The organism is Lentzea cavernae, from assembly GCF_014653695.1.
Lineage (GTDB): Bacteria > Actinomycetota > Actinomycetes > Mycobacteriales > Pseudonocardiaceae > Lentzea > Lentzea cavernae.
The window spans coordinates 173,014-288,356 of record NZ_BNAR01000006.1 but is presented as its reverse complement, the minus strand read 5'-3'; the positions used below and the strand labels follow the sequence as shown (position 1 = coordinate 288,356).

The following is a 115,343-nucleotide window of genomic DNA, read 5'->3' as shown; positions in this document are numbered from 1 at the left end:
ACGAGAAGCTCTCGGTCGAGCAGTTGCACGGCATGCTGTCGTTGCGGCGGGCCGAGCTGCGGCAGCAGATCCTCGCGGACGAGTCGCGGCTGCGGCGGGTCGAGGCACGTCTCCGCGCAATAGAGAGGGAGGGCGCCATGCCCACCGACGAGATCGTCGTGAAGTCCGTGCCGGCCGTCCGCATCGCCCGGCTGACGGCCACGGCCGCGTCGTACGGGCCGGAGGACATCGGCCCGGTCATCCAGCCGTTGTACCCGCAGCTCTTCGAACGGCTGGGCCGCGCGGGGGTCGCGCCCGCCGGTCACGGCATCGCCACCTACGAGCCGGCCGACGGCGACGCGGTGGTCGTGCACGCGGGGGTCACCGTGGCCGTCGAGCCGTCCCAGGCCTACGACTTCGAGGTCGTCGACCTGCCGGCGCTGGCCGAGGCGGCGACGATCCTGCACCGCGGCACGATGGACGACGTCGACACGTCGTACCAGGCCGTCGCGGCCTGGATCGAGGCGCACGGGTACAAGCAGAACGGGTTCGCGCGCGAGGTGTACGTCCAGTACGGCGAGGGCGACCCGGCGGACTGGGTGACCGAGCTGCAGCTGGAGATCACCAAGCCGTAGCGCGGTCACGGCCCGCCGGGCATCCTTTGTGGACTCGGCGGGCCGGCGGCGCGGCTACTGGTGGCCGTCGCGGTGGATCCGCCGGTGCAGCGACTCCATCCGGTCGTCCAGCTGCGCCGCGATCATCGCCGTCGACATCAGCTCGCCCACGAAGTCCGCCGGCGGGTGGTCGTCGTACTTGTAGAACAGCTTGTGCTCCAGCGTCGCCCAGAAGTCCATCGCGATGGTCCGCAGCTGCACCTCGACCTTCACGTGCTCGACGCGGTCGGACAGGAACACCGGGATCCGGATGATCAGGTGCAGGCTGCGGTACCCGTTCGGCTTCGGCTGCGCGATGTAGTCCTTGGTGCGCAGGATCTCCACGTCGTGCTGGCGCGCCAGCATCTCCTTGACGCGGTAGACGTCCGAGACGAACGGGCAGATCACCCGCACGCCCGCAATGTCGTCGAGCCAGTCGCCGATCGTGTCGAGGTCGGGCGGGAAGCCCTTGCGCTGCAGTTTGCCGAGGATGCCCTCCGGCTTCTTCACCCGATTGGTGATGTGCTCGATCGGGTCGTGCTGGTGGACCGAGTCGAACTCCTCGCTCAGGATGCGGAGCTTCGTCATCAGCTCCTCGATCGCGAACTTGTAGACGAGCAGCCGTCTTTCGAGATCGCGGAGCACACCCAGGTGGTCGGCCAGATCGGTCACCACACCAGAGTACTGATCACGCCCGTCGGAACTGCGCGACCGCCTCGGGCGCGTAGCCGTAGAAGCCAGGAAGACCACCTGTGTGGAGGAACACGACCGGCACGTCGCTGCGCGGCGCGATCTCGCGGAACTTCACCGCGGCCTTGCCGGTGTAGACCGGGTCGAGGAGCACGCCCTCGGTCCGCGCGAACAGCTCCAGCACGCTCCACATCTCCGGCGTCGGCACGCCGTAGCCCGGCCCGATCGTGTCGTCGGTGACGGTGACGTGGCCGAGCTCCGGAGCGGGCTCGCCGAGGAGGGCGGCGGCGTCCGCGGCGAGGACCCGCAGTTCCCGTTCGGCGTCCGCGGCGGTGTGGGAGACGCTCACGGCGTGCACGGTGCCGGGCCAGCCGAGCAGTTCGGTGCCGAGCGCGATTCCCGCCGCCGTGGCGCCGCTGCCGTCCGGGACGACGATGGTGGCGGTGCCGATGCCGCGGTCGGTGAGCTGGCCGACGAGCTCGGCGGCCGCGGCGACGTAGCCGAGGGCGCCCAGCCCGTTCGAACCGCCCACGGGCAGGGTGACGGCCTTGTCGTGGTTGATCCGCTCGTAGGCCTCGACGGTCTCGTCGGCGTCCGCGCAGACGTGCACGTTCGCGCCGAACATGTGGTCCAGGACGACGTTGCCGGACCTCTCGTACGCGTCGCCGGTCATCGGCACCTTGGCCGTGAGCACGAGCTCGCACCTCAGGCCGAGCTTCGCGCAGGCCGCCGCCGTCTGCCGCCCGTGGTTGGTCTGCAGCGCGCCGAACGTGATGATCGTGTCCGCGCCGTCCTCGAGCGCCTGGCCGAGCAGGAACTCGAGTTTGCGCAGCTTGTTGCCGCCCGCGCCGAGGCCGTTGACGTCGTCGCGCTTGATCAGGACCTGCGGGCCGCCGAGCGCGGCGGCGAGCCTCGGGGCGTCCTCCAGAGGGGTCGGCCAGCTGCCCAGTGCGACTCGGGGGAACGCGCTCAGGTCCATGGGGCGAGCTTAGGGCCCTGTGTCGAGGTCCGGTTCGATGAGAGTCGCGCTTGAGGTGGTTTCTGGTGGTACGGCCGGACGGCCCGCGTACCGGTGTTGTACGTGGGTCGTCCGGCCGTGCCGCCAGGGGCCGCCTCAGGCCAGGCTGTCGCGGATCGGACTTCGACACAGGGCCCTGGTTGCCTCCGAGGGGGCGGGGGTCGGGCCGACGCCGTGCAGGACGTGGGCGAGGACCTCGACGCCGCGCACGACGCGCGGGCCGGGGCGGTTGAAGTACGACGGTCCATCCAGGACCCACGTCTCGGGGAGCTGTTCGTCCGGTAGCTCTCGCATCGTCCGTTCCGGCGGGAAGCCGCACGGCATGAGCAGCACCACGTCCGGCCTCGCGTCGTGCACGGCCTGCCAGGTGATCGGGCGGGTGTGCTCGCCCTTCTCCGCGAGCAGCGGCACACCGCCGGCCTTGGCGATCTGTTCGGGGACCCAGTGCCCGGCGGGCCACACCGGGTCGAGCCACTCGATCGGGGCCACCCGCGGGTGCGGGAGGTGCCGGGTCTGCCGTTCGACGTCGTCGATCCGCTGTCTCAACGCGGCGATCTTGCCTGCGCTGTCGACGCCGAGCACGTCGCCCACGGTCCTCAGGCAGTCGAGGACCTCGTCCAAAGTGGAAGGTTCGAGGCTCAGGACCGTGGGGCCGACGTCCATCATCCGGACGGTGTCGGTGACCTTGCGGTAGGAGATCGCGCAGACGTCGCAGAGGTCCTGGGTGAGGACGACGTCCGGCCTGAGGTCGTTCAGCAGGTCCGCGTCCAGCCCGTACAACGACGACCCGCGGTGCACGGTCGAGTTGATCTCCCTGCTGCTCAGCGCGTTCTGGTCGACGCCGGTGCTCGTGACGATCGGCACACCCTCCACCTCGGCGGGCCAGTCGCACTCGTGGGTGCGTCCGACCAGGTGGTCGAGCAGGCCCAGCTCGGCCACGACGTCGGTGGCCGCGGGCAGCAGCGAGACGATCCGCATCACACCTCCCGGCCGAACTCGGCGTACCGCGTGGAACCGCTCTCCAGTGCGGCGACGGCGAGTGCGAGCCGGCGGTGCAGCGACGGGTAGATCCTCGGCTCGGCCTCGTCCAGCGTCAGGTACACCACACCCTCCAGTTCGGGATCGCACGCCACCGCGTCGTCCACGACACCGCCGTCGAACACGAACTGGTGGCAGTCGCGCCAGACCCCGTTGCGCGGCGTCCAGTCCACGACGAGCAGGCGCCCCAACGACATCGTGAGGCCGAGCTCCTCGCGGATCTCCCGCACGGCGGCGGCTTTGGGGGACTCGTCGTCCTCCGTCATGCCGCCCGGGACGTCCAGCACGGCCTTGTACGTCGGCACGACGAACAGCACGCGTCCGGTGGAATCACGGATCAGCGCCCCGCCCGCGCTCGTCTTCGTCGGACGCCGGGACGCCACGCCCGGCACGTGTTCGAGCTCGGGCGGGCCTTCGGCGAGGACGTCGGCGGCGAACGAGGCGGGGTCACCCGAGTGAAGTGCGGACACGGGTTGATGATCACACCCCTGGGTGAATCGCGCACGTGGTGCGCACCGGTGGTGATGTGCGGGGAAAGTGACGGTCTGCGACCAAACGATCCAGGAGTACGCTTGGCCCTGTAACTCCTTGCGATCAATCGCCGATGTCCACGGCAGCATCGGTGGAGGTGACGCCAATGGGGGCAAGTGGTGCCGCCCAGCGAAGACGTGACGGTGGTTCGGCCCCGTGGTCGGTGGTCGGACTGACTGTCGTGTTCGTCGTGGTGGCGCAGGTCCAGTTCGCCATCGCGGTCGCGGAGTCGGTCTGGTGGCCGGCCGTGGTCGGGGTGTTGCTGCTGGCGGCCGCGGTCGCGTTCGTGAAGACGGCGCGCAGGCTGCGGTGGGAGGACAGCGACTCGTACGAGGCACCGCCCGAGGTGGCCAAGCCGCTTCCGGTCGAGCACTACGAGAGCCACGTCGACGCCGACGGAAGCCTGGCACGCGCGGTCGGCGAAGTCGTCCAGGCGTCCCGGCGCTGGCGGGCCTGACAGCTCCAGACCGCGGAGACCGGGCCACACGTGGTCCGGTCATCTCGTCGTGGCTCGCCGTGCGGGCCCATCTGCTGCGGCACCGCCACGCGCTGGCGGTGCGGGCGGCCGCGGAGTACCCGGACGTGCCCGGGGTCGCCGGGACGCCGTTGCTGACCGCGCCCGGCTGGATGCCCGCCGCACCGGTTCCGCTCGCCGCCCTCGCGCTGGAGATGCGGCCGTCACCGTCGCTGCCCGTGCTGCCGGGCGCAGTGGTCCCCGACGGTTTCGGCAGCTACTCCGAGGCGATGGCCGCGCTCGCCGCGCCCGCCGTGTTCCACGACCGCGAGACCTACCGGCTGCTCGGCTTCACCGGGCGGCGCCTGACGTTCGGTCTCGGCACCTACTTCGACGGCATCGACGTGGGCGAGGCGTGCGCGCACGAGTACGCGGCGCGCGAGGTGGGGGAGATCGACGCGTTGCCGTTGCGCACGGCCGTGGGTGATCCGTGTGATCCGCGGCGCCGGCCGGTGAACGTCGCCATCAGCACCCTGACCCTGCGCCACGACTCCGAGTCGGGGCAAGCGACGTTCTTCCTGCACTGGCGCGACCCGAAGCGCGTGGGGCACGCGGGCGGCATGTTCCAGGTGCTGCCGGTCGGGGTGTTCCAGGGATCGTCCGAGGCCGACTTCTCGTTGTGGCACTGCATGCTCCGCGAGTTCGCCGAGGAGCTGCTGGGCGTCGCGGAGATCGGTGCCGTCGACTACGCGGCCTGGCCGTTCGCCCAGCGACTGACGGCGGCCGCTCGCGTGTTCTACCTCGGCATGGGCGTGGACCCGCTGACGTTCGCCACGGACATGCTGACCGTGGCGGTCATCGAGGCCGGTGAGTTCGACTCGTTGTTCGGCGATCTGGTGTCGCACAACGACGAGGGCCAGGTGCTGCGCGGGCTTCCGTTCACCGCTTCGAACGTCGAACGGTTCGTGCGCCACGAACCGACGCAGGCCGCCGGTGCCGCGCTGCTGTCGCTGGCGTGGCAGCACCGGGCTCAGCTCCTGAAGGGGTTGGGCAGGTAGGCCCACTCCGTCGTCTCCGGGTTCAGGCGCATCAGCGTGAGCGGCTTGGCGGGCAGCGGGTCGTGCAGCAGCGCGTGCCGGTCCGGGGTGTCCGGGATCTTCTGCGCCACCACGTCCCACAGGTCGCCGTCCGGGGCGTCGAGCGCTCCGACCAGACCGGTCAGCGCGGTCGAGAAGAAGGTGGCGAACGTCTTGGCGCGCAACGCCTCCGGGCTCGCGTGCAGGCGGGTGGGCAGGCCGGCGCGCGGACTGACGCGGATGTCGGCCAGGTCGCGGTAGACGACCCGGCTCGGCCTGCCGTTCACGAGGCCCACCAGCAGGTTCTGCTCGTGCGCCTCCAACGCGACGCCGCGGGCGAGGAGGGTCATCAGCGGCGGCACGGTCAGTTCGGCGAACTCCGCGAGCCACCCGATCGGGTCGGGGACCCGCCAGGCGCTCAGCGCGGCCAGCGGCAGCAGGGTCTCGCCCTCGCGCGGCACGGGGGCGTCGCGCAGGATCACGCCCAGCCGGCGGTCCGGTTCGCCGCCGGTGAGCACGGCGGCCGACGCCCGGTTGCGCTGCAGTTCGATGCCCTCGACGGTGGATTCCAGGAAGTCCGAGACTGTCGTCGCCGTGGCGATCGAGCCGCCGGAGATGTCCCGCACGGCCGAGGTGATCTGCGCGCTCAACGTGGTTTTGACGTGCCAGGAGCCGGTCGAGAGGGTCCGCAACGCCATCAGCGGGCTCGCGGGCAGGGACCCGGTGGTGGGCACGGCCAGCCGGTCCGCCTGCCACGGGTGCACCGGGAGCAGGATCCGTTCGCCGTCACGGAGTTCTTCGGGCCAGTCGCCGAACACCACGTGGTCGGCCGCCGGGTGCAGTCGAAGCTGCACGACCGGGCGGTGTTCGGGGCCGTACGCGAGGTGGTCCTGGGCGGTGAAACCGGTGCGGTTGCGGCAGCACGGGTGCAACGGGTGGCCGTCGACCACGCTCTGCTCGTGCTCTTCCAGCGACCGGTGCAGGAATGGAGTCGTGAGAGGGCCGGTTGTGCGGGAGAGGGCCAGCCCGGCGACGCTGTGGGCGACCTCGGCGATCAGGTTTCCGGAGTCGCGCCAGCGCAGTGCGGTGAGGAGGTCGACCGGGTGGGTGTACTCGGCCGGATCGACGCTGACCTGCGGCAACGGTTCGATCGCGAGGGCCCGGCGCAGGCGCGCGAGAACGGCCGCACGGGCTCCCGGCAACGCCGCGATGAACCTTTCGGCGCGTTTTTCGTCCAATGCGGCGACAAAATCGGACTCGACCGGTGTTTGCGTCAGAATGATCTGATCCTGACACATCGCCAGAGGGAAGCGGACACCGGTGGAAGCGATCACTGATCCCGACGGCACCACCTCGACGGCGCTGCTGAACTGCCTGCGCCGCGAGGTGGGGGAGTGGGGACCGGGAGGCACGATCCGCCTGCCCCGCACCGGTGTGCTGCTGCGCGCGCGGGAAGGGCGCTGGCTGTCGGACCCGGAGGTGTTCACCGGATCGTGGCAGCCGTTGTCGTGGCACGAACTCGCTGTGCTCATCACGAAGGAGCTCGGCGACCCACCGGTCGGCTTCCTGGACGAGATCGCCGGTTCGCGGTCGGCCATCGCCGCCGTGCTCGACGCCCGCACCGCACCGCCCGCCGACCTGTACCGGCGCTCCGAGCAGGCGCTGGTCGCGGGCCACCGCTACCACCCCGCGCCGAAGGGCCGCGGCGGCCTGCCCGCGTCGGAGTGGCTGCCGTACTCGCCCGAGGTGCACGCGAGCTTCGCGTTGGCGCGCCTGGAAGGCGAGTTCGTGGACGACGGCGAGGTGCCGTTGCCCGCCGGCGTGCTGCCCGCGCACCCGTGGCAGCTGTCGTTGCTGGGCCTCAAGGGTGAGGTGGGCGAGCAGGAGGTGTGGCCCACGTCCTCGGTGCGCACCGTGTACGACCCGGCCGCGGACCTGTTCTACAAGTTCAGCCTCGACGTGCGGATCACCAACGACGTGCGCCGGTTGTGGGCGCACGACCTGCGGTGGATCCCGCCGCTCGCTCGTCTGCTGCGCCCGGTGTTCGCGGACATCGCCTCGGTCTTCCCCGGCACGGCCTTCCTGATCGACCGCGGCTACCGGACCTCGCCGGAGTCCTTCGAGGGCCTTGCCGTCGTGGTGCGCGACGGCCTCCGGCAGCACCTGGTGCCGGGGGTGACACCGTTGCTGGCGGCGGGGATCAGCGAGGGGTTCGACGGAAACCCGTTGGACGGCCTGAGTTCCGACGACGCGCTGAGTTGGTTCCGGCAGTACGTCTCGGTCCTCGTTCCCCCTGTGCTGCACGCGTTCTTCGCGCACGGCGTCGTGATGGAGTGCCACCTGCAGAACGTCCTGGTGGGGGTGGACGCCTCGGGCCTGCCGGTCCAGGCCGTCCACCGCGACCCCGAGGGCATGCGGCTCCTGCCCCGTCACGCCGAGCTGCTGTCCTCTGTGGACGGAGTGGACGGGTCGCGGGGCGTCTCCGAGGCCAAGGGCTGGGAGCGGCTGCAGTACTGCCTCGTCGTGAACCACCTGGTCGAGATCGCCGGCGCGGTGCTGCAACGGCACCCCGGCCTCGACGTGTGGGGTCAGGCGCGGGCCGTGTTCGTCTCCTACGCGGACGACCACGGATGTGACCAGGTCATGTCGTTGCTGGAGAACCGGTTCGTGCCGGCGAAGGCGAACCTGCTGCTGCGCTGGACCCGCGCCGAGGGCGCCGCGAACCGGTACGTCGACTGCCCGAACCCGTTGTACCGGGCCTGACCGCGCCTACACGGCTACCTGAACGCTCATGGGGGTCTGGGTGTCGTCGAAGACCAACGGCTCCCACGTGGCGGCGCCCGCCCGGCCGTGGCGGGGATCGACGCCCACGAACGTCCGCCCGCCGACCCGCACCCGCACGTGACGGCGCTGCCAGTCGACGGAGGCGCGCTGCCGGATCCGGCCGTCGCAGGTCCACCTCTGGTCGCCGAAGTGGACGATCGAGGAGTGCCCGTGGATCTGGCCGAACGGCACGATGCCGCTGTACCGCATCCACGGTTCGTGCAACGCCGCTCCGGACTCGGCCCACAACGGTCCCGTCTCCGGATCACGGCCGTGCGCGCCCCTGTTCCGGATCAGGTCGGGCCGTTCGTTCAACAACCCCGCTGCCGCCGCGGCGGAATCGGGCTCACCCAGCTGCTGCCAGGCGGCGAGCGTCAGCCCCGCATGCGTCAGCAGGAACTCCTCCCCGACGGCTGTGACGGCCGCCGCGACCCGCATCCGGCCGTCGGCCCACCACTCGCGCAACGTCTCCACGCCTTCGCGCGGCAGCGGTTCGGGCCAGAAGACCTCGGAGCCCGGCAGGTACTGCTCCTCGTGGTTGCCCGCGAGCTGCACCCAGCGTTCCCCGATGAGCGGGGCGACGACGTCCAGCACGCCGAGGCTGTCCGGCCCCCGGTCCACCAGGTCGCCGACCTGGACCACGACCAGGCCGTCCGGCACCTCGGTCTCGCACCCCAGCTCGCGCAGGGCCTTCCGCAACTGCTCGACGTGCCCGCCCACGTCACCGATGACAGCGATCCTCACCACGACCACCCCACCTCCAGGCTTTCACAGCAGGCGCTTGATCCCCAGCCCGGTAGAACCCGCCGGACGCAGCCCTCGCGTTGATCAGCTGAAGGGGGTCGGCAAGCCCGGTCGCGGGATCGCCGCACGCGCGACCGGGCCGGTCGTGGAAAGCTGGTGCGAGCGAACCGGAGAGGCGGAGGTGCGATGACCGAGGCGGGAAGTCCGTCGATCCGCCTGCGCGTCCTCGACGCCGTCACGGACGGGGCGCTGAAGGAGCTCGACCTCGACAAGCTGCTCGAGGTCCTGCTGGAACGCTCCCGCGAGCTGCTCGCGGTCGACACCGTCACCGTGCTGCTGGTGGACCGCAGCGGCGAACGGCTCGTGGCGAGGGCGACCGCGGGGCTCGACGAAGAGGTCTTCCAGGGCGTGCGCGTGCCCGTCGGCAAGGGCTTCGCGGGCAGCGTGGCCCAGCGCAGGGAGCCCGTCCAGATCGAACAGGTCGACGAGTCCACAGTGGTCAACCCGCTGCTGTGGGAGCACGGGCTGCGCGTGCTGCTCGGGGTGCCGATGATCGCCGAGGGCGAGCTGACCGGGGTCCTGCACGTCGGCAGCACCACCTCGCGCCGGTTCACCGACGAGGAGGTCGACGCGCTGCAGCTCGTCGCCGACCGCCTCGCCGTCGCCGTCTACGTGGACCGGACGAGGTCCGAACGGGCCGCCGCCACGATGCTGCAGGAGAGCCTGCTGCCGTCGAGCCTGCCCGCCGCCGAGGGCTGGGAGCTCGCGGCCCGGTACGTCCCCGGTGCGGAGAGCGGGGTCGGCGGTGACTGGTACGACGTGTTCGAGCTGCCCGGCGACCGCATCGGCGTGGTGATCGGCGACGTCGTCGGCAGCGGACTGCGGGCGGCCGTCGTGATGGGACGGTTGAGGAGCGCGTTGCGCGCCTACGCCCTGGAGTACTTCGATCCCGCCCAGGTGCTGGGCAAGCTCGACCGCAAGGCCAGCTACTTCGAGCACAACACGATGGCCACCGTGGCCTACGCGATCATCGACACGACGACCCACCGCATGAGCCTCGCCGTGGCTGGCCACCTGCCTCCGGTCATCGCCGTGCCGGGCGAGCGGTCCCGGTTCGCGCCCGCCGTCATCGGGCCGCCCGTCGGGTTCGACCTCGGCACCACCGGCCGCCGCAGCACCGGCGTGGACGTACCGCCGGGCAGCGTGGTCGTGCTGTACACGGACGGCCTGGTGGAACGCCGCGGGCAGGACCTGGACGCCGGCCTCGAACGGCTGCGCGGCGCCGTCGGCCCGATGGACCCGGAGGCGGCCTGCATCCGGATCATGGCCACGATGGTCGGCGACCAGCAGGCGACCGACGACGTCGCGCTGGTCGTGATCCGCCACAGCCGCTGAGCCCGCCGGAACTGTCGGTGCCGCGTCGTATGCTCCTCCTGCGACGAACGTGAACGCCTGGGGGAGTTCCTGATGAGCAAGAAGCTGAGATCGTTGTGCCTGGCCGCGGCGTTGGCGGCGAGTGCCGCCACCGCGGTGACGACGGGCGCGGGCACCGCGTCCGCCGGGCTGTGCGGGCCGGTGTCGAACATCTTCACCATGCAGGCCGACGGCGACCTGTGGCTCTACCAGCACTCCGCGCCGGGCAGCGGCGCGGCCACCTGGGCGGGCGCGCGGCAGGTCGGTTCGGGCTGGGGCGGCAAGACCTTCGCCGGGCCCGACGGCTGGCTGTTCAACATCACCACCGGTGGCGACCTGCGCAGGCTGCGGTACAACGGCAGCGGCTGGGACACGATGCCCGGCGGAGGCCAGTACGACACGATCGGCACCGGCTGGGACAAGTTCGTCCAGATCGCGGGCCGCGGCAAGATCACGGTCGACTCGGACGGGTCCATCTACACGCTGGAGGGCGGCGCCCTGCGCTGGTGGTTCTTCGACCAGCGGCAACGGGCGTGGGCACCGGGCAGCGGCCGCGTGATCGACATCGGCTGGGACCGCTTCGACACGATCGCCGCCAGCGGGCAGGGCGGCCTCAAGGGGCGCGACGACACGGGCGTGCTGCACCACTTCCGCTACGACCGGGTGAGCGAGCGGTTCGCCCTGTACGAGACGTGGCAGCACAGGCTGACCTGGAAGTCGGGCACCAAGCTCTTCTCGGCCGGCGGCGACGTGTTCTACACCGTGCGTCCCGGCACCGGTGAGCTGGTGTGGAACGACTACTCCGAGTACTCCGACGACGGGTGGCGCACCTCCACGGGTTCGGTGATCGGCACCGACTGGGGCACCGACCTCGACGTCACGGCGACCACGACGGACTGCCGGCAGACCGGCTACTGGGTGCCGAGGAACCCGGTGGTCGAGGACCAGGGCGCCATGCCGGTCGCGTACGTGAACCCGCGAGGTGCCGCGCACCTGATGCGGGTGGAGCCGGACAACAGGGTCACCGACCTGCGCGACAGCGGCCTCGGCCACTGGATCGCCGAACCCTTCGGCCCCGACTACACGGGCATCTCGAACGTGGTGCCGGGCCCGGTGGCCGGCACGGAGACCTTCGGCACGACCCAGCGGCCGAGTGGTGACGTCCAGGTGCACACGCTCGGCCTCGACGGCAGCTGGCAGAGCCTCCCCTCGCTCAAGGGCGCGATGAGGGTGGCTCCCGCGCTGGTCCGCCGCCCGAACGGCACGCTGGTCGTCTACGCGATGGGCGACCACGCGAGCGACCGGGGGCCCTGGGAAGGGCAGCTCTACTACCGCGAACAGCTCCCCAACGGCGACTTCCTGGCGTGGAAGCGGTTCAGCTCCGGACTGGTCACCGAGACGCCGAGCGTGATCAGCCGCGGCACCGAGGTGACGATCGCCGTGCGGACGAGCGGCAACATGAACTCCTGGTACCGCACTGGGACCAGCGGCGTTCCGCACGAAATGGGCCGCCTCCCGTACGTCGTGGGGCCGCGGCCGAAGCTCGTGCAGGACGCGCAGAGCCGCATCCTGCTCGTCGACGTCGGGTTCCGGCCCGGTGCGGGCGCCGGACTGGGTGCCTTCGTGCTTCGGGAGAAGGCCGACCGCACCGGGTTCGAGGACACCTGGACGTTCCTGCCCGACCTGCCGGGTGCGTCCGACGCGGAGAGCAGGCAGGTCGACGCGGTGGTGCTGCCGAACGGCGCGCTCGCCGTGTCGTTGACGGCCGGCGGCGAGGTGTACGTGACCACGTCGAAGGGCGCGGCGGACGGCACCGAGTTCCACCCGTGGCAGCAGGTGAGCGCGGAAGGGCTGGAACTCGGATTCAGCGAGCCCACGAGCATGCGGGTGGAGACGGGTGCGCTCCACGTGGTGGGTGTGACGAGCAGCGGCTCCTACTGGCGGTTCGCGGCGTCCGTCCCGCAGGACGCGGGCGCTCCGCTGACGTTCTCCGCGGGGACACAACTGGCCTAAAAGGACAGACGGGTTCTGTCCGCAGCCGGCGCTCCGGTACCTCGACGAGGTGCCGGAGCGTTTGTCGTGCACCGCTTCTTCGCCGGGCGGCTTCTACACATCGTCGTGTGGGGCCTGAACGTTTCCGTTTCGCCGTGGCCAGTTTTTGTCTCCTTTTCCGCCTAACGCTCGGCGAGGTGCGAGCGATGAGACGTCCGAACGGCGCAGCGGAGGAGGTGCGGGGGAGCACGATGAGCGAAATCAGGACCGGTGTCACCACGCATCCCGGTGTGGTGCGGGAAGTCAACGAGGACAACGCGATCGCGGGCAGGCGGATCTTCGCGGTCGCCGACGGCGTGGGCGGGCACGCCGCGGGCGAGGTCGCCAGCGCGATGCTCGTGGCGCGGCTGCACGAGCTCGACCAGCAGGAGGCACCGGGACCGGAGGACGTCCGCGCGACGCTCGCCGCGGCGGGCCGGTCGCTGGAGGAGGCCGGACACGCCGGCATGACGACGGTCGCCGGGATCGCGCTCGTCACCGTCTCCGAACGGCCGCACTGGGTCGTGTTCAACGTCGGCGACTCGCGGGTCTACCGGTTCGACGGCACCGGACTGACGCAGCTCACCGTCGACCACTCCGAGGCGCAGGAACTCGTCGCGTCAGGACTGCTGACGGCGGAGGAGGTCAGGACCTACCCGCGCCGGCACGTCGTCACCCGCGTGCTGGGCAAGGCCAGCATGTCCGACCCCGACCTGTGGCTGTTCCCGCCGCGCGCCGGGGAACGGTTCGTGATCTGCACGGACGGCCTCACCAACGAGGTGGCGGACGCCGAGATCGACGAGGTGCTCCGGTCGCACGCCGACGCGCGGGAAGCGGCCGCGGCACTCGTCGGCCTGGCACTCGCCGCGGGGGCCCGGGACAACGTGACGGCGCTCGTCGCCGACTACTCCGTTGCACCGCAGGCAGTCGACACCACCTGTGACACGGCGCCGCGGAGCCCGCGATGACCGAGGTCGAGTACGTGCCGGGCACGTGGGTCGCGGTCGTGGGGGAGCGGACGTGGCTCCTGCTGTCCGTCGCGCCCGAGTCCGGCCTGGTGCGCCGCTGCTGGGAGCTCGTGCGAGCCGACGAACCGCTGGACGAGGTGCTCGCCGAGATCGTCCACGAGGGGTTCCGCGCGGTGAGCGGGTTCGCGCTCGTCCGGCTGGCTCCGACCGAGAAGCGTGCGGTGGTGCGGGGTTCGGCGCGGTTGCAGTTCGCGGACGCCTCCGGTGCGGTGGACGAGATCAACGCGGTGGGCGTCGGGACGTGGGTCGACCGCAACCTGGGCGACGTGGCGCGGCTGCGGATCGCGACCGGGGCGGCCGGGCCGGGCCTCCCGTTGCACGGCGGGGTCGTGCTCGCGGGGGAGGTGGCGGTGTCGCTGGCCGAGGTCGCGGCACCGGAATCTCTTGCGGCGCAGGAAGAACTCGCCGAACTGACCGTGGTGCGAGACGAACCGCCGGTTGTGCCGGTGCAGCCGGTGCCGCCAGTGCCGCCGGTGCCCCAGCCGATGCCGCAGGTGCTTCCGGAGCCCCAGCCAGTGCCGCAGGCGCAGCCGGTGCCGCAGGTGTCCCAGCCGGTGGTCCCGGTGCAGCCGACACCACCGCTGCCCCCGGTGCCCCAGCCGGTTCCGCAGGTCACCCAGATGACCGGGGTGATCCAGTCGTTCGACTGGGCTCCCCAGGTGACGGCGGCCGTCCCCCGCGCGGAGGCGGTCGTGCAGGCCGAGCCGGTCACCGACACGGTGCTGCGCACGAACGTCCTGTCCCCCGACGAGACGCGCATGCTGCACCCCGGCAGCACGAGCGGCCCGCAGCTGGTGCGCGCGAAGAAGTGCCCGGCGGGACACCTCAGCTCGGACTACGCCGTGCACTGCCGCGTGTGCGAGCTGCCCTTGCCGGAGCAGGACGCCGCCATGCTGCCGATGCCGGTGCTCGGCCTGCTGAGGCTGTCCAACGGGGACACGATCACCCTCGACCGCAACGTGGTGATGGGCCGCGACCCCAGCGGCGACCGCAGGGGCGTGAACCTCGTGCAGGTCGGCCGGGAGAACGACACCGAGATCTCGCGGACGCACGTCGAGGTGCGGCTGGAGGGCTGGGACGTGCTGGTGCGCGACCTCGGCTCGATGAACGGCACCTCCGTCGCCCGCCCCGGCTGCCCGCCGCAGAAGCTCGCCGCGCACATCGAGGAGTTCCTCTACCCCGGCACGCAGGTCGTGCTCGGCGACCAGTTCTCCTTCACCTTCGAGGTGAACGGATGACCGGACAGCCTCCCGAGATCCCGCACTTCGAGTACCGCGGCGACATCGGCGGCGGCGGTTTCGCCATGGTGCACCGCTACTACCACCGCAAGCTCAAGCGCGACGTCGCCGTGAAGGTGCCCAAGGCGACGGACCTGTCCGACGCGGTGCGGGAGCGGTTCATCGCCGAGGGCGAGTCGATGGCCGAGCTCGGCAACCACCGCAACGTCGTCACCGTCTACGACACGGACACCGCCGCCGACGGCCGCCCGTTCCTGGTGATGGAGTACTGCCCCGGCGGCGACCTCGCGAAGCTCTCCGGCCGGACCCCGTTGTCCGTCAAGGAGGTCCTCGACATCGGCGTGCAGGTCGCCGGGGCGATCGAGACCGCGCACGAGCGCCGGATCCTGCACCGCGACATCAAGCCCGCGAACGTCCTCATGAACGAGTACGACAAGCCGTGCCTCACCGACTTCGGCATCGCCGGCCGCTTCGCCGAGCAGAACGAGGACGGCGAGGTCATCCTGTCCGTGCCGTGGTCGGCGCCGGAACTGCTCGACAGGTCCGCTGTGGAACAGGGCGGCGTGCCGGCGGAGGTGTTCTCGCTGGGCGCGACGCTGTGGCACCTCATGGTGGGCCACTCGCCGTTCATGCCCCGCGGCACCGACAACTCGCTCGCCGCGATCGAGCACCGCATCGTCTCCGGCTGGCTGCCGACCGGCCTGGCAGCACCCGCCGACCTGCAGCGCTTGTTGTTGCGCGCCATGGCGCGCAACCCCGCCGCACGACCCGGGTCGGTGCGCGAGTTCGCCGTCGGGTTGCAGAGGATCCAGAAGGCGCAACGGTTCGGCGAGACCGAGCTGGTGCTGATGCCCGCCCCCGCGCCGGAGGATCCGGAACCCGCGGCCGGCGCGCCGTCGTTCGCGGCACCCGCGCCGCCGCTCTCACCGCCCACGCGGCAACGGATGCAGCCGGTGTTCGTGCCCCCGGCTCCAGGCCCGGCGCCGCACACCACCGCACGGACCGGTGAGCAGCTGTTCGTGCCGCCGACCCCGGGCCCGGCGCCGCACACCACCGCGCGCACGTCCGAGCAGCTGTTCGCGCCGCCGCCCTCGCGCGGGGCCGAGCCGCCACCACTCCCGTTCCCGTTGCGGAACGCCGCGCCGGACACCCACGTGCGCAAGCCGTCGGCGGAGAAGACGGGCAGCCAGCCCGCGGCACGGTCGCGCTGGCCCCTCTACGCCGTGGGTGCCGCGGCCATCATCGCGATCGTCGGGGTGGGCCTGTTCCTGTTGTCCGGCGAGGACAAGCAGGGCGGCGGCCCAGCGGTCACCACCGTGGCCGAGGACGTCCCCGATCAGAACGCCGGCGCGGGCAACGCGCCCCCCGGCAGACCCGAGATCACCGCCACCCGGCTGGACGAGAACAAGGTCCGGTTCGCGTGGAACTACTCGGCCCAGCAGGCGACCGACACGTTCTCTTGGCGCACCTCCACGCAGAACGGCGTGGCGAAGGAGCCCCAGGTCGAAGTCGAGGGCGCGAACCCGGTGTGCCTGCAAGTGAAGGTCGTCCGCGCGGACGGCAGCAACGCGACAGCGGAGTGGTCACAGGAGAGCTGTGGCTGACTCCAGGAAGCCAGCGAGGGGAACAGTGGGATTCTTCCGAAAGCACCGGACCACGGTCGCGTCCGGAACGGTGCTGGTCCTCGCGGCCGCCTCGCTCGTCGCCTACGCGCTCACGTCCACCGGCAACCCGGTGCGGCAGGTCGACCTGAACGACGGCGGGGTCTGGGTCACGAGCGACCGCGACGGGTTGTTCGGCAGGCTCAACAAACCGGTTGGCTCGCTCGACGCGGCGTTCAACCCTCCCGGTGGCGCGCAGCAGAACTACCAGCTCGACGTCGTGCAGGACGGTGCCGCGGTCGTCGCCAGGGACCGGGCGGGCGGCAAGCTCTACCCGGTCGACGTGGCGCGTTCGGTGACGTTGGGCGACCACGGGCTGGCGTTGCCCAGCGGCGGTCAGGTCGCGCTCGCGGGCGGCACCCTCGCCGTCCTCGACCCCGCGGCGGGCAAGGTGTGGGCGATCCGCGTCGACCTCCAGGCCGGCGTGAGCGGGCTCGACCAGCTCAGCCAGGAGACCCCGCCGCTCGCCACCCTCGACGCGGCCGACACCGCCGCGCTCGCGGTCGGCCTGGACGGCGCGGTGCACGTGGCGTCCGCCAACGGCCGCACGGTGAAGGTGGCGACGGCCGAGTCCGGGTTCGGCGAACCCGCGTACGGCAAGCTCGCGAACTCCCCGAAGACGCCCAGGATCACCGCGGTGGGCGGCGAGACGGTCGTGCTCGACTCCGAGTCCGGCACGCTGTTCCTCCCCGGCGGCCGCACCGCTCAGGCCGGACGTGAGTCCGTGCTGCAGCAGGCCGGACCGGAGGCGGCCACCGTGGTCGTGGCGTCCCAGAGCGAGATGAAGGCGTTCCAGCTCAACGACGACGGCGCCGAGACGCTGAACGAGGGCGTCGACGGCGCTCCGGCCGAACCGGTGCGGCTCGGCGAGTGCGTGCACGGCGCGTGGGCAGGTGCGTCGGGCGGTTACTTCCGTTCGTGCGACGGCAAGAAGGCGTCCGCCGGCAACCTCCGGGACGCGAAGGCGTTGGTGCAGCCGGTGTTCCGGGTCAACCGCAAGGCGATCGTGCTGAACGACGTCGCGACCGGCGCGGTCTGGGACCTGAGCAGCCAGCGCAAGGTCGACGACTGGCAGTCGGTGAAGCCGCCGCCCGAGCAGAACCCCAGCGACAAGGACAAGAACGAGAACACCACCGAGTCGGCGAAGGACAAGCCGCCGAAAGCCACCGACGACACCCTGGGCGCGCGCCCCGGCCGCACGACGGTGCTGCACGTGCTCGACAACGACTCCGACCCGGCGGGCAACATCCTGTCCGTCACGGCCGTGAGCGACCTCGACCGCAAGGACGTGGGGCTCGCGATCGCCCCGGACGGCCAGACCGTCGAGGTGACCCTGCCGGAGCAGGCCCAGGACGCGCACTTCAAGTACACGGTGGACGACGGCAAGGGACTCAACGCCACCGCCGCGGTCACCGTGCAGGTGCGCGCCGAGTCGCAGAACGAGGCACCGGCCGTGCGCAAGGGCGCCGAGCCGCACGAGTGGTCCGTCGCGTCGGGCGGCCGGTTGACGCTGCCGGTGCTCGCGGACTGGCGCGACTTCGACGGCGACCCGGTCGTGCTGACCGAGGCGACCGCCAAGGCGGGTGCCGCGACCACCACGAACACCGGGTTCGTCGAGTACGCGGCACCGGTCGCGGCGGGCGATCAGCCGATCGACTACAAGGTCACCGACGGCATCGCCGAGGCGGTGGCCGGTGCCGAACGCGTGAAGGTGCTCGACCCGGCCGCGGCCACCGCGCTGCCTCCCGTCGCACGCCCGGACGTGGCGCGCGGGCAGGTCGGCGCCCCCGTCCTCATCCGCCCGCTGGAGAACGACCTCCCCGGCGCGGACCCCGTCGACCCGGCGGCCGAACTGCGGCTCGCCGCAGACGTGGCGCCGCTCGCGGGCGCGACGATCACCACCGACACCAGGACCGGCCTGGTGACGCTCACCGCCGCCAAACCGGGCACCTACCCGCTCGACTACACCGCCGCGTTCGGCAACGCGCCGTTCGCGAAGGGCGCCATCCGCGTCGACGTGGCCGCCGCGCCCGCCTCACCGCTGCCGCCGGTCGCGATGCCCGACAACGCCGTCGTGCGCGGCCAGGAACCCGTCGTCACCGACGTGCTGGCGAACGACTTCAGCCCGGCCGGATCGGTGCTCGGCGTGCAGCACGCGGAAAGCCTCTCCGGGCAACTGGAGGTGGCCGTCGTCAAGGGCAGGTGGCTGCGGATCAACGCCACCGCGCCGGCCCTCGACCGCAACCCGCAGGTCGTGCGCTACACCGTGACGGACGGCGTGACCGGCCCGATCACCGGCGAGGTCACCGTCACCCAGCTCCCGCCGCCCGCCGACGACACCCCGGTGCCGAAGGACGACCGCGCGGCCGCCCGTGCCGGTGACTCGACGACGATCCCGGTGCTGGACAACGACATCTCGCCCGCCGGAGCGCCGCTCTCGTTGCAGTCCAACGTGCAGGGCGCGCCGGGCAACGGCAGGCTGACCGTCACCGCCCGGGACGGCCGCCAGGACCTCGGCAGCGCCTACGTCTCCGGCGACGTCGTCCGCTACGTGGCACCGGACAAGCTGGACACCCCGTTCGTCGCCGACATCTCTTATGTGGCACAGAACCCCGACGGCGACCAGGCCGTCGGCCACGCGCACGTCACGGTGAACCCGGCGCCGACACCGGCCAACCCGAACCAGCCTCCGGCACCCGAACCCGTCGAGGTGCGGGTCGTCGCGGGCGACCGGGTGACGATCACCGTCCCGTCGAGCGGCGCCGACCCCGACGGCGACTCGGTCGCGGTCACCGGCATCGCGTCCGCTCCCGCGCTCGGCCGCGTCGTCGGGATCGCCAGCACCACGCTCACCTACGAGGCGTTCCCGACGTCCAACGGCACCGACACGTTCGGGTTCGTGGTCACCGACTCCTACGGCCGCACCGGCGAGTCGCTGGTCCGCGTCGCCGTGGTGCCGCCGGGGGATCCCCAGCCGCCGGTCGCCGTGGATGACGTCGTGACCGCCGCGCCCGGCGCGCGTCTCGCGGTGAACGTGCTGTCCAACGACGTGCAGGCGCCCGGCGACACCGTCACCGTCGAGCCGCTGAACGCGCGCAACCCGTCGTTGCCCGGTGACGTGAAGGCGACGGACGGCCGGATCGAGCTGACCGCGCCCGACCTCACCGGCAAGCCGCTGGTGATCACCTACGGCATCACGAACGGGCTGGGCCAGCCGTCCACCGCGACGCTGACCGTGCGCAGCCGTGACGACTACGCGATCCCGCCGGTCGCGGGCGAGCTGTTCCCCGTGGTGAAGAAGGAGGACAGCACGGTCGAGGTCGACCTCGCCGGTGCCATCGCCGACCCGGACGGCTCGGCCGACGGCATCGAGGTCACCAAGGTCTTCCACGACCAGGCCAAGGTGTCCGGCCGCAAGGCCACCGTGCCGGTCGGCGACCACCCGCGCACGCTCGTCTACGAGGTCAAGGACAGCTCCGGCGCGACCGCCGCGGGCCTGATCCACGTGCCCTCCAAGGGAACCGGTGCCCCGCGCGCCATCCCGGACAAGCTGATCACGGTGCCCGCCGACGGGTCTGTCTCCGTGCAGATCAAGGACTACGTCGACGTCCCGTCGGGCAAGCAGGCGAAGCTCACGACCACCGACAAGGTGACCGCCGCGCCCGCGACCGGGCTGGAGGCGCGCAACGAGGGCGACACCGGGCTCGTGCTGACCGCGCGCGGCGGCTACACCGGACCCGCCGCGGTCACGTTCCAGGTCACCGACGGCAACTCCCTCACCGACCCGGAGGGCAAGTTCGCGCTGATCACCGTGCCGGTGCAGGTCGGGCCGGACACTCCGGTGCTGCGCTGCCCGGCGTCGGCGCTGACCGTCGTCGAGGGCGGACTGCCGGTGAAGGTCGACGTCACGTCCGTGTGCCACGTGTGGGTCGCGGACCGCTCGAAGCTCGGCGACGTCCGGTACACCGCGACGTGGCTCGAACAGGCCGACGGCGTGTCCCTGGAGGGCTCGGGCGAGCGGGTCCTGACCATCACGGCGGCGGGCGGCGCGAAGCCGGGCACCGTCGGCACCATCGAGGTCGGTGCGGGCGACGGCCCCAAGGGCAAGCTCGCGGTCAAGGTCGCTGCGGCCCCGCCACCCACCGTGTCGCCGGTGACGCTCGACGGCGTGAAGGCCGGCGACACCGCGACCGTCGACCTCGTCTCGTACGTGCGCTCGCAGCTGCGCGACCCGAAGATCTCGGTCGTCTCGGTGACCCAGGCCGGTGGTGCGGCGGCGACCGCCACGAACTCCGGTTCGTCCGTGAGCATCACGCCTTCCGGGGACGCGCACGGCGCGATCGACTTCAACGTCGTCGTGACCGACGTGGCCGACACCGCTCGTGACGACCGCAAGGTCACTGGCCGCATCAGGCTGAACGTCCTCGGCGTGCCGGACTCACCCGGCGTCCCGGCACCGGGCCGCACGGTGCTGAGCAAGGTCGTCGAACTGTCCTGGAGCACGCCGTCCGGCAACGGCGCACCGATCGACTCCTACGAGGTCGAGTACGGCGGCGGCAAGCAGACCTGCGCCGCCTCACCGTGCACGATCACGGGCCTGTCGAACGGCACGGAGTACACGTTCACCGTGCGCGCGCACAACCTCGTCGGCTGGGGCAAGCCGAGCGGTTCCTCGGCTCCCGCCCAACCGAACACCGTGCCCGGCGCGGTGTCCGGCCTCTCGACCTCGAACCCCCGCGACGGCTCGCTGCAACTGAGCTGGACCGCCGCACCGAACGAGGGCACCCCCGTGCTGCGCCACGAGATCAGCTGGTCCGGCGGCGGCCGCACGACGGCCCCCGGCGGCGCGACGACCGCGACCGCCTCCGGCCTCGACAACAACGCGCAGACCGTCTTCACCATCATCGCCGTCAACTCGCAGGGCCCCGGCCCGGCGGTCACGGTGCAGGGCCAGTCCGCCGGCGCACCCCAAGCCCCGGCAGCACCTTCCTTCACCGCCACGAACGCCGCGAACGCGCAAACCCGCGCCGTCACGGTGACCTGGGGAGCGGTAGGGGCGAACGGCCCCGGCCCGACCACCTACACGGTGACGCGCACGGGCGGCGGCACCAAAACGGTCTGCACGAAGGTCACCGCCACCACCTGCCTGGACGACGGCCTGCAGAACGACGGCACGATCTACAGCTACACCGTCGTCGCCGCCAACGCCGCCGCCGAGGCCGAACCCACCGGCCACACCTCACCGGCCAGCGCCCCTGCCCAGATGGAGGCGACCGCCACCCCGGACCCGATCACCGGCTTCACCGCCACCCCAACGGGTTCCGACGGCCAGGCCACCCTCCGGTTCGACGCCCCCGCCTCCCACGGCAAGTCGAACACCGTGACCTGCACGTGGTCCGGCGGCTCGTGCGGCACGTGGACCTACCCGGTCGGCGGTCAGGCCGGTGCGACGCAGACCGTCACCGGGCTGCCGAACGGGCAGCCGGTGACGATCAGCCTGCAGACGTGCAACGGCAGCGGCGGTGGCGCGTACGCCGGAAACCCCTGCAACAGTGCGGTTTCCGCCGGGGTGACGACGTATGGGCCGATGCGCGACCTCGTGTTGAACACCTCGACGAACAACACGGTCGTGAACTTCTCCGTGTCGGTGAACCCGAACGGCAAGCCGGCCAACGTGCAGGTGACCACGAGTCGTGGGTTCAACCAGTCGTTCACGACTGGGGTGGGCGGGTGGAGCTGGTCCGGCAGCCAGGACGTCGGCCACTCGGCTCCGACCACGATCACCGTGACGGTGTCGGATGCGGGACGGCCGACGCTGAGCCAGTCCCAGCAACAAACGACGCCGCCGCCTCCGCCAGCGGTGACGGTGTCCAAGGGGGCGGCGTGTCCTGCTGGAGGATGCCCGGCAACCTCGGGCAGTTGTACGTCGTCGCATTGCAGATACATCGTCGTGCAAACGGCGAACTTTCCCGGTCGCGTCTCGTGCACCTTCAACAGCACTGAGGGCGGTGGATTCATCACCGAAAGCTTCGGGGCGAACGAGACCAGGCAAACGAGGAACTTCTACGGGCAACCAGGTGGTCGAGTCACAGTCACCTGTGGCTCCACCTCGGGATCAATCGTCTGGTGAACAGTGAAGGAAGAACGATGACCGTTACGCCTCAACAGGCCCAGCTGTTCGCGCAGACCTTCGAGCAGATGGTGCAGAACATCTCCCGCGCCATCTCCGGCAAGGAGAACGTGATCCGCCTGGCCCTGACCTGCCTGCTCTCCGACGGCCATCTGCTGCTGGAGGACTACCCCGGCACCGGCAAGACCTCGCTGGCCAAAGCGCTGGCGAACACCGTGCAGGGCAAGGGAACCCGCATCCAGTTCACGCCGGACCTGCTGCCGTCGGACGTCACCGGTGTGCAGATCTACGACCAGCAGCGCGGTGTGTTCCGGTTCCACCCCGGCCCGATCTTCGGTTCGATCGTGCTCGCGGACGAGATCAACCGCGCGTCGCCGAAGACGCAGTCGGCTCTGCTCGAGGTGATGGAGGAGGGGCGGATCACGGTCGACGGCGAGACGCACCCGGTGGGGTCGCCGTTCATGGTGATCGCCACGCAGAACCCGATCGAGCAGGCGGGCACCTACCGGTTGCCCGAGGCGCAGCTGGACAGGTTCCTGATGAAGACCAGCATCGGCTACCCGGACCACAACGCCACCGTGGCGCTGCTGGCGGACGCGGCGACGCGGGACCGGTCGGCGACGGTGCCCGCGGCCATCGCGGCGGCCGCGGTGTCGCAGCTGACGGCGTTGGCGGACCAGGTGCACGTCGACCCGGCCGTGCTCTCGTACGTCAGCCGGATCGCCGAGGCGTCGCGGGCGCATCCCGCTGTGCGCCTGGGGGTATCGGTGCGCGGGTGTCTGGCTTACGTGCGCTGTGTGAAGACGTGGGCGCTCGCGCAGGGCCGTGCTCACGTGGTGCCGGACGACGTCCAGGAACTGGCGCATCCCGTGCTGGGGCACCGGATCCTGCTGCACCCGGAGGCGCAGTTCGACGGTGCCACGGTGGAGAAGGTGGTCGACTCGCTGTTCGCGGACGTCGAGCCGCCCGTCCGGCGGGGAGTCTGATGCGGGTGCTGGAGACCGTCTCACCGTCCGGCCGGCTGCTCGCCGTGGCGGCGGTGGCGGCGTGGGGTCTCGGTGCCGTGCTCGGCTGGGACGAGCTCGTGCTGCTCGGTGCGACCGCTGTGGTGCTGCTGGCGTTCGCGAGCTTGCTGACGCTGGGCCACGGGTCGGTGCGGGTCGCCGTCGGGATCACCAAGCGCCGCCTGCAGCCGGATGACTCCACGAGGTGCGCGGTCGAGGTCGAGCACCAGGGCCGGAGGTCGTTGTTCGCGCCCGAGGTCGAGCTGCCGATCGGCAAGGACCGCGTCGAGGTGTTCGACCGCGGCCGGGAGATCGAGATCGCCGGGCTGCGGCGAGGGGTGATCGCGGTCGGCCCGGCCACGACGGTTCGCGGCGATCCGCTCGGGTTGTTGCGGCGGACGGTGCCGATGACCGAGGTCGTCGAAGTGTTCGTGCACCCGCTGACCGTGCCGCTGGAACCGCTCGGCACCGGGTTGCTGCGCGACCTGGAGGGCTGCACCACCAACGACGTCTCGATGAGCGACCTGGCGTTCCACGCGCTGCGCGAGTACGCGCCGGGTGACGACCGCCGCCACATCCACTGGCGCTCCACGGCCAAGCTCGCTCAGGACGGGCGCTTCCTGGTGCGGCAGTACCTCGACTCACGGCGTGCGCACATCGTCGTGGTGGTCGACGGGGAGTCCTTTCCGGACGGTGACGTGTTCGAGACGGCGTTGTCCGCGGGCGCTTCCGTGGTGAAGCGCGCGGTGGCGGACGAGATCGACACCACGGTGGTGGCGGCCGGCCACGTCTCCCGCCGCGGCGGAGCGCAGCACGCGCTGGACGTGTTCGCCCGCGCCGAACTCGGCGGCCCGGTGCTGGCCGAGGCCGCCACCCGCGCGGTGGCCGCGGCGCCGGACGCCACCCTGGTCGTGCTCATCACGGGCGCGAAGCACGGCTACGCGGAGCTGCGGGTGGCGGCGGCCGCGTTCCCGCCGGAGGTGCGCAAGGTCGTGCTGCGGGTGGATCCGTCCGCGCACACGAAACGGGCGGCGAGCACCGCGTTCACCGTGCTCACGTTGCGGCAGCTGAACGACCTGCCCGCGCTGCTGTCGGGAGGAACCCTGCAGTGACCAGACTCCTGCCCCGCCGCGACGACCTCGTCGACGCCGCCTTCCTGTGCGCGCTGTTCGTCGTGGCGCTGCTGGGTTTCCGCACCACCTACACCGGCTGGGGCTTCCTGCTGGTCGGCGGCATCGGCCTCGCGCTCGGCGTGCTGGCGGGCCACGTGGCGTCGGCGCTGCGCCGCCCGATGATCGCCGTGGCCGCCATGACCGTCGCGGTGTTCTTCCTGCTCGGCGGTGTGGTGGCGATGAAGGCCGTGCCGACGCCGGACAACCTGGCCGGTCTCGCCTCCATCAGCGTGCACGGCTGGAAGCAGCTGCTCACGACACTCCCGCCGGTCGACGGCAGCGGTCCGTTGCTGGTGCTCCCGTACATCCTCGGCCTGCTGTGCGGAGCCGGCGGCTTCACGCTGGCCCGCCGCGTCACGCTGAGCGCGGCTCCGATCGGCGCGCCGCTGGCCGTGCTCGCCGCGGTGGTCCTGCTCGGCACCGGCGAGGCGGCGGGTGTGCTGGGCGCGGTGTTCGCGGCGATCGGCACCGGCTGGTTGTCCGTCCGCGCGGCGCGACACCGCACCGGTGTGCGTGCGGGAGGAACCCGCCGAACCTTGACCGCCGTCGCCCTGGTCGGCGTCGCGGCGGGACTGGCACTGCTGGCCGCCCCGATCTTGCCGGGCACCGGCAGCGCGCACCGGCTGGTGCTGCGCAACTACGTCGAGCCGCCGTTCGAGATCGGCGCCTACGCGAGCCCGCTGGTCGGCTACCGCAAGCACACCAAGGACGCCAACCAGCTGTGGGACCAGACGCTCTTCACCGTGGAGGGTCTCCCGGCGGGCGAACGGGTCCGCATCGCCACGCTGGACGGTTTCGACGGCAGGGTCTGGGGTGCCACCAACGATCCGGCCGGCGCTGTCGACCCGGTGCAGCGCAACAACTTCCAACGCATCGGCGTGCGCATCCCCGTCACGACCCCCGGTGCGGCGGCGGACGTGACGATCAGGATCGAGGCCGCCTACGCCACCGCCGACGAGCTCAGCGCATGGCTGCCGACCGTCGGCCACGCGACGGAGATCGCGTTCACCGGCGAGCGGAAGGACGGCCACACCGAGAACTTGCGCTACAACCTCGCGACGGCGTCCGGCATCGTCGCCGACCGCCTCCGCGAAGGCGACACCTACTCGCTGCGCACGGTCCTGGCCGCTCCCGGCATCCCGGACGACGCCCAGCCGTTCGGCCCGCCCGCGGTCCGCACCGGCGACCTGGCGTTCGTGCGCAGCAAGATCTCCAAGTGGACCGGCGGCGCCACAACGCTGGCCGAACGCCTGCGCGCGGCCGCCACCTACCTGCGCGACAACGGCGCCTACACCGACGGCGGACCGGGCGAGACGGAGTACCTGCCGGGTCACAGCACGGGCAGGCTGACGGCGTTCTTCAACGCCAAACGCCCGGCGGGCAACGACGAGCAGTACGCCGCCGCGTACGCGTTGGTGGCCAACGAACTCGGCATGCCGGCCCGGGTGGTGCTGGGCGCCGTCCCGGCGACCGGCGGCGTGGTGCGCGGCGAGAACGTCCAGGCGTGGGTGGAGATCCACCTGGCCGACGGCACCTGGGCCGCCATCCCGAACACCGAGTACATGCCGGACCGCTCGAAGCGGCCCGACCACCAGCCACCCCAGGAGATCGAGAACACCGACGCCTCGGTCGTCCCGCCACCGAACACGATGAAGATGCCCAGCTCCCTGGTCGACGCGAGCCGCACCGACGCGTCCGGCGTGGGCGCGGGCGAGCTCAGCGGCCCGTGGCTCCCGGCTTGGCTGCTGGAACTGCTGCTCGACGTGACCAAGGCGGTCGCACCGATCGTCGCGGTGATCGCGCTGATCGTCGGCGGCAAGGCCGTGCGACGCCACCGCCGCCGCACCAGGGGCAGCACCGCGACCAGGCTGGCCACCGGCTGGCGCGAGCTGGTGGACCACGCCCGAGACCTCGGCGCGAAGGTGCCGCGAGGCCTGACCCGTCGTCAGGAGGCGAACCTGCTGGCACCGTTCGGCGTGCACGCGCTGGCCGTGCACGCGGACGACCACGTGTTCGGTCCGGGCACGCCGGACCAGGCCGCGGTGGACGCGTACTGGGCGGCGGTGCGGGAGGCCAGGGGGCGCATGCGGTCGGCGGTGCCGCGCTGGCGTCGCTGGCTGGCGCGGGTCGACGTCCGTACGTTCCTGCCGGCGAGGTGACCGCTCACACGTGGGTGTGAGCGGTGTCGTCGTGCCGCGCTTCGGCCTTCTTCTCCCGTTTGCGGTCGACCAGCCACATGACGGGTGACGCGGAGAGCCCGTGCACGAGCACCGAGCCGATCACGACGAGTCCGACGATCCGCCACAGCGCGTTCTGCTCGGCGAACTGGCCCTCCTTGAGGGCGTAGACGAGGTAGAACAACGACCCGACGCCGCGCACGCCGAAGAAGGCGATGACCTTGCGTTCGCGTGGGCCGGTGCTGCCGCCGAGCAGGCCGATCCACCCCGCCAGTGGCCGCACGACCAGCAGCACCGCCGCGGCGACGGCGATCTGCTGCCAGCCGATGCCCGACAGCATCCCGGTGGCCGCGGCGCCGCCGAGCAGGAAGACGATGACCACGGTGAGCATGCGTTCGATCTGCTCGACGTACTGGTGCAGGACGCGGTGGTAACCGTTGCGGCGTTCGCCTGACCTGATCGCGCAGGCGCACACGAAGACCGCGACGAACCCGTAGCCCTCGACCAGTTCGGTGATGCCGTAGGCGAGGAACGTCGCCGCGAGCGCCACGAAGCCTTCCGCGTGCTCGGACAGCCGGAACTTCTCCGACGGCGCCGAGAAGAACAGCTTGCCCAGGCCCCAGCCGATGAGCAGGCCGATCGCGAGCCCGGCCGCGAGCCGCCAGAGCACGTCCACGGCCAGCCAGTGCCCGAGCCACCCCGACGGCGCCACCCCGGCCAGGCTGATCGCGATGGCGGCGTAGGTGAACGGGAACGCCAGCCCGTCGTTGAGACCCGCCTCGGAGGTGAGCGCGAACCGGGCCTCGTCCTCGTCGGACTCCGGGTTCTCCGCGGGTTCGGCGACCTGCACCTCACTGGCGAGCACCGGGTCGGTGGGGGCGAGGGCGGCCGCGAGCAGCACGGACGCCGCCACACCGAGTCCGAGCACGCTCCAGCCGAGCAGGCCGACGGCGATCATGGACAACGGCATGGTGATGGCGAGCAACCGCCACGTGCTTCCCCAGCCGTGCAGGCTGACCTTGCGGTTCAGCGCGAGGCCCGCGCCCATCAACGAGATGATCACGCAGATCTCGGTCAGGTGCAGCAGCAGGCCGCTGTGCGCGACGGGGTCCGGAGCGGGCAGGTCGACCACGGTGAACGTCAGCGCGCCCGCGCCGAGGAACACCATCGGCATGGAGATCGGCGCCTTGGCGAGCAACCGGGGCAGGAGCGCGGCGGCGAGTGTCGCGAGACCCGCTCCGGCGTAGAGCAGGGGTCCTGGTTCCACCCTTTCGCCTTCCGTCGAACTGATTGAACACTTGACCAGGTACCCGTGCGGGTGGTCGGCAAACGGGGTCAGGCCCGGTGTCCGTGCAGGAATCGCCGCACCACGGCCGCGGGATCGGCGGGCGCCTGCGTGGCCCGCTTGTCGACCCGCCGGGCGAAGGACCGCATCATCAGCGGGCCGACCAACGCGAAGAACGTGTGCCGCGGCGGCTCCACGACGAGGGCGCCCCGCCGCTGGTGGTGCAGGATGACCTCGTCCACGCGCTCCAGCAGCGACTCCGGCTCGGCGAGCACCGACGCCACCTCCGGGCTGAACTTCGCCTCCCGCATCAGCGTCAGCACCACGCCACCGCGCGTCTCGTAGAGGCGCGCGTAGTAGCTCACGATCGTGAGCAGGTCCGCCTCCACGTCGTCGCCCGGCGCGTCCAGGTCGAGCGCGAACCCCGTGAAGTTGCTGCGCACGGCCTGCCGCAACAGGTTCTGCTTCGAGGTGAAGCGGCGGAACAGCGTCGCCTCGTTGATCCCGGCGGCGTCGGCGATCGCGCGGGTGGTCGCCCGTTCGTACCCCTGCTCGGCGATCACGGCCAGGACCGCGCCGAACACCACCTCGTCGGACACCCGACCAGCCACTCGTCCTCCTCGATCAGCCGTGAATGCAAGCGAACACTTGCATTCACGGGACCGGACTGGCTACCGTAATTGCAAGTGACCGCTTGCAATTAGCCTACCTAAGGACAGGGCCCATGGCCGACACCAGCCTCCCCGCACGCTCCTCCGTCCTCGCCCCCAGCGCCGCGGAGGTCGTCGTCGGCCTCCTCGGCGCGGCGGTGGTCTCGATCGCGGTCAACGCGCTGATCGCCCTGGTCGCGGGCAAGTTCATCCCCGAGGGCACCGAACGCATGGGCCTCGCCATCGCGGAGTACGCGCCGGCCACCGTGATCGGCATCGCCCTCGGCACGCTCGGCTGGTACCTCGTGCGCCGCTTCGCCGGCAACCCGAGGAAGGTGCTGCGCGTGCTGGTGCCCGTCGTCGTGGTGGTCTCGTGGATCCCGGACCTGGGCATCCTCGCGGGCGGCGCGTCCGTGGTGAACTCGATCGCGCTGATCCTGATGCACGCCGTCGTGGCCGGGGCCACGGTGCCCACGTTGTCGCGGGTCCTGCCCCTGCCCAGGTGACTGCTCCTCAGGTCGAGGCGCGCAGCACCAGTTCGGTCGGCAGTATCAGCGACGTCGGCTGCTCCCCGTTCAGCAACCGGACGAGCATCCGCGTCATCTCCCGGCCCATCGCCTCGATCGGCTGCCGGACCGTCGTGAGCGCGGGTTGCGTGTTCCGCGCCGTGACGACGTCGTTGAACCCGACGACCGCCACGTCCTCGGGCACGCGTTTGCCGTTCTCCCGCAACACGTCCAGCGCGCCGATCGCCATCGCGTCGGACGCCGCGAACACCGCGTCCAGGTCCGGGTGGTCGTCCAGCAGGAGCTTCATGCCGGCGGCGCCGCTGGCCTCGCTGAAGTCGCCGTGCGCCACCCGCTGGTCGCTCAGGCCCGCGAGCACGACGGCCTCGCGGTACCCCATGTAGCGGCCCTGGCCGGCGTGGGTGTCCAGTTCGCCGGTGATCGTGGCGATGTTCCGGCGGCCTGCGGCGATCAGGTGCTCGACGGCCGTGCGGGCGCCGCCCCGGTTGTCCGCGTCGACGTACCACTGCGGCGTGCGGTCGAGGGACCGGCCGCCGTGCACGGTGGGCAGGCCGCTGTCCTCGGCCATTGTGGACAGCGGGTCGTTCTCCTTGAGCGCCAGCAGCATCACGCCGTCGGCGCTGCGGGACTGCAGGATCTTGCCGAACCGCGAGCGGCCGCGTTCCGAGGCGGCGAGGACCAGCATCAGCTGCAGGTCGGTCTCCTCGATCACCGCGTTGACCCCGGTGATCACCTCGGCGAAGAACAGGTTCGCGAACAACGCCGGGTCGTCGCTCGAGATCGCGAGCACGACCGCGCCGCGGCGCTGAGTGGCGAGGGAGCGGGCGGCGGTGTTCGGGACGTAGCCGAGCTCCGCGATGGCCTTCTCGACCGCCCTGCGCGACTTGTCGCTCACGTGGCGGGCGTTGTTGATGACGCGCGACACCGTGCCCGTCGAGACACCGGCACGCTGCGCCACCTCCTCCAGGGTGGGCGGTCGCGTGGTCATGACCGCAGCCTATCAATGCTGTAAGCGCTCACAGACCGTGCCGCGCAATCACGTCCGCGTACCAGCGGGCGCTGTCCTTGAGCGTGCGGCGCTGGGTCGTGTAGTCGACGTGCACGAGGCCGAACCGCTGGGCGTAGCCGAAGGACCACTCGAAGTTGTCGAGCAACGACCAGGCGAAGTAGCCCCTCAGCGGCACGCCCCGCGACACGGCCTCCGCGCACGCCCGCACGTGCCCGTCCAGGTAGGCGACGCGACCGGTGTCGTGGACCTCGTCGTCGAACGCGGCACCGTTCTCGGTGACGTACAGCGGGATCGCGGGGTAGTCGTGCTCCAGCCGCACCAACAGGTCCAGCAGGCCGCGCGCGTCGATCTCCCAGCCGATGGACGTGCGGTCCCGGCCGCCGTCGAGGTGCTCGACGTGCTCCGAACCGACGTAGGCGGACGGGCCAGCCTGAGTGCCGTGGCCGACGAGCATGGGGGAGTAGTAGTTCACGCCGAGGAAGTCGATCGGCGCGGCGATGGTCTTGAGGTCGTCCTCCTGCACGAAACCGAAGTCCGTGACGGGCTCGAGGTCGCGCACGACGTCGTCCGGGTACTCGGCGAGCAGCACCGGGTCGAGGAACAGCCGGTTCTGCATGCCGTCGATCCGGCGGGCGGCGTCGAGGTCCGCCGCGGAGCCCGACCCCGGCGTCACGCAGGTCAGGTTCAGCGTGATGCCGACGCGGGAGCCGGGCATCGCCCCCGCCGCGAGTCCGTGGCCCAGCAACAGGTGGTGGGTGGCGCGGATCGACGCGGCCGGGTCCTGGCGGCCGGGGGCGTGCCGGCCGGTGGCGTAACCGAGGAAGGCCGAGCACCACGGTTCGTTCAGGGTCGTCCAGTGCGTCACGCGGTCCGACAGCGCCTCGTGCACGATCGCCGCGTACTCGGCGAACCGCAGCGCGGTGTCGCGTTCCGGCCAGCCGCCGGCGTCCTCCAGCGGTTGTGGCAGGTCCCAGTGGTAGAGCGTCGGCCACGGCTCGATCCCGTTGTCCAGCAACGTGTCCACGAGTCGCCGGTAGAAGTCGAGGCCGCGCTCGTTGACCGCGCCGGAACCGAGCGGCTGCACCCGCGGCCAGGCGACGGAGAACCGGTAGGCGCCGAGGCCGAGGGAGCGCATGATCGCGACGTCCTCGGGGTAGCGGTGGTAGTGGTCGGCCGCGACGGCGCCGGTGTCACCGCCGTCCACCTTGCCCGGCGTCGCGCAGAACGTGTCCCAGATGGACGGAAGACGTCCGTCCTCGGCCGTCGCGCCCTCGATCTGGTAGCTGGAAGTGGCCGCACCCCAGAGGAAACCGGGTTCGAACGTCGTCATGCCTTGACCGCCCCTTCCATGATGCCGCCGATGATCTGGCGACCGAACGCGATGAACACGAGCAGCAGCGGAACGGTGGCGACCAGCGCTCCGGTGAACATGAGCGTGTAGTCGGTGTAGTAGGTGGTCGAGAGCTGTGACAGCGAGAACTGGACGGTCGGGTTGTCCGCCTCGAGCACGGCCAGCGGCCACAGGAACTCGTTCCAGGTCCCCATGAACGTCGTCAGCGCGAGCACCGCGGCCCCGGGGCGCAACGCGGGCAGCACGATCGACCAGAAGATCCGGAACGTGCCGCAGCCGTCGATCCGCGCGGCCTCGACGAGCTCGTCGGGCACGGCCTGCTCGGCGTACTGGCGCATGAGGAACACGCCGAACGCCGACACCAGCGCCGGCACGACGATCGCCTCCATGCGGTTCTGCCAGCCCAGCTCGACCATGATCATGTACAGCGGGATGATGCCCATCTGCACGGGGATCATCATGGTCGCGAGGATGACGAGCAGCAGTCCGTTGCGGCCGCGGAACTTCAGCTTGGCGAACGCGAAACCGGCCAGCGACGAGAAGAACACCACCGACACCGTGACGACCGCCGACGTCAGCAGCGAGTTCCACATGCCCAGCAGGAAGTTCGCGTCCTCGGCGGCGAACAGCCTGCCGAGGTTGTCCCACAGGTTCGGGCCGGGCGCGAGCGGTGGCGGCCAGTCGCCGACGACGTTGTTGGAGCGGGTCGCGACGACGAACAGCCAGTACAGCGGGAACGCCGACAGGGCGATGCCCACGAGGAGCGTGGCGTACAGGAGGGGCTGGGTCTTGCGCATCAGCGGGACCTCCGCGTGATCAGGAAGTTGACGACGCCGAGCACCGTGATCAGCAGGAAGATCATCCACGCGACCGCCGAGCCGTAGCCGTAGTCGAAGTCCCGGAACGCCTTCTCGAACATGTACATCGACACCGTCTGGAACTGCCGCAGGCTGCCGCCGGAGATCGCGAAACCGCCCTGGCCGAAGATCAGCGGCTCGGTGAAGAGCTGCATGCCCGCGATGGTGGACATGATGACGGTGAAGACGATCGCGGGCCGGATGTTCGGGACCGTGATGCTCCAGAACTGCCGGACCTTGCCCGCACCGTCCACAGTGGCCGCCTCGTACAGGTCCTTCGGGATGGCCTGCATCGCCGCCAGGTAGATCAACGCGTTGTAGCCGGTCCACCGCCAGTTGACCATCGTGGCGATCGCCGTCCACGACGACCACTTGTCGGCGCGCCAGTCCACCGCGTCCACGTTCACCAGGCCCAGCAGGCCGTTCACCATGCCTGCGTCGCGGTCGAAGATCTGGCTGAACACGATGCCGACGGCGGCGACGGAGGTGACGATCGGCAGCAGCACGCCCATCCGCAGGAACGTGACCCCGCGCAGCTTCTGGTTGAGCAGGCTCGCGAGCACCAGCGCCATCAGCAGCTGCGGCACGGTGGCGAGCACCAGCATGCCCAGCGTGTTGAAGACCGAGTTCCAGAAGTCCGGGTCGCCGAACAACGCGACGTAGTTGTCGAAGCCGACGAACGCGCCGGCGCCGGTGATGTCCCAGTCGTGCAGGGACACCCAGGCCGTGTAGATCAGCGGGAACAGGCCGAACACCGCGAAGATCACGAAGAACGGCGCGATGAACAGGTACGGCGACCACCGCACCTCGACGCGGGAGATCCGGTCGCGCCAGCCGGACCGCGGCTGCCGGGGTGGTGTGCTCCCGGCAGCCGCGGTGCTCGTGGCCGGACTCGGCCGCAGGTCCGTCACCATCACTTGGCGAGGCGCTTGGCGTCGTCGACGGCCTTGGCCCAGGCCTCGTCGGGCTGGAGCTTGCCCTGCTCCACGGCGAGCAGCGCGTTGCCGACGCGGTCACCGATGGCGTTGTTGTCCGGGCCGAGGTAGACCGGCTTGAGCGCCTTGACGCTCTCGCCGAAGATCCTGCCGACGGGCGCGTCGTTGAAGTACGGGTTCTTGAAGTCCTGCACCACCGGGTCGTCGATGGCCTGCGGGGACGACGGGAAGTTGTTCTTCGCCTTGAACGCCGCGGTCTGGCCCTTGGCGCTGGTCAGGAACTTCGCGAGCTCCGCGGCTTCTTTCTGGTGCGTGCTCTGCGTGGGCACCGCGAGGAACGAGCCGCCGCGCACCGCGCCGTCACCGGGAACGCGGGTGACGTCCCACTTGCCCTTGTTCTCCGGGCCGGCCTGCTTCTCGATCGTGCCGAGCATCCAGGACGGGCAGGGGATCGTGGCGAACGTGCCGTTCTTGAAACCGGCGTTCCACTGCGGGCTCCACTGCTCGATGCCGGCCGACAGACCGGCCTTCACCATCTCGACCGACTTGTTCCAGGTCGTCCTGACGGCGGCGTTGGAGTCGATCACGAGCTTGTTCGTGGCGTCGTAGTAGGTGTGGTCACCGGACTGCATCAGCATGTTCAGGTAGACGCTGCCGGTCGAGTCGTAGAAACCGACGTCGGGCTTCTTCGACTTGAACGTCTTGCCGGTCTCCAGGTACTTGTCCCACGTGGGCCAGAGCTCGCCGACCTCCTCGCGGTCGGTGGGCAGGCCCGCCGCCTCGAACAGGTCCTTGCGGTAGCACATGCCCTGCGCGCCGACGTCCGTGCCGAGGCCGATCACCTTGCTGCCGTCCGATGTGGACGCCTGCTGCCACTTCCACGGCAGGAAGTTCGCCGAGACGTCCTTGGCGCCGTGGTCGAGCAGGTTCACGAACTGGTCGGGCTTCGCCATGAACTGCGAGAGGATGCCCTCCTCGATCGCGACGACGTCGCCCGCGCCCTTGCCGGTGGCGAGCCACTGCTGCAGCTTCGGCGTGTAGTCGCCGAGCTTGCCGATGTTCTCCTCCTTGATCTTGATGCCGGGGTGGCTCGCCTCGTACTCCCGGTACAGCTCGTCGTAGCCGAACTGGCTGAAGGTCTTGACGATCAGCGTGACGTCCCCCGACGCGGAGTCAGCGGTACCGCCGCCGCACGCGGACACGACCACCAGCGAGCCGAGCAGAGTCGTGGCGAGCAGAGCGCGCCTCGGTCGAACACCCATCGAAGAACCTCCAGTTGGCGGATGGTCCGCAAGCGCTAACACCTGAAAGTGATCGCTTTGACGGTCCCTGGAACACCGTTCACCTGCTGCGACGCTGCGGCTCGGGCCGGTGCGCGCTCATCCGGATCGGGGGAAACTGTGAGCGCTTACAGGACTGTAACCAGGAGGCCGTCGAGATGTGAAGAGGTAGCGCCGATCACATTTTGATGACACGCGCTCGTTGACACCGGGGGTCGCGTGGGTGAACATTCGCTCCGACGCTGCGGTCGCGCCGGGAGACAGTCGACTTCGAGAGGCCCCCGGTATGTCCGTGAAAACCAGGCTGGTGGCAACCGGCCTTCCGTTCGTGCTGATCGCCACGATCGCGACACCCGCGAGCGCGGCCGAGCCCTACGAACGCGTGCTCAACGGCAAGTTCGACAGCGTGAAGACCCCTTGGTGGAGCAGCGGCATCGCTCCGTCCACAGTGGTCGGCGGGAAGCTGTGCGCGCAGATCCCCGGCGGCACGGCGAACCCCTGGACGGCCATGATCGGCCAGAACGACGTCCCGCTCGAAGCGGGTCAGCCGTACACGCTGCGCTTCACCGCGACCGCGACGAAGAACGTCACGGTGCGCGCGGCGGTCGCGCTCGGCGTCGCGCCGAACACCACCGTGCTGAACAAGCCGGCGGCGCTCACCAGCACTCCCAAGACGTTCGAGTTCACCGGAACGTCCACTGTGGCCACCCGCACCGGTGGTCAGGTCGCGATCCAGGCCGGTGGCGTGTCCGCGGAGCCGTACACGTTGTGCGTCGACGACGTCTCGCTGACCGGCGGCATCGTCCCGCCCGGCGGTGGCTGGGACTACGGCTCACCGGTGCGCACCAACCAGTACGCGTACCCGACGGCGGGCGCCAAGCGCGCTTCGATCGTGAACAGCTCCACCACGCCCGTCGACTGGCAGCTGCGCGACAGCGCCGGGGCGGTCGTCAGGACCGGGAAGACGCAGGTCAAGGGCACCGACGCGATGACGCGCGACCACGTGCACATCGCCGATTTCTCGAGCTACAAGAAGACTGGAAGCGGTTACAGCCTGACCGTCGGCGACCAGGGCAGCTACCCGTTCGACATCACCGACAAGCCCTATGACCAGCTACGACGGGACTCGCTGGCGTACTTCTACCACAACCGCAGCGGCACCCCGATCGAGGCGAAGTACGTCGGTGACGCCTACGCGCGCGCCGCGGGCCACGTCGGCGTCGCGCCCAACAAGGGCGACGTCTCGGTGCCGTGCCTGCCGGGGGAGTGCGACTACTCCCTCGACGTGAGCGGTGGCTGGTACGACGCGGGCGACCACGGCAAGTACGTCGTCAACGGCGCGCTCGCCGCGTGGCAGCTGATGGACACCTACGAGCGCTCGCTCCACACGTTCGACATCGAGGGCGTCCGCGACGGACTGCTGTCCATCCCGGAGCAGGACAACCAGCGCCCCGACGTGCTCGACGAGGCGCGCTGGGAGGTGGAGTTCCTGCTGAAGATGCAGGTCCCCGCCGGCAAACCGTTGGCGGGCATGGCCCACCACAAGATCCACGACCTCGCCTGGACCGCGCACCCGATGCTGCCGGCCAACGACCCGCAACCGCGCTACCTGCACGCCCCGTCGACGGCCGCCACGCTCAACCTCGCCGCCGCCGGCGCCCAGTGCGCCCGCGTCTACAAGATCTGGGACCGCGCGTTCTCCGACAGGTGCCTGGTCGCGGCCGAGACCGCGTGGAAGGCGGCGGTGGCCAACCCGGCGAAGTACGCCCCGGACGAGGACAGCGTCGGTGGTGGCGCCTACGACGACACGAACGTCACCGACGAGTTCTCGTGGGCCGCGGCCGAGCTCTACGCGACGACCGGCAAGCGCGAGTACCTCGGCAGGATCACCACGAAGCTGACCTCGGCCGGGTTCTCCTGGAAGGACACCGGCGGGCTGGCCGACCTGACGATCATGCGACTGCCGCTGAAGTTCCCGCTCGACCGCGTGTTCGCCGCCCGCTCGCGGGTCATCGGCGTCGCCGACGGCCACGTGCGCGACCTGAAGGCGCAGGGCTACCCGAACCCGTCCAAGCCGGCGGACGGCCAGTACGCCTGGGGTTCGACGAGCGCCACGCTCACCGCGTCGATGATCATGGCGATGGCCTATGACACCACCCTGAACCGCAAGTACAGCGACGCGGTGCTGGAGTCGATGGACTACCTGCTCGGCCGCAACGGCCTCAACCAGTCGTTCGTCAGCGGCTACGGCGAGAAGGCCAGCCGCAACCAGCACCACCGGCACTGGGCGAACCAGGTCGACGCCAAGATGCCCAACCCGCCCGCCGGGTCGCTCGCCGGTGGCCCCAACTCGGGCCTGCAGGACCCCGTCGCCCAGCAGAACCTGCCGGGCTGCGCACCCGCCAAGTGCTACGTCGACGAGCTCGGGTCCTGGTCGACCAACGAGGTCGCCATCAACTGGAACTCCGCGCTGGCCTGGGTCTCGGCGTTCGCCGACACCCGCTGATCTTCCTGCTGTAGAACCCCCGGTACTCCCACCGCGGGCGTGCCCGCGGTGGGTGAGAGGAACGTCCCCTGTCAGAAAGGAGATCCACAGTGCGGTGGATCGTCCGTTCCGCGGTCGCGGTCTGCGCGGTCGTGCTGCTGTCACCGGCACCCCCTGCCACAGCAGCCAGTCCGATCAGCCTGACGAGCGGTTTCCACGTCAACCCCAACTCCGTGCCCGCCACCTGGGCACGGAACAACCCGAGTGACTCCAGGTCCGCGCGGATCCAGTCCTCGATCGGCTCCAGGCCGATCGCGCGCTGGTTCGGCAACGACGCCAACATCGGCTCCACGGTCGCCAACTACGCCGGTGCGGCGGACGGGCAGGACAAGCTGCCCGTGCTCGTCGCGTACAACATCCCCAACAGGGACGCCTGCGGCGGGCACTCGGGCGGCGGCGCGGGCAGCGCCGCGGCCTACCGGACCTGGATCTCGGGCTTCGCGGCCGGGATCGGGACCAAACCGGCGGTCGTGATCGTCGAACCCGACGCGCTCGCCGCGTACGGGTGCCTGGGCCAGGCCCAGCGCGACGAGATGGCGGGGCTGCTGAGGTACGCCACCGAGCAGCTCAAGGCCAAGGCGCCCAACACCTACGCCTACCTCGACGCGGGCAACGCCGGCTGGGGCACCCCGTCGACGATGGCGTACCGGCTGAACGAAGCCGGTGTGGCCAACATCCGCGGGTTCTCGGTCAACGTGTCCAACTACTACACGACCAGCCGGTCGGTCACCTACGCCAACGCGGTGAACAGCTTCCTGGGCACCGCGAGGCCGTTCGTGATCGACACCAGCCGCAACGCCAACGGGCGCAACTCCGATCCGGACGGCTGGTGCAACCCGGCAGGCGCGAAGCTCGGCGTCACCGCCCAGACGGGCGGCGGTGCCGAGATGCTGTTGTGGGTCAAGACACCCGGTGTGTCGGACGGCCCCTGCGGCATCGCGCCGGCCACACCCGCCGGGACGTTCAACCCCGATCTCGCCATCCGGCTGATCAACGGGACCTGATCCCCAGGGCCAGAGGCACGGGAGCGGTCCAGACCCGCGTGCCCCTGGCGGAGCACACTGTAGCTGGAAAGCGCTTTCCAGGAAGAGGTGAGATGACGGACTTCCGGGTCGTGATCGCCCCCGACTCGTTCAAGGGCACCATCGACGCGAAGGCCGCGGCCGAGGCGATCGCCGCGGGCTGGCGCGCGGTGCGACCGGACGACGAGATCCGGTGCCTCCCCCTCGCGGACGGAGGCGAGGGCACCCTCGCGGCACTCATGTCCCGTGGCGGCACCCTCGTGCAGGCACGGGTGCAGGACCCGATAGGCCGGCCTCACGACGCCGCCTGGGCGTTGTTGCCCGACGGCACTGCGGTGGTCGAACTGGCTGCCGCGTCAGGACTTCCGTTGCTGGACAGTCCAGCGCCGCTGACCGCCGGCACTTTCGGCTTCGGTCAACTGCTGCGCGAGGCCGCCGACCACCCCGGCGTCGAGCGAATCGTTGCCACGCTGGGAGGTTCGGCGTCCACGGACGGGGGAGTGGGCGCGCTGACCGCACTGGGCGCCGTGTTCCGGGTGGTCGGCGGCCTGGTGGTCGAGGCGGACCTCTCGGCGCTGGTGCCCGCACCGGACGTCGTGTGCCTGGTCGACGTCGACACCCCTCTGCTCGGCCCTTCCGGTGCGGCACGGCGGTTCGGCCCGCAGAAGGGCGCCGGTCGCGCCGACGTCGAGATGCTCGAAGCACGGCTGGAGCGACTGGCCGACGTGCTGGGTGGTCACCGTGACGCGCCGGGCAGCGGTGCCGCGGGTGGCACGGCGTTCGGCCTCGCCACCGCCTGGGGCGCGAGGCTGGTGCCGGGCGCGCCGCACGTGGCCGACGCCGTGGGGTTGCCCGCGGCGGTCGAGTGGGCGGACCTGCTGATCACCGGCGAGGGACGGCTCGACGAGCAGAGCTGGTCGGGCAAGGTCGTCGGGAACGCGATCGCGTCCGCCGGACAGGTCGCCCTCGTCGTCGGCTCCCGCGCCACCGAAGTGCCCGGCGGGATCGACTGCGTGACGCTCACCGACCTCGCCGGCGACGTGCGGCAGGCGATGCGCGACCCCGCCCGCTGGCTGGCGGAGGCCGGTGAGGTGCTGGCGGGGCGGATCACCGGTGCGCGGGCTGGTGCTCGCCGAAGATGAGGTCCCAGTCCAGCGCGGGATCGGGAACGGGGCGCGGTTCGGGGATGTGGCCGTGCGTCGAGGTGATCGAGCCGTTGAGGAACTGCCAGACCTCGTCGCCGATGCGCTGCTGCGCCACGACGGCGGCCTGCCTGGGCTGCGGGATGCCCGTCGGGATCGTTGCCACGAAACGGATGCCGCGGAAACCCTCGGCGTCGGTGGCCTCGAGCGTGCCGTGGTGCCGTCCGGCGATGCGGCGGGCGATGGCGAGCCCGAGTCCCGCGCCGCCCGCGGCACGGGTGCGGGCCTCGTCGAGCCGGGTGAACCGGTCGAAGACGCGTTCCCGGTCGGCCTCGGGGATGCCGGGACCGTCGTCGATGACCTCGAGCGTCGCGGTGGCCCCGCCGCGCAGCCGCACGACCACCTCGGTGCCCGCGTGGCGTTCGGCGTTGTCCAGCAGGTTGCCGAGCAACCGGGACAGCTGCGCGCGCCGTCCGGGCACGAGCACGTGCTCCTCGACGTCCAGCGTGACCATCCCCCGGCGGCAGACCTCCCGCCGCACCACCGCGGTGAGGTCGACGGTGTCCTGCCTGTCCAGCGCGTCGGCGTCCAACCTGGCCAGCAGCAACAGGTCCGTGGTCAGCTCCTGCAGCCGTTCGGCGTCCTCCAGCGCCATCTTCACGACCGTGGGCCAGTCCGCCATGTGCGGGTGCGACAACGCGATCTCGAGCTCGGCCCGCAGCGCGGCCAGGGGACTGCGCAGCTCGTGCGAGGCGTCCGCGACGAACCTGCGGGTGTCCTCGACGGTGCGGTGCATCCGGTCGAGCGTCTCGTTCAGCGTCGCGCCCAGCCGCGCGATCTCGTTGTCGGAGGACGGCACCGGCACGCGCCGGGTGAGGTTGTTCTCGTTGATCTCGGCCACCTCGGCCCGCATCGCCTCCACCGGCCGCAGCACCCGGCCGACCGCGGTCAGCACCGTGACCGACACCAGCGAGGTGATCAGGACGAACACCCCGAGCAGGCCCAGCGCCGCGGTGTTCAGGTCCGCCTGCGCCCGCGTGGTGATCGTCCAGGCCGCCTCCTCGGTGGGGCGCGGCCCGGCCCCGACCACCTCGTACCCGAACTCCCCGAACGGCGACAGCGTCAGCTCCGGGCGCACCTCGGTGGTCGCGTACCGGATCACCGCGCCCGGCGAGTCGAGCAGCTTCCGGTCGTCCAGGACGACGCACTCGCTGCCGGAGCACACGTAGTGCACCCGTGAGCTGTTCTCGGCCTGGACGACGATCTGCTGGCGTTGCGCCCCCAGCATCAGCACCCCGGCCAGTCCGACCAGCACCGCCGTGACCACGGTGGCCAGCACCGTCACCTTCACCTGCAACGATTTCACCGGTCCACCAACCGATACCCGACACCGCGCACGGTGGTGATGCTCCGCCGGTCGAACGGCGCGTCGATCTTGCGCCGCAACGCGCTCACGTAGACCTCGACGAGGTTGGGATCGGGGTCCTGCGCCGAGTCCCACACCCCGTCGATGATCTCCGACTTGGTGACGACCTCCCCCGCGTGCCGCAGCAGGAAGCTCAGCACCGAGAACTCCTTGGCCTTCAGGTCGATCCGCGTGGTCCCCCGGTGGCACTCCCGGCTCACCGGGTCCAGCACCAGGTCACCGGCCCGCAGCAACACCGGCTGCGCGGTGCGCGACCGCCGCCCCAGCGCCCGCAGCCGAGCCACCAGCACCACGTAGGAGAACGGCTTGGTCAGGTAGTCGTCCGCACCCGTGTCCAGCCCCTCGGCCTCGTCGAACTCCCCGTCCTTCGCCGTGAGCATCAGGATCGGCGTCCACACCCCCGCGTCCCGCAACTCCTTGCAGACCCGGTACCCGTTGAGACCGGGCAGCATGATGTCGAGGACGATCACGTCGTACGGGTGCTCCCGCGCCCGCCACAGCCCGTCCGTCCCGGTGCGCTCCACGTCGACGGCGAACCCTTCGGCGGTCAGGCCGCGGGTGAGCAGGTCGGCGAGACGGGGGTCGTCTTCCACCACGAGCACGCGCATGGGGGCAGCCTGCCGCATCCGCCGTGATCGAGTCCTGAAATCCGTTTCAGGATCGTTCAGCGTCGCTTCAGGTTCACCCTGACAGCCTCTTCGTCGTGGACGGGGGTCCACAGCCGGGGGAGAAGGTGGCGGCGATGCCGAGGGGGAGCAGCGCCGCCGCCTTCTGGCAGGTGGGGTCAGCCGAGCACGACCCGGCGGGGCGCGGCCGGCTGGTCGACCGCGGCACGGGTCCGGCCGGACGCCGGGATGGCGCGGTCGCGCAGCTGCCTGATCTCCTCGACCTTCTCCGGGGCCGACCGCAGCAGCGGCACGACGTTGCGGAAGCAGCTCAGGTAGTAGTCCTCGCCGACGTTGTCGTCGCCGATCCGGATCGCCTCGTGGCAGATCTCGGTCACCGCCGACTGGATGTCGGAGCCGGCGAACCCGTCGCTCATCCGGACCAGCTCGTCGACCAGGGCGGGATCGACCGGCGTCCGCAGGTACTTGCGCAGGTAGATCGAGATGATCTCGCGCCGCTCGTCGGGCTCGGGCAGGTCGACGAAGAACATGTCGTCGAAACGGCCGCTGCGCAGCAGTTCCTGCGGCAGCGAGCGGACGTCGTTCGCCGTGGCGACGACGAACACCCTCGCCCGCGACTCCTGCAGCCAGTAGAGGAACTGGCCGACCAGGCGCGTGGTCACCCCGGTCGAGTCGGTGCCGGACCCGGCGAGGCCCTTCTCGATCTCGTCGATCCACAGCACGCACGGCGCCACGGTGTCCGCCGTCGCGAGCGCCTCGCGCAGCCGTTTCTCCGACTGGCCGACGTACGCGCCGAGCACCGACCCCATGTCGAGGCGGTACAGGGGCAGTTGCCAGTCCGACGCGATCGTCTTGGCGGACAGGGACTTCCCGCACCCCGGCACGCCGACCAGCAGCACCCCGCGCGGCGCTCGGATGCCCCGGTCGCGCAGGTCCATGGTGAGCAGGTCGCGCTTGCGGTCGAGCCACTGCCGCAGCCCGCTGAGGCCGCCGACCTCGTACTCCCCGGGGCGCAGCTCGACGCGTTCGATGCCGGAGAGCTCGCTGAAGATCGAGTCCTTGGCCCTGCTGAGCTGCACCAGGTCGGCCTTGGTGATCTCCTTCTTCACCACGAACGTGGCAAGGATGTTCAGCGCCTCCGTCTTCGTGACGCCCGCGAGGATCGACGCCGCCTGCTCGTAGTCGGCCGGACTCCACTCGATGCGGATGTCGGTGGCGTACGGGCGGAGGAACTCCCTGATCGCCAGGTGCATCTCGTCGAAGTCGGGGAGGTCGAGCCGCACCGACATGCCCATGCGCTGCAGCGTGCTCCACACCGGGTCGGAGGTGATGATCACGATGCAGCCGCCGTGCTCCTCGGCGAGCGCGGCCAGGTCGGCGAACCGCCGCGACACGTCGTTGTCGTCGGTCAGGTGCTGCACGTCCGTGAAGACGATCGTGAGGTTCGACCTCGACTGGAACCACTCGCCGGCGAGCTCGAGCGCGCCCAGCAACGACTTGTCGTCACTGATCACGGTCCTGGTGCGCAGGTCGCGCAACCCCTGGCTCAGCGTGTGCACCAGGACGTCGAGCTGCTTCTCGCGGGCCAGCTCGCCGAGCGCGTCCAGCACGCGGGCGCGTTCGACCGTGCGGATGGAGACGAACGGGATCCGGGCGAGCAGGTACGACTCGACGCGGGCCTTGGTCTCCGCTCCGTTGGGCATGTGGTTCTCCGATGCTCAGATGATCACTCGCCGGCCGGGGCTCTGCCTGCCCGGTGCCGGGGGAGGGGACGGCGGTGCCGGCGCGGCCGTGAGCCGGTTCCCGCGCACCACCGCCTGCAGCTCGATCGGCGCGTGCCGGACCGAGTCCTCGAGGCTGCGCTGTGAGGACCGCACCGTCTCGTCCAGTGCGGACGTGAGCTCGTCGCGCAACGCCGGTGGCATCGCGGGAAGCTCGCAGAACCGGCGCAACGGCGCGAGCCGGGTGCGGGCGCTCGTCATCGCCGCCGCCAGCGCGTGCACCGCCCGTCCGGGGTCGCCGAGCAGCGAGCGGAGGTCGCGCTGGAACCCGTCCGCCCAGCGGCGCTGCCGTCGTGCGAACGCCTCGGAGACGTGCCGCAGCAACCGTTCCTGGACGTGCGGCCCGAGCTGCTCGTCGATCGGCGCGAGGTGGCCGGAGGGCTGGTCCGCGCCTTCGGCGAACGCGTCGAGCCACGCGCGCCAGTCCGCGTACGGACCTGGAGCGTGTCGCATCGCGGTCACCGCCTCCGGTGGCGGTCGAGGAACTCCGCGGGCGGCAGGAGGTCCCACTCGGGCAGCTGCAGCGCGATGTCCCGTTCGGAGACGGCGTGCCGCGCCTCGGTCACCGGCAGGCGTGCGGTCTGGTCCTGGCTGTGGGCCGGTCCGGGCATGATCAGGCTCCTCGCAGCTGGTCGGGTGCGGTGGCGACGAAGGAGGTCGCGGTGAGCCCCTCGGCGAACGTGCGCAGCGACTGCGCCTTCGAGATCTCCCGCTGCCACTCACCGCGCAGGTCCACGAGCTCGGCGATCGCACCGCGCAGCCGCACCACGGCGGCGACGCGTCGTTGATCGCCCTTGCGCCGGATCTCCGCCCGGCGAGCGGGGAGCGCCCGGATGTCGAACGCGACCCAGATGCCCATCGCCGCCGCCACGAGCAGGAGGAACAACGCGAACCCGCTGGCGCCGCCGATCGCCGAAAGCAAGGCGACCAGGAGCGCCAGGCCACCGAAGACGGCCGCGGCCTGGGCCGCACCGCTCATCCGCACCTCGCTGACTGCCTTCGCGGTCTCCCGGTCGATGTGCTCGGACAGCGAACCGACCAGCTGCTGCTCGTCGGTGCCGCCGTCCACCCAGCCGGTCCAGCCCTCGGCGCGCAGCTCCACCTGCGACGGCATCGAGGCGAGGTTGCCCGCCTCTAGCCTGCCCGCGCCCTGCACCAGCCAGTCGCGCGCCAGCGCCAGCGTGAACCGCTGGGTGCCGGGTGAGGCACCCGCCCGGTCGCCGTGCAGCGCGGCGTTGCTGAGCAGCGTGAGGAAGTCGACCGTCTGCTCGTGCAGCGGATCCTCCGCCGCCATCACCTTCTTCGCCACGTCGTGGTCGCCGTCCGCGTTCACGACGGCCTGCAACCACGCCTCCCTCTTGCGGTACGGGGCTTCCTCGGCGTCGAAGTCGCGCACCAGCCCGTCGAGGATGTTGTCCACCCGCACGTGGAGGTCGTGGCTCTGCGGCACGGGCGCGTCGAACGTGGCGCGCAGCATCTCCTCCGTCGCGCCGTGCACGGTCGCGCCCTCGAACATCTCCTTGAGCTGCGGCCAGGTCGGGCTGAGCGAGGGCAGCAACTGGTAGCGCGCGTCCACCGGGCGGCGCATCGTGTCGATCATCTTCGCCCAGCGCTCGACCTGTCTGTCCACGGTGTCCTGGTCCTGGCCCAGGCGCTCGTACCACTCGGACATCTGTTCCAGCAGCATCGGTTTCGCCTCGCGCCCGAACGTGCCGGTCGACACGGCGTCCAGCACCACAACGAACTCCGGCGACAGCTTCGCCGGGTCCTGCCGCGCCGCGTACTGCCGCACCCAGGCGGCGGTCGCCCGGTCGCGCTGGTGCCGGCGCAGCACGAGGGCGAAGAACAACGAGGCCTTGTCGTTGTCCCTGCGCACCGCCTCGCCGATCGCCTTGGCCGCGAGCTCTGGTTCGTCCCTGATCCAGGCGGCGACCGCGATGAGCGCGGGCGCGAGCCAGTAACCGGGGGTGCGCAGCATCAGTTCCTCGGACAGGTCGCGGATCGCGCCCTGCGAGACGATGCCGGCGTCGAGCGCCTGCAACGTGCCGGTGGCGAGTTCGCGCACCTCGGCGAACTTCCCGAACTTGTCGTTGAGCTCCCCGCGCACCTCCAGGATCTGGACCTGCGCCAGCTGGAGGTTCTGCCGCAGCTCGTCGCGGCGGACGTACTCGACGAACTGCGCCTTGAGACCCAGGAGTTCTTGCTGGGTGGCGTCCTGGTTGCGCTGCACAGTGGACACGGCGCCGTGCAGGGCGACCTGCTGCTGGACGAGCGCCTCCTGGTTCCTCGACACCTGTTTCAGTGCCTTCTCGACCCCGCTGAGGTCGACGTGGACGGTGTTCATCGGTCACTCTCCAGCAGAACGGTTGAGCCGTCGGGGCGGACGCACACCAGGCGGTCCGGGTAGACCTCGATGGCGAGGTAGGTCTCGGACTCCGCAAGGGATCGCGCGCGGTCCATGCCGTGCGGCAGCGGTTCCCCGTTGCGGTAGTGCGAGATGATGGAGCCGTCCATCGCGAGGGTGTGCACTTCGTACGGTGCGCCGAGGTAGCAGCGCGAGACGATTCCCAGTGGTGTGGAACAGAACTGGTCGGCGAACTCCCGGTGCACGGCGTCGACGATCTCGCTGACGTCGGCCGTGGCGACCTTGCCGGAGCCGTCGAGGGCTTGCAGCGAACGGACATAACGAGCTGAGCGTCGCCCGCCGAGCACCTTCGTCCCCGCCCGGCCGGTCGCGCCGGTCGTCCGTCCGAGCTGTGCGACGGAGTCGGATCTGTTGTTCATCAGTGGCCTCGGCACGCCACCAGCTCCCTCATGTCCACCAAGGACGTCACGCGTTCGATGCCGGTCTCATCGAACGCGGCGGGAAAACCATTACTCCATCCGGAACTTCCGCCGAACCGTCACTCGACCGGAGCAACGTTCAGGGAGAGGACACCAACAACCACGCCACAGTCAGCACCGCACCCGCCCACAGGGCGATGTCCAGCAGCTCGACGGCGCGCGCGATCCGGTGCGGCAGCGGCAATCGGGCCCGGTACACCTGGCCGTCGTCGGTGATCAGCTCCCGCACCAGCACCGATCCGGACTTCTCCGCCTGGCCGTACACCTGGACACCGGTGCCCTCCGCGGGCAGGCCGCGCGGCAGGGAACCCCTGACACGACAGGGGTGTTCGACGCCCGTCACCTCCTTGACCCAGAACGGGTGCACGTCGACGTTGCCGGGCTTCGGCACCCAGCGGTGCACGGCGAACGTCACCGCCGTGACCACTGCGATGACCAGAACCGCTTTGGCCAGCAACGGAACACCGCCCACCACCGGGCTGAGCGCCACCTCGGCGACGGCGAGCACGGCGCACCCCCAGGCGCCGAGAGTCGCACTTCTCCTTCTCGCAAGTGGTTCCTGGCGGACGAGACCGAACCGGGTGACGGTGCCGACCGCCACCCGGCCCGGTACGCCCTGGTCCGTCGTCTTTCCCGCGGCGGTCATCGTGGTGTCCTCGTCATACGAGAAACATCGCGCGAGGTGGTGGCGATTGTTTCTGGTGACCGTGGTTTCGGGAAGGACGGACCGGCATGGAAGACGCCGAGAACACCGGTGTGACAAGGGACGACGCGGCCCCGCCGCGAGTTCCGCTGTGGGGACCGGTACCGGCATCGGGCACACCGGGCCCGGCGGCGCCGGTGTACGAGTACCCGGCCGAGCAGCCCTGGACGGAACCGCCCAGCCAGGCCGTGAACACCTACATGACACCGACCGAGCCGCGAAAACCGCTGCAGGGCAAGGCTGTGGTGGTGGCCGTGGTCGTGTCGTTCGTGGTCGTCGCCGCCGTGGTGGTCGTGAGCTTCGTCCGCGGTGAGAACCAGCCCTCGGCCGGATCGGACGTCGTCGGCGCACCAGTCCCCGTGACGTCGAATAGGTACGACCAAGCCAGAACGACCACGACGCCGCCGGCGAGGTACACGACGACTCGTCCGTCCACTTCGGTGTCCAGTTCCCGCGCCACCCCGACGGGCTACCGCGAGGTGACAGGCCCGAACGGCGTCTTCGTCTCCATCCCGCAGAACTGGACGGTCGCCGCGGGCAGCCAGCCGACCAACCACCAGGCCGACGACCCCGCCACGCCGGGCGCCGTCATCCGTTACGGGGCAAGCACCTCGGAGTCCCGGCCGCTCTACGACGCAGTGGCGGCCAACGAGGCCAGTGTGAAGACCGGCTACCAACGGCTCAAACTGACCACTGTGTCATCTAGTACCTCCGCAGTGGAATGGGAGTTCCTGTACACGGCGGAAGGCGTGCAACGGCACGCGTTCGCGCGTTACTGGCGGCGAGCAGGTCTGGACTACATCGTCTACGGCGCCTCGAACGTCGCCGACTGGCCGCAGATGCAGCGCGTGGTCGACGTCCTCGTGTCCACGGCGGGGCCGACCGCCTGACCCGGGACAGGGCTTCAGCGGTCGAGCAGCACGCCGAGCAGTTCCCCGGGCGATTCGAGCTGGGGCAGGTGCCCGCTGCGAGGCAACACGGTGAACGTCGAAGTCGGGATCGCGGCCGCGAAAGCCTTGCCGTACTCCAGATCCACGATCCCGTCGCTCTCACCCCACACCACGCGAACAGGAACCTGCACGCGCCCGAGCCGTGAGACGAGCGTCGGATCGGACATGGCAGTTCCGGTGTAGGAGATCAGAGCCGCCACGTCCGGCCGTGGTCCGCCGGAAGTCGCCGGGGCCTTGCTCGGATCGTGCCAGGACAGCCGGCCGAGCTCGGCGGGCGATAGACCGCGCACGTCGGTGACGGGATGCCCGGGAACCTCGACGCCGATCCCGTTGACGATCACCACACCGCTGACGCGCGGGCTGTCCAGCAGGGCGATCTCGGCGGCCAGCCAGCCACCGAAGGAGTTGCCGACCACGGTCACGTCGGTGAGGTCCAGGAGGTCCAGCAACGCCACGTAGGTCCGCGCCAGGTCGATGACGCTGGTGAGCCCCTCCGGCCTGGGCGTGCCGCCGAACCCGGGATGCGTCGGCAGGAGAACCCGCGCACTGGTCCTCTCGGCGAGAAGGTCGCCGAAACCGGACATCGTCGCCACACCACCACCGCCGTGCAGCAGCAGGAACGGCCGGTCGCCGTCGCGGTTCCGCACGGTCAGTTCGACCACGCCGGCGGAGGTGTCGAGCGCGTGGGTTTCCGTGTGAGCGGTGCCTGTCATCGTCACTCCAAGTCGTTGCCTATCTAAGGAACCTTATATCAGGTTCCTTAGATAGACAAGCGGTCACGGAGTAGGCGGTGGCGCCGGGCTCGACGTCGCCACGGCCACCAGCGGCGGCGGCTCGGTGGTCTGCGGTGCCGGCGGCCCAGCGCTCACCGACAGGGTCACCTTGGTGCCGCGCACGGCCAATCCGCGCACGGACTGCGCCACCACCGCACCGCGCGGCTGCGGCGCGCTGACGGACACGGAGGTCACCTGGTAGCCGGCTTGCTGGAGCACGGCCGACGCCTTGTCGACCCCGGAACCGACGACCTCGGGGACCTTCATCTGCGCGTCGCCGTGCCGGTAGCGGTCCTCGACCTCGGGAAGGGGCTTCTCCGGCAGGTCGGCGTGGACCTTCACCATCGTCTCGAACCAGGTCGCCGCCGGGACGGTGCCGCCGTAGATGTTGCCCTGCGCGCACAGCCTCGGCGGTCCCGCACCGATGCAGATGCCCTTGGGGGAGGTGCTGTCGTTGAACACCTGGACGGCGCCCGCGTAGTCGGGAGTCGCGCCGACGTACGCCGCGGACTTGTACTCCTCGGTCGTCCCGGTCTTGCCCATCATCGGCCGCTTCCAGCCCGCCTTGAGCGCCGCGTTCGCGGAGCTGCCGGTCCTGCTGTCCTCGCTGAGGCCCACGGCGAGTGCGTTGGCGAGCGGTTCGGGCACCGCCTGTTCGCACGGGGGCCGCGCCAGGTCGACCTGGCGGCCGTTCCTGTCGACCACCCGGCGGATCGGGGTCGGCTTGCACCAGACGCCGCCGCTCATGATCGTCGCGGCGACGTTGGCGAGTTCGAGCGTGCTCGACGGGGCGGGGCCGAGGGTGAACGAGGCGTTGCCGTTGCCGGAGTAGAACTCGGCCTGCGTCAGGCGGAGGTCCTTGGCCGCCTTGAGGGTCGGGGCCACGCCGGCGATGTTCGTCGCCATCGTCCTGCGCATGCCGAGGCGGGACGCCATGTCCACCACCGCGTCGAGGCCCGCCTGCTCCTCCAGGATGACGAACGCCGTGTTGGGCGAGGTCGCAAGCGCTTGCCGCAACGGCATTCGCGCCGGGTAGCGGTCGTTGTGGTTGGCGAGGCAGTACCAGTGCGTGTTCGGCTCACCCGTGGCCGGACACGACTTCGAGCCGCCCTTGAACACCTTCGAGGTGTAGGTGTTGGGCGCGGCGACCACCGTGTCGATGCCGAAGCCCTTCTGCAGTGCCGCCGCCGCGGTGAAGATCTTGTAGACCGACCCGGTCCCGAACTTGTTCTCCACCCCGCTCGGCAGGTCGAACTGCGTCTGGAACTTGGCGCTGTTCAGGCCGTAGTCGCGGTTCGCGACCAGAGCCACGACCTCGTGGGCGTCCTTTCCCGGACGCACGACCGCCATCGTGTTGGCCACGCCCGGCGTGTCCTTCGGTGCCTGCGCCTCGACCGCCTGCTTGGCGTGCGCGGTGATCCCGGGGTCCAAAGTGGTCTCGACGCGGTAGCCGCCGATCTTCAGCTCCTCCAGGTCGAAGCCCGCCTCGGTCAGGTGCTCGACGAGGAACGAGCAGAAGAACCCGTAGGACGGTCCGGCGCCGACGCACCCGGTCCGCAGCGTGCGGACGGGCCTGCTCAGCCCGAGCGGCGCGGCCTTGTGCCTGGCGCCTTCCAACGCCGAGAGCTTCTCGTTCGCCACCATCGCGTCGATGACGAGGTTCCGGCGCTCGACCGCCTTGTCCGGCCTGGTCTCCGGGTCCAGCGCGGTGGGGCTGTTCACCATGCCCGCGAGCGTGGCGGCCTGCGCGACGGTCAGCCTGTCCGGCGTGGTGTCGAAGTACGCCTGCGAGGCCGCGGCGACGCCGAAGATCGTCGATCCGAAGGGGACGAGGTCGAGGTACCGCGCGAGGATCTCGTCCTTGCTCAGCGCGATCTCCAGGCCGACCGCGATGCGGGCCTCCCGGAGCTTCCGGGTGATGCTCTGCGCCTGGGCCTCGTGCTGGGCGTTCTCGTCGGTGCGGGCGAGGACGTGCACGAGGTAGTTCTTGACGTACTGCTGCGTCAGCGTGGACGCGCCCTGCTCGACCGCGCCGTTGGCGTTGTTGCGCGCCGCGGCGCGCAGCGTGGCGAGCCAGTCAACGCCGTTGTGGTCGTAGAAGCGCCGGTCCTCGATCGAGAGCAGGGCCGACTTCATGTGCGGCGAGACCTTCTCCGGCGGCGTTCGCACCCGGTACTGGTCGTAGAGGTACGCGATCGGCGCGCCGTTCCTGTCCGTCACCGTCGTCATCAACGGCGGGTGGTCGCTCAGCATGAGCGCGAGCGTGGACCCGACCTGGTCGCTGATCTTGTTGGAGAGGGCACCGAGCGCAGCCGCCGGGGGATACAGGAGCCCGGCGAGCAGAACGCCTGCCAGCAGGCAGAGCCCGGCGAGTTTGCCCAGGCTGGGCCCTATCCGCTTGTGGTCCAAAGTGGAACTCCCATCGCTGTCTCCGGCCAACGGCGGTTACCCGGCGCGACGACGAACAGGCTCACTCTTCGAATGAACAGCGGGCACGGATTCCGTCACCGGGAGTGCTGGAACAGCACTGCGCTCACTCGTTCGGTTTCACGGCGCCGGGGTCACCGCCCGTGCGGAACCCAGGCCGGTGGAGACGCGCTCGTACACGCCGGCAGCTTCCTTCGCGAGCCGGTGCCGCGAGTACCGGCCGAGAACGCGGTCGCGGGCGGCGATGCCGAACTGCTCCCGCCGTGTCTCGTCGGCGAGCAACGTCGTCAACGACCGCGCCAGCCGCCGGGCGTCCCGGGGCTGGACCAGCAGTCCTGTCACCTCCGGCACGACGATGTCGCTCAGCGCGCCGACGGAGGTGGCCACCACGGGAACACCGCAGGCCATCGCCTCGAGCACGGCGATGCCGTACTTCTCGGCGTCCGGAGCGCACACGGCGATGTCGGCCGACCTCAGCACCATCGCCCGCCTCGCGCGCGGAACCGCCCCGGTGCTGACCAGTTCGACGTTGTCCACAGTGGACAACGCGGCTCCGATCGCCGCGGAGCTGGTGCCAGGGCCCGGTTCACCGACCACGACGATGCGCATCCGCCCGTCGTGGAACTCGGTCGGGCCGTCCGGGCTGAAGAAGGCGGGGTTCACGCCGCTGGGGATCACCGACACCTTGGCGCGGCGGACACCCAGCTGGCACAGCCGCTCGACCTCCGCCGAACTCGTCGCCGTGAACCACGCCGCCCTGCGTGCGACGAGGGCCTCGGCGCCCCGTCGTTGCTCCACGTCGGACTCGCCGAACCCGTGGTAGGAGTGCACCACCGGAATCTGACGGTGGTGCGCGCTGATCATCGAGACCAGGCCCGACGTCCAGTGGTGCGCGTGCACGACGTCCGGGCGGCGCTGCTGCCACTGCCCGGTGAGGAACTCGGCGAAGTCGCCGAGATGCGCCCAGAGCTCTTTCTCCGCGAGCACGCGAGCAGGTCCCGCGGAAACGTGCACGACGTCGTAACCCTCGGCGCCGACGCGGTCGGGCGACGTGAAGTCCTCGCGCCGCGTGTAGACGGTCAGTTCGTGTCCGGCGGAACTCAATCCCGCGCACAGCTCGGCCACATGAGCGCCCTGGCCCGTGTTTTCGGTGAGCGGACTGGCCTGCACCGACACCATCGCGATTCGCATTTACCCGGTTGCATCCTCGGTCTCTAGCGCGATTCCGAGCTGCCGGCTCAACTCGACCAAGTCCGGTGGTGAGAGATCGACCGTATTGCTTGACGGCACCGCCGACAAACGCAGGCGTCTGCCGTTGGCCGACATGCCCGCGCCAGGTCCTGCCCCCTCCGGCATCGGGAACGGCTGCTCCGGAGCGCGGCTCGAATGACGCCAAAAGCGCTGGTAGGAGCTGCTGCGAAGGGACTCTGCCGACCACTGCGGCGGAACTCTCCCGGCATGGGTGCGAGGGGCGCGTACCAGCGCCGACGCGGTTCCAGGGCGTGCGCGGGGGAGACCTTTCACCCCATTGCAGGATGCGAACGAGGCGTTCCCATGTTTGTCCTGATGGACCGCCGAAAAACCTCTAAACATCAAAAACACGGCATCACCCGAAGGTGTGGTTTGGTGCTGTCGCGTTCACGCCAAAGCGTGATCGATGATTTGGAGTCTCCTGATCGTGTGGATACGGTCCTCCCAGACTTGCGGACGGTGTGCGCCACCCGAAGCGTTCTTTTCTGAAAGAAAAAAGGAGATTTCTGTGCTGAAGAAGGCAGGAGCGGCCGTCGCTATCGCGGGCGCTTTCCTCGGTATCGGTTCCACCGCTCTGGCGGACGCCCCCGAGCTGGACATCACGGACCAGACCGGCATCGCGCACCTGAACGACTCCGAGGTGCTCAGCGACATCAACGCCTGCTTCATCGACGTCAACGTCATCGCGGTGCCGGTGCTGTCGGACAACGACAGCGGCCTCTGCGCCAACCCCGACGACAAGTGACGTGAGACGGCGCCCGCCCCTGTGGGCGCCGTCCCACAGCCGGGGAACGGGGCTCGGCGGGGTGGCCGGGCTCCGTTCCTCCTTCGTTGCACACGCAGATCGAACGACTGGAGAAGACGACATGCTGAAGAAGGCTTTTGCCGCGGCTGCTGTTGGCGCGGGTTTTCTGATGATGGGCACGCCCGCGTTCGCGACGCAGGGTGACGCGATGGACGACATGAGGGACCTCGCCTCGAGCTACGACCACACCCACCAGGTGGGCCTGGTCAACATGGAGGACTCCGAGCTCCTCAGCGACCTCAACGTCTGCCACGTCGACGTGAACGTCATCGCGGTGCCGGTCCTCTCCAACAACGACGGCGGCCCGTGCCTGAACCCCGACATCGAGGTCCAGGACTCCGAGGACTCCGAGGACGACTCGGACCGCTGACCCGCGGCACGGCACGGGAGGTCGTCGACGCACTGGCTCATACCGGTGATCACTTCGGGGGCCGGTACGCCTGACACCCCTGTTCGCCACGAAGCGCCCGGCCGGATCGCTCGGCCGGGCGCTTCGTGGCGTGCCGGCGGATCACCTCATCCAGCGGTTTGAGCCCGTCGCCACGCGAACCACGCTCTTCCCTGGTCACGATGGTCCGCATGAGCGCACGAACCACGAAGCTCAAGCGGATCAGCGTATTGTGCGCGGCGCTCACGATGGCGGCCACCTCCACGACACCGGTGTCCGCCTCGGAAAGCCCGCTGCTCGCGGAACGCCTGCGTGAGGCGGTGGTCGCGCAGAACTTCAAGGACGTCATCGACCTGACCCCGCCAGAACCCAGCGCACCACCGCCAGAACAGCAGGACAAGTACGACCCCTCACCCGCAGAGCTGGCCAGCCGAACCAGGTCGCGCACCGACGGCACACCGCTGCACCAGACGCCGAACCTGGACGCGGCCGTCATCGAACTCGACCCGCTCGGCCGTCCGAAGTCGGTGGCGAACGTGCTGCTCAGCCCGCAGCACCCCAACGGCGTGATCGTGCCGGTGCAAGCCCCAGGGCTGTCCACCGCACAGGTCCGCTACCGCTGGTGGAACGACCGGGAGTGGGACCTCAACGGCGGCATCGGCACGCGGGACGTCCTGCCCGGCCGGGAGAACGCGCCGATCGACTTCTCCTCACCGTATCCGGCATCGGTCCTCAAACTGCTCGTGGGCTTCGGCGTCCTGCGACTGGCGGACCAGGGCAGGATCGACCTCGAAGCCGACTACGCCTACACCCCGGCCCCGGCGCGAGGGGCCTGCGGCGGCCCCTCGACCAAGAAGGTCCGGCAGCACTTCGACGAGATGATCACCAAGTCGCAGAACGAGTCCACCTGCGCGCTGGTCAAACTGCTGCACGACCTGAACGCGTGGGACCACGTCAACCAGACCTTCGCGGACCTGGGAATGCCGACCCTGATGCTCACCGGCACGATCCCCGGCAACGGGGGCAGCTGGGGAGGCGCGAACATGAGCGCCCTCGACACCGCGAAGCTCCTGCTGCTCATCAACGGCGGCACAGACGTCCTGTGGACGACGGACAACGGCAAACCGATCACCGCCGCCGAACTCTCACCGCCGTCGCGGGCGTTCTTCCTGGCAACCCTGGCGGGCCAGGGCCACAACGAGATGCTCTCCACGCCGAACTGGTGCGGCCGCGACTATCCCTCGCGGGGCATCCCGCAACAGGTGCCGGCGCGCTGGATCGAACCCGACGGCACCGTCACCGTCGGCGACGCCATCTACGACCGCGACGTGCGCCCCTGCAACGACACCGCGGAGGTGACCTTCGCGCACAAGACCGGCTGGACCAGCACCTCCGGATCCGACGCCGGCATCGTGAAGTCGTTGCCCGGCAAGGCCGCGCGCGACTACATCGTCGTGGTGTTCGGCAACCTGGGCATGGACTACACCGACACCGTCCGCCCGGCCGACCCGCCCGGCGTCTTCCCCGTCCTGTACACGCAGAAGTACGCACAGCTCGGCAGGGCGATCGACACGATCATGAAAGCACCGTGACCACAATTGAGAACGGGGACCGAACCGAACGGTGCAAAGGTGGGTTCATCGGACCTCGAAGGTCTTCCGGACTCCGTGACCAGACCTGCGCGCTGTGACCTGTGGTGGCGTCTTCGGTCAGGTGAACCGATGTCGGCGTGCATGATCACCGATGCCAACTTCAGAACTGTCCGCACAAATATTCCATGAAACCAGCACGGGCAGTGACAGGAGTAGACCTGTTGGCCCCTGGGGGATATCCGCCTGGGCGCTCCCAGAGAGCGGTCCGGTCAGGCATCATGGAATCAGCGGGCGCGTGTGGGGAGGCAGTCGACGTGACAGCAGTGGGTTCACCATTGGATCTCCCCTCGGTGGTGCTCGATCTCACCGAGGTGTGCTTGTCCGATCTCCGAACATTGCGGACTCCTTTGCTGGACAAGGCGATTCAACGAACCTTCGAGGAGGCCAGGCTCGGCAGGTTCGGTGATTCCGTTCAGGGGCAGCGTGACTAGAGGCGGTGCGCGGCCGGCGGGAGTTGCCACACACCGCCTGTCACGTTTCGTGTTCGACGAGATCTGCCACGGGTCGGTGTCGCGTGCGGGAATCGATGTACTGCGCGGTGGGCAGTACAGCATCCGCAAGCTGCGGTTGAGGACGTTCGTCGACGCCGCTGCGGAGATGGCCGACCGGCTCGGCCCGTTGTTCGACGTGGAGCGCGCCTGGGACCTGCTCGCCGAGGCTGAGAGCGTGTCGCCCGCCGCTGTCGAGGACGTGCTCATGTACCCGACGGTGGGGGTGTGGCTGAGCCGTGCGTTGCGCCAGGTGCTGGGCATGGCCCTGGACGACACTCCGTTCTGGTCGGAGGTGGGAGGGTTCCAGCTGGTCGCAGCGGCGGCGGCGGTCCGAAGTGGAGTGTTGTTCGAGATCGCGGTGCCGGTCGTGCACGGTGCGGTCACGTTGCCTTCGGTCGGTGTTCTGCGGCCGGCGACGAGAGTGCCGGTGGGGCACGCGGTCCTGTGCAACACGCCGGCCGGGTTGTCGCTGACGGTGCAGGGAATGTCCGAGCGTTCTGCTTTGGAACCCGTGAAAAGACACCGAGGCGTGGCACGCGGGCAGACCGTCGAACTGGTTCTCGACGATCTCGACCCGTACCGCGAGTTCACCGCCCCCCTCCCTGCGTGTCCACTTTCTGACCACGAAATCGCCGAATGGCGCAAACTGGTGGACGAGGCATGGGATCTGCTGACCGCGTGCCATCCGAAAAGTGTGGAGGAGTTGTCCTCCTGCATCACGAGTGTGGTCCCGCTCAGTGCTGACCAACAGGTGTTCGCCGCCTCGTCCACCGCGGCTTTCGGCAGCATTGCGATGTCGCCCAAGCGGACCGCGGTCGAGTTCGCCGAAGCCCTCCTGCACGAAATCCAGCATTCGAAGGTGAACGCTCTGCTGGACCTGGTGATGCTGTGCGAGGACGACGACGAGTGCCGATTCTACGCGCCGTGGCTCGACTACCCGAGGCCGTTGACGGGGTTGTTGCACGGCATCTACGCGTTCACCACCGTGGTCGAGTTCTGGTACGTGCAGCGCGAACTCGTGCCCACGCATCTGGTCCGCAGTGCTCACTTCAACTTCGCCTACCGTCACCGCCAGGTCGGCGAGGTCGTGCGAACCCTGCGCCGCACACCTCAGCTGACCGAGCTTGGCCGCAGGTTCGTTGCCGCGGTCTCACTGCGGTTGGCGGCGTGCCCACCGGCCGGTGTACCGGCCGACGTGGTCGATTCCGTCGAGACGATCACATCCGAACATCGGGTGCTGTGGCGGCTTCGCCACGTGCGGCCCGATCCGGACGTCGTCGAGGCGCTGGCGGAGGCGTGGCTCGATCGGCGTGCGCCGACATCCGATTTCGGTGCAGACGTCGTGTTCATGTCGCCGGGGACGGGGCGTTCTCCGCTGGGGACGTTCCTGAAAGCAAGTATGGCCGACCACGGAGTCACCGGGCGGAGGTTCGTGGACGAGGCGGAGGACGCGTTCCTCAACGGCGACGCGCCGCTGGCGGCACAAGGCTTCGCGGCGCGGCTCACCACTTCACCCGAGGACGTCACCGCGTGGTCCGGATTGGCTGTCACCTCGGGTTCAGCCACGTTGGCGCGCAGGCCCGAAGTCGTGCGTGCGGTGCATCGTGCGGTGGCCGGACGCACCGGGACTGCGCCGGATCCCGGTGCGCTGGCGGTCTGGCTCGACCAGACCGCCAGCTGACGGGTTGTCAGAGCTGCATGGTGTCGGTGTCGCAGTTCGCCCTGGTGGACTGCGTGGCCGCGATGGTGGCCGGGTGGTCGTCACCCAGCACCTTGCGGAACGCCGCGACGGTCTGGCGGTGCAACGTAGCCGCACCGGTGTGGTCGCCGAGGGTGTCCAGGTCGATCGAGAGGTTGAGAGCCAGGGCCAGCGTCGACGGGTGTTCGTCACCGAGCACCCGCCGGGACCGCTCCAGAGCGTCCTCGTCCATGGTCTTGGCCCGCTCGACCTCACCGAGCTCGGCCAGGTCGCTGGCCAGGTTCGTGGCAGCGACCAGTGCCGACGGGTGGTCCGCGTCGAAGACCTCGACCAGATCCAGGTACGCCTGCTGGTCGATCTTCAGAGCCTCTCCGACCTCGCCGCGCAGCCGGCGGATGACGGCCAGGTTGAGCGCGGCGATGAGCGTGTGGGGGTGACGCTGCCCGTGGTGCGATTCGAACTGCTTGTAGCTGCGTTGCGCGGCCTTCTCCGCCCTGCCGAGTTCGCCGGAGTGCCGCAGGTCGGTCGAGAGGTTCATCAACGCGGTGATCGTGTCGATGTGGTTGTCACCGTGACGGCGTTGGTACCGCTCCAGGCAGTCCTCGGACAGTTGTTGGGCCCGCCTGTGGTCACCGGCCTTGCGCAGCGCCACCGACAGGTTCCGCTTCGCTCCGATCACCCGCGGGTGGTCCTCGCCGAGCACCTCGACCTGGTAGTCGAGCGCCTGCTGCTGCTCCTGTGCCGCTTCCACGTAGTAACCGCACTCGCGCAGGTCCATGCAGAGCGCGTTGCGGGAACCGAGTGTCTGGGAGTGGTCCGCTCCCAGCACTGATGTGCGAAGCCGCAGGTTGTTCTCGTCCACTTTGCGCGCCGCGATGAAGTCGCCCATGAGACGCAGGCAGCCCGCGAGGTTGTGTGCGTACCGCAGAGTCGTCGGCTCGTCACCGCCGAGCAGTTCCTTTGACCTGTCGTACACCGTCTGCTGCAGCTCCATCTCCTCGCGGAAACGGCCCTGGGACCGCAGGTCCGCCGCGACCGCATCGAGCATTTCGAGCATGCTCTCGTGGTTCTCACCGACGGTCTCGGCGAGCAGCCGGCGGGTCTTCTCGTTCAGACTGATGGCGCCTTCGATCTCACCGAGCCGGCGCATCGCCACCGCGAGCCGGCGGGACATCTTGAGGGTGTCCTCGGCGGACTCCCCCAGCTTCGCCGTCCAGGATTTGACAGCCTGACCGGCCAGGTCGCGCGCACCGCCGAAGTCGCCAGCGTTGAGCAGGTACACGACCAGGTTGTCCACCAGTTCGCGAACCCACTCGTCCGGGCAGTCCGCGGCCCGCGACACCAGGGCGTGTGGCAGCAACTCGGCGTACTCCGGCCAGTTCTTCGTTGCGTCGGGGTCGTCCGGAGCGCCGTTGACGAGGAGGACGTGCACCGCGTGCCGCATGATCTCCTGATCGTCGTCGGACAAACCGTTCTTCAACACCGTCTGCACCAAGCGGTGCAGTTGCAGCGAGTTGTTGCGGTGGTCGAGCTTGGCGAGGCTGTACCGGCTGATCTGGCGCACGGCGCGACCGAGCTTGATCGGGTCTCGGAGCGCGGCCTTCAGCTCTTCGGGGACGGGAGCGTTGCGCACACCGCGGAACAGCTTCTGCGAGATGGGCTCCGGGCCGAAGAAGGCGCACACCCGGAGCAACTGCAGAGCATCGGGGTGTTGCTCGCGCAGCCGCTTCAGGGGAACGTTCCACACCGCCGCGACCACGGGGACCTGTTCGTCACCGGGTTCGTCGGCGTCCAGCAGTTCCGGGCGGTTCTGCTCCAGCAGTTCGAGGTATTCGGGGACCTGCATGCCGGTGGTCGCCCGCCACGCGGCGGCCTGCTCCACTGCGAGCGGCAGGTCACCGAGGGCTTCGGCGAGCGCGTTGGCCTCGTCGTCGTCGATGTCACCGCCGCGCTTGTGCAGCAGCTCGATGCTTTCCGCCCTGGTGAACAGGTCCACGAGGACGGAGCGGGCCACGCCACTCCAGTCGGCGTTGCGCGACGTGACGATGATGTGGCCGGATCCGGCGGGGAAGAACTGCCGCACGTCCTGCGGGTCGTCGGCGTTGTCGAAGACGAGCAACCAGCGTTTTGCCGGATCGTAGGTCCGCAGGGTCTCCAGCACGGCGGGCACTGCCGTGTCGGCGGATCCCGCCGTCGCCACACCGAGTCGTTTGGCGAGTTCGACGAAACTGGCGTTGATCTGAGCGACCTGCTCGGCGGGCACCCACCAGACGAGGTCGTACTCCGCGGCATGGCGGTGGATGTACTCCACCACCGTCTGGGACTTGCCGACGCCGCCGAGACCGTGCAGCGTCTCGGGCAGAACGGCCGTCGGTCCCAAGACGTTGAGCCGCGTGCGCAGTTGGTCGAGCAGCTCGGTCCGCCCGACGAAGTCGGGATTTCGCAACGGCACAGACCCCCAGATCTGTGGTTGTGAACCGGACGTGCGCCGCTCAAGTGCCGGGGTGTGCGTGCCGGGTGCGCTCACTTGGTCAACTCCTTGCGGCGTCTCGGTTCCCTGCGGCTCCGCTGCCGGATCGACCATCGGCTGGGAGTCGGTTGTGATCACGTGTTCGTCTCCGTCAAGTTGGCGAGTGGGGTGATCCGGTTCCGTCGAGGTGCCCTTGTGCGGCGGCGGAACCGGGAACTCGTCGAGCGCTCTACGGAGCTGCTTGGCGCGTGGGGCATAGGGGCCGGCGAGTGCGCGCAACACGGCGGCCTGGACCTTGAGGTACGGGCGGTTCTCCGGCGAGACGTCCGGTTCGAGGACGCGGGCCGGATCGTCCAGGGTGGCGCGAAGATCGCGCAGCGCCGCTATGTCAGACCCGGCGTGGTCGTCGAGGACACGAGCGACCCGAGCTGTCTCCAGCCTGCGGCCGGTGGCCAGCAGCTCTTCCTGCACCCCGTCCTTGAACTCGTAGGCGACGGCGTGCGCGGACGTGTCGGAGGAGGGCACCCTGTGCATCAGGCCGCCCAGCATGACCTCGGCGAGCGCGGAGAGATCGGAACTGGGCAGCAGCACGCGCTGCACCAGCTTCATCAGCGATGGGCTCAACGGCGTTGCGGCAAGGAGCCCTGCGAGGTGGAAGCCGTCGCCGGACGCGTAGGTGCGGAACCGCACGACGCGTTCCTCCGGCGTCAGTGTCTCGTCTTCGTCGGAGTCGAGCGGCAATCGATCTGGGTAAGCGCTTACCAACGTCGCCGTGGTCTTCACCGTTTGTGCACCGGGTGAGGCGATCAGCCTGGACCAGCCGGACATCCACTCGGCGGACAGACCGAGCACGGGCACTGGAATGACGTCTGGAGTGGTGAGTCCGTTGACGCGGAGCCGCTTGTTCGGGACACCCGGCGCGGGGGAGTGCAGCAGCATGTGGCGGGTCACCACGCCACCCCACGACCAGAGCCGCTGGGCCAGCGTCTGCACGATCGCGACGGGCATGTGCTCGGCCCACATGTGGAGCACACGGCTCATCGCGCCGCTGTGCCACGCCTTGCCGATCGTGTCGGTGAGCACCAGCACGATGCGCATGCCCGTGGGCTCCACGAGAAAACCGCAGTCGTGGGTGGCGTCGCCTTCGCTGCGCAGCGGCCGGTCCGGCAGCTCGGCGCTGCTGGTGTCGAAGAAATAGGTGCGCACATCGCGAAACGCGCCTTGTTGCTCGAGCGTCGCGCGAAATTCACGTGTGGTGTGCTCCCAGATGTCACCCGCCACCGCGGCGTCGACGACGAATGCGATGTCGAACCGGCGCGACGGGGCGGCCTTCAGCTCAGGTATCCAGAGGCCGTCCTGGGCCGCGCGGATGGCCGTCGCCTCCTCGTCGACGACCTGTTGCCACGGCGACGGGTGCGGACGGGACAACCGGCGCAGCGCACGGCTGATCGCGCGACGTTCCGGCATCGCGGGCATGGTCGGCCACGCCGACACCGCGCGGCCTTTCTTCTCGTCCCTGTCCGTGAGACCGGTGAACACGGTCTCCGCGCTGGGCGTCCACCGCTCGAAGTGCTCCGGCGCCGGTTCGGGCTCGGCCACGTCGAACGGCTCGGGCTCCGGAGCGGGCAGCGGTCGCTCTTCTGACCGAGGCCGCGTTTCCGGTGCCGACGTCAGGGGCTCTGAGATCGGTTCTGTGAGATCCGGTGACGCCGGCGATTCGATCTCGGGCGCATGGATTCGTGCCGCCAGCCACAGCGAGTCGCGAATCTCCCGATACGACAGACCGCTGGTGGACAGCCGTTCGACGCCGCCGTCGGCGACGTCGAAGTGCTGGAGCACCACGTTCTGCGCGGGAAGGTCTGGTGGTCCCTTCATCTGGGTTCCGCCAGTGGATGCCAGATGGCGGTGAGAAGGTCCCTCCAGTCGTCATCGGGTGTGTAGGCACCGGATGTCGCCAGACCGGTGGCCAGGTGGACGGCGTTCAGGAGCTGGTCGGCCGCCAGTCCGCCCACCTCGCTGCTGCGTTCCAGGAACTCGGTGATGAGGCGGCCGGTGTCGGCGCGTTCCCTCCCGTCGAAGTGGGCCGCGACCATGGCACCGAGCTGTTGTGCTGTCGGGTTGCCGATGTGCAGGCGCAGACATCGTCGGAGGAAGGCAGGGGGAAACTCGCGCTCGCCGTTGCTGGTGATGATGACGATCGGGAACTCGCGGCACGGACCAGTCCGTTGTGGACGGTAGCGGTGTGGCCCCTGTCGTGTGTCAGCACAGTCACCTCGGCCTGTCGCTTGGAGTAGCGGACCAATTCCGGGATCTCGTACTCGCCCTCCTCGAAGACGTTGAGGAGGTCATTGGGCAGGTCGATGTCCCCTTTGTCCAGTTCGTCGATCAGCAGAACACGCGGGAGATCCGCCGCCAGCAATGCGGTGCCGAGCGGGCCGAGGTGGATGAACTCGCCGATGTCCGGCTCGCCCTCGTGTGCGGCAGCCTGCACCCGTGCGATCGCGTCGTAGAGGAAAAGCCCTTGAGACAACGTGGTTCGACTGCTGACGGGCCACCGCAGCACCGGCCCGAGGCCGAGCTCGCGAGCGATCAGGTACGCGAGTGAGGACTTGCCCGTGCCCGGTGCGCCGGTCACGAGCAGCGGGCGCCTCAGGTGAATGCTGGAGTTGACCATGGCCACTTCGACGGGATGCGGTTCGCGTGGCCGTCGCTGCACGGCGCCGACCCGGCGGTCGCCCTCTCCGCCGTCGTCGTCGGGCCGCGACGCGTTGCCCTGCCCCGAGAACTTCCGCCACGGCGGTGGCGCGGGCAGGTTGCCGAGCGGCGACTTCGCCGCTGAACCATCGCCCCGGTACACGTGCCACGTGATCATCCGACCGCCCCCTCCACGCCCGGATGTCCCGGCCGGTGCGGTGTCACCAGCCGGGTCGGGTCGTCGTACAGCACCGTCAAAGCGCTGCCGATGTGCTTCTCGTCCTGTGCTTTCGCGTAGGCGGCCAAGCGAGCGTGCCGAACGCGTTCGAGCAGGTGGTCCTGAGCTTTGTCGTCGTGCATCAGCTGGTCGATGGCGGAGGCGAACTCGAGCGGGTCGCAGTCCTCGCGGTGCAGCCAGATGAGAGGCACACCCGCTGTGATGCCTATCGAGATCTCGCTCCGACCCGCGTCGTCGGTCTGCGGCTGTGCGGTCAGCACCAGCGCCACGATGTCGGACCTCCTGCTCAGCGCGGCACGGAGCTGGCGCAGGCCGCGTTCGTCCGTCCCGTACCCCCGCAACACGCCGTGCGGCTCGACGTGCCCGAGGTGTCCGAGCTGGGTCGACAACTCGTCCCAGCGCCGCCGCCAGTCCCGGTGGTAATGACGTGCGCGCATTCTTTCCGCGCTGCGAACGACCACTGGGTACCGGCATCCAATCGGTTCGGAGTACGGGGCGTTCTCCCACGGCCACTGGTCCACGTCGAGCACGCCCAGATCAGGGGTGTCGAGCACGAACTCGATGTGGATGTCCGGCTGGCGTTCACCCCAGTCGGCCTCGACGAGTTCCACCAGCGAGGCGACGTGGCTCTTCGTGTTGTCGAGCGAGCCCGCCTTGTCGTTACCGCGCTCGGGTTCCCACCGCGACGGGTTTCCCAGTTGCCGCCAGCTGCTCAGCCGGAACCGTCCGCCCGCAGGTCCTTCCCGCTCCAGTTTCAGCACGAGGTAGGCGACCGGCGTAGACGGGGCTGGTGGTGTCGCCGCGTCCTGGTCCCGCCGCATCTTGTCGCGCAGTTCCGAGAGCTCTTCGTCCAGGCCCATCGACTCGGCCATCGCTCTCGTCCACTGGCGGAGGCTCGCTCTCAACTCCGTGCCGACCCGCGACGCGATCTGCTCCACGAAAACCAGCATTCGCGGTAGACCGTCCGGCCGCGCGTTGAGTGATTCCAGTGTGTGAAGAATTCGGGGGTAGGTCGTGTGCTTGCCCAAATCGGGCGCGGCGGGACCACCCGCGGCCCGGTAGACGTCCCCGATGTTCGGGATGACTGCGCCCGCCAACAACTTCAGGAGCTCGGTTTTCTGATCGAAGGGGAAGACGTCTGCCGGGCGCTCGGCACGGGTTAGGTCGTCGACGACGTCGCGTAAGTCTGCCAGTGCCGGAGATTCGCCTTCGAAGAGGCTCACCACGTTCAACAACGTGAGCAGCCGGTCGGCGTTGTGGCTGCACACAGAGGTGAGATGTGCGATGAAAGCGTGTGATCCTGGCCGTCCTTCGACGGCGAACTCCTCGTTCAGCGCCTCTCGAAGCCTGCGGACGACGAGTTCGCTCCTCACGGGGTCACCCAAACAGGGAATGGCGGACAGAGCCGAGTGGAGCCGGACCAGGGGCTGTTCGTCTGCTCGTCGTCGCGGCGATGCCTCCACTCGCCGGTGATCGCCGGTGAACGTCTTCAGCGCGCCGGCGAGGTGGGCGAGCCCGCCGGGCCGCTCCGCGCAGTTGTGGGCGAGTTTTCGCGCGAAGGACCAGAGATCCAGCTCATGAGGCACGGCCAGGGAGATCTCGTCAGGCAACATGCCGAGCAATCGGATCCTCGCCTCCTCATGCCGCAGTGCCGGTGCGGCGACGATGACGTCGACCAGATCGTCCGCCTCGGTCGGACGCTCCTGAGTGCTCGGCAGCCCTTGGATCACTATGGGCCGCGCGGGTGAGTGCGGCCTGGCGTGCGACCGGATCCACGCGATCGTGTGTCCTTCTTTCACACGAAGTGGCACTCGTCGATACGCCTTGGGTTCGGCGGCGGGCTCGTTGAGGACCGTGTCCCGGTAGAAGACCTCGGAGACGATGATCGTGATCGGGTCGTCGGAGGCCTGTTGTGCTTCGCGAGCCTCGTCCGAGTCCACCAGGCGGCAGGCCAGGAGCACCGGGGCGTCGGCACTGCCGTTCTCGACGACCTCCACCGGACCCGAGTGGAAGGCGAGTCGTAATCGCATCTCTCCCTCAGCGGCGAATTTCGCGTTGTGCCTGCGCACTCCCGCGGCCAGTCTCGTCGGCACGCGGTCGACGAGCTGTCTTTCAGGGAAGCGGGCGGGCACGAGAATCAGGGCACCGTCACCCCTGGTCTGAACCTCGCACGCCTTCCAGTCGATCCCGGCTTCGTTGAACGCGTGCTTCAAGGCGTCGAAGAGTCCGTCTCGCACGGCGGACCGATGCATGTCGCCACGTGCTCTGTCACCGAACTTCGCGACGTCCACAACGACGATGGCATGGTGGAGTGGCTGGGACAGCAACGATCACCATCCCCTCGATCGGCTGAGCCCTGCAGGGTACCAATACGGTAAAGCACCGCGAGTCAAAAGACCTCGCAGTCGGCCGAACTCAAATTCATTGGATCTACCCCGTTGATCATGATGTGTCCAGCGTCCATTGGAGTCAGATCAACAAACATGTCCAATGAATATTCGACTGGACGTGTCACGAGCGGGAAAGGGGAACGGTCCGGTCTCGCAGTTAGAAGAGGTAATTGAGTGGCTCCCGTCTCCGCCGACACGGAGGCCAGTTCGTCCACCGCTCGAAGACACGCCACGAACCATTGGTGATCGACCTGCTGTCCGGTACGAACGTGATCGAGCATCGTGAGGACTCGGTCGGTCTCTCTGGCCATGTACAGCGTTCGAGCCAGCGAAAAGCTCTCGGCGATGAACTGCTCCTCGAAGCTGCAGGGGAGCCGTGACCACTTGGCATCGGTCAGCTCAAGGATCACCTTCAGCGACAACTCGTAAAGCTCGGCGGCCTTGCGGTGCTCGCCCAGCATCTCGTAGTTCACTGCCAGGGTCTCGACGACGGCGCCGTACCGTCCGATCTTCACGTGGGAGAGCGCGGTCTACTCATGCAGAGCCTCTTGCTGGTAGCGAGAAGCCGTCTACTGGAACAGTGCGCGCGCCTGCTCCGGGCGGCGAGTCCGCTCTTGGACTGGCCGATGTGGAGGAACCAGTTTGCGGCCTGCAGGCGCGCGTAGCCCTAGGTCTGATGGGCACCGCGCGCCTCAATCGCCCTCCGCAGATGTTCCGCGGTGAGTTTCACGTCGCCGAGCATCGCGGCGGCGCGGGAGAGGCTCCCGTGCGAGTACCCAGTCCCGACATCGTCGCCCGTGCAGGGAGATCTCGTTCGCAACCGGCATCTCGTCCCACAGGAACGCCGAGTCGAGGTGGTAGCGCAGGTGCCACGCCAGCGGTCAGGACTCGAGACCTCACCTGCCGGCACGTCGTCAGTGAAGTGCAGACGCAGCGACGCGTTGCGCGTCAGTACGAGGTAGTGGTGCAGCATGCGGCGGCAGGCCGCGTGTTGTTCCTCGCTGTCAACGTTTTCTGCCAGTAACTCGGCGGCGTACGCGTCCGGCAGGTCGTGCCAGCTGAACTGGCCGGGCCCGTCCTCCGTGATCAGGCACAGCACGCTCAGCTCGCGGAGCACCGCTCGGGCACGGGACACCGGCACCGCCGTCAGGCTCGCCACCGCAGGCGTCGTGGTCCGGCTGAGCGGCAGCAGCGCGAGGAGTCTGAACCCGATCCTGATCGAGGACGCTCCCATCGAGGCGACGAACGAGGTCAGCTCCCTCCTGCTGGTGATCACCACCAGGCAGCCAGCCGACGCCGACAGCAAGGGCATCAGCTGTCTGCTGTCCCTCGCATTGTCCAGCACCAGCAACGCTCGCCGTCCGGCCAAGGCCCCGCGGTCAAGCCGTCCAGACCGGAAGGCCTGTTCGCGAACGGGATGCCCAGCGCGTCCGCGTTCGTCTCGCCCTCGATGCGCCGCGTGGCCACCCAGGCCGACGGCTGGCTGCCGGCGTTGGTGCTCCCCAACTCCGCGACATGGTGCTCGCGCAGGACGCGACCCGAACGAGCTGGACGTGATTCTGCGCATCTACCCGCCCATTCGCACCGACACCGTCGTGGATGAGGCCTCCGCGCTGATCAGGCGCGTCGAGGCGGAATCCGGGGTCCGGCACGTCCTGGTGGACCTGATGTACCTCGACGAACTTGCCTTCCGGCTGAAGTGGGATCGAACCGGCGGCCTCTTCGGCGAGCGCCGTTCTAACGGTCGTCTCAGGTCCGCTCGATAGGAAGTAGGCATCGCCGGCCGGAGCGGTCCCGGCCACGGCCGAACGCGCCGCTGCGGCGACCCTGAAAGGCAGCCGGTCATGATCTCTGTGCTCGTGGTGGACGCCCAGCCGCTGCAGCGCTTCGGGGTTCGCGTGCTGCTGGAGAGCACGCCCGACACCGAGATCGTCGGCGAGGCCGAGAACGGCGCCGAGGCCGTTCGGTGGATCACCGAACTGCATCCCGACGTGGTGCTGGTGGACATCCGCATGCCGGGCGTCGACGGCGTCGAGGCCACCCGGCGCATCGCCGCCGCCGGTCGGCGTTCGCGGGTCCTGGTGCTGACGACGTTCGACGTGGGCCGGTACGCGCTCGCCGTGTTGCGGGCCGGGGCGAGCGGGGTGCTGCTCAAGGACGTCCGGCCGGAGGAGCTGCTCGCCGGCATCCGGGCCGTCGCCGCCGGGGACGCGGTGATCGCGCCGGCGCTGACCCGGCGGCTGCTCGACGCGGTCGCCGACCGGCAGGGCGACGACCTCTGCCGGCCCGTGCCGGAGGATCCCCGGCTGAGCTCCCTGACCAGTCGTGAGCGCGAGATCCTCGTCGCCGTCGGCCAGGGCCTCACCAACGGCGAGATCGCGCGGCGGTTCACGCTGTCGGAGTCGACGGTGAAGACCCACGTGGGGCGGGTCCTCTCCAAGATCGGTGCACGGGACCGGATCCAGGCCGTCATCCTCGCCTACGACCTGAGGCTCACCCGGCCGATCTAGCAGTCAGGCGAGCACCACCTGGCCCTCGACGACCTCGACCGGGATCTTGACCAGCGGCGCGGGTGCCGGCCCTCCTGTCACCTGTCCGTTCTCGTCGTAGGTGGCGCCGTGGCAGGGGCACCGGAATCCAGGGCCGACGTAGGCGACCGGGCAGCCCTGATGACTGCAGGTGGCGTTGTAGGCCAGGAAGGTGTCCCGCGCAGGGCGCAGGAGATGGGCGGGCGTCCCGTCCGGCGTCGTGAAGCTCTTCGACGAGCCCACGGCGACGTCGTCGACGGCGGCGATGACCGGGCCGTGGCTCACCGGGGCCGCCGGCGAGCCGACAGGGCGCCCGGTGAGCGCCAGCACGCTGCCCGCGGTGACTCCGGCGGCGGTCGCCGCCCCCGCGATCAGACCGCCCCGCAGGACGGTGCGCCGCTCGACGTGGTCCTGCACCGTTCCCTCCTCCGCCTTTGTGGGGTGCACCGGCAGGCCGAGCCCGCGCCGCACCTGCGCACGCAACCGGGCGGTCAGTGACCACACCCCGGCGTCGCCCGCGATCAGCAACGGGGTCCAGGCGACGGCGAACACGACGTCGGCCCCGAGGTAGTACGGCCGAGTCGTCCAGCTCACCACCAGGAAGAAGCTGAGCGAGAGGAGGACTCCGCCGAGTGCGGCGAGCCGGGTGAACAGCCCGAGCAGGGTGGCGAGCCCGACCGCGACCTCCCCGAACGCGATCGCCAGTCCGGCGACGGTCGCGTGGTCGGCGGCCAGCGAGACCAGCGGGCCGATCGGGGAGGTCGCGGCGGCGCTCACCATCTGCGCGTGGACACCGAGTGGCGAGGTGCCGTCCAAGTAGTGCGTGTCGAGGAGCTTGGAGAGACCGGCGTAGACGAAGGTGCCACCGAGAAAAGCGCGCAGCGGCAGCAACGACCAGACCGGCGACCGCCTCGGGGAGTCCCAACGCAACCGTGTCATGTCAGGACTTGCGGGGGGAGACCGTCATGATGCCCGCGCACATCTCGTCGCTGGTGCCGTCGCCCCACACCACATAGCGCGGCGGCAGCTTGCTCAGCTGCGGCAGCTTCTTGCGCAGCCCCGCGTCGTGCGTGCACGTCACCCGCAGCGTGTCCCCGGGACCGATCTCCACCGGCTCCGGCAGCTTCACCAGCCGCTGGTTGTCGAAGTCGAACTGCGGCACGTCCAGCACGACCTTCGCGTTCGGCCCGCCGGGGTTGAGCTCGACCTTGATGGCCCGCCCGAGCAGGTGCATGTGGCCGAAACCGGCGAACAACGTCATCGGCGCCTCCACCTCGTGGTCGCAGATCTGGGTGTCACCGGGCTTCGGCGCGCTCTGGCCGCACTCCTCCAGCTGCTCGTCCGCGGTGGCGCCGACCTCCTGCCCGAACCGCTTCGTCACGTCCGCGATCGAGGCCGCCCGGTCGCAGAGCGGACCCGATTCGCCGGCGGGACAGGGCAGATCGGTTGGCGCGTCGAGCGGCATCGTGTCGAGTTCCCGGGTCTGCGGCGTGCCGTCGGTCAGCCGCAGCCGCACCGCCGAGCGGTCGGACCCGGCCGGCTTGCCGTCGCTCGCGAGCAGGTTGTAGTGCATCTGCAGGACGATCAGGCTGCCCGGCTCCAGCTTGAAGCCGACGTCCTGGGTGAACAGCGTCTCCGAGGCGCCGGGCGCCCAGGTGTCCACCCACGTCGCGCCCGGCTCGTCCTCCTCCACGTCGGCACCCTTCACGCCGGTCCCGCTGAAGCACTGCCAGCCGACGCCGGGGGTCTTCGCGTCCTGCTCGCGCACCAGGGCAGCGCCGCGCGGCGGCACCGCGTACACGATGGCGTGGTGCGCGAGGGCGACGTTCTCCGGCGTGACCTGGGTCCCGGTCAGGAACGCCGCCTTGGTCAGGCCCGGATCGATCACCTGGCACCGGTACTCGTCCGTGCCGCTGTCCCCCGACGGCGTGGGCGTGTAGGCCTCGGCCATCTTCAGGTCGACGAACCGCTCACCGGCGCGCAGCGGCTGCGGTGGGGCAGGCGCCTGACCCGCGTGCGCGTTGTGCGAGCCGGGCGGGACGGGCGGCGCACCGTTGCCGGCGTTCGACCCGCAGGCGACGACGGTGAACGCCGTCGCCAGCGCCACGGTGGCCACACCGAACCTCCACAGTGGACTACCAGATTTCCTCATGACCGGAACGCTAGGGCCGATTCCGTTCCGTTTCGTCGTACCGCGGTCGTCAGTTCGGGAGGCAGGCGGTACGACGGTACTACTCCGCAGAGTCCTCTTGGGACTGCCGACTGGTCTGAGCACCGCATTAACGGTCCTCTCAGATTCGCTCGGTAGGAAGTCGTCGCCAGACAGGCGAAGTGACACGTACTCAGGAGGCTCGTGAATGGCAGTCAACGCAGCGCCGTCCGGGAAAGCACTGACAGGCCGGTGGGTGCCGTGGCTGGTGATCGGCTTGTGGTTGGTGCTGACGGTCGTCATGGGGCCGTTGAGCGGAAAGCTGAGTTCGGTCACCACCGACAAAGCCGCCGACACCCTGCCGGCCGGCGCCGAATCCACCAAGGTCGCCGTGCTGGAGGACAGTCTCCCCGGCGGGAACGACAACACGTTCGTCTTCGTGTACCACCGTGAGAGCGGCATGACCGACGCCGACCGCGCGACGGTCGAGCGCCACTACGACACCCTTGCCAAGAAGTACCCGCCGAAGGTGGTGACTCCGGCCGGCGAGGACGACGAGGGCCCGGAGACGAGACCGTCCACCGACGGCAAGGCGATGATGTTCACCCTCGACGTGAGCACGACCTACGGCGCGCCGGAGGCGATCGTCGGCCCGTTGCGCGACGCCGCGAAGGACCGCCCCGCGGGCCTCGACCTCGACGTGACCGGTCCGGCCGCGATCGAAGGCGACATGGACGCCGTCTTCGACGGCATCGACCTGCAGGTCCTGCTGACCACCATCGTCGTCGTCACGCTCCTGCTCATCATCACCTACCGCAGCCCGGTGTTGTGGCTCATCCCGCTGGTGGCCGTGGGCGCTGCCGCACTGACCTCGATGGCGACCGTCTACCTGCTCGTCAAGGGTTTCGGCATCGTGGTCAACGACCAGAACTCGGCGCTGCTGACGATCCTGGTGTTCGGCGTCGGCACGGACTACGCGCTGCTGCTCATCGCCCGATATCGGGAAGCGTTGCACCACCACGAGAACGTCCGGGTCGCGATGATCCACGCGCTGCGCGGCGCGGCACCGGCCATCGTCGCGTCCGCCGCCACGGTGATCGCCGGCCTGCTCTGCCTGCTCGTCGCGGACCTCAACAGCACCAGCGGGCTGGGCCCGATCGGCGCGGCCGGCATCCTGTGCGCGCTGGTGGCCATGCTGACGCTGTTCCCGGCGCTGCTGGTGGTGCTCGGCAGGCGGATCTTCTGGCCGGCCATCCCGCGGTTCAGCACGGCGGTGGAGGAGAAGCCGGGGCTGTGGGTGCGGCTCGGCGCCGCCATCAGCCGCCGCCGGTGGGTGGCGACGCTCGGCTCGCTCGCAGTCCTGGGCGTTCTCGCTCTCGGGCTGATGGGCAACACCGGCCCGCTGCGGGAGCAGGACCAGTTCGTGTCCGCGCCGGAGTCGGTCACCGGCTTCACCGTGCTGCGCCAGCACTTCCCGGAGCTCGGCGGCCAGCCGATGACGGTCTTCACTCGGCCGGCGCAGCAGGAGCGGGTGCTCGACGTCGTCCAGGGCGTTCGCGGTGTGGCGGTGGCCGTTCCGGGGGAGACCCGCGGTGGCTGGACCGACATCTCGGTGTTCCCGGCGGACTCGCCGGACACCGCCGCGGAGTACGACACGATCAAGCGGGTGCGCACCGCCGTGCACGCGGTGAGCGGCGCGGAGGCGATCGTCGGCGGGCCGAGCGCGGAGCACCTCGACACCGCGGAGACCACCAGCCGCGACGAGAAGCTGGTGATCCCGCTGGTGCTCCTCGTCGTCCTGATCGTTCTCGGGCTGCTGCTCCGGGCGATCGTGGCCCCGCTGGTCCTGATGGCCACCGTGGTCGTCTCGTTCGCGGCGGCCTTCGGCGGCAGCGTGTTCGTCTTCGAGACGATCCTCGGGTTCAAGGGCATCGACTACTCGGTGCCGTTGCTGGCGTTCCTGTTCCTGGTGGCGCTCGGCGTCGACTACAACATCTTCCTGGCCAGCAGGGCACGGGAGGAGGCGGTGCGCCTGGGCACCAGGGACGGAATGCTCAAAGCCCTGTCCGCCACCGGTGGTGTGATCACCTCGGCGGGCCTGGTCCTGGCGGCCACGTTCGGTGTCCTCGTCTCGCTTCCACTGGTGATGCTGATCGAGGTCGGGTTCCTGGTCGCCTTCGGCGTGCTGCTCGACGCCCTGCTGGTGCGGTCGGTCCTCGTGCCCGCCCTCACCCTGCTGCTCGGCCGGCGGATGTGGTGGCCGAGCAAGCTTTCCCGGCCGGTGGAAGAGGTGCCGGAAGTGCAACGCCCGCTCGCCGGCGACGAAGAGCCCGCGCTGCAACGGTAGATGCGGGACGGGTCAGTGCACCGTGGTGTCCTCCCCGGCGGTGAGCCGCGCGATCGGAACGGCCGGAAGGTCGACCCGGAGCAGCGCGCCACCGCGCGGGGAGCGGCCCACGGTGGCCCGGCCACCGTGGGCGTCGACGACGCGCTGCACGATCGACAGCCCCAGACCGGATCCCGGCAACGCCCGTGCGCTGTCGGCGCGGTAGAACCGGTCGAACACCCGTGGCACGTCGGCGGCGTCGATCCCTGGCCCGGCGTCGTCGACCTCCAGCACCGCCGACGTGCCCTCGGCGCGCAGCCGGACCTGGACCGGCTGGTCAGCGGGAGACCACTTGCCGGCGTTGTCGACGAGGTTGAGCACCGCCCGTTTGAGCGCGGCGGGACGCCCGCTCACCCACACCGGGGTCACGTCTAGCGCTACCTCGACGTCGGGCGCACGGGAACCCGCCTGGGCCACGGCGGCCACCACCACGTCGGCGAGGTCGAGCAGTTCGGTGTTCTCGTCGCTGACGTCACCACGCGCCAGGTCCGTCAGCTCGGCGGCGAGGGTGCTCAACTCGACCACCTGGGCGCCGAGGTCGTGCAGCAGCCGCGTCCGGCTCTCCGAGGACAGCGCGCTGTCCAGGGCGCCGCGCCGATCGAGCCGGATCAGCAGCTCGATGTTGAGGCGCAGGCTGGTGAGCGGGGTCTTGAGCTCGTGGGCGGCGTCCTCGGCGAGCAGCCGCTGGGCCTGCCGGGAGTCCCGCAGCGCGGCGAGCATGTCGTTGATGGACCGGATCAGCTGCCGGATCTCCCCGCCGCCCTCGTCCGGGATGTCGGCGTCGAGATCGCGGGTGTGCGCGACACGAACCGCGGCGGCCGTCAGCCGGTCGATCGGCGCCAGCCCGGCCCGCGCCACGGCCCGCCCGACCAGGGCACCGCAGACCACGCAGAGCAGCCCGATCAGCAGCATGCCCAACCCGAACGTGTTGATCGGGCTGTCGTCGGCGGCGCGGGCCACCTGGACCGCGCCGCCGCCTGCCCGCAGCGTGTAGACGAGGTAGCCGTCGTCGTCGCTGTCACCCGACTCCACCAGGTCGGCCGACGCGCCCTGCGCCACGCGCACGGCGTTCTCGCTGACCGGCGGCAGCGCGGGCTGGCCGTCCGGCGTCCGGACCGAGCCGTCGGGCAGGACGACCCGCACCAGCCGACCGGATCCGGGATACGGCGGCAGCGCGACCTGCCCCAGACCGGCGCTCTCCGCGTTCGCCGCCAGGACGCGGGAGTCGGCGCGCAGCTGGTCCTCCGCCGCGGCCCGCAGCTGCCAGTCCAACAGCTCGCTGGCCACCTGGAACGCCAGGAACACGCTGAGCGCGATGGCCGTCGCCGCGATCACCGTCAGCCTGGTTCGCAGGGACCGCCGGTGCCACCACCGGCTCAGCCTGCTCACGGAGGGGTCTCCCGCAACGTGTATCCCAGGCCGCGCCGCGTGTAGATCAACCGCGGCTCACCCTCCGCCTCCAGCTTGCGGCGCAGGTAACTCACGTACACCTGCAGGTTGTTGGAGGTCACGCTCATGTCGAAGCCCCAGATCGCCCCGAACAGCTCACCCCGCGTCAACACTCTCGTCGCGTTGCGCACGAGAACCTCCAACAGGAAGAACTCGGTCCGGGTCAGGCGCAGCGGCCGTCCTCCCCGCCACGCCTCGAACCGGTCGGGATCGACCCGCACGTCGGCGAACGTCAGGACCTGCGACCCGTCGTCGCCCGGCGCCCGGCGGCGCAACAGGGCACGGACCCTGGCCAGCAACTCCTCGGTGGCGAACGGCTTGGGCAGGTAGTCGTCGGCGCCCGCGTCCAGCCCCGCGACCCGGTCGGAGACCTGATCCCGTGCGGTCAGCATCAGCACCGGCAGGTCCCGTCCCGCCGCCCGCAACCGCCGGCAGGTCTCCACCCCGCCGAGGCGGGGCATCATCACGTCGAGGATCAGCAGATCCGGCTCGTCGCCGTCGATCCCGTCGAGCACGGCGAGACCGTTGGCGACGGTGCTGGTGTCGTACCCCTCGACCTGCAGCACCCGTTCCAGCGACTCGCGGATGGCCGCCTCGTCGTCCGCGATCATGATCCGCACGCGGGCCCGCTCCCTCCGGTTGACGCTGTGGCGGCTCATCGTCCCCGATCAACCTGAGGGCAGGGTTAAAGCGCCCGCGAAAAGCGGAGGGCCTTCATCCGTGCGGATGAGGGCCCTCCGGCTGAAACGGGCGATCCCGTGGTCGCCTTCGGGTCAGCAGGACAGGTTGTCGCCGGCCGGGACCCCGAGGATCCCGGTGATCTGCGTGTACTTGTCGATCCGGCTCTGCACCTGTGCCGGGTTGCCGCCGTTGCACTCGATGGAGCCGTTGATGCTGCGGATGGTCTCACCGAAGCCGCGGCCGTTGACCATCGCGTCGTGCGGGGTCATCGTGCCGGGGCCGTTCTGGGTGTTCCAGTACCAGAGGCCGGTCTTCCACGCGACGGCCGCGTCCTGCTCGACGAGGTAGGGGTTGCCGAGCAGGTCGATGCCGAGGTCGTCCCCGGCGGCCTTGTAGTTGAAGTTCCAGCTCAGCTGGATCGGTCCGCGGCCGTAGTACGCGGCCTGGCCCGCGGGGCAGCCGTAGGGCTGGCCGGCGTCGCAGTAGTGCGGGTAGTTCGCCTGGTTCTGCTCCACGATGTGCACGAGGCCGCCGGTCTCGTGGTTCACGTTGGCCAGGAACGCCGCGGCTTCCTGCCTCTTCACCGTGTCGTCGCCGGTGTTGGCGAAGCCGGGGTAGGCGTCGAGAGCCGCAGTCAGGCCGCTGTAGGTGTAGAAGCTGTTGCGGCCGGGGAAGATCTGGTTGAACTGGGCCTCACTCACCACGAAGGACGCGTCCGATGTGGACGGTTGGGCTGATGAGGTCGTGGCGGGCAGCACCAGTGCGCCGGTGGTGGCGACTAGTGCGGCCACGGCCACTCCGGCGCGCTTCAGGAACCGGGGTGTCGACATTCGGAACTCCTCTTGTCATGCCGGTCGTGCGCGGTACGACCGATCCCGTGTGGACTACAGCAATAGGTATGGACCAATCGTCGACGCGTGAAACCGCTCTCACGGCAAGAGGCCGCGACTGGCCCAACGATCGCTCCGCTGTTCGCCAGCGAGTAGAGGATCGAGTGGGCCGAATGGATGAGGAACGATGCCGGAGAGAAGTGGTGTCTCTACTTTCCGTGGATGTGCCGCAGCCGGTGCGACGTTCGGTCGGGTGGCCACGGCTATCTCGCTGTCGTGCGAGGGCTTCGGTTCCGCACCTGGTGGCGTCCGCGGTCGATCTCCAGGTCGCCGTACTGCAGCAGTGTGGTGCGCGTGGACCTGCCCGTGGTCGGCGTCGACAGCTTGACCGCGCGCCGAGCCGAAGGCACGTGACGCCTTGACAACGAAGATTCGCGCGCGAATGATTAGCGCACGAACTTAATGGAAGGGGACACCGATGGAACTGGTGCCGGGCAACACCCTGATCACCGCGACTCCCGACGAGGGACGCGCCCTCGCCGTCAAACTCGCCAGGCTGACCGTGAAAGCGACTCAGCCGGACGCGGAGGTTCGCCAGCGCCTGAGGCTGGCTTACGCGGAGGACCACCACAGCCTGATCGCCATCGCCCAGGTTGTGGCGACGGAGTACGCGACCATCGCCGCGGCGAACAACCACTGGCGCTGAGGAACTGGCGGAGGCATGGGTAAGACTGGTGGCATGAAGGTGCATCGCATGTCGGAACAGCCGTGCTTCGCGCTCTACAGTGCGGTCAACGCCATCACCCGTGCCTACCGCCCGCTCCTGCAGCCGCTGGACCTCACCTACACGCAGTACGTCGTGATGATGACGTTGTGGGAACAGGACGGCGTGGACCTGCGGACGCTCGCTGAGCGCACCCTGCTGGATCCGCCGACCCTGACGCCAGTCGTAAAACGGTTGGAAGGCAAAGGATTGCTCTGCAGGAGGAGGGCGGAGGAAGACGAGCGCCGCCTCGTGCTGACCGTCACCGAGGCGGGCAGGCGCCTTCAACGCGAGGCCGGCGAGGTGCCCGACAAGATGCTGTGCCAGGTCGGCTTGTCGCCCGCGGACGAACGGCAGTTGCGCGCTCTCTGCGGACAGATCAACGACGCTCTCGCCTCATCGAACGGACCGCCGCGATGAGTCCGGCAAGCCGGTCGCCGCGAATGAGATCCCGGTGAAGGACTTCGGCCGCTGGGAAAAACCCGTCAGACCACTTCCGTGGAGATGCCGCGGCCGATGCGACGTCCAGTCGGGGTGGCCATCGGCTCTGCCGGGCGAGGGCTACGGGTCGATCCGGTAGCCCACCTCGGGCACCGTGTGGATCATCGGTGGCTGGTGCAGCTTGCGCCGGAGCTGGCCGACCAGCACCGGCAGGACGTTCGACTTCGGAGTGGCCATCTCGTCCCACGCGTAGGCGATCAGTTCGCCGTGGGTCACTGGTTTCCCTTGGTGCGTCACGAGGAGCTCCAGCACCGCGAACTCCTTGGCGGTGAGGGTGAGCAGCACCCCGGCCCGCCGCACCTGGTGGCGTCCGAGGTCGATCTCCAGGTCGCCGCACCGCAGCAGCGCGGCGTGCCCGGAGGCCACCCGCCGGCACAGGCTGCCGACCCGCGCGACCAGCTCGGCCACCGCGAACGGCTTCACCAGGTAGTCGTCGCCGTGCTCCAGACCGGCGACCCGGTCGGCCACGCCGTCGCGGGCGGTGAGGAACAGGATCGGCACCGGTGACCCGGCCGCCCGCCTGGAGCGCACGTACGCCAGTGAGTCGCCGGACGGCAGCATGCGGTCGAACACCGCGCAGTCGTAGGCGTTGACCCACAACGCCTGGTCGGCGGCGGGCAGGTCGCCCACCGCGTCCACGGCGAAGCCGGCTCCGCGCAGCGACCCGCTGATCGCCAGTCGCAGGTTCTCGTCGTCCTCGACCACCAAGACACGCACGAAACCCGACAGTAGCGTGCCTACAAGCAGGACAGGACGTCTTCTGTGAGCAGGCCGCGCAGCTCGTCGGTGTCCGGCATCCTGCCGAGCGCGCGCAGGCGCCTCGACTGCGCTTTGCGCATGCCCTCGAAGAGCTTGCGGGCTTCGCGGGCGTTGCCGAACGACTCGCCCCCGCGGATGGCGGCGAAGTGGTCCAGCAGCACCGGATGCGCGCCGGGATCCAGCCGGTAGTCGCCGTCGGAGGCCATCCGGTCGATGATCAGCAGCAGTTCGCCGGCCTCGTAGTTCTCGAACTCGATGGTCTTCGCGAACCGGGACGCGAGGCCCTGGTTGGCGGCCATGAAACCGTCCATCTCGTCGGTGTAGCCGGCGACGATGACGGCCACGCCGTCGCGGTGGTCCTCCATCAGCTTGACCAGGGTGTCGATCGCCTCCTGGCCGAAGTCGCCGCCGTTGCCCGACGAACGGGACAGCGTGTAGGCCTCGTCGATGAACAGCACGCCGCCGAGGCACTCCTCGAACACCGTCGCTGTCTTCTCCGCGGTGTGACCGATGTACTGACCGACGAGGTCGCGGCGCGACACCTCGCGGAACTGGCCCCTGGGCAGCACACCGAGCGCCTTGAGCAGCTTGCCGTAGATGCGGGCGACGGTGGTCTTGCCCGTGCCGGGGGCGCCGGTGAAGACCAGGTGCTGGCTGACCGTGCCGACGGTGAGCCCGGCGCCGAGCCGCCACTTGTCGACCTGGATCTCGTCGACGACCGTGCGCACCTCGGCCTTCACCGCGGCCAGCCCGACCATGGCGTCGAGGTCGTTGAGCAGGTCGTCGAGGCCGTCACCGCCCGACCGCACCGGCCGGGCGGCCTCGGTGATCGTGGGCGTGGCGCCGGCGGCGAGGGCGATCGCGGGCTCGGCGGTGTTCGTCAGCGTGCACTCCAGCACCGAACCGGCGCAGTCCGCGCCGAAGGAGACGCCTGCCCCCTGCAGGTCGTGGATCTTCGTGCGGCGGATGACCGGGCGGCTTTGGTGCGCGACCGCGATGCCGTCCTGCGCGGTGCCGGAGATGTCGCACGCGTCGATCGTGGGGTGGGCGTACTGGTAGACGTACACCCCGCGCTGCCCGCAGCCGAGGATCGTGCAGTTCGCGATCTCCGGATCGGCGCCGAGCCCGACCACGAGACCGTCGCCCGCCACGTTCTCGATGCGCGTGCCGTCGATCCGGCCGGACGACCCGTCGATCGTGATTCCCTGCGCCGCACCGGAGATCTTGCACCGGCTGATCGCGAAACCCGTGCTGTCGCGCACGCTGATGCCCGGTCCGGACCGGGCGGTGATCGTGCACAGCTCGACGGTCAGCGTCACGCCGGCGGCGACGATGCCCTCCACGTCGGCCAGGAACCGGATTCCCCGCACCGTCAGCGAACCGCCCCGCACCCGCAGGGCGGGCCAGTCCGCTCCGGTGCCGTCGATGACGACGTCGGCGCCGTCGTTCGCCTGCAGCGTCAGCCTGCGGTCGGTCAGGTCGAACGTCTCCGCGTAGGTGCCCTCCGCCACCGAGATCACGCCGCCGTCCGGTGCGTCGCGGATCGCGTCGCCGATGCTCGGGTACGCGCCGTGGCGGCCCGGGGCCACCTGCAGGACACGCGAGGTCGTCGCAGTCATCAGCCCGTCCGTTCCATCAGCCAGCCGCGGTCCGCGGCCTTGACGCCGGCCTGGAACCGGCTGCGCGCGCCGAGCCGGTTCATGATGTCGGAGACCATCCGGCGCACGGTCCGCACCGAGACGCCGAGCCGTGCGGCCGCCTTCTCGTCGGTGCTGCCCGAGGACAGCAGCGAGAGCAGTTCCCGTTCCCGCACACCGAGTTCCGCGCTCACGGGCAGGTCGTACGCGGCGAGCGGCACCCCGCCGGCCCACACCCGCTCGAACAGCTCGACGGTCGTGGTGACCAGGCTGGGCAACCGGAACATCGCGACGCGCCCGGCCGGTCGCGACTCGGCGGGCAGGACGACCACCTCGCCGTCGATCACCATCGAGTCGGTCGGCACCTCGACGACCGTGCGGACGTCGGCGCCGGCCAGCGCCAGCATTCCCAGCTGGGGGCCGAGCACGGGTGCCGTGCGGGCGTCGTCGGGCACCACGACCCGATAGCGCACCCCGCGGCGGAGGTTGTCGTGGTCGTGCCGGCGGACCACGCCGAGCGGGTGGTTGACGGAGCTGACGAGGCTGCTCATCACCAGCACCTCGTGCTGTGCGGCCGCGAGCAGGGCGGTGGTCCTGGTCTCGGCGGGCACCCGGCCGATGGGCAGTACTGGGGCGAGCGTCATTGCGGAAAGCCTCCGATCGGAAGAGAAGCGGCCACCCCGGCCATCTGGGAGCCGTCGAGCCGGACCAGCCGGACGCCGGACGAGGCGAGCGGGCCGGTGAGGTGCGCCGCCGCGGCCTCGACCGCGGACTCCGTGGGAGCCGCGAGCCGCAGCACGGCGGTGACGCGGCGGCCGGACCGTGCGGCGACGGTCACGGTGACCGCGACGCCCGCGGTCTTCGCGGCCAGCTCGGTGAGCAGGCCGTGGACGTCGTGGTCGCCGAGCCTGTCCCACCCGGTGAGGCGGAAGCAGGCGTGGGAGACCACTCCGGTGCGCCAGAAGCCCCAGTCCTCACGCACCTCCGTGCGGCCGCCGGTCACGTGGCCGAGTGCGGCGATGGTGGCGAACGCGGCTTCGGCGGGCATCGGCTCGGCGGGTGTCCCCGAGCGGGTGAGGGACCGGACCACGCGGCGGACCGCGTTGCGCAGCAGGGGTTCCAGTTCCGCGTCGGTGGGGTGCTCGACCGTGCGGGACGCGTGCACGGTGAGCCAGTAGCGCGGCTGCTGGTCGAAGCGGGCTCCCGAGTGGAACACCAGCTGGACGCCGAAGTGGTCCGCTGCGCCGTCGGTGGGCGGCAGCAGCGAGGCGGGCGACGGTGGCGCTGCGGTGCGGGCGCCGGTGGTCCGCGGCCGCACCAGGGTGGTCAGCCCGGCGGTGTGACTGATCGCCAGTGCCTCGCTCTGTCCGGTGTGGACGGTCAACGTGGTGGCGTCCGGCAGGAGCAGGCCTAGCAACGCGGACGCCTTGTCGTCGTCCGGCAGGTTGTGCCGCCGGGGGCGCAGGAGGTACGGCAGGCCCGGCGCCAGCACCTGGTGGAGCCACCGCCCGCGGATCCTGATCGTGGTGACGGCCAGCAACACGGCGGCGCCGGTGCAGGCGGCCGCCGTCACGGGCCACGGTCGTCCGATCGACACCGCGGTCGTGACCACCGCGACCTGCCAGCAGACGGCCTGCAGCGCGGTGACCTGCCGGACCGCCGCGCGTCGCCCCTGCCGGGGAACAGGCGCCTGCGGTGGTGCGCTGTGCCGCACCGGCGGCGGGGTAGCGGGCGGGCGGGGTGGTGGCGGGGGAGCGGCGGCGGGTGCGGCGACCGGGCGCGCGACGGCCGGGGCGGTGTGCGCGGCGGCGGAGACGATCAGCCGCGGCGTGCCGGTCCGGTGCGCGCCCTGGAACGCCGGCGCTGCGGGGCGTGGCGCGTCGAGCGCCTGCGGGTTGTGCACGGATGCTCCTCGGATCAGGCGACCCTGGCCGGGCGCGAGGACGGCACGGCGTGGACGAGTTCACGGATCAACGGGTGCGGGGTGAAGCGGTCCGCCGACGTCTGGGTCACCAGGCCGAGGTCGAGCAGGTCCTCCAGCACCACCAGGTCCCCCTCGGTGAGGCCGGCGGCCGGCGCGGCCAGCACCCGCCGGGCGGCAGGGGAGAGCTCCCGGCAGGCGGTCTCGAGCTGCTCGGCGGCCGGGCTCAGCTCCGCGATCCGGGCTGTGCCGGCGGCGAGCCGGGCGGCCAGCTTCCCCACCGTCCACATGGGACGGCTGTGCAACCGGTCCGCCGCCGCCCGCAGCGCGCCGGGGAGCCCGCCGCACAGCCGGACGACCTCGGCGACCGCACCGGGTTCGGGGGTGCCTCGCCAGTCGTCGCAGAGCGTTCGGAACAGAGCCCCGGCCTCGGGCAGCGGGCCGAGGACGAGCCGGTGGGCCCCGTCCACGACCGGCGTCCGCACGCGGGTGGTGACCAGGACGAGACAACCGGGAACGCCCGGCAGCAACGGCCGCACCTGGCGCGCGCCGGTGGCGTTGTCGAGCACCAGCAGGACCCGGCGCCCGGCGAGCTCGGCCCGCCACTGCGCCGCACGGCTCGCGAGATCGGCCGGCACGGCGCAGCCCACGGCCTGGAGCAGGTGCTCGAGAGCCGCCGCGGCGGTGAGTTCCCGCAGGTCCAGGTACAGCACGGCGTCCGGGTAGCAGGGCGCGAGCCGGTGCGCGACGTGCACGGCCAGCGCGGACTTGCCCGCTCCGGCCACCCCGCTGATCACCGCCACGTCACCCGTTCGCGTCGCGAACGCCTCCAGCCGGTCGACCTCGGCGGCGCGGCCGGTGAAGTCCGGCAGGTCGCGGGGCAGGTCCTGACGCGCCGCCCGCACTTCGCGCAGCGCGGTCCTGTGCGCCGCACGGAGCTCGGGGCCGGGCTCGACGCCGAGTTCCGCCCGCAGCACCGCGCGGGCCCGGTCGTGCACGGCCAGGGCGTCGGCGTGACGGCCGGCCCCGGTCAGCGCCGCCACCCAGCGCGCCCAGTGCGTCTCGGCGAACGGGTCGTCGTCGATCAGCGCCTGCCACACCGCGGCAGCCTCGTCGTGGTCGCCCAACGCCGTGTGGGCTTCCGCCAGCACCGCGCGGAGCTCCGAGCGGAGGGCGCCGAACCTCGCCGACGCTCCCCGCAACGCCTCGACGTCCCAGCCTCCGAACGGCTGGCCCCGCCACAGGCCGAGTGCGTCGGTCAGCGCCGCGACGGCCGTGCGCGGATCATCGCCCTCCACCGCGTGCCGTGCGGTGGCCGCGAGCTGTTCGACCTGGTCGACGTCCAGCTCTCCCGGCTCGACCCGCAGCCGGTAGCAGCCGGCCGCGCGCTCGATCCGCTGCTGGGGCAGCGCCTTGCGCAGCTGCCACACGTAGGTCTTGAGGTTGGCGTTCGCCGAGGCGGGCACGTCCTGTTCCGGCCAGGTCGCCGCGATCAGCGTCTCGGCACGCACCCAGGCGTTAGCGTGCACCAGCAGCACGGCCAGCACGGCGAGCGGCTTGCCGGCGCGGATGCCGGGCGCCTCGACCGGGCCCAGCACGGAGAACAGCGTGGTGGACGGCATGGCCTGCACCCCGTTTCGACGGTCCGACCGGCGCGGGTCCGCGCCGTCCGCCCTACGATCTGCCGGGACACATGAGGATTTGATGACATGGGGAACGCCGTGCGGGTGATGGTGGTCGAGGACAACGAGGACCTGCGCCTCGCGGTGTCCGTCGAGCTGGCCTCCGCGGGCTTCGAGGTCGACGCCGTGGGGGACCTCGCGGCGGCCCACGCGGCACTGGGCGCGGGCGGCCACAGCTGCGTCGTGTTCGACCGCATGCTCCCCGACGGCGACTCGATCGGGTACGTGCACCGCCGCCGCCAGGAGGGCTGGAGCGTGCCGGTGCTGTTCCTCACCGCCCGCGACAGCGTCGAGGACAGGGTCGCCGGGTTCACCCACGGCGGGGACGACTACCTGGTGAAGCCGTTCTCGGTCGCCGAACTGGCCGCGCGGGTGCGCGTCCTGTGCCGCCGCGCGGGCCTCGGCCGCCCGTCCGTGCTGCGCCTGGCCGACCTGGAGGTCGACTGCGCGCGCCGGGAGGTCCGCCGGGCCGGAGTGCTGCTCACGTTGTCCGGCAAGGAGTTCGCCGTGCTGGAGTTCCTGATGACGCGCGCCGAGCAGGTGGTCGGCCGCGCCGAGCTGATCGAGCACTGCTGGGACGCCGAGAACGACCCGATGGCGAACGTCGTCGAGGCCGTCGTGAAACGCCTGCGCGGCAAGCTGCGCGGGCCGGAGCTGATCCACACCGTCCGAGGCCGCGGCTACCGGCTGGCGACCGCGGGATGACCCGCTCGTCGGCCGATCGGCTGCGCCGGCTCCGGCTGCTGATGACCCTTCTCGTGACCGTGGTCAACGCGGCGGTGCTGATCGTGCTGGCGGTGCTGGTGATCGGCGCGGACGCCGACCGGCGCGAGCAGGACCTCGACGCCGGCCTGCAGGTCGTCACGTCGTCCGTGTTGCGGCTGATCCGGGACGACGGACGCGGCGAGATCTCGACCGCCGCCGTGGCCGCCGACGAGCTGAACGACAGGTGCCCGGGGTTCGCCGTCTTACCGGGCGGTCCCGGCCAGTTCAAGGGGTTCGTCAGCGACGGCGGCGGCTGTCCCGGGGTCGCCACGGCGAACCTGGAGGTCCAGGTCCAGGCCGCGGTGAAGTCCGGCACCCAGCTGAGGGGCTTCACCACCGCGACCGACGGCGGCGCGCTGCGCTTCCGGGTCGAGCCGTTCCGGCAGGGCGGCAGGTACGTCGGCGGCGTGATCGCGGTCGCGGACGCCTCCGTGTCCGAGGCCGAGCACGACCGGCTGACGTTGCTCGTGATCGGCGGCTGCGTGCTGCTCATCGGCGCGCTGGGCCTGGCCGGCCACGTGCTGTCCGGCCGGGCGATCCGCCCCGCCGCGGCCGCGCTGGAGCAGCAGGAGGTGCTGCTCGCCGAGACCGCCCACGACCTGCGCACCCCGGTGGCGGCGCTGCGGGCGCTGGCCGAGACGGCCCTGCGCAACCCGGCGGAACGCGCGGACCTGTTGCCCAGGACCGTCGCGCTCGCCTCGCGGATGGGCGGCATCATCGACGGCCTGCTGGTCAGGGCGCGTCTCGCGGCCGGCGTCGACCAGTTGGCCGTGCAGCCCGTCTGGCTGGACCAGCTGGTCGCGGGCGTCGTGGAGGACACCCCGGCCGGGGGAGCGAGCGTGACGGTGACGACCGCGCCCTGCAAGGTGCTGGTCGACCCGGCGCTGATCCAGCGGGCCATCGGCAACCTGCTCGACAACGCCCTGCGCTACGGCCGCCAGCCCGATCAGCAGGCGGTCGTCCAGGTCATCGTCGCGAACGGCCGGGTGACCGTCGCCGACCACGGACCCGGTGTCGACAGCGCGCTGGCCGACGCGGCGTTCGACCGCTTCGGCACCGGCGGGAGCTCCTCGGGACTCGGCCTCTCGATCGTGCGCTGGGTCGCCCAGGCCCACGGCGGAACCCTGAGCGCCTACAACGCCGAGGAGGGCGGGGCGATCTTCGAGCTCGCCCTCCCGGTCGTTCCCGGTGGGGCATGACGCCTCTGAGCTGGATGTACGGCGCAATGGACTTTTTCTGTACCCGCGGCGCTACTCTCGCTCGGCGAGGAGGGGGTAATCGGTGAGCGCAGTGGATGGTGGGGTGGGCGTGTCGACCGCGGGGGAGGTCTACCGGCTCATCTCGGACAACGTGCAGACCGTGCTGCGCGGCAAGCCCGAACTGGTGCGGCTGGCGATCGCGGCGATGCTCGCGCAGGGGCACCTGCTGATCGAGGACGTTCCGGGGCTCGGCAAGACGACGCTCGCGAAGTGCCTGGCGCGCAGCATCGGCGGGAGCTGGAGCCGCATCCAGTTCACGCCGGACCTGCTGCCGGGCGACATCACCGGAGTGCAGGTCTACCACCAGAAGGCCGAGGAGTTCGAGTTCCACCCCGGCGCGATCTTCGCCAACGTGGTGCTCGCCGACGAGATCAACCGGGGCACGCCGAAGACCCAGTCGGCGCTGCTCGAGGTGATGTCGGAGCGCACGGTCACGGTCGACTCGGTCCGGCACGAGGTGCCGCGGCCGTTCCTGGTCGTGGCGACGCAGAACCCGATCGAGATGGAGGGCACCTACCGGCTGCCCGAGGCCCAGCTCGACCGCTTCCTGATGCGGTTGTCCGTGGGGTACCCCGACCTCGCCACCGAGGTGCTGGTGATCATGAGCGACTGCGCCGACGTCAGCCCGGACGAGTTGTCGCCCGTCGTCGACACGGCCATGCTGCAGGCGGCGGTGCTGGAGGTGCGGGCGGCGCACCTCGACCCGGCGGTGGTGGAGTACGCCGCGAGGCTGGCCGCGGCCACGCGCGAGCACGTGGCGTTGCGCTGCGGGGCCAGCCCGCGCGGCAGCATCGCGCTGGTGCGGGCGGGCCAGGCGCTGGCGGCCACCCACGGGCGCGGGTTCGTGACGCCGGACGACATCAAGCAGGTCGCGCAGGCGGTGCTGGCGCACCGGTTGATCCTCACCTCGGAGGCGGAGCTGAACCAGCGCGACGCCGCCGACGTGGTGAACGAGGTGCTGGCCATCACGCCGGCGCCGGTACCGGGTCACACGGCGGCGTAATCCGTCCGCTGTGGACGGAACTGGCCGGTTCCGGCCGTGCGGTACCCGGCGGCAACGGGCCGGCGGACCATGACGGGCATGACTGCGGTGGCGGCGAGGATGAGCATGGCGACGATCCCGGGCGACGTGGTCGGCGACGGTCCGGTCGCCACCGTCTACTCAGGACTGCACGACGGCGTTCCCGTGGCGCTCAAGGTCTTTCCCAAGAGCTTCGGCAAGCGCACCCTGGCGGCGTTCGAGCGGGAACGCTCCGCACTCCCCGCGCATCCCTGCGTCCTGCGGGTGGACGGCGTCGAGACGTTGTCCGGCGGCAGGCACGCGCTGCGGATGGAGCTGTGCGCGCAGTCGCTGGCGACGCTCGTCGGCCGGGCCGGTCCGCTGCCCGCCGGTGACGTCGCCCTGCTGGGCCAGGCGATCGCGTCGGGCCTCGCCGCCGCGCACGCCGCGGATGTCGTGCACGGGGGCGTCAGCCCGCACAACGTGCTGTTCCGCCACACCGGCGAACCGCTGGTCGCAGACTTCGGAGTGACGCTGCGGCACGCGTTTCCCCGCGACCCGTTGCACGTCATCGAGTTCCTGCCGCCGGAGGCGTTGCGCACCAGCGTCCTGGACGAGCGCACCGACCTCTACGGTCTCGGCGCCGTGCTTTACTTCGCGCTGACCGGCAACTCGCCGCACCCCGGCCGGCTCGGCGAGCCGGAGAGCGAGCGCGTGCTGCGGGTGCTGCGCACCCCGGTGCCGGCGATCTCCCGCCCCGACGTGCCGGTCGCGCTGTCCACTGTGGTCGGACGGCTGCTGGCGATCGACCCGGCGCACCGCCCGGTGGACGCGGCGGCGGTGGCGGCGCAGCTGGCGGCGATGGTGCCGGCCGCCCCACCGGTCGCGGTGCTGCCCGCGCCGATCTCGATGCCACCGCCAGAACCCATTGTGATGCCGTCGTTGCCCGTGCCGAGTCCGGTGCCATCACCACCGGAACCCATTGTGATGCCGCCGTTGTCCGTGTCGAGCCCGGTTTCGTCACCGCCGGAGCCGATCGTGATGCCGCCGTTGCCCGCGCCACCGGTCGACGAGCAGCCTCCGCCCGTTCCGGTGCCGGACGTCCCGCCCGCCCCGGTCGCGGAGCCGGGGGAGTTCGACGACTTCGCCCAGCAGGCGACGCCCGCCGACCCGGCCGGGCACGAGGAGTTCGACGACTTCGGCGGCACGCCAGCGCCTCCAGTCCCGCGGTCGCAGCTCGCGGGAGGGTTCCACGGCTTCGAGCCGCCGCCGTTCGCCCCGCCCCCGGCGGCCGTGGTCTTCGACACCGCGGGCACGCGTCCACGCCGGCGCGGTGTGCGTTACGAGCTCATCGCCGGCGGCGTGCTGCTCGCCGGTCTGGCGGTGCTGGTCGGGATCTACCTGATGCCGGTCGGCGGAGAGCCCGCCTCGGGGCCGCCGCCCCCGTCGTCGGCGCAGGACATCCCCACAGCGCGCGCCGTCGGCCTGGAGCTGGCGGATCCCGTCGACCGCGACGACGAGGTGGAGCTCTCCTGGACCAGCACCGCGACGCTCGAGTTCGGTGTCGTGGTCGCGGGGGAGGGCGAGCAGACCAGGACCCTGGTGGCGCATCGCAACCTGACGTTCACGGTGCCGGTCGAACCCGGCCGCAAGTACTGCTTCCTCATCCGCGCCACCGACGGCAACCAGCTCTACGAGAGCGCGCCGAAGGCCATCCGCGGCGCGGTCTGCCGCAAGTGACGTGTCACCGGGCGCGCAGCACGGCGAGCGCTTCACGCCACGCGCTCTCGGCAGGTTCATCGGCCTGATAGCCGCAGGCCGCCATGTGCGCGATGAAATCGGGCTCCGGCGCGATCCCGTGGACCTCGACGTAGTACCGCAGCCCCGCGCTCCAGATCCAGACGCCGTCGGTGAGGGTGGACAGCGGCACGGCCTCCGGGCGGGCCGGGTCCAGCCGGTCGGGGTCCAGTGCCGTGACTCGCGCGATCATCTTGCCGGACCTCAGGAAACCCGCGATCAGCGCGCGCTGGGCCGGATCCCCGATCCGGGCGCGGCCGGGAGCGAACACCAGGTCGCCACCGGCATCCCTGCCGTCGAACAGCCGGGCGATCCTCATGACATCTCCTCGGTCCTCGGCTCCAGGGTCCGCCACCCGCCGTCCGGTGGCGGCGCGGGATCGTGCGTGATCACCAGGGTGCCCGACGAACACGCCAGGAACCCCTCGGTCACCGACTCCTCCGGCACCCGCACCTCGACGCCGACCATGGCGGCGAACCGCCGGAGGAACTCGGCGTCGAGCTGCCCGTCGAGCACGGCCAGCCGGACGGGCTGCTCCGTCCACTCCGGACTGGACGTGACGAGGTCGGCCAGCTCGTCGGGCCACAGCCGGTCGTCGCCGCTGTACAACGGCCGCGGCTCCCCGAACCGGACCTCCTCGTCGTCGGGCAGGAACAGGTCCGGCCGCACGTCGGGCTTCGCGGGGCCGGGTTCCGCCGGGTCACCGCGCAACCGGCGAGGGGTGTCGTTCTCGCCGTGACCCTCCCATCCGGTGGTGGTCCCCAGCGAGGACCTGTCGGTCTCCGGGTCGTAGTGGCGCTTGGGCAGGTTCGTCCGGACGTCGTGCAGGATTGCGGAGCAGTTGGGACAGCACGAGGCCTCGGGGTAGCCGGCCTTCAGGAAGACGATGTCGGCGGCGAGGTCGGAGAGTCTCGCATCAGGCCGCGCCGCCAGTGCGGCGTCGGCCGCGCGCACCTCGGCGTGCCGGTGCGGTGCGTCGTAGCCGGGGAACCTGCGCTTCTCCTGGGCGTCGTCACCCCGGTACTCCGGCCCCGGATACCCGTGCGGCGCGGAACGGCGGATCGCGTCGATGCGCATCCTGATCTGGGCCTGGAACTTGTGCCAGATGATCTTGCGGCCCTCTCGGCCGTTCGTGGACTCGAAGACCTCACCGGTGACGAGGTCCATCTGGAGGGCTAGGCAGCCACCCGTGGACTTCCTCGACAGGGCCTTCTCCATCGCGTCCAGGTCCTCGAGCCTCTTGAGGACGAGCCTCATCTCGTGCCGGACCTCTTCCCGCCCCGGCCACATGCCCTGGGACTGCAACTCGCGGTTCAGGTCCCGGTACCGGTCCTTGAGGTCCTTGCGCAACCCGGCGTTGTCCGGGGACCAGTACAGCTTCGCGCGTTCGACGGTGAGCTCGCGCAGGGCGAGCCGGACGGGGACACCGCCGACGTGCGTGATCAGGCCGGCGTCGTCGCGGCGCAGTCCTTCGGTGAAGATGCCGACGCGGTGCGGGCCGACGCGTGCGGGAGGCAGCTCGGAGATCCCGATGACCGGGGGTTCGGCCGGCTCGTGCTCGGCGGGCGCCGGTGTGTAGTTGTTCTCGATGCGAGGCTTGAGCTCTACGACGGGCTTGCTGAGGCTGAGCTGTGGCTGGAAGGTCCGCCACACGCCGTCCGGCGGGATCTTCGGCACCAGCGTGCCGCTCTCGTCGACGTGCGCGGTCGAGGCGAACGGGGTGCCGTCCGCGAACGTCCCGGCGTAGTCCGAGGGTGCGGTGACGGGGACACCGAGCCGGGTGGCGAGTTGCTGCGCGAAACCGTTGTCCTCGTGCCCGGTGTTGCACGCGATCAACCTGATCGGCTCGCCGTGCCAGTTCGGATCGGCCTCGATGAGCGCCGCCAGGTCGTCGGCGGTGAGCCGTTCGGTGCCGAACCGGACCGACGTCGCGTTGCCGTGCACGTCGATCGTGTAGGAACCGGGTTGCGGCGGCACCTGGCTCGCGTCGGCCAGCATCTCGTCGTCGCCGGGGTAGAAGGCGCGCCCGGCCGGGGTGACCGTGCTCTCGTCGAGGATCTCTTGAAGTCGTTGGGGGAGAACGTTCTCCGTCGCCTCAGCGCCGGAGCGCAGCCGGCTGTTCGTGCGCAGCTCGTGGTCGGTCGGCATCGGTGTGCCGTGCTGGACGAGTTGCTGGTAGGCGGTCCACAACGCCGAGAGGTCCGTGAACGCCCTTGAGAGAGGAGCGCTTTGCCCTGTGTGTCTTTCGTGCGCGGCGAACTCCCGCACGCGCGCCGTCATCCGGTCGATGCGGTTCAACGCGGCAAGCCGGGAACCGAGCAACGACCACGGCCGTGGCTCGCGCAACATCCGTTCGCGTTCGTGCGCGGTCAACGCCTCGATGTGGTCGGGAAAACGCCGATCCCGCTTGCGGAGGATCTTCGGCACCTGAGGGGGCGCGGGCAGCGGATCCACCGGTGCTCCCGTGGCCGCCAGCACCTCCCTGGCCATGAACCGCTGGATGAACTCGTGCAGTGCCAAGGTTTCCGCGGCTTCGGCCGCCTGTTCCTCCGCGCGGTCGGCCAGCGCCAGCTCGCCCGAGGCGAGCACCTCGGCCCGGCGGAACAGGTACTTGACCACGAAGCTCGCCGCCAGCATCGCGGCCGCCGCTCCGCCGACGATCATCGTGGCCGCGCCCTGGTCGAACGCCAGAGCGCTGCCGACCACCACGGCCTGGGTCGCGGTAGCCCGCTTGAGGTCCCACTTGCGGGTCGCACGCCAGCTGCGGTAGCCGGTCGGACGCCCGCGCCGGTCCTGTCGCACGCCCGGCAGCGCGTCCCGCAGCTGTTGTGCCGCTTCGGCCGCGGTGAGGTGACCGTCGACCTCGCCGAGCAGCGCGTCCAGCGCTGCCTGCTCCAGCGCGACCTGCTCGGCGAGCTTGGCCGCCTTGTCGAACTCGAACCGGTTGATCAGCTCCTGCTGCTCGTCGCGCAGCGAACTCCGGTCGAGGAAGGCGGCGATCAGCACGCCCAGCGCGGTGCGGACGCCGCCGTTGAGCAGGGCGTCGGACGCCGCGTCGCCGACCCTGGCCGTCGCGTCCGCACCACCCCTGGCGGCGTCGACGGCCGAGTTCGGCGCGGAACTCGCGAGGAAGCGGTGCAGCGCGGCGTCGTGCGACTCGGCGTCCGCGACAGGACGCGCCGTCTCCGGGGAACCGGTCGGCGCGGAGCCCGCCAGCCGGTCGAGGCGGTCCATCAACGCGTGCAGCTTCGCGACGAAGGCCTCGTCGAACTTCGCCGCCCTGGCCTCGATCGCCCGTCCCGCCTCGTCGAACCGCGACCACTCCTGGCTCGTCGTCCTCGACTTCAGCAGCCGTTCGAGCAGCGGCCCGAACGTGACGGCCAGCCCGGCGATCCCCAGGTAGGCCGCCGCGTAGCGGAACTCGAGCCCGGCGAGCGTCGCGAGACCGGCGGCCCCACCGCCCGCCATCGGCGGCAGGCCCCTGTTGACCAGACGCGGTCCGTACGGCTGGTGGTCGGGAGGGCGTTCGTCGGAGGGCCCCGGTTCCGGCGGTCCTGCCTCGGTGAGGTCGATCCCGGTCGACCTGGCCCTGGCGAGCAACGGGGTGAGCAGTTCCGCGCGGCGCACGGCCGCCTCGTGGGCGCGCCGGGCCGCGAGGAACCTGTGCCCCTCCCGGGACAGCGCCCTGTCCCGCTTGCCGTACCAGCGCTTGACGAGCGTGCTGGTGACGCTCGCGCCGGCGGTGACCGCGCCCACCCCGAGTGCGAGCATCGGCTGACCTCCCCCGAGCAGTGCGACCGCGGCGCCGGTGCCGGGCATCGCCTCCGACGCCAGATGGGCCAGGAACGCGCGTCCCTGCGGCTCCCCGGTCGGCTCACCCGCCCAACTGGGCCGGCGCGAGCCGGCGGCGGCGTGCCTGGCCAGGACCGCGCGGACGCCGGGATCGGTGAGCACCTGGCGCTGCGGCCCGGACGGGGCGTCCGCGTGCAGCCCGAGGTGTTCGACCAGCGCGCGCATCTCGGCCGCGATCAGCCGTCGCCGCCGCGAGAACGCGGAGGCCTCGCGGTGTTCTCGTGCGAGGGTGCGGACCTCGGCCAGCCTGCCGTGGTCGGCGGCGGACAGCTCGACGTGGCTGCCGGGATGCCGTTCGGCGGTGAGCAGGTCCTCGGCCTGGTTGCCCGCGAGCCGTTCGGACAGCTGTGCGAGCGCGCCGGACACCGCCCTGGCGATGATGAGCTGCTCGGCCCGTTGCGAGATCCGGACGACCGGCGTCCCCTTCGCCGGGACCACCACCTCCGCCGGGTTCTCGCCCCTGGTCTCCCCGGCGACGACCAGGACGACGAACGTCGAGCCGTCCGGCCGGGTGACGAGGTAGCGGGCACCGCCGAGCGGCTGGACCTCGGCCATGCCCGCGCTGCGCCCGATGTGTTCCATGGCCTGCCGCACGTGTGCCCGCACGCGCGACAGGTGTGGCGTGGCAGCGCGGTTCGCGTGGAACCGGGAGTGCGGCACCGCGCCGACGGGGTACGTCCGCGGTGATCGTGCCGGGACCGCGTCGCCGGAGCCGCGCAGCCGTGGCGTGGGAGCGCGGTGCTGTGCGTTGTTGGTGTCGCCCTCCCAGCCGGTCGGGCCGTCCACCGTGCCCTCCTCCGGGTGGTGGACCGTCTTCCCGCCGTTGCTGCGGACGTCGTGCAGGATCTCCGAGCAGTTGGGGCAGAAGGCGGCCGGCGACAGGGGCTTCTTGCCCTTCGCCCCCGCCCAGACCACGTCGGCGGCCAGGTCGTCGAGCCGTGCGGCGGGGTTCTTGGTGAGGGCGGCGTCGGCGGCACGCACCTCGGCGTGCCGGAACGGCGAGTCGAAGCCCTTGAAACGCCGCTGGGGGGTGGTCCGCCCGTTGACGGTGTTCCCGCCGAACCGGGCCGGGTCGTGGAACATCGCCATGATCCGGGCCCTGATCGGCGGCACGAACCTCTTGAGGACCACCGAGGGGTTGGTGCCGTTGGTCGACTCGAAGACCTCGCCGGTCCGCATGTCCATGACCAGCGCGACGACGCCGCCGGTCTGGTCCCTGCCCAGCGGGCCTCCTGGCTGCTTGCGCAGTTCGTCGTAGAGCGCGGCCCGCTGGTGCGCGAGCTCACGCAGCTTCTCCCGCACCGCCCTGCCGGCGATGTGGGTGATGCGACCGGACCCGTCGCGGCGCAGCCCGTTCTTGAACGCGCCGAGGCTGTGCGGTTGCGCCTGGGGAGGCGGCAGCGGGCCGGACTCGACGTCCCCGCTGGGGGCGGGAGCCGGGGGAGCGGCGGTGACCGCGGTGTGGGCGGGGGCGGACCTGGGCTCGGCGGCCTGCGGTTCCGGTGCGGACGGCGTCACGGCGGCCGCGGCCAGGACCGCGCCCGCCGGGCCGGGGGTGACCTGGTGGGGTGTGGCGGCGTCCTGGGCCGGCGGTGACTGCTCCGGGCCGGCCTGGTCAGGGGTGGCCTGTTCCTGAGACGTCCGCTCTGGAGCGGAGTTCTCCGCGGCCGGGTGTACCTCGGCGTTCTCGTCCTGCTCCACCGGGCCCGACCTCGTCGGCGCCTTCGTCGTCGCACCAGGCGGGTTCGCGGTGGGCGTGGCCGCCTGGCCGGATGTCGTCGAACCGGTCGACGACGAGTGCGCGGGTCCTGACTGGGCGGGAGCTCCCTGCACCGGCGCCACCGAGGCGGGTGCGATCGGTGTTTCCTGCGCCTGCCCGTCCTGCTGTTGCGCTTCCCGGGCGGGCTCCACAGTGGACGCTGCCTCGTGCTCGGCGGCTTCCTGCGCCGGAGCCGCAGGCGCATCCGTTGCGGTGCCGGGATTCTCCACTGACTCGACCACGTCGGCGGAAGCCGGCCGAGCGGTCGTCTCGTCGCTCGACGCGTGCTGCGGTGCCGAAGAATTCTGCTCCTCAGCGGAAGCGGGAGCGGCCCGGCGTTCGTGTTCACCGGGTGGCAGTTCGGTGGGCGAGCTGTCGCTGCGCAACGGGCCGTGGTTCGTCGTGCGGCCGCCCGTCTCCGCATCGGCCCCGCGGCCACCCGGCGGGGCGGTGGTGCTGTCCGTCTCGGACGAACTCTCCGCAGTGGATCCGGACTCCGTCGATCCGTCCGGCGCTGCCACCGCGTCCGCCGCGCTCTGCCGGTCCGGCGAGGTCGACGGGTCCGGAGTGGTCGACGGGTTCGCCGTGCCCTGCTGGTCCGGAGTGGCCGACGGGTTCGCCGTGCCCTGCTGGTCCGGAGTGGCCGACGGGTTCGCCGCGGCCTGCCGGTCCTGAGTGGACGTCGGGTCCGCTGGGGTCTGCTGGTCCGGCGGAGGCGACGGGTTCGCCGCGCTCTGCCGGTCCGGCGTGGTCGCCGGGTCCGCTGGGGTCTGCCGGTCCGGCGGGGGAGGCGGGTCCGCGCCCGGTCCGCCCGACAGGTCGCCGTTGCCCGGCCCTTCCCCCGCCTGCGGGGGCGGGTTGCCGACGAGCCGATCCGCGAGGGCGGTGGCCTGGGCCTCGTGCCCGGGGTTCCGCTGCTGCACGGCGTCGATCACCATCGAGCGCGGCGCTCCCGAGAGAGCGGCGGCGAGACCGCCCTCCGAGATCTTCTGGCCGTAGCCGCTCAGGTCGGTGAGCGCCGCGAGATTGCCCCAGTTCTCGACGATGTACCCGGCGGCGGGGGAAGTGACCGCGTTGTTCACCCCGGAACCCAGGCCCGCGTTGAGGTTGCGCGCGAGGCCACTGGCGGGTGCGGCCGGGAGCGAGGGCACCAGCCCGCGGGCAGCGGCGCCGCCGAGCTTCACCGCCTTGCCGAATCCCTCGCCCAGAACGCCGCCCACGCCGCCGGTGACCGTGGCGTCGCGCAGTTCGTCGGCGTTGAACTCGTCGCGGGTGCCCATCAGGAGGCTGGTCACCTGCGTGGCCGTGTTGTTGAACGCCTCGTCGAACGACTCCTTGGCGACCTCGACACCGAGCTTGGCGAACCCCGCGGCGATCCGACCGGCCGCCCCGGTGATCATCGCGGTGATCCTGCCCGCGACCGCCCGGGACAACGCGGCGGCGAGGAAGCCGCCGCCGGGAATCCAGCTCAGAGCGACGAACAGCCCGATGTTGACCGTGATCTCCCACAGGATGGAGAGCCGCACCTCACGGATCTGGTCACCGTAGGACCTGGCGCCGTCCGCGAGCAGCCGCATGTTCGCGGCGAGGTTCTCGTAGTTGGCGGGCATCGAGTTGACGGCGTTCGTGAACTGGACGCCCGCGACGTCGATCCACGCGCTCGGCAGCCGCGTTCCGGCCGTTCCCCACGCCTTCGCGGCGTTCTCCATCAGGACCGCCGCCTCGACCCACGCGTCGGCCAGCTCCCACGCCACGTACTCGCTGTCCGGCGGCCACAGCGTGTCGACCGACTTGTCCTTGATGGACTCCCAGAAGCCGAAGTCGTCCTGCGGTTCCGGCATCGCCATGGCGGGCCGCTCTCAGTGGAACTCGTCCGCGGAGTCGATGTCCGCGGCCACGTAGTCCGGAACCGCCTTGGTGCCGTGCGCGGCGAGCTGCACCGCCTGGGGCTGGACCAGGTCGACGCCGCCCTCGCGGACCTGCTTCACGCCGTCGTTGTACTGCTGGACCATCGGTCGTCCGAGCGGTCCGTTGCCGAGCTGGGAGTCCAGGCCCGCGATCCTCCCGATCGCCTGCTCCCAGCCGATCTTCACGTCCGCCGCGGACTTGGTCAGATCCGCCATGATCGGCGCGGCGCGGCCGGGGAACATGTCGATGCCGGCGCCGTCGACGTCGACGCCGCCCTCACCGTTCACCGACGGCTCCAGGTCTGCGGGCCCTCGTCGAGCATGCTCAGCACCGGGCCGAACATCGAGTCCGCGGCGGCACCCGGTTTTTGCTGGGGCATCAGCTTCTCCGCGATTCCGGCCGCGTCCCGCTCCGCCTCGGCCGCCGCGTCCCGGACCGTCTCGACGATCTTGCGCGCCAGCGTCGCCGCGTCCTGCTCGCGGAAGATCCTCTGGTCGAGTTCCAGCTCCAGCAGCTCGCCGCGGCCACCGACGACTGCGTGGACGAGACCGTCGTCGGAGTCCGCGGTCGCGCGGACGTCCGTGATCCCGTCCTGCACGCGGCGGAGCCTGCCCGCGAGCCGCGCGTACTCGGCGAGCCTCCCGGTCAGGTCGGTGTCCGAACGGTTCATGGCGGTTTCCCCTTGTCTCCCAGTACGTTCAGGATGACGATCAACGGACGGGGAACCAGCGGGCTGGCCTGTTCCGGCCACGTCACGCGGCGGCACGGCCGATCGCCGCAGGATGTGGTGGCATGAGACCTGTTGCCGTCATGCTGGTCGCGGCCGCGGTGGCCGGACCCGCTCCCGCCCTGGCCGCGCCGCCGGACGGCGCCTGCCGGAACGCCGACCCCGCTCACGAGGTCATCACGCAGATGCCCTGGGCCCAACAGTTGCTCGACGTCAAACAGGCGTGGTCGCACAGCACCGGAGCCGGGATCACGGTCGCCGTGATCGACTCCGGCGTGAACGCCGACCACCCGCAGCTGCGCGGAAAGGTCCTGCCCGGCAGGGATCTGGTGCTCCCCGGCAACGGGCGGGGCGACTTCGGCTGCGTGTCGCACGGCACGGCGGTCGCCTCGATCATCGCCGCCGCGCCGGCGCCCGGAGTCGGGTTCCGCGGTCTGGCACCGGACGCGCGCGTGCTCCCGGTGCGGATCACCGAACGCGAGTTCTCCGACAGCGGCGACCCGATCCCGATCAACCCCGACGCGGTCGCGAACGGCATCCGGTTCGCCGCGGACGAGGGTTCCAAGGTGATCAACCTGTCGCTGTCCGGTTACGGCGACTACCCCGCCGTCCGCGCCGCGATCGGGTACGCGCAGGGCAAGGACGTGCTGGTGGTCGCGGCGGTGGGCAACCGGGCGAAGCTGGGCATGGTGGCGTCCTACCCCGCCTCGTACGACGGTGTGCTCGGCGTCGGCTCGATCGACGTCGAGGGCGCCCGCTCGTCCGATTCGCAGATCGGCACGTACGTGGACCTGGTCGCCCCCGGCGAGAACGTGGTCGCGGCGGCCGGACCGAGCGGCCACGACCACTGGCAGGGCACGAGTTTCGCCGCCCCGGTGGTCGCGGGTGTCGCGGCACTGGTGCGCTCCGCCCGGCCGGAGCTCTCCGCCGCGCAGGTCGCCACGCGGATCCTCGCGACCGCGGCCCCGGCCAGGGGAGGCCGGGGCAGTGCCGAGTACGGCGCCGGAGTGGTGGACCCGTACCGCGCGGTGACGGAGGCGCTCACCGGCGACCGGCCGCAGGCGCTGCCCGCCGTCGTGCCCGCCCCGCCGGACCCGGCCGGGGTGCGCGAGGCCGCGTGGTGGGACCGGGCTGGCGGGGCGGCGAAAGCGGCGGCGGGCCTGGTGCTGCTGGGCGTCGTGGTCGCGGCGGTGGCGTGCTGGGCCGTGCCGCGTGGCCGCCGTCGCCGGTGGGCGCCGGGCAGGGTCACGCCTGCGTCGCCCAGGGCCACTCGCGCGGAGACGCCGGACGAGGTCTTCCTGTTCCCCGTCAACGGGTAGCCGGAAGCCCCGAATCCGATGTGGACTCGGGGCTGCTCGCGGGACGGGTCAGAACGCTCCCATGGAACGCTGGACCGCGCCCATCAGGTTCTGCTCGGTCACGTCGATCGCGCGTTCCGTCTCGTTGAGCTTCTCCTCGATCGACTGGGTGACCTGGTCGGCTCGCTGGTGACGGGTGAACTTCGCCCGGAACGCCTCGTCGTCCCAGTTCTGGTTCTCCGTGTTGCGCGTGTAGCCGCTCTGCCTCTCCCGGACCGACGTCAGGTTCGCGCGTGCCTTCGCGATCGACGCGCGGAGGTTCTGCAGCTCGGCGAACTTCACCGCGATGGAGTCGGGATCGTTGTAAGCCATGGGAAATCCTCGTTTCGTGCGGCTTCCGGGTCAGGCCAGCAGGGTCTTGAGCAGGTCGGCGCTGTCGGCGTCGCCGCCGATGTAGTTCGCCTGGGAGTAGCGCGTCTGCTCGGCGATGTCCTCGCCGTCGACGCGGTTCGTCGTCTGGTTGCCGTCGATCAGCGAGGCCACGCCCGCGAACGCGGCCTTGGCCTGACCGCCCCACACGGCCTGTGCCGCGAGGGAGACCTCGTCCAGATCACGCCTGATCATCTCCATGTCGGCGTTCGTGTCGTCCTGATGGGCCGCCGCCTGACCCATCGCGATCGCATGGCCGTTGATTTCCTGCATCGACTCCTCCTCAGGTCTGCCTGGGCACCGACGCTAGAGCGGCCGTGCCCGCCGGAGGTGGCGCTGGCACGTTGATGCCAACGGCCGCGCGCTCCCGCCGGCAACGGCCACCATCGAGGCGAACAGCGCTCGGTCGGGGGAGGTCGTCGTGGCGACGGTGGTGGTGCACAGGCCGGCGCGGCGGCCGTCGCCGGAGATGCCGGAGGGGGAGCTCGTCCTCGACGCTCCGCCGGAGATCCCGCCGCCCGCGGGACGGCAGTGGACGCAGGTGCTGATGGCGTTGCCGATGGTGCTGATGATGGCCGCGATGGTGCTGATGTTCAGCGGCAGCTTCGGTCAGCTGGGCTCGTCCGGCACGATCCGCTACGTCACCATGGGGCTCTTCGGGTTCGCCATGCTCGCCATGGTCGGCGTCGCGTTCCTCAACGGCGGCGGACCGAGCAAGCGGGAGATGGGCAACGCCCGCAGGCTCTACCTGCGCGGGCTCTCCCAGCACCGGGTGCGCGTCGGCCGGGCGGCCAGGCGGCAGCGCACCGCGCTCTGGTACCTGCACCCCGACCCGGCCACGCTGTGGTCCGTCGCGGACAGCTTCCGGCTCTGGGAACGCCGCCGGGGCGACGACGACTTCGGCGTGGTCCGGATCGGCCTCGGCCGGCAGAACCTCGCCACCACGCTGATCACTCCGGACACCAAGCCGCTCGAACAGCTGGAACCGTTGTCCGCCCTGGCGCTGCGCCAGTTCATCACCACGCACTCCGAGGTCCCCGACCTGCCGCTCGCCATGGCGGTCAACGGTTTCAGCCGCGTGCACGTGCTCGGCGCGCCGGCGGCCGGCCTGGTGCGCGCCATGATCGCCCAGCTCGCCGTCCTGCAGTCGCCGGACGACCTGCGGATCGCCGTGTGCGTGAGCCCGGAACGGCGTCCGCGGTGGGAGTGGCTGAAGTGGTTGCCGCACGCGCTGCACCCGGAGCGCACCGACGCGCTCGGCCCGCTGCGGCTGGTCGCCCCGACCGTCACGATGCTGGAGGCGATGCTCGACGACCTGCTGGCCGACCGGCCGAGGTTCGACCCGGACGACGAGGTCACCAGGGTCGGCGGGCCGCACCTGGTCGTGGTCGTCGACGGTGGCGTGACGGCGGGGTCGGACCACCTGCTGGCGGGCGCGGGCGTCGAGGGTGCCACGGTGATCGACCTGACGTCACCGGCGCCGAGGATGCCCGACCCCTCGACCGTGGTGCTCGACGTCGACGACGACGGCGCGCTGCGCATCTGCGGCGCCGAGGGCGAAGCGGACCTCGGTCGTGCGGACGGTCTGCCGGTGGAGAGCGCCGAGGCGCTCGCGAGGCAGCTCGCGCCGTTGCGGCTCACCGAAGGCGGGCACGGCGAGCAGCCGTTGAGCTCCGAGCTGGGCCTGGAGGAACTGCTCGACCTGGGCGACCCGTACGCGTTCGACCCCGCGGACACCTGGGTGCCGCGGCCGAGCAGGGACCGGCTGCGCGTGCGGTTCGGCATCCGGCCCGACGGCACCCCGATCGAGCTGGACCTCAAGGAGTCCGCGCAGGACGGCATGGGCCCGCACGGCCTGCTGATCGGGGCGACCGGGTCCGGCAAGAGCGAGCTGCTGCGCACGCTGGTGCTCGCCCTCGCGGTGACCCACCCGCCGAGCTCGCTGAACTTCACCCTGATCGACTTCAAGGGCGGCGCCACGTTCGCGCGCCTCGACCGCCTGCCGCACACCAGCGCGGTGATCACCAATCTCGCCGACGAGCTGCCGCTGGTCGACCGCATGTCGGACGCGATCAACGGAGAACTGTTGCGGCGTCAGGAACTGCTCCGCGCGGCGGGCAACTTCGCGTCGTTGCGGGACTACGAGAAGGCCCGCGCCGCCGGCGCCCCGCTGCCCGAGGTGCCGACCCTGTTCGTGGTGTGCGACGAGTTCTCCGAACTGCTGTCCGCCCGCCCGGACTTCATCGACAACTTCGTGCAGATCGGCAGGATCGGCCGCGCGCTCGGCGTGCACCTGCTGCTCGCCAGCCAGCGGCTCGAGGAGGGCAGGCTGCGAGGCCTGGACGCGCACCTGTCCTACCGGATCGGGTTGCGCACGTTCTCCGACATGGACAGCCGGACGGTACTCGGCGTCTCCGACGCGTTCTCGCTGCCCCGCGCGCCCGGCCACGGTTTCCTGCGCTACGGCGACGAGCCGATGACGCGGTTCCGTTCCGCGTACGTGTCCGGTGTCCACCGTGCCGACCAGGCCGGCTCGACCGCGTCCGGGACCGCACAACCGTTGGGACTCAACGAGTACTCGACCGCCTACCACGCGCCGGCAGCCGAGGGGGAACCGTCGTCCGAGCGGCCTGGCGACGAGGGCGACGCCGGTGTGGGGGAGAGCCTGCTGGACATCCTGGTCGACCGGTTCGCCGGTCGCGGCACCCCCGCGCACCAGGTGTGGCTGCCGCCGCTGGACCGCGCGCCGACGCTGGACGAGCTGTTCGGCGAGCTGGTCGTCGATCCGGAACGGGGGCTGCGACCCGCCGACCCTGGATTCGCCGGAGGGGTGCGCGCCGTGTTCGGCGTGGTGGACCGGCCGCTGGACCAGCGCCGCGACCCGCTCGTGTTCGACCTGTCCGGATCCGCCGGGCACGCGGTGATCACCGGAGGCCCGCAGTCGGGCAAGAGCACGGCGGTGCGGTCGTTGATCGCGGGCCTCGCGCTCACCCGGACTCCGCGCGAGGTGCAGTTCTACTGCCTGGACTTCGGCGGCGGTTCCCTCGCCTCGCTGCGCGACCTGCCGCACGTCGGCGGGGTGGCGAACCGGCAGAACGTCGCCGCCGTCCGCCGCACGATCGCCGAGGTCGCGTCGGTGCTGGCCGAACGCGAACGCCGCTTCTCCGAACTCGACGTCGACGGCATGCCCGCCTACCGCGTGCTGCGCGCGAACGGCACGATCACGGACGATCCGCACGGCGACGTGTTCCTGGTCGTCGACGGCTGGGCGAGTCTGCGCAAGGACTTCGAGGACCAGGAGGACATCGTCGCGAGCATCGCGGCGCGCGGCCTGGCGTACGGCGTGCACCTGGTCGCGACGACCGCGCGCTGGTTCGACCTGCGGATGGCGGTGCGCGACCTGTTCGGCAGCAGGCTCGAACTCCGGCTGGGCGACCCCGTCGACACGGCGATCGACCGCATGGGCGCCGCGCGCGTGCCGGAGAACGCGCCGGGCAGGGGGTTGTGCTCGACCAAGCACCAGGTCCTCACCGCGTTGCCCCGGCTCGACGGCGGCACGTCCGAGGACCTCGCGAGCGGGGTGGCCGCGCTGGTCGGCGCGGTGCGGGCGGCCTGGCCGGGCGATTCGGCCCCGGCCGTGCGGATGCTGCCGCACCGCCTGCCCTACCTGGCGTTGCCGGGATCCGATGAGCCCCAACGACATCGGCTGGCGGTCGGCATCGCCGAGCGGGACCTCGAGCCGGTGCGGCTGGACTTCGCCGCCGACGCCCACCTGATGCTGCTCGGCGACGCGGACTCCGGCAAGACGACGTTCCTGCGCACGCTGGCCCGCCGGATCGCCGACACGTACACGCCGGAGCAGGCGCGCGTGCTGCTGGTCGACCACCGCCGCGGCCTGCTCGGCGAGGTGCCGAAGACCCACCTCGCCGGCTACGGCACCGACACCGCGACCACGGCGAAACTCGTCGGGACGACCGCCTACGCGATGAGCCAGCGACTTCCGGGCCCGGACGTGACACCGGAGCAGCTGCGCAAGCGCAACTGGTGGACCGGCCCCGAGCTGTTCGTCCTGGTGGACGACTACGACCTCGTCACCACGTCGATGAACAACCCGTTGCTGCCGCTCTTGGAGCACCTCGCACAAGGCCGCGACATCGGCCTGCACGTCGTGGTCACCCGGCGCACCGGTGGCGCGGGCCGGGCGCTCTACGAGCCGTTCCTCGCGAGGATGCGCGACGTCGGCTCGATCGGATTGTTGTTGTCCGGCAGCAAGGACGAGGGCCAGCTCCTCGCCGGTGTGAAGGCGGAACCGCTGCCACCCGGTCGCGGCAAGCTGATCACCAGGCGGGGTGACACGCAGCTCGTGCAGCTCGCGTGGGTGCCGCCCGCGGAGTGACTTTCCCGGCACACCAAGGAAAATGGAGGAGGAGACGTGGTGGACGAGGGCGCGGGCGTGGACGAGATCTCGATGGACCCGTGGATGATGGCCACCTACAAGGCGGCGAACCTCAACGTCATGGACGCCGGCGGGCGAATGCAGGGCACGATGGAGGAATCCGTCCAGTGCGCGGGCACCGACGGCGTCGTGAGCCAGCAACTCCAGGACATGGTCCGCGGCGCCAACGACTTCATGAAGTCGTGCGAGCTCACCGCGATCGCGGGCACGAACAACTACGTGGGTGCCGACAACGAGAGCGCGCTGGTCATCGACGGCGTGGTCAGCCAGTAAAAGGGGGCGATCACATGGACTACAGGACCATGCCGTTGAGGCAGCAGGCTCTGACCATCAGCGCCGAGATGCGCAACGAGGCGACGCTCGGCAAGAAGGCGGAGATGTGGGCCCAGGCGGAGAAGGAGCTTCCGGCCGTCCGGGACGCCTTCAAGGCCGAGACCAACAAGATCACCGCGGCGAAGTGGGACCAGGACGCCGCCGGCGAGCAGTTGCTGACGCGGTCGGAGAACGCGCAGACGATCCTGGCGGACTGGAGCGACCGGGTCACCGGCGCACAGGCGTCAGCCAAGATCAAGCTGGTCGCCGACTCCCTCATGCCCACGTTCGACGCCGTCCGGATCCAGGTCGAGGCGTACAACGAGGCGCTGAACACCGCGCAGAGCGCGAAGACCACCCTGGAGGACATCGAGACGCCGTTCCGGATCAAGGCCGGCGAGGCGTTGAACGTGCTGGCCGGGTACTTCCGCGACGTCGACGCGACCCTGCAGAAGATCCGGGGCGGCCCCAGCTTCCAGTCGCTGGACGGCGCACCCGGCCCCGGCGGTCCTGGTGCCGGCGGTCCTGCGGGGGGCCCGGGGGGAGCCGCCGGCCAGGGCGGAGTGCAGAACCTGGCTGCCGCCGCCGGTCCTGACCTGGCGGCGGCGGGGGATGCGGCAGGGGGTGTGGGAGGAGGCGCGGCAGGAGATCCAGCAGGGGGTGCGGAAGCAGCCACGGCCGGAGGTCCCGAAGCGGGAGCCGGTGGCGCTGGGCCCGGTGGCGCTGGGGCTGGTGGTGCTGGGGCTGGTGGTGTGGGATCCGGCGGTGCGGGGTCCGGTGGTGCGGGATCCGGTGGCGTGGCGGCCGAAGGCCCGTCGCTCAGCGGTGGCGGGGTCAGCGCGCCGCCGATCCCGGCGCCGACTCTGCCGGCCCTCCCGCCACCGAGCCTGCCGGGAGGCCCGTCGCTCATCCCGCCGATGATCCCGGGCGCCGGTCCCGGCTCGCCCGCACGACCGGGCACCGGTGGCGTCAACGGCATCAGCGGCGGCGTGGGGGGTGTGGGCGGCGCACGGGTGCCGGGTGTCGGCCCTGGCGGCGGCATCGGTGGCCTGACCAGCGCGAACTCGTCACTCCCCGCAGCCATGTCCTTCGGCGCGCCGGCGAACGCGGTTCCGAACGGCCCGGTCCCGAACGCCCTGTCCCCGAACGCGCCTCACCTCGGGTCCGCTGGCACCGGACCGGCGGGGGCGGGCGGCGTGCCGATCATGCCGCCGATGGGCGGCGCGGGCATGGGAGCGGGCACCGGCGCGGGCAACGGCCCCGGTTCCGGTGCCTCGCCACGGCGGGGCAACAGCCGCACGAAGCGCAGGGACGGCAGCACTCCAGGCCTGCCGTCGATGCTCAGCGGCAAGGCGGGCAAGGCCGACACGGGCTCGTTCGTGGTGCGTGACCGCAGGCCGTCGGAACCGCTGGCGCCACCGGCCGCACAGGTCGTGGACGAGGACCTGTGGCGAGTCGACCAGTGGGGCTCTGCCGACGGCCGCACGACCAGGGCACGCCGCCTGCACTGACACCAAAGGCCGGAAGTCCTCAGAGGACTTCCGGCCTTTTGGCGTCAGCGGCGCAGTGCGGCGTCGTGGCCCAGGCCCGAACCCGACGGGATCCTCGACACCAGACCGGCCGGCATCCGGACGGGCTTCGCGCCCGCGAAACCCAGCACCTCCACCACCTTCGGTTCGGCCAGGGGGAAGGCGAGGCCCTGGTCGGTCACCACCAGGAACGTGCCCCTGGGCGCGTCCGGGGTGGCCACCGCCTCCACCAGCGCGGCGTGCCCGGCGGGGACCAGGACGCGGTCGGCCAGCACGGCGCCGCGGTCGGTCTGCCGCGGTGTCGAGGTCAGCGGATCGATCCGGGGCATCGGCGGGTCCAGCGTCACCGAGGGGACGCTCGCGCCCGCACCGAAGGTCAGGCACAGGGTCGAGGTGTCGCCGCCGCGCGCGAACTCCGGCCGCACCGACGGAGGATCGCCCGCTTTCGGCGCGGCGAGCGGCATTTGCGGGGTGGTGCCCGCCTCGCTCAGGCCCATCGGCAGCGCTTTCGGCTCCGCGCCGGGGTAGGCGGCCGCTGTCATCTGGTGTGCGCGCTGGATGTCGAACTGCAGTTCGGTGATCGGCCGCAGCCTGCCGGTCTCGGCCAGGTGGTGCCGCACGCCGCTGGAGGTGGTCACGGCGAGGAGCTGACCGGCCAGGTAGGACCCGAACCCGGCGGGCTTTCCCATGTCCGCCACCGGGATCGGGCCGAGGCTCGCGCCCTGGGGGATCGCCTCGATCACCGCGGGCGCCACCCGGACGGGAGGGGTCGCGCCGAGGGCGATGCCGACGGCCGGCACGTCCGCCTTGTCGATGAGGTGCCGGTATCCCTTGTGCACCAGGTAACGCGCGCCGGTCTCCTGGACGTCGGCCAGCACCGCCTCCTCCCCCAGGGGGACGCCACCCTGCGACTGCCGGCCCACCAGGAGCGCGGACCTCGGCGTGACCGTGCCCGCCTGGTCGGCTTCCGGCTGCGAGCACAGCGTCCAGCCGTCGGTGAGCAACGAGTCCGGGCCCGGCAACGAGTCCGGCGCGTCCGGGATGCCGATGCGAGGGCCGCGCGGCACGCCGGACAGCGAGTCGCGCGACACGGACAGCGTCGGAGCGTGCTGGTCCATCGCCAGCAACGCCGACGCGTAGTTCATAACGGGGTGCAGCCGCTGGTCCACGTACACGTACCTGGTGCCGGTCTCCTTCTCGACGATCACCGACCTGCCGTCCTGCCAGGCCAGGTTGCCGCCGGGGTTGATGATCCCGTACACGCCGGCCCCGGCCAGCGCGATCACCGCGATCGCGATGCCGCCGAACACGGCGTTGCCCGGCCTGCGGAACGGCGGCTGCTCGGGATCGGTCTCCCTGGTCACCAGCGCGGACGTGACGCGCTGGGCCGAGAACTGGTGCGCGTGCAGCTGGTCGTGCTTCGACGCCATGTCAGCCCCCCAGCCCGCGCAGGTAGCCGTAGAGGCCGAGCACGGAGCACAGCACCGGCACGACGGCCAGCACCACCAGGACCTCCAATATCTCGGCGTACCGGCCGAGGTACGGGCTGGGTTCCCGCGTGCTGTGCACGACCCCGAGGGCAACGGCGATCGCGCCCGCCACCAGCAGCACCGGCACCGCCATCGGCAGCAACATGCTCCGGTCGGACATCAACGGCCACAGGGCGAGGCACGCCGCGCCGGCGAGACCGGCCGTCAGCAGGGCCGCCCGCTGCCGCAGGATCGGGTAGAGCCGGGCCCGCAGCAGGAACCCGAGCGTCAGCACGATCACCAGCACCAGCGCTGCCGTGCTGTCGCTGCGGATCAGCAGCACGAAGCAGAAGACGACCGCGAGGGCGAGCCCGCCGATCATGCCGGTGAGCAACGCGTCCGCCCGCACCACCGCCGCGTACACCACCGCCCGAGGCGGTCGGGGACTCTCGCGCAGCAGGTCGGCGGCGTCGCGGGGCAGCACCGGCAACGGCACCCGCGCCAGTTTGATCGACAGCGACGCGCACAGCGGGGAGACCACGAGGCCGCATCCGGCGACGAGCGCGGCCGCCTCGTGTCCCGCGTACGAGTCCGACGTCGCGAGCCAGGAGCCCAGCACCCCCAGCGTGCCGGCCGTCACGGCGCCCACGAACAGCGCCGCCCGGTCGGCCACCCCGGCCAGCGCGACCACCGCGGTGAGCAGGAGAGCCGCGCAGGCGGTCAGCAGGTGGGGCGCGCCGAGGTCCGGCAACGCCCGGTCGCCCGCGAACACCAGCCCACCGCCCGTGAACGCGAACAGCAGCGCCACCGCCCCGGCGGCCGCGCCCAGCCCGGCGTCCCCACCGGCCCTGGCCAGCAGCACGCCGGCGCACACCAGCACCGCGGCGGCGACCAGCGACCACAGTGCGGCCTGGGGCCACGGAGGTCCCGACCGCAGCACCGCGACGAGCCCGAGCACGGCGCCGAGCCCGCCCGCGGCGAGACCGCCGAACCGGGTGTGCCGCGGTGTCCACGTTCCACCGGTGCGCGCGGACCCGCTCGCGATCGCGTCGACCAGGTCGTCGTACTCCAACTCGGGCCAGTCGGTCTGCGCGGGCGTCAGGTGCAGCACCTCTCCGTCGCGCACCTGGTGGGCCGCCAGCGTTCTCGCGGGGTCGAGCGTCGTGCCGTCCGCGTGGCGCAGCACCCAGCCGCCGACGCCCGTCCCGGCGTCGGCGAGCGCGTCACCCGCGTGCGCCAGCAGGCCGGGCAGCAGTTCGGCGAGCGGCACCCGTTCCGGCAGCGCGAGGTCGATGCGACGGTCGGGAGCCGCGACCGTCAGCCGCACAAGGCCAATGGTGTTCATGTGGTCTTCCTGGGTTCGTCCTCCGGCGGCAGCAACCTGCCGACGGAGCTACCGGTGCGATGGACGTACCTAGGCTCACCGCGACGGGACGTTCGGGGAACGGGCCCGGCAGCTAGCGGACACGACAAGGAGGCGACCGTGCACGAAATTCTCCCGGTGGGCCACGATCTCGGCGCCCTGCACGGGGCCGGCGGGCACGTCCGGCAGGTGCGCGCAGGGATCGAGGTGTTCGAGCTGAACGACGCCGAGCACGCGGCGTGGAGCGCGGCGCACGGCGTCGCGGACGAGGACGGGCTGGTGCGGCCCGAGACCACCGAGTCGTTGCGCGACGAGCACGGCGACGACGTCGTGTCCGGTCTGCTGGCCCGGCGCCTGCTCGCGTCCCCGCACCCGGCGGCCGAGTTCGCCGCACGGCACCGGCTGCTGCCACTTGCGCTGGGATTGGGCGCCACGGCCGAGGAACCGTGGTCGTTCTCGGTGGGGTTGCTCGACCAGCCGGTCGTCACGATGACCGGTGCGCTGTACGACCTGTGGCAGTGGGCGCACCTGGCGCCGGACCTGGGGGAGGCCTGCCGGGAGACGGCGGCCGCCGCCACGGGCGCCGGTGTCACCGACGCGACGCAGACGGACCCGGACCAGGTGCTCGCGGGAGCGCTGGAGTCGGTCCCGCTCCTGCTCGCGACCAGGATGGCGTTCTTCGACGTGCTGGTCGAAGGTGTCCGATGAACGTCTACCCCGTCGGCCACTACGTCGGCGAACGGCACCCGGAGGGCCATCACCTCGTGCGTGTGGGGCAGACGCACCAGAGCATGAGCGAAGCCGAGTTCGGCGTGTGGGTGCTGGCACACGGCGTCGCGGGCAGTCCGGAGTGGACGGTGGAGGACCTGCTCGCACTGGCGGAGAAGGCCGAACTGCCCGACGCACGGGCCGCCACCGACAAGCTGACCGGGATCGGCGTCCTCGTCGCCGGCAACGAGGTCGCCTTCGCGCAGACCCACCGGCTGATGCCGTTGCTGGTCGGCCTGGGGAACTCGGAGCTGCACCCGGACCGGTTCGCCGTCGGTCTGCCCGGCCTCCCGCCGGTCGCGGTGCTCGACGAGAGCGGCTACGAGCTGTGGCAGTGGGGACACCTCGCCCCGAGCCTCTGGCACACCTGCGAGGTCCGGGCGGCGGTCGCCGACGAACCGGTGAGCGCTCAGGACCATCTCGGCGGCGTGCTGCGAGACCTGCGGCCGGTGCTGGCGGGCGGATGCGGCTACCTGGACGTGCTCAGCCGTGCCCACCAGCGACTGTACTGATACTGGACCTCACGTGTACGCACGTGGTTACCCTTCGTGCGTGCAGATTCGCAAGTGGGGACGGCGAAGCGCGGGGGAGCGGAACCGGGCCGCGAGGTGGCCGGTCGCACTGCTCGTGGTGGTCGCCGTCGGCGCGGTCACCGCGGCGCTGACCGGGGCGGCCAAACCGGTGTCGGGGCTCGAGTTCCTGCAGAGCGGCCACTGGGTGGTGAACCTCGCGCTCGGGCAGGCCGTGCACGTCGACGGGGCGAGCAAGAAGCCCGACGGCCAGGTGCCGCTCCCGCACGTCGACCAAGGCAGCCAGGTGGTGCAGAGCCCGACCAGCGGTTACGTCGTCGGGTCCGCCGACGTCACCGAGTTCGACAAGTCGACGCTGTCGGTGGAACGCACTTCGCCGTTGCCGTCGGACGGCGAACGCCCACTGGCCGTCGAGGTCGCGGGCGGGCCCTACCTGGTCTACGCCGGGTCCGGCCAGGTCGTGCGCCTGGGCTCCGAGCCGAAGATCCTCTCCGCCGGGCGCGGCCTCGGGTCCCCGGTGACGACCGACGACGCCACGCTGTGGATGCATCGCGCCGAGACGGGCGCCATCTGTTCGTGGGCACGCGGGGCGGACGAGCTGTCCTGCCCGGCGACCGCGCCGGCGGGGCACGCGGGCGGTCTCACCGTCAACGGCGGCAAGCCGGTGTTCGTCGACGCCACCGAGGGCACGATGAGCACGGTCGAGGCCACCGGCATGGGCGTGCAGAAGCCACTGGGACTGCGCCTGCCGCCCACCGCGCGGGTCGCTCCCGCCGACGTCGCCGGCAAGATCGCCGTTCTCGACCCCGACACCGACCGGCTGCACCTGGTCTCGGCCGGGAGCAACCCCGTCACCGTCGTCCTGCCCGCGGGCGAGTACTCGAGTCCCAGCGTCACCGGCACGTCCGTCGTGCTGCTGGACCGGGGCAACAACGTGCTGCGCACCTACGGCGGTGACGGCCGGGAACGCAAGACCACACCGATCCCCGTCGAGAAGGGAGAGCCGCGCCTGAGCCGCGGCGAGGACGCGCGGGTCTACGTCGACGGCGCCGAGGGCAAGCACGTCGTGGTCGTCGACGGCGACGGGTCGATCACGCCGGTTCCGGTGCAGGGCAAGGGCGAGCTCCCGCCGCAGCCCACGCCGGTGCAGCCGCCTCCGGCCACCGTCGCGACGCCCGACCGCCAGCCTCCCGTCCGGCAGGAGCCCGCGCCGCCGGTGACGCCGAGCCGTCAGCCGCAGAAGCAGGTCCCGCCACCCGCACCACCGCCTCCTCCGCCGCCCATCCCGGCGACGCCGCCCGGAATGCCGGGCAACCTGGCCGTGCGCATCGCGGCCCCCGCCTCCGACGCGACCGTCACCTGGACCGCCGCGCCCGCGAACGGCGCCCCGGTCACCGGTTACGTCGTGACGTGGGTCCGCGAGGACGGGTCGAGGCCGGGCAGCGCCACCGTGCCGGGGCTGTCCCACGTCATCGCGGGCATCTGGTCCGGCCGCGACGTCGCGTTCACCGTGACCGTGGCCGCCGTGAACAGCGCCGGCCGGGGAACACCGGCCTCCGTGCGCACCGCTGCGACCGCGCAGCCCACGATCACGCTCTCCCGAGGCGGGTCCGCGTCGAAGGAGTGCGGCGAGCCGAACTGCGCCTGGATGCGGATGGTCTTCGAGGGCTTCGAGCCCGGCGCCACGCTCGACGTGATGCCGCACTCCTCCCACCCCGGCTACTCCAACCCCGGCCACCGGCTGCGCGCCGACAGCGCGGGCAACGCCAACCTCCAGGCCTTCTACTACCACGGGGTCGGGCACACGGTCTGGGTCACGGCCGGTGGCGTGACGTCGAACCGCCTGACGTGGACCGCGGGGTGAGGCTGACCCGGCGCGGGGTCGTCGTGCTCCTCGGTTCACTGCTGCTCGCGATCGGCGGGCACTGGGCGGGCTACCCGCTGCTGCGCGTGCTCGGCGCCGTCGGGGTCGGCGCGGTGCTGGGCGCCGTCCTGGTCACCGCGCGCGGCCCCCGCGTGACGGTGACCCGTGACGTCTACCCGGCTCGCGTCGAACGCGGACGCCCGGCGCTCGCCACGCTGCGGGTGCGCAACACCGGTTCCTGGCGGCTGCGCGGGTTCACCGCGGTGGACCGGGCCGGCGAGAACGTCCGCCCGGTGACGGTGCACGCGCTGGAGCCCGGCGCGGAGTCGACCTACCACTACGAACTGCCGACGACGACCCGTGGCCTGATGCCGGTCGGACCGCTGACGCTGCACCGCGAGGACCCGTTCGGACTCGCCCGCAACCGGGTCACCGCGGGGGAGACCGAGACGCTGTGGGTGCATCCGCGGGTCCACGCGGCGTCGGCCCGCATCGGCGGGTACCCGCGCCACCACCACGAGGGTTCCGCGACCGACGACGCGCTGCGCGGGTCGCTCGACCTCAAGGAGGTGCGCGAGTACCAGCCCGGCGACGAGGTGCGCAGCATGCACTGGAAGGCGACCGCGCGCACCGGGCGGCTGATGGTGCGCGACTCCACGGATCCCGTGCAGCCGAGGTTCACCCTGCTGCTCGACACCAGGGCCTCCGTGTCCGCGGCGCTGTTCGAGGAAGCCGTCGACCTGGCGGCCTCGTTGCTCAGCGCGTCCGCGCTGGCCGGGCACCGCAGCAGGCTCGTCACGTCCTGCGGGGCCGACGTCCCCACCCCGGGCGGGGCGGTGGCGGCGCGGCAGTTGCTCGACCGGCTTTGCCTGCAGGGACAGGACTCCGCCGGCCGCGAGCTCGTACCGCCCGCTCTGTCCGTCGCGGGGAGCCGGGGTGGCTGTCTCACCGTGATCGCCGCCGGTGACGCGGACTTCGGCGCTCTCGCAGGACTGCGCGCCCGTTACTCCTCGCGCTACCTGATGGTGCTGGGTGCGCACGCCGCCCCGGTCGTTCCGACCGCGAGAGTGATCGCCGCAGGGGAGGCGCGCACCGGTGTGCGGCTGTGGAACGAGGTGACGCGATGACGAACCAGGATCGCGTGCAGGTCGCCTGCGTGGCGCTCGCCGCGGTGGTGGCCGGCCTCTTCTTCGCCCCGGTGTTCGGGATCGTGCCGCTGCTGGTGCCGATCGCCGCGGTGGTGGTGCCGGCGTTGGTCGTCGTGGAACTCTGCTCGCGTCAAGGGAAGCTCGCCGCGTGGCGACCGTTGCTCGTCGCGCTGGCGGGGCTTCTCGGCGTCACGGAGTCGTTGCTGTTCCCCACCACCGTGGCCGGGCTGCCCACCGGCGACACGCTCGCGGCGCTGCGCTCGGGGGTCACCGAGTCCTGGCAGCTGACCCTGCAGTCGACCTGGCCCGCCCGGCCGGATCCCGAGCTGATGCTCTTAGTGCCGTTGCTCGTGCTGCTGGCGACCGTGCTCGGCGTCGAGCTGCTCCTGTTGCTGCGCAAGCCTTTGCCGGCGTTGTTGCCCAGCTTCGCCGTGGTGGTCGTGAGCCAGCTCTACCTGGCGTTGTCCGGTCTCGCCGCGGTGGCCGGTGCGGTGGCGTACGCGGCCGTCACCGGGGCACTGATCGCGTCCGGACGTACCGGCCCGGTGTCCGGTCGGAGAGCGCTCGTGCTGCCCGCGCTGGTGCTCGGCGTGGTCGCCGCGATCGTCACCGGGCTGCTCCTTCCCGCGCCACCACCGGGGTACTCGCTCAAGCAGGGCCAGGCGGCCCAGGTGAACGCGCGGGTCACCAACCCGCTCGGCGAGATCTCCTACCGGCTCGGGCATCCCGACACCCCCGTGTTCACCGTCGCCGGAGACCGCGCCGAGCGCTGGCCGATCGTGGTGCTGCAAGCGTTCGACGGCGTGAACTGGACTCCCGGCGGGAGCTACCGCAGGCTCGGCACCGAACTGGCACCCGGCCCCGCGGTGGCCGTGCCGGTGCACCGCCGCGACGCCAGGATCACCATGCGCGGCCTGGACGGCCGCTGGCTGCCCAGCCAGTCCTGGCCCGCCGCCGTGACCGGCGTCGACCCGCTTGTCGAGGAGACGCAGGGAACCCTGCTGGTGCAACGCCCGATGCCCGCGGCGGAGTACTCGCTGGGCTGGTGGGAACCGCAGGTCGGCATCGCGAACCTGGGCAGCGCGGCCGTGAACCCGTACGCGGAGGGCGGCACCGGAAGCGTGGGCACGCCCCCGGAGGGAGTGCCGGAACTGGTCGCGAACGCCCTGCGCGGCATGCGCCCGAGCTTCCAGTCGGCGCTGCAGTTAGAACGCTTCTTCAAGGTGAACTACCGCCTGGCGACAGGCACCGACGTGCCAGGAGGCCACGGCTGGCCACAGCTGCGGCGGTTCCTCCTCGACACCAAGGTGGGCACGAGCGAGCAATTCGCGGCCGCATACGTCGCACTGGCCCGCATGACCGGCATACCGGCCCGCCTGGTCGTGGGCTACCGCACCCCGCCGGGATCCGGCGGCGAGTACGTGGTGCGCAACGGCGACGTGCTGGCGTGGCCTGAGGTCGCGGTGGCCGGCGTCGGCTGGGTGCCGATGGACCCGTACGGCTCCGAGACCAGGGGAGAGGGCAACGGGGCGGGCCTGACCGCGGCGGTAGCGCGGGCAAGAGACCAACTGCCCCCCGTCGAGGAGCTGCGCGACCCACCGGTAGCGGCACCGAACGGCAACGCCAACGCGGCGAACGACTCCACCACGCAGATCCCGTGGGAACTCCTGCTAGCCGTGCTCGCCGCCGCTGCCCTCGGCTGGCTGACCGGGATCCCGCTGGCGAAACGAGTCCGGGCCTGGCGCAGACGACGGCGCCCAGGCAGCGGCGCGGTGCTCGGCGCCTGGCACGAGGCGCGCGACCGGATGCGCGAGCACGGGGCGCCGTTCAGCGAGGGCATGACCCCGCGCGACCTGGCCGCCGCCGCACCCGCGGCCGACCTTGAGTCCACAGTGGAAGGACTGCGGCTGCTCGCGTCCGCAATGGACCAGGCCCTGTGGTCCGGCGCCGAGACCACCGGCGAGGTGCGGGACCGCGCCTGGCACGCGGCCGCGCTGGTGCGCCGCCGGCTCACGAGCCGGGGCCTGCGCGCCAGGATCCGGGCCGCCCTCAACCCCAGCACCCTGATCAGGACTCGCACTCCCGGATCCAGTCGACCTCCGTCGTCGACATGGCCTCGGTGGATCTCGTCGTGCAGGTCGCGCTCGGCACCACCACGATGGAGGTGAGGGTGCTGTGGCCGAACAGATCGCGATCCTCGCGGGTGCCATCGCGACCGCGGCGCTGCTGCTCGTGACGGCGGCCACCACGTGGTTCCGGCTGCGCAGGCCGGTCGCTGTGTGACCAGCGAGGTTCAGCTCAGTTTTCCTTGCAGCATGCTGGTCCCGTGCTCTTGCTGACCCAGTCGTTGTGCTGACACGTCGACCACGGGATAGGTCCTGAGATCGATGGCGTCCGGTATCGGCATGTCGGTCTGCCCGTTCGTGAGCACGCCGAGCGGGATCATCGTGGCCGTGCCGTCGAAGAGCCACACCTGGTACAGCCCGTCTGGTGCGGGCATGCCGTCGACGGAGATGCGCAGCACGGTGCGGTCGGCGGTGCGCACGACGCTGGCGGTGCCACGAGCGGAGCCGGGTGCCGCCGTGAGCCGAGCCAGATCGGTCTTCGCCAGGACCTGCTCGGTGGTCACGGGAGTGGTGATCCTGTCGACCGCGATCGAGCCTGCCGCACCGACGATCGCGGCAGCGGCCGCCACGGCGAGGAACGCGCGCCAGCGGCGCCGCGGCCGGGCCAGCGCGATGACAGGTGCTGGTTCGGCGCTCTGCCCGGTCTCGGCCGCGATGCCGGCCCAGACCCGTTCGGAGGGCATGGGCAGGTCGCGTTCCGCGCGGGTCTCACGACCGATGGCGGTGACCTCGCGGAGCGCGGCGAGTTCGGAGCGACATTCGGTGCAGGTGCGCAGGTGGTCCTCAGTGGACTCGTCCGGCGCGGGTTCGCCCAGTGCCAGCAACGTGAGCAGTTCGGGGTCAGCGTGTGCCACCGTCCACCTCCCAACGTTGCCTGAGCCTGGCCATCCCGCGGCGCAGGTGACTCTTCACCGTGCCCAGCGGCAGGCCGGTGTTCGTGGCGATCTGCTCGTGCGTGAGGTCATCGTAGAAGGCCAGGAGCAGCACCTGTCGTTGCTGGGGCGGTAGCTCGCCGATCGCCTCCAGCACGACCATCCGGTCGACGACCTGATCGGGCCGCGCGGGCTCGTCGGCAGCGCCCCCGTCGGCGTGGTGCAGTGCCTTGACGACGTTCTCGTCGCGAGTACGCGACCGCAGCACGTCGATCGACCGACGACGAGCGATGGTGAGCAGCCAGACGAGCAGGCTGCCCTTGGCGGGGTCGAAGCTCTCCCTGCTGCGCCACGCCGTCACGAACGTCGTCTGCACCACGTCCTCGGCGTCCGCCCGTGACGGCAGGCTCGCCGAGGCCACTCTCAGCACTGCCGGGGCGTAGCGCTCGTAGACGGCTCGAAGCGCGCCCTGTTCACCTGCGACGAAGGACTTGGTCGTCTCGTCGACGGTGTTGCTGGCGCCGGTCAACACGGTGACCCCCGCGGGCAAGATCGCACCACCTGACCGAATCTAGGGCTCGCGGACGAGGTTCGCTCAACGGGCGCGCCCACACCGCTGTGGGCGCGCCCTGACAGGGGAAGCCTCAGCGCAGTACCGGGTTGCCGTAGCCGATGACCAGTCCCGGGGTGAACGCGGTGACACCGAACGTGCTGTTCAGCACCGACGCGGCACCGGGCGTCAGAGCGAGCGTGACCCCCTGAGGCGTCGCGGCACCGATGGTGAACAGATCGGCGCGCTTCCCGAAGTTCACCAGACCGGACAGCACACCCCGGTTGAGGTCGATCGTGTAGTTGGTCAAGTACAGGCGCGTGTGCCCGGCCTGCAGCACGAGTCCGCCGATGTGCTCGATCGTGCCGTCGGACGGGTCACCGACAATCGCGAAGCTGATCGCCGATCCCGTCCTGCCGGCGAACACGGGCTTCACCTTGACCCCCAACGAGGTCAGCGCCGCCGCGGCGGCAGGGTCCAGCGTCAGATCGGTGCGGCCCTTGAAGAAGTTGCCCCACGCCTTGCCGTTGGAGGCCGCTGCGGAGACCGGCGCGGCGGTGGCGGGTGCAGCCACCGCCGCACCACCGGCGAGAGCCATGCCCAAGGCGACTGCTGCGGCGATCATGCGGTTGCGCATGGAAAGCACTCCTCATCCGTCGTGTGGAACAGGTCGTGAAAGGGGTACGACCAGCACCGGCTCCCTGGATGCACCTGTAGCGAAAATTTCGACGTGACACAGCAGACACGAACCTGACGAGCCTCCGACACGAATCAAAGAGGACAACGGAGGTGTGGCTGTGAACTCGCATCGACGCGAAAGCCCCGTACTGATCACCTCGGCAGCCCCGTCCTACGAGGAACAGCTAGCCGCACGACGGCGCCGCTACGCCCTGATGATGAGCCTGCGCATCCCGTGCATCGTGCTTGCCGTGCTCTTCGCGAAGATCTGGTGGCTCGCGCTCGCCCTGATCCTGCTGTCGGTCCCCCTGCCCTGGATGGCCGTCCTCATCGCCAACGACCGGCCACCGCGCAAGGCGGAAGCACCACAGCGACTTCAACGGTCACAACAGGCGCTCACACCAAGCGACGAAGACCAGGAGCCGCGATGACCGGTAGCACCGTGGTGGTGGGATACGGGGACGCCGCCATGGACGTGCTGCGACACCTTCCGCTGACCCCCGACAACCCGGACGTTCTAGTGCTAG

At 70.8% G+C, this 115,343-nt stretch carries 92 protein-coding genes (2 of these 92 only partly in view); 42 read left to right on the top strand and 50 right to left on the bottom strand.

All coding sequences use genetic code 11. The features are described 5' to 3' along the window. A protein-coding gene (locus IE307_RS21635) for a MerR family transcriptional regulator (RefSeq protein ID WP_191300352.1) crosses the window boundary here: on the top strand, positions 1–614 show its 3' portion. Its footprint begins 208 nt before the window's first position; only the last 614 of its 822 coding nucleotides appear in the window; its start codon lies beyond the left edge, outside the window; it ends in the stop codon at positions 612–614. A 54-nt stretch (positions 615–668) separates the two neighbouring features. Here the strand turns inward: IE307_RS21635 and IE307_RS21630 are convergent, their stop codons facing one another. From IE307_RS21630 to IE307_RS21615, 4 genes are all read right to left on the bottom strand, one after another. Beyond that, entirely contained in the window at positions 669–1,304 is a 636-nt protein-coding gene (locus tag IE307_RS21630) for a GTP pyrophosphokinase (protein ID WP_229904947.1), read from the bottom strand. 16 nt (positions 1,305–1,320) lie between these two features. Then, positions 1,321–2,301 carry a D-cysteine desulfhydrase family protein gene (locus IE307_RS21625; RefSeq protein WP_191300350.1) on the bottom strand — a complete coding sequence of 327 codons (981 nt, stop codon included), beginning with the start codon at positions 2,299–2,301 and terminating at the stop codon, positions 1,321–1,323. 135 nt (positions 2,302–2,436) lie between these two features. Continuing rightward, positions 2,437–3,318, bottom strand: a complete 882-nt coding sequence (locus tag IE307_RS21620) for a cobalamin-binding protein (protein WP_191300347.1) — start codon at positions 3,316–3,318, stop codon at positions 2,437–2,439. After that, entirely contained in the window at positions 3,318–3,848 is a 531-nt protein-coding gene (locus tag IE307_RS21615) for an NUDIX domain-containing protein (protein ID WP_229904946.1), read from the bottom strand. The genes IE307_RS21620 and IE307_RS21615 overlap by 1 nt, the downstream gene beginning before the upstream one ends. Before the next feature lie 167 nt (positions 3,849–4,015). Between IE307_RS21615 and IE307_RS21610 the strand changes: the two genes are divergently transcribed. Beyond that, a complete protein-coding gene (locus tag IE307_RS21610; RefSeq protein WP_191300343.1) occupies positions 4,016–4,366 on the top strand; it encodes a hypothetical protein in 351 nt (116 codons plus the stop codon). Between the two features lie 59 nt (positions 4,367–4,425). Further along, entirely contained in the window at positions 4,426–5,421 is a 996-nt protein-coding gene (locus tag IE307_RS21605; protein ID WP_229904945.1) for a hypothetical protein, read from the top strand. On the opposite strand, the gene IE307_RS21600 is transcribed toward IE307_RS21605, so the two are convergent. Further along, complete coding sequence (locus tag IE307_RS21600) at positions 5,394–6,677, bottom strand: IucA/IucC family protein (RefSeq protein ID WP_191300341.1); 1,284 nt, start codon at positions 6,675–6,677, stop codon at positions 5,394–5,396. The two genes, IE307_RS21605 and IE307_RS21600, sit on opposite strands and share 28 nt — an antisense overlap. Before the next feature lie 82 nt (positions 6,678–6,759). On the opposite strand from IE307_RS21600, the gene IE307_RS21595 reads away from it, so the two are divergent. After that, positions 6,760–8,202: an IucA/IucC family protein gene (locus IE307_RS21595; protein WP_229904944.1), complete on the top strand. Its 1,443-nt coding sequence runs from the start codon at positions 6,760–6,762 to the stop codon at positions 8,200–8,202. Between the two features lie 6 nt (positions 8,203–8,208). Here the strand turns inward: IE307_RS21595 and IE307_RS21590 are convergent, their stop codons facing one another. Continuing rightward, entirely contained in the window at positions 8,209–9,006 is a 798-nt protein-coding gene (locus IE307_RS21590; protein WP_229904943.1) for a metallophosphoesterase, read from the bottom strand. 186 nt (positions 9,007–9,192) lie between these two features. On the opposite strand from IE307_RS21590, the gene IE307_RS21585 reads away from it, so the two are divergent. The 9 genes from IE307_RS21585 to IE307_RS21545 all read left to right on the top strand — a co-directional run bounded on the left by IE307_RS21585 (position 9,193) and on the right by IE307_RS21545 (position 26,842). Continuing rightward, entirely contained in the window at positions 9,193–10,401 is a 1,209-nt protein-coding gene (locus IE307_RS21585) for a PP2C family protein-serine/threonine phosphatase (protein WP_191300337.1), read from the top strand. A gap of 72 nt (positions 10,402–10,473) precedes the next feature. After that, complete coding sequence (locus tag IE307_RS21580) at positions 10,474–12,432, top strand: tachylectin-related carbohydrate-binding protein (protein WP_191300335.1); 1,959 nt, start codon at positions 10,474–10,476, stop codon at positions 12,430–12,432. Between the two features lie 230 nt (positions 12,433–12,662). Then, positions 12,663–13,418, top strand: coding sequence for a PP2C family protein-serine/threonine phosphatase (locus tag IE307_RS21575; protein ID WP_191300332.1), 756 nt, complete (start codon positions 12,663–12,665; stop codon positions 13,416–13,418). Then, complete coding sequence (locus IE307_RS21570; protein WP_191300330.1) at positions 13,415–14,716, top strand: FHA domain-containing protein; 1,302 nt, start codon at positions 13,415–13,417, stop codon at positions 14,714–14,716. The genes IE307_RS21575 and IE307_RS21570 overlap by 4 nt, the downstream gene beginning before the upstream one ends. Further along, positions 14,713–16,320, top strand: a complete 1,608-nt coding sequence (locus IE307_RS21565; RefSeq protein WP_191300328.1) for a serine/threonine-protein kinase — start codon at positions 14,713–14,715, stop codon at positions 16,318–16,320. Before IE307_RS21570 ends, IE307_RS21565 begins: the two co-directional genes overlap by 4 nt. Before the next feature lie 25 nt (positions 16,321–16,345). Next, positions 16,346–22,507 (top strand): Ig-like domain-containing protein, encoded by a 6,162-nt coding sequence (locus IE307_RS21560; RefSeq protein WP_191300326.1) that lies wholly within the window; start codon positions 16,346–16,348, stop codon positions 22,505–22,507. Positions 22,508–22,524: 17 nt separating this feature from the next. After that, the gene (locus IE307_RS21555) at positions 22,525–23,493 is read left to right on the top strand and encodes an AAA family ATPase (protein WP_191300324.1); all 969 of its coding nucleotides are present in this window, start codon (positions 22,525–22,527) and stop codon (positions 23,491–23,493) included. Further along, entirely contained in the window at positions 23,493–24,623 is a 1,131-nt protein-coding gene (locus IE307_RS21550; RefSeq protein WP_191300322.1) for a DUF58 domain-containing protein, read from the top strand. Before IE307_RS21555 ends, IE307_RS21550 begins: the two co-directional genes overlap by 1 nt. Further along, positions 24,620–26,842: a transglutaminase-like domain-containing protein gene (locus IE307_RS21545; protein ID WP_191300320.1), complete on the top strand. Its 2,223-nt coding sequence runs from the start codon at positions 24,620–24,622 to the stop codon at positions 26,840–26,842. The genes IE307_RS21550 and IE307_RS21545 overlap by 4 nt, the downstream gene beginning before the upstream one ends. Before the next feature lie 4 nt (positions 26,843–26,846). Here IE307_RS21545 and IE307_RS21540 read toward each other — a convergent pair whose 3' ends face one another. Both IE307_RS21540 and IE307_RS21535 read right to left on the bottom strand, forming a co-directional pair. Next, positions 26,847–28,127: a cation:proton antiporter gene (locus tag IE307_RS21540; protein ID WP_229904942.1), complete on the bottom strand. Its 1,281-nt coding sequence runs from the start codon at positions 28,125–28,127 to the stop codon at positions 26,847–26,849. A 68-nt stretch (positions 28,128–28,195) separates the two neighbouring features. Continuing rightward, positions 28,196–28,756, bottom strand: coding sequence for a TetR/AcrR family transcriptional regulator (locus tag IE307_RS21535; protein ID WP_191300318.1), 561 nt, complete (start codon positions 28,754–28,756; stop codon positions 28,196–28,198). 113 nt (positions 28,757–28,869) lie between these two features. On the opposite strand from IE307_RS21535, the gene IE307_RS21530 reads away from it, so the two are divergent. Then, positions 28,870–29,301 (top strand): DUF6069 family protein, encoded by a 432-nt coding sequence (locus IE307_RS21530; protein WP_191300316.1) that lies wholly within the window; start codon positions 28,870–28,872, stop codon positions 29,299–29,301. Between the two features lie 7 nt (positions 29,302–29,308). Here IE307_RS21530 and IE307_RS21525 read toward each other — a convergent pair whose 3' ends face one another. From IE307_RS21525 to IE307_RS21505, 5 genes are read right to left on the bottom strand one after another with little or no spacing between them, the layout of a single operon-like run. Beyond that, on the bottom strand, positions 29,309–30,310 hold the full coding sequence (locus tag IE307_RS21525) for a LacI family DNA-binding transcriptional regulator (RefSeq protein ID WP_191300314.1): 1,002 nt from the start codon (positions 30,308–30,310) through the stop codon (positions 29,309–29,311). A 28-nt stretch (positions 30,311–30,338) separates the two neighbouring features. Continuing rightward, a complete protein-coding gene (locus IE307_RS21520; RefSeq protein WP_191300311.1) occupies positions 30,339–31,661 on the bottom strand; it encodes a GH1 family beta-glucosidase in 1,323 nt (440 codons plus the stop codon). Beyond that, on the bottom strand, positions 31,658–32,479 hold the full coding sequence (locus IE307_RS21515; protein ID WP_191300309.1) for a carbohydrate ABC transporter permease: 822 nt from the start codon (positions 32,477–32,479) through the stop codon (positions 31,658–31,660). The genes IE307_RS21520 and IE307_RS21515 overlap by 4 nt, the downstream gene beginning before the upstream one ends. Then, positions 32,479–33,453: a carbohydrate ABC transporter permease gene (locus IE307_RS21510; protein ID WP_191300848.1), complete on the bottom strand. Its 975-nt coding sequence runs from the start codon at positions 33,451–33,453 to the stop codon at positions 32,479–32,481. Before IE307_RS21510 ends, IE307_RS21515 begins: the two co-directional genes overlap by 1 nt. Further along, complete coding sequence (locus IE307_RS21505) at positions 33,453–34,736, bottom strand: ABC transporter substrate-binding protein (protein WP_191300307.1); 1,284 nt, start codon at positions 34,734–34,736, stop codon at positions 33,453–33,455. The genes IE307_RS21510 and IE307_RS21505 overlap by 1 nt, the downstream gene beginning before the upstream one ends. Positions 34,737–35,061: 325 nt before the next feature. On the opposite strand from IE307_RS21505, the gene IE307_RS21500 reads away from it, so the two are divergent. The 3 genes from IE307_RS21500 to IE307_RS21490 all read left to right on the top strand — a co-directional run bounded on the left by IE307_RS21500 (position 35,062) and on the right by IE307_RS21490 (position 39,463). Further along, entirely contained in the window at positions 35,062–37,260 is a 2,199-nt protein-coding gene (locus IE307_RS21500; RefSeq protein ID WP_229904940.1) for a glycoside hydrolase family 9 protein, read from the top strand. A gap of 89 nt (positions 37,261–37,349) precedes the next feature. Then, positions 37,350–38,303 (top strand): glycoside hydrolase family 6 protein, encoded by a 954-nt coding sequence (locus IE307_RS21495; protein ID WP_229904939.1) that lies wholly within the window; start codon positions 37,350–37,352, stop codon positions 38,301–38,303. Between the two features lie 92 nt (positions 38,304–38,395). After that, positions 38,396–39,463, top strand: coding sequence for a glycerate kinase (locus IE307_RS21490; protein WP_191300303.1), 1,068 nt, complete (start codon positions 38,396–38,398; stop codon positions 39,461–39,463). On the opposite strand, the gene IE307_RS21485 is transcribed toward IE307_RS21490, so the two are convergent. From IE307_RS21485 to IE307_RS21450, 8 genes are all read right to left on the bottom strand, one after another. Then, positions 39,429–40,829 carry a sensor histidine kinase gene (locus IE307_RS21485; RefSeq protein ID WP_229904938.1) on the bottom strand — a complete coding sequence of 467 codons (1,401 nt, stop codon included), beginning with the start codon at positions 40,827–40,829 and terminating at the stop codon, positions 39,429–39,431. The two genes, IE307_RS21490 and IE307_RS21485, sit on opposite strands and share 35 nt — an antisense overlap. Further along, the gene (locus tag IE307_RS21480; protein ID WP_191300301.1) at positions 40,826–41,497 is read right to left on the bottom strand and encodes a response regulator transcription factor; all 672 of its coding nucleotides are present in this window, start codon (positions 41,495–41,497) and stop codon (positions 40,826–40,828) included. Before IE307_RS21480 ends, IE307_RS21485 begins: the two co-directional genes overlap by 4 nt. Positions 41,498–41,673: 176 nt before the next feature. Then, positions 41,674–43,218 (bottom strand): AAA family ATPase, encoded by a 1,545-nt coding sequence (locus IE307_RS21475; protein ID WP_191300300.1) that lies wholly within the window; start codon positions 43,216–43,218, stop codon positions 41,674–41,676. 15 nt (positions 43,219–43,233) lie between these two features. After that, positions 43,234–43,749 (bottom strand): hypothetical protein, encoded by a 516-nt coding sequence (locus IE307_RS21470; protein ID WP_191300298.1) that lies wholly within the window; start codon positions 43,747–43,749, stop codon positions 43,234–43,236. A 5-nt stretch (positions 43,750–43,754) separates the two neighbouring features. Beyond that, positions 43,755–43,907, bottom strand: a complete 153-nt coding sequence (locus tag IE307_RS21465) for a hypothetical protein (RefSeq protein ID WP_191300297.1) — start codon at positions 43,905–43,907, stop codon at positions 43,755–43,757. Positions 43,908–43,909: 2 nt separating this feature from the next. Then, entirely contained in the window at positions 43,910–45,640 is a 1,731-nt protein-coding gene (locus tag IE307_RS21460) for a hypothetical protein (protein ID WP_191300296.1), read from the bottom strand. Beyond that, entirely contained in the window at positions 45,637–46,095 is a 459-nt protein-coding gene (locus tag IE307_RS21455) for a hypothetical protein (RefSeq protein ID WP_229904937.1), read from the bottom strand. The genes IE307_RS21460 and IE307_RS21455 overlap by 4 nt, the downstream gene beginning before the upstream one ends. Positions 46,096–46,219: 124 nt before the next feature. Next, positions 46,220–46,786 (bottom strand): hypothetical protein, encoded by a 567-nt coding sequence (locus IE307_RS21450; RefSeq protein WP_191300295.1) that lies wholly within the window; start codon positions 46,784–46,786, stop codon positions 46,220–46,222. 86 nt (positions 46,787–46,872) lie between these two features. Here IE307_RS21450 and IE307_RS21445 point away from each other — a divergent pair, with 86 nt between their 5' ends. After that, entirely contained in the window at positions 46,873–47,733 is an 861-nt protein-coding gene (locus tag IE307_RS21445) for a hypothetical protein (RefSeq protein WP_191300294.1), read from the top strand. Positions 47,734–47,747: 14 nt separating this feature from the next. Here IE307_RS21445 and IE307_RS21440 read toward each other — a convergent pair whose 3' ends face one another. From IE307_RS21440 to IE307_RS21430, 3 genes are all read right to left on the bottom strand, one after another. Beyond that, positions 47,748–48,506, bottom strand: coding sequence for an alpha/beta fold hydrolase (locus IE307_RS21440; RefSeq protein WP_191300293.1), 759 nt, complete (start codon positions 48,504–48,506; stop codon positions 47,748–47,750). 63 nt (positions 48,507–48,569) lie between these two features. Beyond that, positions 48,570–50,975: a transglycosylase domain-containing protein gene (locus IE307_RS21435; protein ID WP_191300292.1), complete on the bottom strand. Its 2,406-nt coding sequence runs from the start codon at positions 50,973–50,975 to the stop codon at positions 48,570–48,572. A gap of 138 nt (positions 50,976–51,113) precedes the next feature. Then, entirely contained in the window at positions 51,114–52,184 is a 1,071-nt protein-coding gene (locus tag IE307_RS21430) for a glycosyltransferase (RefSeq protein ID WP_191300289.1), read from the bottom strand. 568 nt (positions 52,185–52,752) lie between these two features. On the opposite strand from IE307_RS21430, the gene IE307_RS21425 reads away from it, so the two are divergent. From IE307_RS21425 to IE307_RS21410, 4 genes are all read left to right on the top strand, one after another. After that, positions 52,753–52,989 carry a hypothetical protein gene (locus IE307_RS21425; protein ID WP_191300287.1) on the top strand — a complete coding sequence of 79 codons (237 nt, stop codon included), beginning with the start codon at positions 52,753–52,755 and terminating at the stop codon, positions 52,987–52,989. A 121-nt stretch (positions 52,990–53,110) separates the two neighbouring features. Continuing rightward, on the top strand, positions 53,111–53,419 hold the full coding sequence (locus IE307_RS21420; RefSeq protein WP_191300284.1) for a hypothetical protein: 309 nt from the start codon (positions 53,111–53,113) through the stop codon (positions 53,417–53,419). Positions 53,420–53,628: 209 nt separating this feature from the next. Further along, the gene (locus IE307_RS21415) at positions 53,629–55,029 is read left to right on the top strand and encodes a serine hydrolase (RefSeq protein ID WP_229904936.1); all 1,401 of its coding nucleotides are present in this window, start codon (positions 53,629–53,631) and stop codon (positions 55,027–55,029) included. A gap of 540 nt (positions 55,030–55,569) precedes the next feature. After that, positions 55,570–57,261, top strand: a complete 1,692-nt coding sequence (locus tag IE307_RS21410; RefSeq protein ID WP_191300280.1) for an HEXXH motif domain-containing protein — start codon at positions 55,570–55,572, stop codon at positions 57,259–57,261. A 7-nt stretch (positions 57,262–57,268) separates the two neighbouring features. On the opposite strand, the gene fxsT is transcribed toward IE307_RS21410, so the two are convergent. The 5 genes from fxsT to IE307_RS21385 form a co-directional block, all read right to left on the bottom strand. Further along, positions 57,269–61,624, bottom strand: coding sequence for an FxSxx-COOH system tetratricopeptide repeat protein (gene fxsT, locus IE307_RS21405; protein ID WP_191300278.1), 4,356 nt, complete (start codon positions 61,622–61,624; stop codon positions 57,269–57,271). Positions 61,625–61,730: 106 nt separating this feature from the next. Beyond that, positions 61,731–62,423: an AAA family ATPase gene (locus IE307_RS21400; protein ID WP_229904935.1), complete on the bottom strand. Its 693-nt coding sequence runs from the start codon at positions 62,421–62,423 to the stop codon at positions 61,731–61,733. A gap of 194 nt (positions 62,424–62,617) precedes the next feature. Beyond that, a complete protein-coding gene (locus IE307_RS21395; RefSeq protein WP_191300275.1) occupies positions 62,618–64,933 on the bottom strand; it encodes a VMAP-C domain-containing protein in 2,316 nt (771 codons plus the stop codon). Positions 64,934–65,070: 137 nt separating this feature from the next. Continuing rightward, a complete protein-coding gene (locus IE307_RS21390; RefSeq protein WP_191300273.1) occupies positions 65,071–65,586 on the bottom strand; it encodes a hypothetical protein in 516 nt (171 codons plus the stop codon). A gap of 152 nt (positions 65,587–65,738) precedes the next feature. Then, a complete protein-coding gene (locus IE307_RS21385) occupies positions 65,739–66,422 on the bottom strand; it encodes a hypothetical protein (RefSeq protein WP_191300271.1) in 684 nt (227 codons plus the stop codon). Positions 66,423–66,624: 202 nt separating this feature from the next. Between IE307_RS21385 and IE307_RS21380 the strand changes: the two genes are divergently transcribed. Both IE307_RS21380 and IE307_RS21375 read left to right on the top strand, forming a co-directional pair. Next, the gene (locus IE307_RS21380; protein WP_191300269.1) at positions 66,625–66,837 is read left to right on the top strand and encodes a hypothetical protein; all 213 of its coding nucleotides are present in this window, start codon (positions 66,625–66,627) and stop codon (positions 66,835–66,837) included. 78 nt (positions 66,838–66,915) lie between these two features. Beyond that, entirely contained in the window at positions 66,916–67,581 is a 666-nt protein-coding gene (locus IE307_RS21375; RefSeq protein ID WP_191300267.1) for a response regulator, read from the top strand. Between the two features lie 3 nt (positions 67,582–67,584). On the opposite strand, the gene IE307_RS21370 is transcribed toward IE307_RS21375, so the two are convergent. Further along, a complete protein-coding gene (locus IE307_RS21370) occupies positions 67,585–68,538 on the bottom strand; it encodes a Rieske 2Fe-2S domain-containing protein (RefSeq protein ID WP_191300265.1) in 954 nt (317 codons plus the stop codon). A gap of 1 nt (position 68,539) precedes the next feature. Next, a complete protein-coding gene (locus tag IE307_RS21365) occupies positions 68,540–69,751 on the bottom strand; it encodes a monooxygenase (protein ID WP_191300263.1) in 1,212 nt (403 codons plus the stop codon). A gap of 205 nt (positions 69,752–69,956) precedes the next feature. Here IE307_RS21365 and IE307_RS21360 point away from each other — a divergent pair, with 205 nt between their 5' ends. Then, positions 69,957–72,095: an MMPL family transporter gene (locus IE307_RS21360; protein ID WP_191300261.1), complete on the top strand. Its 2,139-nt coding sequence runs from the start codon at positions 69,957–69,959 to the stop codon at positions 72,093–72,095. 12 nt (positions 72,096–72,107) lie between these two features. Here the strand turns inward: IE307_RS21360 and IE307_RS21355 are convergent, their stop codons facing one another. The 3 genes from IE307_RS21355 to IE307_RS21345 form a co-directional block, all read right to left on the bottom strand. Beyond that, positions 72,108–73,523 (bottom strand): HAMP domain-containing sensor histidine kinase, encoded by a 1,416-nt coding sequence (locus IE307_RS21355; RefSeq protein WP_229904934.1) that lies wholly within the window; start codon positions 73,521–73,523, stop codon positions 72,108–72,110. Further along, a complete protein-coding gene (locus IE307_RS21350) occupies positions 73,520–74,203 on the bottom strand; it encodes a response regulator transcription factor (RefSeq protein ID WP_308436382.1) in 684 nt (227 codons plus the stop codon). Before IE307_RS21350 ends, IE307_RS21355 begins: the two co-directional genes overlap by 4 nt. Before the next feature lie 153 nt (positions 74,204–74,356). After that, on the bottom strand, positions 74,357–75,094 hold the full coding sequence (locus IE307_RS21345) for a chitinase (protein ID WP_191300257.1): 738 nt from the start codon (positions 75,092–75,094) through the stop codon (positions 74,357–74,359). A 478-nt stretch (positions 75,095–75,572) separates the two neighbouring features. Here IE307_RS21345 and IE307_RS21340 point away from each other — a divergent pair, with 478 nt between their 5' ends. Beyond that, positions 75,573–75,800 (top strand): hexameric tyrosine-coordinated heme protein, encoded by a 228-nt coding sequence (locus tag IE307_RS21340; protein WP_191300255.1) that lies wholly within the window; start codon positions 75,573–75,575, stop codon positions 75,798–75,800. A 33-nt stretch (positions 75,801–75,833) separates the two neighbouring features. Further along, positions 75,834–76,277 (top strand): MarR family winged helix-turn-helix transcriptional regulator, encoded by a 444-nt coding sequence (locus tag IE307_RS21335; protein ID WP_229904933.1) that lies wholly within the window; start codon positions 75,834–75,836, stop codon positions 76,275–76,277. 141 nt (positions 76,278–76,418) lie between these two features. Here IE307_RS21335 and IE307_RS21330 read toward each other — a convergent pair whose 3' ends face one another. From IE307_RS21330 to IE307_RS21310, 5 genes are read right to left on the bottom strand one after another with little or no spacing between them, the layout of a single operon-like run. After that, the gene (locus tag IE307_RS21330; protein WP_191300251.1) at positions 76,419–77,075 is read right to left on the bottom strand and encodes a response regulator transcription factor; all 657 of its coding nucleotides are present in this window, start codon (positions 77,073–77,075) and stop codon (positions 76,419–76,421) included. 20 nt (positions 77,076–77,095) lie between these two features. Beyond that, complete coding sequence (locus IE307_RS21325; protein ID WP_191300249.1) at positions 77,096–78,736, bottom strand: right-handed parallel beta-helix repeat-containing protein; 1,641 nt, start codon at positions 78,734–78,736, stop codon at positions 77,096–77,098. Further along, the gene (locus IE307_RS21320) at positions 78,736–79,398 is read right to left on the bottom strand and encodes a helix-turn-helix transcriptional regulator (protein ID WP_191300246.1); all 663 of its coding nucleotides are present in this window, start codon (positions 79,396–79,398) and stop codon (positions 78,736–78,738) included. Before IE307_RS21320 ends, IE307_RS21325 begins: the two co-directional genes overlap by 1 nt. Beyond that, positions 79,395–80,657, bottom strand: coding sequence for a hypothetical protein (locus tag IE307_RS21315; protein WP_191300244.1), 1,263 nt, complete (start codon positions 80,655–80,657; stop codon positions 79,395–79,397). The genes IE307_RS21320 and IE307_RS21315 overlap by 4 nt, the downstream gene beginning before the upstream one ends. Positions 80,658–80,671: 14 nt before the next feature. After that, positions 80,672–82,297, bottom strand: a complete 1,626-nt coding sequence (locus IE307_RS21310) for an AfsR/SARP family transcriptional regulator (RefSeq protein ID WP_191300242.1) — start codon at positions 82,295–82,297, stop codon at positions 80,672–80,674. An 87-nt stretch (positions 82,298–82,384) separates the two neighbouring features. Here IE307_RS21310 and IE307_RS21305 point away from each other — a divergent pair, with 87 nt between their 5' ends. The 4 genes from IE307_RS21305 (at position 82,385) to IE307_RS21290 (ending at position 87,121) form a co-directional block, all read left to right on the top strand. After that, positions 82,385–83,062: a response regulator transcription factor gene (locus IE307_RS21305; protein ID WP_229904932.1), complete on the top strand. Its 678-nt coding sequence runs from the start codon at positions 82,385–82,387 to the stop codon at positions 83,060–83,062. Further along, entirely contained in the window at positions 83,059–84,321 is a 1,263-nt protein-coding gene (locus IE307_RS21300) for a sensor histidine kinase (RefSeq protein WP_191300240.1), read from the top strand. The genes IE307_RS21305 and IE307_RS21300 overlap by 4 nt, the downstream gene beginning before the upstream one ends. 82 nt (positions 84,322–84,403) lie before the next feature. After that, the gene (locus IE307_RS21295; RefSeq protein WP_373306024.1) at positions 84,404–85,384 is read left to right on the top strand and encodes an AAA family ATPase; all 981 of its coding nucleotides are present in this window, start codon (positions 84,404–84,406) and stop codon (positions 85,382–85,384) included. Between the two features lie 78 nt (positions 85,385–85,462). Then, positions 85,463–87,121, top strand: coding sequence for a protein kinase domain-containing protein (locus IE307_RS21290; protein ID WP_191300237.1), 1,659 nt, complete (start codon positions 85,463–85,465; stop codon positions 87,119–87,121). A gap of 4 nt (positions 87,122–87,125) precedes the next feature. Here IE307_RS21290 and IE307_RS21285 read toward each other — a convergent pair whose 3' ends face one another. From IE307_RS21285 to IE307_RS21270, 4 genes are read right to left on the bottom strand one after another with little or no spacing between them, the layout of a single operon-like run. Beyond that, complete coding sequence (locus IE307_RS21285; RefSeq protein ID WP_191300235.1) at positions 87,126–87,497, bottom strand: hypothetical protein; 372 nt, start codon at positions 87,495–87,497, stop codon at positions 87,126–87,128. Next, positions 87,494–94,636: a WXG100-like domain-containing protein gene (locus IE307_RS21280; RefSeq protein ID WP_191300233.1), complete on the bottom strand. Its 7,143-nt coding sequence runs from the start codon at positions 94,634–94,636 to the stop codon at positions 87,494–87,496. Before IE307_RS21280 ends, IE307_RS21285 begins: the two co-directional genes overlap by 4 nt. A 12-nt stretch (positions 94,637–94,648) precedes the next feature. Next, on the bottom strand, positions 94,649–94,984 hold the full coding sequence (locus tag IE307_RS21275) for a hypothetical protein (RefSeq protein WP_191300231.1): 336 nt from the start codon (positions 94,982–94,984) through the stop codon (positions 94,649–94,651). Further along, the gene (locus IE307_RS21270) at positions 94,981–95,367 is read right to left on the bottom strand and encodes a YbaB/EbfC family nucleoid-associated protein (protein WP_191300229.1); all 387 of its coding nucleotides are present in this window, start codon (positions 95,365–95,367) and stop codon (positions 94,981–94,983) included. Before IE307_RS21270 ends, IE307_RS21275 begins: the two co-directional genes overlap by 4 nt. A gap of 122 nt (positions 95,368–95,489) precedes the next feature. Here IE307_RS21270 and mycP point away from each other — a divergent pair, with 122 nt between their 5' ends. Then, a complete protein-coding gene (gene mycP / locus IE307_RS21265; protein WP_191300227.1) occupies positions 95,490–96,743 on the top strand; it encodes a type VII secretion-associated serine protease mycosin in 1,254 nt (417 codons plus the stop codon). A 48-nt stretch (positions 96,744–96,791) separates the two neighbouring features. Here the strand turns inward: mycP and IE307_RS21260 are convergent, their stop codons facing one another. Then, positions 96,792–97,094 carry a hypothetical protein gene (locus tag IE307_RS21260; protein WP_191300225.1) on the bottom strand — a complete coding sequence of 101 codons (303 nt, stop codon included), beginning with the start codon at positions 97,092–97,094 and terminating at the stop codon, positions 96,792–96,794. A gap of 30 nt (positions 97,095–97,124) precedes the next feature. Continuing rightward, on the bottom strand, positions 97,125–97,424 hold the full coding sequence (locus IE307_RS21255) for a hypothetical protein (RefSeq protein ID WP_191300223.1): 300 nt from the start codon (positions 97,422–97,424) through the stop codon (positions 97,125–97,127). A gap of 148 nt (positions 97,425–97,572) precedes the next feature. Here IE307_RS21255 and eccCa point away from each other — a divergent pair, with 148 nt between their 5' ends. The 3 genes from eccCa to IE307_RS21240 are packed head-to-tail and all read left to right on the top strand — an operon-like array spanning position 97,573 to position 103,430. Further along, a complete protein-coding gene (gene eccCa, locus IE307_RS21250; protein WP_191300221.1) occupies positions 97,573–101,547 on the top strand; it encodes a type VII secretion protein EccCa in 3,975 nt (1,324 codons plus the stop codon). A gap of 36 nt (positions 101,548–101,583) precedes the next feature. After that, a complete protein-coding gene (locus tag IE307_RS21245) occupies positions 101,584–101,880 on the top strand; it encodes a hypothetical protein (RefSeq protein ID WP_191300219.1) in 297 nt (98 codons plus the stop codon). Positions 101,881–101,894: 14 nt separating this feature from the next. Next, positions 101,895–103,430, top strand: coding sequence for a hypothetical protein (locus IE307_RS21240; RefSeq protein ID WP_191300914.1), 1,536 nt, complete (start codon positions 101,895–101,897; stop codon positions 103,428–103,430). Between the two features lie 44 nt (positions 103,431–103,474). Here the strand turns inward: IE307_RS21240 and eccB are convergent, their stop codons facing one another. Then, complete coding sequence (gene eccB, locus IE307_RS21235) at positions 103,475–104,878, bottom strand: type VII secretion protein EccB (protein ID WP_191300217.1); 1,404 nt, start codon at positions 104,876–104,878, stop codon at positions 103,475–103,477. 1 nt (position 104,879) lies between these two features. Then, on the bottom strand, positions 104,880–106,262 hold the full coding sequence (gene eccD, locus IE307_RS21230) for a type VII secretion integral membrane protein EccD (protein WP_191300215.1): 1,383 nt from the start codon (positions 106,260–106,262) through the stop codon (positions 104,880–104,882). Positions 106,263–106,400: 138 nt separating this feature from the next. Here eccD and IE307_RS21225 point away from each other — a divergent pair, with 138 nt between their 5' ends. Genes IE307_RS21225 through IE307_RS21205 form a run of 5 tightly spaced genes read left to right on the top strand, consistent with a single transcriptional unit; the run spans position 106,401 to position 112,758 of the window. After that, entirely contained in the window at positions 106,401–106,988 is a 588-nt protein-coding gene (locus tag IE307_RS21225; protein ID WP_191300213.1) for a hypothetical protein, read from the top strand. Further along, positions 106,985–107,560, top strand: a complete 576-nt coding sequence (locus tag IE307_RS21220) for a hypothetical protein (protein ID WP_191300211.1) — start codon at positions 106,985–106,987, stop codon at positions 107,558–107,560. The genes IE307_RS21225 and IE307_RS21220 overlap by 4 nt, the downstream gene beginning before the upstream one ends. Positions 107,561–107,600: 40 nt before the next feature. After that, entirely contained in the window at positions 107,601–109,442 is a 1,842-nt protein-coding gene (locus IE307_RS21215) for a fibronectin type III domain-containing protein (RefSeq protein WP_191300209.1), read from the top strand. Further along, positions 109,439–110,569: a DUF58 domain-containing protein gene (locus tag IE307_RS21210; protein ID WP_191300207.1), complete on the top strand. Its 1,131-nt coding sequence runs from the start codon at positions 109,439–109,441 to the stop codon at positions 110,567–110,569. The genes IE307_RS21215 and IE307_RS21210 overlap by 4 nt, the downstream gene beginning before the upstream one ends. After that, complete coding sequence (locus IE307_RS21205; protein ID WP_191300206.1) at positions 110,566–112,758, top strand: transglutaminase TgpA family protein; 2,193 nt, start codon at positions 110,566–110,568, stop codon at positions 112,756–112,758. The genes IE307_RS21210 and IE307_RS21205 overlap by 4 nt, the downstream gene beginning before the upstream one ends. Positions 112,759–112,883: 125 nt before the next feature. On the opposite strand, the gene IE307_RS21200 is transcribed toward IE307_RS21205, so the two are convergent. The 3 genes from IE307_RS21200 to IE307_RS21190 all read right to left on the bottom strand — a co-directional run bounded on the left by IE307_RS21200 (position 112,884) and on the right by IE307_RS21190 (position 114,775). Further along, on the bottom strand, positions 112,884–113,570 hold the full coding sequence (locus tag IE307_RS21200) for an anti-sigma factor (protein ID WP_191300205.1): 687 nt from the start codon (positions 113,568–113,570) through the stop codon (positions 112,884–112,886). Beyond that, on the bottom strand, positions 113,557–114,138 hold the full coding sequence (locus IE307_RS21195; protein ID WP_229904931.1) for an RNA polymerase sigma factor: 582 nt from the start codon (positions 114,136–114,138) through the stop codon (positions 113,557–113,559). The genes IE307_RS21200 and IE307_RS21195 overlap by 14 nt, the downstream gene beginning before the upstream one ends. Before the next feature lie 94 nt (positions 114,139–114,232). After that, complete coding sequence (locus tag IE307_RS21190) at positions 114,233–114,775, bottom strand: hypothetical protein (RefSeq protein ID WP_191300204.1); 543 nt, start codon at positions 114,773–114,775, stop codon at positions 114,233–114,235. 160 nt (positions 114,776–114,935) lie between these two features. Here IE307_RS21190 and IE307_RS21185 point away from each other — a divergent pair, with 160 nt between their 5' ends. Both IE307_RS21185 and IE307_RS21180 read left to right on the top strand, forming a co-directional pair. After that, the gene (locus IE307_RS21185) at positions 114,936–115,247 is read left to right on the top strand and encodes a DUF3099 domain-containing protein (protein WP_191300203.1); all 312 of its coding nucleotides are present in this window, start codon (positions 114,936–114,938) and stop codon (positions 115,245–115,247) included. Further along, on the top strand, positions 115,244–115,343 hold the 5' portion of the coding sequence (locus IE307_RS21180; RefSeq protein ID WP_191300202.1) for an NAD(P)-binding protein. 281 nt of this gene lie beyond the right edge of the window; the window shows 100 of its 381 coding nt (coding positions 1–100); it begins with the start codon at positions 115,244–115,246; its stop codon lies beyond the right edge, outside the window. The genes IE307_RS21185 and IE307_RS21180 overlap by 4 nt, the downstream gene beginning before the upstream one ends.

Coding starts and splice junctions, on each gene's coding strand:
- IE307_RS21625 (WP_191300350.1), bottom strand. CDS start 2,301: ATGGACCTGAGCGCGTTCCCCCGAGTCGCACTGGGCAGCTGGCCGACC.
- IE307_RS21620 (WP_191300347.1), bottom strand. CDS start 3,318: ATGCGGATCGTCTCGCTGCTGCCCGCGGCCACCGACGTCGTGGCCGAG.
- IE307_RS21610 (WP_191300343.1), top strand. CDS start 4,016: ATGGGGGCAAGTGGTGCCGCCCAGCGAAGACGTGACGGTGGTTCGGCC.
- IE307_RS21585 (WP_191300337.1), top strand. CDS start 9,193: ATGACCGAGGCGGGAAGTCCGTCGATCCGCCTGCGCGTCCTCGACGCC.
- IE307_RS21580 (WP_191300335.1), top strand. CDS start 10,474: ATGAGCAAGAAGCTGAGATCGTTGTGCCTGGCCGCGGCGTTGGCGGCG.
- IE307_RS21575 (WP_191300332.1), top strand. CDS start 12,663: ATGAGCGAAATCAGGACCGGTGTCACCACGCATCCCGGTGTGGTGCGG.
- IE307_RS21570 (WP_191300330.1), top strand. CDS start 13,415: ATGACCGAGGTCGAGTACGTGCCGGGCACGTGGGTCGCGGTCGTGGGG.
- IE307_RS21565 (WP_191300328.1), top strand. CDS start 14,713: ATGACCGGACAGCCTCCCGAGATCCCGCACTTCGAGTACCGCGGCGAC.
- IE307_RS21555 (WP_191300324.1), top strand. CDS start 22,525: ATGACCGTTACGCCTCAACAGGCCCAGCTGTTCGCGCAGACCTTCGAG.
- IE307_RS21550 (WP_191300322.1), top strand. CDS start 23,493: ATGCGGGTGCTGGAGACCGTCTCACCGTCCGGCCGGCTGCTCGCCGTG.
- IE307_RS21530 (WP_191300316.1), top strand. CDS start 28,870: ATGGCCGACACCAGCCTCCCCGCACGCTCCTCCGTCCTCGCCCCCAGC.
- IE307_RS21525 (WP_191300314.1), bottom strand. CDS start 30,310: ATGACCACGCGACCGCCCACCCTGGAGGAGGTGGCGCAGCGTGCCGGT.
- IE307_RS21520 (WP_191300311.1), bottom strand. CDS start 31,661: ATGACGACGTTCGAACCCGGTTTCCTCTGGGGTGCGGCCACTTCCAGC.
- IE307_RS21515 (WP_191300309.1), bottom strand. CDS start 32,479: ATGCGCAAGACCCAGCCCCTCCTGTACGCCACGCTCCTCGTGGGCATC.
- IE307_RS21510 (WP_191300848.1), bottom strand. CDS start 33,453: ATGGTGACGGACCTGCGGCCGAGTCCGGCCACGAGCACCGCGGCTGCC.
- IE307_RS21505 (WP_191300307.1), bottom strand. CDS start 34,736: ATGGGTGTTCGACCGAGGCGCGCTCTGCTCGCCACGACTCTGCTCGGC.
- IE307_RS21490 (WP_191300303.1), top strand. CDS start 38,396: ATGACGGACTTCCGGGTCGTGATCGCCCCCGACTCGTTCAAGGGCACC.
- IE307_RS21480 (WP_191300301.1), bottom strand. CDS start 41,497: ATGCGCGTGCTCGTGGTGGAAGACGACCCCCGTCTCGCCGACCTGCTC.
- IE307_RS21475 (WP_191300300.1), bottom strand. CDS start 43,218: ATGCCCAACGGAGCGGAGACCAAGGCCCGCGTCGAGTCGTACCTGCTC.
- IE307_RS21470 (WP_191300298.1), bottom strand. CDS start 43,749: ATGCGACACGCTCCAGGTCCGTACGCGGACTGGCGCGCGTGGCTCGAC.
- IE307_RS21465 (WP_191300297.1), bottom strand. CDS start 43,907: ATGCCCGGACCGGCCCACAGCCAGGACCAGACCGCACGCCTGCCGGTG.
- IE307_RS21460 (WP_191300296.1), bottom strand. CDS start 45,640: ATGAACACCGTCCACGTCGACCTCAGCGGGGTCGAGAAGGCACTGAAA.
- IE307_RS21450 (WP_191300295.1), bottom strand. CDS start 46,786: ATGACCGCCGCGGGAAAGACGACGGACCAGGGCGTACCGGGCCGGGTG.
- IE307_RS21445 (WP_191300294.1), top strand. CDS start 46,873: ATGGAAGACGCCGAGAACACCGGTGTGACAAGGGACGACGCGGCCCCG.
- IE307_RS21440 (WP_191300293.1), bottom strand. CDS start 48,506: ATGACAGGCACCGCTCACACGGAAACCCACGCGCTCGACACCTCCGCC.
- IE307_RS21430 (WP_191300289.1), bottom strand. CDS start 52,184: ATGCGAATCGCGATGGTGTCGGTGCAGGCCAGTCCGCTCACCGAAAAC.
- IE307_RS21420 (WP_191300284.1), top strand. CDS start 53,111: ATGCTGAAGAAGGCTTTTGCCGCGGCTGCTGTTGGCGCGGGTTTTCTG.
- IE307_RS21415 (WP_229904936.1), top strand. CDS start 53,629: ATGAGCGCACGAACCACGAAGCTCAAGCGGATCAGCGTATTGTGCGCG.
- fxsT (WP_191300278.1), bottom strand. CDS start 61,624: ATGAAGGGACCACCAGACCTTCCCGCGCAGAACGTGGTGCTCCAGCAC.
- IE307_RS21400 (WP_229904935.1), bottom strand. CDS start 62,423: ATGGTCAACTCCAGCATTCACCTGAGGCGCCCGCTGCTCGTGACCGGC.
- IE307_RS21395 (WP_191300275.1), bottom strand. CDS start 64,933: ATGCATCGGTCCGCCGTGCGAGACGGACTCTTCGACGCCTTGAAGCAC.
- IE307_RS21375 (WP_191300267.1), top strand. CDS start 66,916: ATGATCTCTGTGCTCGTGGTGGACGCCCAGCCGCTGCAGCGCTTCGGG.
- IE307_RS21370 (WP_191300265.1), bottom strand. CDS start 68,538: ATGACACGGTTGCGTTGGGACTCCCCGAGGCGGTCGCCGGTCTGGTCG.
- IE307_RS21365 (WP_191300263.1), bottom strand. CDS start 69,751: ATGAGGAAATCTGGTAGTCCACTGTGGAGGTTCGGTGTGGCCACCGTG.
- IE307_RS21360 (WP_191300261.1), top strand. CDS start 69,957: ATGGCAGTCAACGCAGCGCCGTCCGGGAAAGCACTGACAGGCCGGTGG.
- IE307_RS21345 (WP_191300257.1), bottom strand. CDS start 75,094: ATGTCGACACCCCGGTTCCTGAAGCGCGCCGGAGTGGCCGTGGCCGCA.
- IE307_RS21340 (WP_191300255.1), top strand. CDS start 75,573: ATGGAACTGGTGCCGGGCAACACCCTGATCACCGCGACTCCCGACGAG.
- IE307_RS21335 (WP_229904933.1), top strand. CDS start 75,834: ATGAAGGTGCATCGCATGTCGGAACAGCCGTGCTTCGCGCTCTACAGT.
- IE307_RS21325 (WP_191300249.1), bottom strand. CDS start 78,736: ATGACTGCGACGACCTCGCGTGTCCTGCAGGTGGCCCCGGGCCGCCAC.
- IE307_RS21320 (WP_191300246.1), bottom strand. CDS start 79,398: ATGACGCTCGCCCCAGTACTGCCCATCGGCCGGGTGCCCGCCGAGACC.
- IE307_RS21310 (WP_191300242.1), bottom strand. CDS start 82,297: ATGCCGTCCACCACGCTGTTCTCCGTGCTGGGCCCGGTCGAGGCGCCC.
- IE307_RS21305 (WP_229904932.1), top strand. CDS start 82,385: ATGGGGAACGCCGTGCGGGTGATGGTGGTCGAGGACAACGAGGACCTG.
- IE307_RS21300 (WP_191300240.1), top strand. CDS start 83,059: ATGACCCGCTCGTCGGCCGATCGGCTGCGCCGGCTCCGGCTGCTGATG.
- IE307_RS21290 (WP_191300237.1), top strand. CDS start 85,463: ATGACTGCGGTGGCGGCGAGGATGAGCATGGCGACGATCCCGGGCGAC.
- IE307_RS21285 (WP_191300235.1), bottom strand. CDS start 87,497: ATGAGGATCGCCCGGCTGTTCGACGGCAGGGATGCCGGTGGCGACCTG.
- IE307_RS21280 (WP_191300233.1), bottom strand. CDS start 94,636: ATGGCGATGCCGGAACCGCAGGACGACTTCGGCTTCTGGGAGTCCATC.
- IE307_RS21270 (WP_191300229.1), bottom strand. CDS start 95,367: ATGAACCGTTCGGACACCGACCTGACCGGGAGGCTCGCCGAGTACGCG.
- mycP (WP_191300227.1), top strand. CDS start 95,490: ATGAGACCTGTTGCCGTCATGCTGGTCGCGGCCGCGGTGGCCGGACCC.
- IE307_RS21260 (WP_191300225.1), bottom strand. CDS start 97,094: ATGGCTTACAACGATCCCGACTCCATCGCGGTGAAGTTCGCCGAGCTG.
- IE307_RS21255 (WP_191300223.1), bottom strand. CDS start 97,424: ATGCAGGAAATCAACGGCCATGCGATCGCGATGGGTCAGGCGGCGGCC.
- IE307_RS21240 (WP_191300914.1), top strand. CDS start 101,895: ATGGACTACAGGACCATGCCGTTGAGGCAGCAGGCTCTGACCATCAGC.
- eccB (WP_191300217.1), bottom strand. CDS start 104,878: ATGGCGTCGAAGCACGACCAGCTGCACGCGCACCAGTTCTCGGCCCAG.
- eccD (WP_191300215.1), bottom strand. CDS start 106,262: ATGAACACCATTGGCCTTGTGCGGCTGACGGTCGCGGCTCCCGACCGT.
- IE307_RS21220 (WP_191300211.1), top strand. CDS start 106,985: ATGAACGTCTACCCCGTCGGCCACTACGTCGGCGAACGGCACCCGGAG.
- IE307_RS21205 (WP_191300206.1), top strand. CDS start 110,566: ATGACGAACCAGGATCGCGTGCAGGTCGCCTGCGTGGCGCTCGCCGCG.
- IE307_RS21190 (WP_191300204.1), bottom strand. CDS start 114,775: ATGCGCAACCGCATGATCGCCGCAGCAGTCGCCTTGGGCATGGCTCTC.